This is a genomic window from Desulfonatronum thiodismutans (genome assembly GCF_000717475.1).
Taxonomy (GTDB): domain Bacteria; phylum Desulfobacterota; class Desulfovibrionia; order Desulfovibrionales; family Desulfonatronaceae; genus Desulfonatronum; species Desulfonatronum thiodismutans.
This window is the reverse complement of record NZ_JPIK01000025.1, coordinates 1-84,165: the sequence shown is the minus strand read 5'-3', so window position 1 is coordinate 84,165 and position 84,165 is coordinate 1. Positions and strand designations below refer to the sequence as shown.

Sequence of the window (84,165 nt, the reverse complement as noted above, 5' to 3'; positions counted from 1 at the left end):
CAACCCCGAAAGTTGAGTTACGGAGCCGTCTCGACGTGAAACGTCGAGACGGCTTCCGGACAACCGCTCGACATCCCTTACGATGATGGACTTCCTTCCCCCCGCGGAGGACTCTCATGAGTGAAGACTTGTCGGTAGCCAGACGGTTCGGCGAACGGCTCCGATATTATCGGTCTCTGAAGCGTTTGACCCAATCCGGATTGGCGGAAAGAGTCGGCTTGAGCCTGAAACAAATCAGCCGCATCGAGCGCGGCGTGTCCACGCCTTCCTTTACTCTCCTGGAAAAACTTTGCCGGGTTCTGGATACCGCCCCGGTGAGCCTTTTTCTCTTTCATGACCCCTCCCCGCCACCAAACCATTCCGAACGTCCCCCTTCATCCGACCGGGAACGCCCCGCACCCATTTCCAACGACGAGATTACCTCCATCAGGACCGGGGTATGGTTCCTTCCCGCTTCTTCCCGGCACGGAACATGGTCCGCTTCCTTGTATGTCTTGCTGGGTTATCGCCCCTTTTCCATCAGGCCCACCCTGAAGCGTTTCCTCAAGCATGTAGATTCCGCGGACAGAGAGACGGTCGAATCGTTCATTCGCTCCTCCGCCCAGGAGCCGAACGAACGAGGCATCATGATTCCCTTGACCGGGAAAGGTTCGATGCGGCGCATGATCGTGATCCAGGCCGAGCCTTTGGGCTCCAGGACGGAAAACGAAAACGGCCTCCTGGTGACCGTGCGGGAAGTGACGGACTGCATCGCCCTGCACCACTCCTTTGCTCACAATCAGAGACAACTGGAAGCGTACATGCTGGAGCGGAACAAGGAACTGGCCCTGACCGTGGAGAGGTTGCAACAGGAGATTCTTGAACGGGAAAAGGCCGAACAAGGGTTGCGAATATCCGATCTGATGATCGCCAGCTCCCAGGACGCCCAGATATTCGTGGACAGGTCCGGCTTGGTTACAAAGGTCAATCCCGCGTATGCCCGGCTTGCGGGAATCCCCGTGCGGAAGCTCGAGGGGCGGATGTACAACGATGTATTGATCGAACGCTGGGGACGCGTTTTTTTTGATCAAGCTCTTCAACCTGACATGGAAAAAGCACAACTCCACGGACAAGCGACGATCAAGGAAGAATGGCTCAGTTATGGAGGCCATGGGCGACGATATATGCGGGTATTTCTTACTCCCTGTTTTAAAAACAAAGAAATACTCGGCGTTATCGTCACGCTCCACGACCTGACCGCGGTCATGGCGGCTCAGGAACGGCTTCGGGAAAGCGAGGAACAGCATCGCCTGATTCTGGAAACAGCCAACGAGGGCGTACTGCGCCTGGACCGGCACTTGCGGATCATGTTCGCCAATGCCCGGATACAAAAGCTTATAGGACACTCCGCCGCGGAACTGCTGGGGGTTTCGGCCCTGGACTTGGCGGTCCCAGAAGAAGCCGAACGGATCCATTTTTTCGCGATGCAGAACCGGGCCGGCCACAGTGTACGCTTTCCAGCCAGCATCATTCACAAAAACGGCCACATCATTTGGGTGATGATTTCCGCCGCGCCGCTGTTCACGGAAACAGGCGAGTACGACGGCGCCCTGGTCATGCTCATGGACGTGACGGAATTGAAGCAAACAGCAGCCAAGCTGAAATAGGGACACCCCACGCCCAACAAGCTCCTGCCCCAGACCGGGAGCTCCCCCTCAGGTCTCACCCCTCAGCCATCTCCTTTAATTCCAACATCCCAGCATTCCAGTATTTTTTCAGGTCTCAGAGCCTGTCCCGGCGAAGACCGGGGTCTCATTCCTCAGCTCTTTCCTCTCCCCCCTCAGGTCTCAGGTTTCAAGTCTCGGCCCTCCTTGACTTCCAACCTTGCGCCGCACCGCCCCAAGATACGGAACCAGAAAAGCGCCGCGGCCAACATAGAAGATCAGAAAAGACAGCCAGAGCCCGTGGTTGCCCCAGGGACCGACGAAGAGCGCCAGGCCGATCAGGAAAACAACCAGCGCGAAAAACGTGGCATTCCGCACGGGCCGCGTGACGCCGCTGCCGGTAAACACCCCGTAGAAGGTCAGGCCGAAGCCGGCGATCAATGGGAAGACCACGGCCCAGAGATGAATTTCCGTGTAGCTCGCCAGGACCTCCGGAATATCGGTGAACAGCGTGCCCACGGCCTCCCCCCCGAACCACAGGATCAGGGTCAGGAAAAAAGCGGTGGACGCAGTCCATTGGGTCGTGCGCCGTAAGGTGGCCCGGAGCAGCTGCCCGTCCCGTCGACCGACGGATTTCCCGGAAAACACGCTGGAGGCGTTGGCAATACCGTCGAAAATGTAGCTGACGATAAAGGTGACCTGGAGCAGCACCGCGTTACCGGCCAGGACGTTGGTTCCCATGGATGCGGCCACCTTGGTCATCAGGAAAAACATGGTCAGCAGGCATACCGTGCGCAAAAGAAGATCGGTATTCGCCGAGACGATGGCCCGCACGTCCTCCTTGCGCATCCGGACCGCGGCGACGAACCGGGCCACGGGCAAATCCGCGGTTTTGGACACGAAATACAGCCCCAGGGACAGCATCAGGGCCTGGGCCGCCAAGCTGGCCGCGGCCACTCCGGCCACGCCGAAGCCCCAGTAGGTGACCAAGGCGATGTCCAGGATGATGTTCACCACGTTCCCGGTGACCTGGGTGATCAGCGTCGCCCTGGTCCGGGCCTGGCCCATCAGCCAGCCGATCACGGTATAGTTCAGCAAGACCAGCGGCGCCCCCCAGATCAGGATGGTGAAGTAGATCCGGGTCTGTTCGGCCACGTCGGGCTCCGGGGCCATGACGGCTCGGGCCGCATGCCAGATGGGGGCCTGAAGAAGAATGAACAGCAGCCCGACCCCGGCGGCGATGCAGAACGGACGGGCCAGGCTGGCGGCCAGATCCTCCCCGTGCCCCGTGCCCAGGGCGATGGCGCTCTGGCTGGTGGTGCTGACCCGAAAAAAACCGAACAGCCAGTAAAGGGTGTTCAGGATCACCGTGCCGATGGCCACGCCGCCGATATAGATCGGGGAATCCAGGTGCCCCACCACCGCGGTGTCCACGGCGCCCAGCAGGGGCTGGGTCACCGTGGCCGCGATGAACGGAAGGGCGATCTTCAGGTAGTCGCGATGGGAAAGAGGGGTCTCAGCCATGACCGATCCGGCGGGCAAAGGGTTTTTCCAGAAAGTGGGCGGCCCGCAGCAATTGCCGGGCATAGGAGGTTTCGGCCCTGGGGAGCACGGCCAGGTCGTCGAGCTGCTCGACGACCTGGCCGTCATTGAAAAACAGCAACTTGTCGCAGATGTACGTGGCCACGGTAATGTCGTGGGTAATGAACAGATAGGATATCCGGTAGCGCTCCTTGAGGTCGCGCAACAGGGCCAGGATTTGCGATTGCACGGACACGTCCAGGGAACTCACCGCCTCGTCGCAAAGGATGAAGGACGGCTTCGGGGCGATGGCCCGGGCGATGCACACCCGCTGCAACTGCCCCCCACTGAGCTGATGCGGGTAGTGATCCGCGAGATCCTGGGACAGCCCCACTTCCTCCAGCAGCTCCGCGACCCGTTTCTTCCGGGCCGAAGTGTTCAAGCCCAGGGCAAGCAGCGGCTCGGCCACGACCTCGGCAATACGCATCCGGGGATTCACGGACGTGGTGTAGTCCTGAAAGACCACGCTGCGCGCCAGGGCGGAACCGGCCTTGTCCTTGGAGAAGATCACCCGACCGCCGTCCGGTTTATCCAGGCCCAGGATGATTCTGCCCAGCGTGCTTTTGCCGCTGCCCGACTCCCCGACAATACCGACGCATTCGCCCTGCCCCATGACGAAGGACACGCCCTTGAGCACTTCCTGTCTGGATTTCGCGAACAGCCCGGTTCTCACCGTGAAGCTTTTCGTTACCTCCCGCACCTCAAGCAGCATACGACTCCCCCATGACCTGGACGAATTTCTGGATCACGCTTTGCCGGTTTTCGATCAACCCACGGGTATAGTCGTGTCGCGGATTGAAAAACACGGCGCCCGCGTCCCCTTCCTCCACCACGACACCCTCGCGCATCACCAGGACGTTGTCCGCAACGTGGGAGACCAGACTCAGGTCGTGGCTGACGAAGATCAAGGCGGTTTGATGTTCGGAGCGGATGGTCTTCAATTCGCGAATCACGTCCTGCTGGCTGACGTAGTCGATGGCCGTGGTCGGCTCGTCCGCGATGATGATTTCCGGGCGCATGACCAGGGCCAGCGCGGTCATCACCCGCTGCAGCATGCCCCCGCTCAGTTCATGCGGATATTTCCCGAAAATGCTTCGGGGAGCACGCAGATTCACCCGCGCGAAGCCCTCGACCATCATCTCCAACGCGGCGGCGGGAGCGACCCGCTGGTGCGCGGTGATGGTTTCCACGATCTGCGCGCCGATGGCGGACAAAGGATTGAACGCGGTCATGGGGCTTTGCAGGATCATGCAGATCCGGCTGCCGCGCAGTTCCCGCCGTTTTTTCGCGGGCAGGGTCAGCAGGTCCACCCCCTTGAAATCCACCCGCCCGGAAACCAGAAGATGCTCGGACAAGAGGCCGGTGATCGCACCGCAGGTCAGACTTTTGCCGCTGCCCGAGCCGCCCACGATGCCCAGGCATTCGCCGGGGTCCAGGGCAAAGGAGACGTCCCGGGTCAGCGGAGTCAGGTTCCGACCGTGGCGATGGGTGATGGAAAGATTTTCAACGCGCAGCAAGGTCATTGGCTCTCCTTTGGATCCAGGATGTCGCGCAGGCTGTCGCCCAGCAGGTTGAAGGTCGCAACCACGATCATGATCGCCAACCCCGGAATGATCATCTGCCCGGGGTTGGTCATCAACACTTCGCGTGCCTCGCTGAGCATGGCCCCCCACTCGGCCGTGGGCAGTTGCACGCCCAGGCCCAGGAAGGACAGGGTTGAGATGGTGATGATGATCCAGCCGATGTCCAGGGTGGCCAGGAGAATGGTCTCCGACGCGACGTTGGGAAACAGGTGCCGGAAGAAGATGTACCGTCGGGACGTCCCGATGGTTTGGGAATACAGAATATAGTTTTTGCTGGAAAAGCTGATCACGCTGGAGCGGATCATCTTCACGTACCAGGCCAGCTTGGCGATGAAATTGGCGATGACGATGTTCATCAGGCCCGGCCCCAGAATGCCGACGATGCACAGCACCATGATCTCATAGGGAAACGACAGCATCACGTCGCAGACGCGCATGATGAGTTCGTCGAGTTTGCCGCGGACATAGCCGGAGATCACGCCGATGGCCGCCCCGCACAAGGCCGTGACGGCCATGGTGAGCATGGAATAGAACAGGGTGATCCGGATTCCGAACAGCATCCGGGACAGCAGGCAGCGTCCCAGATGATCCGTGCCGAAAGGATACTCCCAGGACGGCGAGGCCAGGGAGTTGATGACGTCGATCTGGTTGGGAGCATGCGGCGCAAGCCACGGCGCGAACACCCCGGCGACGCAGAACAGCCCGATCAGGGCGAGACAGCCGACCGCGACCTTGTTGGCGAGCAGGCTACGCATTGGCCGTCCCCGCTTTCCTTCGCGGATCAAGGGCGCACTGCAGGGCGTCCACCAGGAAGCTGGCCAGGACGAAAAAGGCTCCCATGACCAGGATGTAGGCCTGAATGGTCGGATAATCCCGGTTGAAGATGCTGGCCACGCACAGCCGACCGAGTCCGGGAATGGCGAATATGTTTTCGATGACCACCGTGCCGGAGAGCAGCCGGACGATGCCCACGCCGATGGCGGTCATGGAGGATTGCAAGGAATTTTTCAGCACGTGCCCGAGAATGACCCGCTTCTCGCTCAGCCCCCGGGCCCGGGCGTACAGAACATGATTTTCCTTCATGTTCTCCAGCATGCTGTTGCGGATCAGCCGCACGTAGGTCGCGATATACAGCGTACTCAGGGCCATGGCCGGCAGGATGTAGTGGGCCAGGGTGCTCGTCCCGCTGCTGGGCAGAACGCCGAACTTGAGCGCGAAAAGCCAGATCAGCAGATAGGCCAGCCAGTAGTTCGGCATGGACGTGCCCGCGAAGACCGCCAGACGCACGCCCCGGTCGAACAGGCCGTCCTTCCAGACCGCGCAGGCCACGCCCAGGGGCAGGCTCAGGCCGATCACGAAGACCAGGGCCATGCCCGCCAGGGTGGCGGTGTACGGAAAAGCGCGGGCCAGTTCTCCCGAGACGCTGCGACTCCTGTTCGTGAAGGAATTGCCGAAATCCAGACGCGCCGCGTTGCCCAGCCATTTGACGTACCGGACCAGAAACGGGTCGTCGAGGCCGAGTTCGGTGCGCATTTCCTCGATGGCCTCGGGCGTGGGAATGATGTCGTTGACCCGCAGGGCCACTTCGGCTGGGTCCGCGGGGGTGAAGTTCACCAATGTATAGGAGAGAAAGGATATCGCGAGCAGGGCGGCAAGCGCGATGAGCGCCCGCCTGACGATATACGCAAGCATGTTGACCAACCGGAATGATGACGTGAAAGACGAGTCGGGACGGGACCTGTTGTCGCGGACGTCGAAAAAGGGCATTCGAGCCTTCCGGGGAAGGCCCGAATGCCCTGATGCTTATTGCAAGGTCATGAATTGCAGAGGGATTTCAAACTGGGAGGGGTTGAAGCCGACGTTGCCCACCCTGGAATTGAAGATGGCCCTGTTGCGCTCGTAGGTCAGGGGCAGATACACGGCCTCCCGGTGCAGGGTCTCCAGAATGTAGGTGTAGTGGGCCTGGCGCTCGTCTTCGTCCACCGCGGCCACGGCCTTGAGGATGGTCTCGTCGATCCGTTGCTTTTCCTCCAGCCCCTGTTGCGCGGCATAGTCTCCGTACACGGGTTTGAGCATGCCGCTCAGGAAGGATTGCGGGTCGTAGGGCGTGCCCCAGGAAATATTGAAGGAAATGTCGAAATTGCCGGCCATCAGGCGATCCCGGTGCGCCTGTTCTTCCTCGCCCACGAGATTCAGCTTGACGCCGGCCTTGCTCCACTCGCTTTGCAGGAACTGCGCAATGGTCCGCTCCATGACCTTGTTGGTGTCATAAGTCAGAGTGATCTCCAGCGGCTTCCCGTCCTTCGAGCGAACCTGGCCGCTCTTCACCCACCCGGCCTCGTCCAGCAGCTTTTCGGCCGCGGATTGATCGTACTGATAGGGCTCAAGGTCGATGTCGGCATAGGGAATGGATCTGGAAAACAGCGTCAGGGCCGGCGCTTCCAGGCCCAGCATGATCCGCTCGCTGATCAGCTCCTTGCTGGTCAGGTGCTGAAGAGCCCGGCGAACCCGGACGTCCCGGAGATTCTCGCTGGTGGTGTTCAGCACCAGCATCCGGGTGGAAACCGGCCCGGACAGTGCGCCCGCGAAGCCCTTTTTTTCGGAAAACTGCTTGAACGCCTGGGGACTGATCAATTGCAGGCCGTAGAGCAGGTCGATCCCGCCGTTGTCCAGCGCCATCAGCCGGGCCTGATTGTCCGGAATGACCTTGGCGACGATCTTCCCGATGCTCGGCGACTCCCCCCAATAATTCGGGTTGCGGACGAATTCCGAATACTCGTCCACCCTGTTCATCTCCAGGACATAGCTCCCGGTGCCGGACAGGCAGGCCACCCCGTTCTTGGTCGTCCCGTCCTTGAAGCAGGCCGGAGACAGCATCCGAAACGGCCGGGTGACCCCCAGCTCAATGATAAAGGGGTAATAGGGAGCGGAAAACTCGATCTCCAAGGTAAAGTCGTCCTTCACGCGCACGCTCTGTTTCCCGGTTTCCTCAATGTCTATCATCATCCGCACGGACTCCAGCCAACCGTGCCGCGCCCCGTTGTCCAACACGGCGTCGAAGTTCTTTTTCGCCGCGTGCGCGTCGAACCGGACCCCGTCTGAAAACGTCACGTCTTCACGCAGCTTGAAGGTGTACACCTTGCCGTCCGGGCTTACTTCCCAGCTCTCGGCCAGCCAGGGTTCGGGCTCTCCTTCTTCATTGAGGAAGATCAGTCCTTCGAACAGCAGATTCTGGGCAAAGAGTTCACCTCCGTACAAATGCGGATTCAGATCCCGCAGGTCGCGAAAATTGGCCATGACCAGCGTATCCTCCGGATCTTTGCCCGAAGCGGACACGACCATGCTGGAAAGCAGCAACGAAGCCGCGACGACACATCCCAATACGTTCCTGACAGTGACCATCAATGTCTCCTTATACGGCTGTGTGTTGTGGGAATCGATCATCCCGGAACAAGCTCAAAAACCGACATCGGCATGAAGACCGGCATGGCGGTTGATTCATGATCCGCCGGACTTCCCAATCCAGATTTCGATGACGATTACCATTATAACCAAATTCAGACTTCAATGGCGGATCGATTCGGCGAATGCTGCGTGCAATCAATCGTTTCGGGCAGAAAATGTAATCTCTTCTTCCCAACCCGGCATGCCATGGAACCAATCGGAGCTTCCAAAGCCAAACCAGGCCGCTCTCCCTACTCGGCGATGCCTTGCCTGTCAACAATCTTGATAACCAGACTCACAATCTGTCTCCGCGACAGGCAAAGTTCGAAAAGAGCAAAAACCCCAGAGACACGACTCCCGCCCCCGAACAATTTCCCGCTATTACATTGACTTCGTGAACAATAATCAGAAACCCCACACTAACTCGGCCTTCCCCTCGCGAAGTCCGAGTCTGACAGAAAGAAAAAGCCTCCTGCTCTTTCAAAAATAGGCAAAAATTGGACATCATCCGGCCTGTACACGATTTCCACATGTGCTATTGAAACAATTATTGTCACAATCTGTCACAATCCATCAACTTGTCCATGGCCAACGCAAGGCCGACCAAAATCACGAAGGAGAAAGATGTGAAGAACATTCCCATCGGCGCTAAACTCATCGGCGGTTTGTCGCTTCTGCTTGTCCTGGTCTGCGGGGGCCTCGGTTACATCGCCTACGACAGGGCATCCACCGCGGTCACCAATGTCGTACACGAAAACATGCCGACAATGGCCGAAGAGGGTGCCAAGCTCGTGCGCAGCCACCTGGACTACCACCTCCTGGCCGTGCAGAGCGTGGCCAACAGGAACGCCATCCGGTCCATGGACTGGAGCCAGCAGGCTCCAGTCCTGGAGGACGAGAACAAACGACATGGCTATCTGGTCATGGGCATCATCGCCCCGAACGGGCAAGCGCGCTATTCGGACGGATCGACCGCCGACCTCGGTGACCGTGACTACTTCAGGGTCGCCTTGGGCGGTGAAGCCGTGGCTTCGGACGTCCTCATCAGCCGGGTGACCAACGAGCCGGTGATGATCGTGGCCGCGCCCATCCGGAACGAGCGGGGACAGATCGCGGCCGTACTTTTCGCCAGACTCGGCGCTACCATGTTCAGCCTGATCACGGACGAGATCAAATACGGCCGCACGGGTTATTCCTACATCATCGACGGCAAAGGCACGCTCATCGCGCACAACAACCGACAACTCGTGCTCGACCAGCTCAATTCCATCGAGGAAGCTAGGACAAATCCCGAATATGCCCGCCTCGCCCAGATGACGCAGCGCATGATAAAGGGCGAACGCGGCTTCGACGAATACTACTTCGCGGGCAACGATCGCTTCTTTGGCTTTGCGCCCATTCCCGGTACGAAATGGTCCATCGCCGTGGGAGCCGTGAGGGACGACGTGTTGGCCGACGTGTACGCGCTCAGAAGCTCCGTAGCCTGGGCCTCGGCCGTGTTCCTGTTCGTGGGCGTTGTCGCGGCCCTGCTCATCAGCCGGGTCATCACCGGGCCGATCAGGCGCCTGATGGCCTATGCCGAAGCCGTGGCCCAGGGTGACTTGCAGGCCCGGTCCGGCATTAACCAGATGGATGAGATCGGGCGCTTGAATTTGAACATCCAGACCATGGTTCAATCCTTGATCGAGAAAATGAAGGAGGCCGAACATCAGTCTGAACTGGCCCGCCAGGAAACCGAAAAAGCCCAGGTCGCCACCCAGGAGGCCGAGGAAGCCCGGGCGCAGGCCGAAACGGCCAAGCGCGACGGCATGCTGCAGGCCGCGACCAATATCGAAGGCGTGGTGGAACGCATGACCTCGGCCTCGGAAGAACTTTCAGCCCAGGTGGAAGAGGCCAGCCGGGGGGCGGAGGAGCAGAAGAGCCGCACGGGCGAAACGGCCACGGCCATGGAGGAGATGAACGCCACGGTGCTGGAAGTGGCCAAAAACGCCTCCCAGGCCGCCGAGGCCTCGGACCAGGCCCGGACCAAGGCCGTGGACGGCGCGAAAGTGGTCAGCGACTCGGTCAAGGCCATCAACACGGTGCAGGCTCAGGCTCAGGATATGAAGAACAACCTGGACCAGCTCGGTCGCCAGGCCGAACAGATCGGGCGGATCATGACCGTGATCGAGGACATAGCCGACCAGACCAACCTGCTGGCCCTGAACGCGGCCATCGAGGCGGCCCGGGCCGGGGATGCCGGACGCGGTTTCGCCGTGGTAGCCGACGAGGTGCGCAAACTGGCCGAAAAAACCATGAACGCCACCAAGGAAGTGGGTGAGGCCATTTCCGCCATTCAACAAGGCACCCAGGCCAATATCCGGGGCATGGACCAGTCCGTGGCCGCCATTGGCGACGCCACCAAGCTGGCCAACCAGTCCGGGGACGCACTCCGGGAAATTCTGGCCTTGTCCGAGCAAGCCGCGGATCAGGTCCGCTCCATTGCCACGGCCGCGGAACAACAGTCCGCCACCAGCGAGGAGATCAACCGCGGGGTGGAGGACATCAACCGGATATCCTCGGAAACCAGCGAGGTCATGAACCAGTCGGCCCAGGCCATCTCCGAACTGGCCCAGCAGGCCGTGGAACTGCAGAAGCTGGTGCAGGGGATGAAGAACGGCTGATCAATCTCGTTTGTTTACGGAGCCGTCTCGGCGCCAAACGTCGAGACGGCTCCCCAGAACGACGCATCCGTAATGAACATGATATCGTGCTCAAACTCGGGCACAAAAAACCATGTCTCAAGCCGCGATGACAACAGGCTGGTTTCGATAGCGACTTCGATTGATGCTGTTGTCCTTTGAACCCAAATTCGTTTTATTCGAATCGAAAACACTCCATGCTCAACAAGCTCCTGAACCTGTCCATCCCCGCCAAGACCTTCGGGTTGATTCTGGCGCTCGTCCTCTTTTTTTGGGGGACTATTATGTTCTATTTCGTGCCCTTGATTCAGGAGCGGTTGCTGTACGGCAGGAGGGAGGCGCTGATGCATGTCGCGCACTCGGTCCACTCCCTGCTCGACGAGTACGTGCAGCGGGTACGGGACGGGGAATTGACCCTTGAGGACGCCCAGGAACGAGCCAAGCAACGGATCAGGCACATTCGCTATGGACGGGACGGTTATTTTTGGATCAGAAGCGACGACGCGCTTGACCTTCGGCTTATCATGCATCCCTTCATTACGGAACTGGAAGACGCTTTGCCCGACAACCCTATGTACTACTGCGTCACGCGCATCCAGTACGGCATCAACGGCCCGATACAGTACTTTGCCCATGAAAAAAACATCACCTGGGCGATTGTCGAGGTTGTCACGAAGACCGGAGACGGCTTCGTGAGCTACAACTGGCCCCGGCCGCACTCCGAGGGCATGGACGAGGAAGGCTGGCACCTCAAGGAATCTTATGCTCTGCTCTTCGAACCCTGGGGCTGGATTTTGGGCACCGGCCTGTACATCGACGACATTCAGGCCGAAATGCGCGTCCTGCGCACTGAGGTGATCTCGTTTTCGCTGATCATCCTGCTTCTCATCCTGCCGGCGACCCTGCTCGCCTCCGTCGTGTTCACCAGGTCCTTGGGCATTCTGGCCGATTATGCGGACAAGGTCTCAGCCGGAGACCTCAACGCCCGAGTCACGGGGCGCTTTTACGGAGAAGCAAGGCGGTTGATGCAGGCCATCACCGAGATGGTAACCAGCCTGAAAAGCGCTCTGACCCATGCCGAAAACAGCAGGCTGGACGCGCAACGTTTGGCCGAGGCGGCGGAGTTGGCCTCGGAGCGATTGGCCGTGACCCTGAGATCCATCGGCGACGGCGTGATCGCGGCGGATACTGAAGGACAGGTGCTGTTTCTGAACAAGGCCGCCGAGGAGCTGACCGGCTGGTCCCAGAGCGAGGCCCAGGGACGGCTCTTGCCCGAAGTGCTCCAGGTGCGGGATGATCGTTTCGGAGAGGTCGAGGATATGGTCCGGGGAGTCTTGGCGAACGGAATCGTTCGCCAGTTGGGCGACACCGGCCACCTTGTTTCCAGGGACGGAAAGCAACGAATCATCACGTCCAACGCGGCCCCGATCCGGGACAGGGAAAGCCGGGTGATCGGCGTAGTGCTGGCATTTCGGGACGAAACCGAAAAGCAACGCCTCCAGGACGAAGCCCTCAAGGCCGAAAAGCTGGAGTCACTGGGAGTTCTGGCCGGAGGCATCGCCCACGACTTCAACAACACCCTGACCGCGATCCTGGGGAACATTACCTCGGCCCGGCTGTCCCTGGCCGAACCGGACAAGGCCGAGCGCAAGCTTCGCGAGGCTGAAAACGCCACCTACCGAGGCAAGGGCCTGACCCAACAGATGCTGACCTTTGCCAAGGGCGGAACCCCCATCCGGAAAATTCTGCCCCTGGGAGAACTGGCGCGGGAATCGTCCGAATTCGCCCTACGCGGGACCAACGCCAAATGCGTTTTCGAGCTCCCCGACGACCTCTGGCCCGTCCACGCCGATCCGGATCAAATCAGCCGGGTTATTCACAACCTGGCGCTCAATGCCCACCATGCCATGCCCCAAGGCGGACTGGTCACCGTGACCGGGGCGAATATCGACGCCCCAAAACTCCCGGAGGCCATTCATGATGCCGGACCGTTCACGCGAATTTCCGTGACCGACCAGGGACACGGTATTTCCCCGGAACACCTGACCAAAATCTTCGATCCGTATTTCACCACCAAGGCCCGCGGCTCGGGACTCGGGCTGGCGTCAAGCTATTCCATCATCAAGCGGCACGGAGGGGTCATCACCGTGGAATCCGTGCCCGGACAGAGTACGACGTTCCATGTTTTCCTGCCCGCCGTTCCCACCGCCTCGCCGACGCCCCGCGCCGCCGAAAAGGACGATCCGGACCGTCCCGGAGGACGCATCCTGGTAATGGACGACGATGTGATGATTCTGGACATCAGCATGGACCTGATGGAACACCTGGGACACACGGCCGTTTCGGTCCAGGACGGCGAGGAGGCCGTGGCCCGGTATAAACAGGCCATGCTTGAAGGTCTGCCTTTCGACGCGGTAATCATGGACCTGACTATTCCCGGCGGCATGGGCGGCAAGGAGGCGGTCCGGGAAATCCTGAAGCTCGATCCCGCCGCCAAGATCGTAGCCTCCAGCGGCTATTCCAGCGACCCGGTGATGGCGAATTTCCAAGAATACGGCTTTGTCGACTCGATAGCCAAACCGTACACCATCCAGGAAATCAGGAAACTGCTCAACAAGCTCCTGGCCCAGGCCGGGAGCTGAAATCATCCCCCGGCCTCCCCTTCGCCATCTCTTTCAGCCCTGTTCCGAAGAAACTCCGAGTATTCCCGCATCTCTTCAACCCACCGCTCCCGCATCCGAACCAGCTCCTGTCGTCGCTCCGCGTACTCCTGACGTGCTTTATCCAGGTCGATCATGGCGTTCTCCGTTTGTTTGTCGTTTGACGTTAATTATCACTACAGCGAAACTTCCGTTTTCTCCGTCCGAGGAAGCTTCGGCATGTTCATTTTTTTTAAATTTGTAACTTCGGAAATGAGTATTCGTTCACTACGTTACCGAGTAGGTTTCAGGAATCCTGAAGGGATTTAATCGTATAGCCGGTGGTTTCAACCACCGGGTTGGGGGATATAATTGGCTTGAGTCCCGAAGGGACGACATTTCATGCCGAATAAAATGTCGTCCCTTCAGGACTCACACCCTGTAATTTTCATCTCCCGGTGGTTAAAACCACCGGCTATACGATTTCTCCCCTTCAGGGAAATGAAGCAAGATGCAACACGGCCTTCCTTGGAAACCGTATGGAGTAATCAGGGTCGAGAGAAATATCCCCCAAGATACCAGAATGTCATCTGATTGAACTTCAATGGTCGTGATTATGCGTGGTTGCTCCCAAACTTTCGCTGTAGTGTTATTCGTCGTTCCTTGTTCAAAAGATAGGGCTGAAACCTGAGACCTAAGACCTGAGATTGATTATCGCGCTTGCCTCTGCTCCATTCCCCTACTCTACAGGAGCCAGGGATGGGTTGGCTTTCCAACGAAGAACAACGAACACCCCCTCAGGTCTCAGCCCTCAACCCTCAGGTCTCAGCCCTCAACCCTCTCTCTTCCCTCCGCCCTCTCTTCACGCCGCTCTCCCGACTTCCTCGGCCCATTCTTCGATCTCGGATCGCACCACGGACGGATCGCCGTCGATGAGCAGGGGCTCGTTGACCAGATCCGCGGACAGGGCTTCCACCTTTTGCCGCAACAGCACCACGGCTCCGCAGAAATGTTCGTAGCTGGAGTCCCCGCAACCGAACAGCGCGACCTTCTTCCCCTCCAGCTTGGCGTCGTCCATATCCTGATAGAACGAGTCGAAATCCTCCTGAAACTCAATCTCCTCGTCCCCCCAGGTAGACACCCCCAACAGGGTCATGTCGTAGCCGTCCCCCAGCTCAGAGACTTTGGTATCCGTAACATTCTTGACAACGACCTCTTTGCCCGACTTCCGAAGCACTTCTCCGACCACCTCGGCCACATGCTCGGTATTCCCCGTGGTGGAGCCGTACACGACTAAAACCTTGCTCATGATTTATTCTCCTTTGTTGCTCTATTGTTTTGAAAACCATTGATTATGCCGTGCCCTGCAAACATTTCTTCAGACTGGAAACGCCGCAGGAATGCAGCATGTGCACGGGGATATTCCGGGTTTTGGCGACTTGCATGGCCTCGTTGCGGGCCTGGTGGGAGACCTTGTTGGTAAAGATGATGATCATTTCACTATCGGTCAAAGAAGAGGCAATCGTGTTTTCCTTGCCGGTAAAAATTTTCAACTTGATGCCGGCTTTTTTGGCGGTCTGCAGATAATTCGGTTTCAGGCGGTCCATGCCGCCGATCAAGGTCGCGCACATATGGCAATCTCCAATCTAGTTAAAAATGCAATTGAAACTCGATTTCAATTAACGTCGACAAAAATCCATTCTTAACAATCGAATCGACCGGACATCATCCGTGACAAGATGACCGGCGAGGACTTCCTTCCATCCGCTGGGCGCACTTGCAGACCTTGCATTTCCCGGAGCACTTGCATCCGGAGGTCGGCTTGGTTTGCAGAACCCGCTGGCCTTCCATCGCGATCTGTTCGCCGTTCCTTCCCTTGAAGTAGATCCGCGAACTGGCGTCCTCCGCGGAATTTTTCGTGAACTCCCTCATGAATGTTCGCAAGGTGGAGGCCCCCAGAGGTTCCACGCGCTCAAGGCCCTCGGTGTTGATGAAAAACTTCCGGCATACCGTGGCTTCCTCGCGCAAGACAAGAGCCAGGGAAGTCGCGGAGTTGGGGTCAAAGACACCTTCCAAACGCACATGCAGGTTGCCCATGCTTTTTCTGGTCCGCATCCGAAACGTCGAATTCATGATGATATCTCCTATAAGGGTTCAATCCACTTTTCTGGGCTTTCGCTTCCGCTTGAGAAGGAAGATATAGAAATTGATTTTTTTTATCAAGTAGAATTTTCACTTTTTTTCATCTTCCCATCCCGACGATTCAGCAGTCGTCCTCCCCGGGCAGCCGCTCCAGGCTCAAGACGCAGTAGGCCGAAGTGTACGCCCCTTCAAGACTCTCCAACCGAAATTGCCCATCCATCAACCCGACCAGCTTCCTGACCATGGCCAGCCCCAAGCCACAACCATAGAAATTCTTTGTAAGTCCGGTCTCAACTTGGCAAAAAGGATCGAGGATATGTTCCAAGCAGCACTCTGGAATTCCCATACCCGTATCATGAACGCTCAGACAGACCCGGACCCGACCGTTCTTTGTCCCTGATAAACAAGAGACTTCAACGCGAATCTCGCCTGAAGGAGTAAACCGTAGGGCATTATCCAACAGGTGGCGGAAAATCTGTTTCAACCTCGCCGCGTCTCCCAAAAACAATCCTCTGACGGATGCGTCTTTACTGACCAAGAAATCCAACCCCTTTCGCACACAGGCAGGAGCATATGCTTGCTCGATATCACACAAAATATCGTCGACATTTAATGGTTTGCGCTCCATTTGGACGCAACTGGGATTCAATGTGTTGTAATCTAAAATATCCCGGATCGCTCTGTCCAGGATTTCGCATGAGGACAGCCCATGATCGACATACTCACGTTGCTCTGGGTTGAGGTCCGTCTCCCGCAGCACCTGCAACATGCCTTTTACGCCATTAAGCGGGGTTCTTAATTCATGATTCACAGTACGCAAAAACTCGCATTTGAGAGCCTTGGCATCATCAACGACGCACCTGGCCTCGTCGAACAAGTCTCTCACGGCAGAGGGTATGTCCAGCGTGACACGAGGCTGGGTCGCCTCGTATTTCGCCAGCAATGCGGCATTGCTCTCCTCCAATTCCGCTACCCTGGCATTGAGTTCCCGAACCACGCGGCAGGCATCGGCCGGCCAAACCATCACAGGTTCCGCGGCTAGGCAATACTCCCTGGAGCGAATCTTGAGGTCGGGACGAACATTGCCGGACTCAAGAGACCGCCCGGCTTCCTCGGAAGCCCTGCCCCGGACTTCAACGGACTGCCCGGAACCAAACACGCCCTCCTCCACGAAGCCGCTCCATCTCCGGCGCACCAAGGCGCTGAGTCTGTTCACCATCGTCCACCTCCGTAATCTTATCGATGTTGGAATTCCGCTGCTCAGCCGTCCAGTTCCGCCAACAGTTCGTCAAGAACCCTGACCACGGCCTCCCGGTCCATCACGCCTTCGTGGCGATATCGCTCGCGGCCATGATGATCGAAGAACAACTGGGCCGGAATCGTGGACACGCCGTAGCCCGAGGCCGTCCCGGCCCGCTGGAAAACGTCCACTTGGCGGATAAACACTCGCTCTCCATGGCTTTGCCGGATCATCTCCAGAGTCGGCTCCATGTCTCGGCAGGCCGGGCAATGCTCGGCGGTCAACTGAAGCAAAGCGACCCTTCCCGCCGCTCCTGGCGGTGGTCCGCCTGTTCCCCCCCGTGAACCGTCCGATCCAAAATAGACCGTGGCCACCAGCAACAGGATCAGGACCAGAACCACAAGTCGTTTGCCGCCCCAGGCCGAAAGGCTCGCCCCCTTGTTGGTCATGCGTGGCTCCCGTCGCCATATTCGCCGTGCATCACCGCTTCCCGGCGTCCGGCCATTGCTCGTCCCTTGCTTCCAATGAACATCAATCGGGGCCCGATGCGTCGGCATTGGTGCATCCCTTCCCTGAAAAGCGTGCAAGCAAGAGTATGAACCCGCCAGAGTTCCCTGGTATCAATGACCACCCGCTCCTGCCCGGATTCATGGTCTCGGAGCAATTCGAGCAACACTCGCGCGGCCTTGCGGTCAAACTCGCCGCGGGCTTTGATCCGCAATTCTCCGGAGATCAGCTCCGTGGAGACGGAAAAGTCGTGGGACATGGTATGTTCTCCAGTACTTCGGAATCGGCGTCCAGAAGCACTTCCAGGAGGCGCTTACGCAGTGTTTCAAGTTGCCTGGAACGAAAATTGCGCTTGCTCTGCTCCAAAACCTGAATCGCCTCACGTATGGCGCCTTCCAGATGCTTCTCCCGGTGATAGTCACAAAGGTAACAAGACTGACCATCAATCTCAATATTTGCTCGGAGTATAGTCAATTTAGCCAGGATACGTCCCTGGTCGTCGACCTTCTTATGCAACTCGGAAATACTCGCGTTCAGGGAATTAATGACGGATTGTGCGTCCATTGGTAGCAATACTGTTGGAAAAATCCGGGTAATTGTTCAAAAATGCGGTTAAAACTCTGAAAAATGCCATTGCACCCGGCTTTCCGCCTGCGCGGGAATGACTTCAATGGCACGCTCTCTCAAACTTGTCATGCTTGTTCACGTTTTTGAGCAAATGCTCATCCGGCTCATCGAAGAACCGCGTTGCGCATCAGGCCGTCAACGTGTCGCTCAACTCGCGCAGAACAGCCACCACTCGATCGTCGTCGGCAGTGAGCAGTTCATCCAACAATGTCGGTGCGATGCGCTCCGGATCATATTCGATGATCACGGATAGGGCCAGGACGTTGACCCGTACGGAAAACACGCCCGGCGGCAGTTCCGAATGCGCTGCCGCCAACTCGCGAACCTCGGGCCGGGAAACAAGGGCCGGACTGAAAAGCAGCCGAATGCGCCCGGGAATATGATGCTTGACAGTCAGGTAACGACGAAGTCCGGCAAGGTCGGATAGATGCATTTTGTTTTGGTTCACGTTTTAGGGGTTGAAAAAAGAGGGCTGAGGGACGAGACCTGAAATTTGAGGAAACCCACCCCTGGCCCCTCCCAGGAGGGGAACAGCAGAGACATCGCGCTCATATTTCTTCACCTTCCCACCTTCACACCTTCTTCTTTCACCCCTTCAGGTCTCAGGTGTCAGCCCTATGCCTTCAGGTCTCAGGTTTCATCCCTCAACCCTTTCTTTTTCCCTTACGCCAGCACCCGCTTCCGATACCCGTAAAGATGGTAACTCAGGAATCCGAGAAACATCGCGCCGGTGAAGATGTGCCCGTCTTCCCTGTCAATGATGGCGAAAAGCATGGCCAAGCCGAGGCTGGAGAGCATGCCTCTCTTGGCAATGGTCATGTTGGCGACCTTGTTTGAGGTTTTGCTTGGGGCCTTGGGCGCGGAGGCGGCTTCCAAAGCGGCCTCCGAGCCGGGAACCTTTTTCAGGGCCTTGAGCAACGCGGCTTCGACCTTGGGATCGTCCTTGTAATGGATCAACAGGCTTCCGGTCCGTGGGTTGTGTTGAACATCAAAAACGCCACCCAGTTTGGCGACGGACTCGGTCAAACGGTGTAACGCGGTCTGATCCTCGGTACGAATCCGGAGTCTTCCGGGAATGGAATTGACGTACATCGTGACTGCCTCCTTTGGTAGCGGTTTTTTGTGAAGCCCATCCTTAAACTAAGTGAAGAGAAAGGCCTTCACCACAGTCCGTTCAAAAATCCCAAGTGCAAGGAGCAAAAAAAGATCAAGGTCGAAGCGTATTTATTTATACGTGAGAATTTTAACTTTTTGCAGTGACGCAGCAATTGGGAGTTTTTCAACGGACTGGAGGCACGGCGCGCCGCGCCCTTACCGCATACCGTCATCGTAGGGGCGCAGACTGTTCACCGTGACCAGGATGGTCGCCAGATTGTGGACCAGGGCCGATACAGCGGGCGAAATCCGCCCGGCCAACCCGAGGAGCACCAGAGCGCCGTTGATGCCCACGGCCGCGGAATAGTTCCAGCGCAACCGGGACATGGCCCGGGACGAGATGGCCCTGGCGGTGAGAATGCCGTCCAAATCGGCATTGGTCAACAAGACGTCGCAAACTTCATGGGCGATGTCCGCCCCGGACTTCATGGAAACGCCCACGTCCGCCACGGACAGGGCCGGGGTGTCGTTGATCCCGTCCCCGACCATGGCCACGACATGGCCAGAAGAACGCAGATCCTGAACAATGCGGACCTTGTCCTCGGGCAGCAACTGGGAATGAAATTCGTCGATGTTCAGCCGCCGGGACACGCTGGCCGCACTCTCCTCGCCGTCTCCGGTGAGCATCAAGACCCGCTTGACGCCGCCCTGCCGCAGCAGTTGCAGGAACAAGGGCGCGTCCCGACGCACCGGGTCCTCCAAAAGGATGACCCCGGCCAGGTCCTGGCCCATACCTACGTAGAGCACGGAACAGCCCTGCTCCGCGGCCCGGGCCACTGCATCGGCGGCCCGATCCAGTTCAATTTTACCATGCTCCTGGAGGAAATGCCGACTGCCTACCAAGACACGTTGGCCCTTGAGTTTGGAGGCGATCCCGTGGGCCAGGATATATTCCAGCTCGGCATGCTCCTCCTTGTGGGACAGACCTTCCCGGTCCGCCATAGACACCACGGCACGGGCCAGAGGGTGCGGGAAGTGCTCCTCCAGACAGGCCGCAACGCGCAAGACTTCGCGGGCTTCATGGCCGTTGAAAGGGATTACCTCCAGACCACGGGGATGGGCCTCGGTCAAAGTTCCGGTTTTGTCGAAAACATACGTGTCGGCCTGATCGAGTTTTTCCAGAAATCTTCCGCCTTTGATCAGCACGCCCTTGGTGGAAGCCTCGCGCATGGCCGAGAGCATGGTCAGCGGCGTGGAAAGCTTTATTGCGCAGGAAAAATCCACCAGCAGCACGGACACGGCCCGGTTCAGGTTCCGGGTCAGGAACCAGGTCAGCAGACTGAGGCCCAGGGTCAGCGGCACGACCCGGTCGGCCCATTGTTCGGCCCGGGCCTGCAAGCCCGCCTTGAGTCGCTCGGACTGTTCAAGGATCTTGACGATCTTGTGAACCCGTGTGGAGTCGCCCACCTGATCGGCCCGGATGACGATGGTCCCTTCCTCCACCGCGGTCCCGGCAAAAACCGAAATGCCCCGAGTCTTGGCCACGGCCAGCGGTTCTCCGGTCAATGATGCCTGATTGACCATGGCCTCGCCTTCAGCCACAACGCCGTCCACGGCGATCCGCGAACCGGCCTGGACAACAACCAAATCACCGGCTCGGACCTGCTCCAGGGGTCGCTCTTCCAGTTCTTCACCGTTCTTGACCCACACCGTGGGCGGCAGTTGCAGCAGATCTTGGGCCAACTGCTCCCGAGAGCGCTTGCGGGTCCATTGCTCCAGGAAATCGCCCAAGGACAGGAGCGTAGTGATGATCATCACCGAGCGCAGATCCCGGCGGGCGAGGGATATGCCGATGGCCAGACCGTCCAGCACGTCGATGTTCAGCCGCCCGCGCAACAGGGAGGCCAGCCCCTTGAGCAAAAAAGGCAGGGCCCGACGAGCCGCCAGGATCAACCGGACCCAGGGCGGCAAAAAGGGACGCAGCAGCAGTCCGGAGAAGGGTAGGGAACGTAGAAACGAGGGTTGGCCGGATGACTCGATGGATGACTCAATGGCGGCCACGTTCAAGGCCGATCGTGGGGAAGATGGTTGCGGCAGTTCGCTCAGCTCACGCAAAGCCAGACCCTGTTCCTGAAACAGGCCGAGCAGTTCCTCCAGGGAGACGCTTTGGTCATGAAAAACCAGAATACTGCCCGTACGTGAAGATATCCGTGCTTCCAGCACCCCATGATGACCGGTCAGGCCGCGCTGAATCATGTCCATGGTGGCTTGGTCCGGAACGTGGTCCAGACGAAGTCGAAACCGACCGGGCAAGGCGTGTACAAGTACGACCAGAAAGCGTTTTGGAGGTCTGCCCATGAAGAAATCCTGAGAAAGTGAGGGTTCGGAGTTTGAAGTCAGGAGTCAGGAGCCAGCTTTATGTCCGCTCTTGCTCCGGCAATCTGGGTCGCTATCGGTATCGGTATCGGAACAGGAAGAATTTTGAACACATCCCAGTGTTTTCTTTCCCGATCCCGATTCCAATTCCGACCCCGGCAACAGTATTACTCTGTGCTGAGTAGTTGCGAAAAACCAAAATCAAGAGGCCACCCTGGCCGAAGGCGACCAGGGTGGAGATAATTATTTGGATTTTTCCTGCGCCACAGCGACAGGTTTGGCCTGCTTGGCTTCGGCCACCAGGTCCTCCACGTTTTCCTTGGCCTTTTCCAGGGACGTCAACATTTTGTCCTTTACGGCCAGACCTTGGGCCAGGGTGCCCACCACCGCCCCCCGCAAGGGGCTGTCCTGCCGAGCCATGAGGCTGGCTCCGGCCGCGCCGATCACGACACCAGCCAGCAACCACAATCCACTGCGCATCATTTCGTTCATTTCGCACCTCCTGAGTTAGCCTGAAAAGATACAATGCCTCGAAGTTTTAGATGCTTACAGAAACATCACTTCCAGCGCAACCGAAAACCTCAAGCGCCCCGCCCCCATGACCTCACTGCAAGTGAAGTACAATGAAGACGGGGCGTTTCAGGAGGGGCCTACGGGATATCCGTGACCTGAATCCAAAGCACGGCTTCCTGGACCATTTCCTTGCCGTCGTGCTCCAACTCGACCACGTCCGGCACGGCGATGCCCCACCAGCCGGCCTTGGGCAGACCGATGGTGAATTCACCCTTGTCGTTGGCCATCACGGACATGGTTTCAAAGGCCGGATGCGGGGCCTCGATCTTGGGCTCGCCGACAAAGGCGTTGGCGGCAATGTCCACGTCCACGTTCAGGTACTCGACCTCGACCTCGATGTTCGGAACCGGCTCGCCGTTGGACATGACAACGCCGGTGAACACTCCGCCGGTCCAATTGGCGTAGGGCTTGTTCAAGGGCACGATTTCGGCGGGCAAGCCCAAAGGCTCATGCCAGTTGCCGGGCATGCCGCCCACGTTCACGATCATCTTGGTGAACTGCTGAATATATTCCTCATCAGCCTTTTCATAGTAAGGAGTCGGTACGAGCACGAAAACGTAGTCGCCCATGGAGCGAACCACGCGGGCCGGCAGCTTGGCGTCAAAAGCCTTCCCCGCGGCGTCGTCCAGGCCCTTCCAGGTGATCTCCGAGAGATATTCCTTCAGGTCGGTCTTCTGGGGTTCACCTTCCTCGCCGCGCTGATGCACCACATAGAACTCCTGGACCGGGTCCATGTCCATGATATGATCACCGTCAAACGGATGGGTGAAGACCAGCTTCAAGCTCATCTCTCCGCCTTGCTCCAGGGCGCTTTCCGGGGTGTAGAGCATCTGGAAGTGCGCCAGGGCCGGAGCACTCAAAAACAGGGTCAACAGGCCGGCAAGCAAAAATCCTCGTTTCATTTCTTCCTCCATAATAAGGCTTACATAAGGTTAATAACAACAATCCTTCTCAACACAACTCAATGAAAACCGAGCCAAAGGACTCCATCCGAGGCCCGGACATTTCCTACTCGAAAATCTGCGAACCAGGGATCAAAATATCATGTCCCTCGCCGCCGTCGAAAATAACGGAGTACTCTCCCTCGGGTTTATCGAACTCCACATCGCTGTTGCCTGACAATTGGAGAGACAAAATCACCTCTCCGGAAGCGTCCTTGACAATGATCGGAACCCCGGCGGCACTGGAGCCGTCGGAAAACCCGCCTTCACAATAAATCGTCCCATCTGCGTTGTCGAAGCAGGAGAACAGCGGCGTATGCGCCGAGACCGTTCCCGCGACCGTCAGAAATCCCACCAAAACAAACAAAATCAATCCGCGTCGCAACATGTCAGTAACCTCCAACAATCAGAAAATGGTTTAAAAAATAAATCCAACCGACCCCACCCCTACCCCCTCCCAGGAAGGGATTGAGAGATGAGGGCTGAGGGATGAAACCTGAATCCTGAATCCTGAGGGAACCCACCCTTGGCCCCTCCCAGGAGGGGATTGGGCCGTGGTGTGGCTGGAATTCAGGCTCACGTTTCAATTTCCACAAGATCACATTTTTTTCATCGATGAACGAAGAACAAGGAACCAAGAACGTTTTTCCCCTCAGGTTTCAGGTTTCATCCCTCAGCCCTTTCACTTCTCCCTCAGCCCTCTCTTTTCCTCTTTCCCTTCCCCCCGCAAATCCCCAATCCCATCCTGACCGGGCAACTTCAAGGCCGACGGGCAGGATTCGCAGGAGCAGCCTTTCTTTTTGAAAAACGTTTTCCAAATATAAAAGACAGCCCAAGCCAACAGAACTCCCAGAATCAGGTATTCCCAGAACATGGTCAGGCCTCCTTAGGAGCATGGGGGAAAGGTGTAGCTGGCTTTTTCCAGGCCGGATCAGGCAGAAAGGACAGGCCGATGGCCGTTCCCAGGGCCAGGAAGTAGAACCCGACCATGGCCTGGATGCCGCTTAAGCCCAGCCAAGTGCTGATGGTGAACACCCCGCTGGCCACGGCCAAGCCGAATACCGTTGGGAAGATGATCGAGAAGAGCATCCATTTGTAGGAACCGGTCTGGACCTTGACCATGATCGTGGTGGCCAAGCAGGGAGGGTACAAGGCGAAAAAGAGAATCAGGGCAAAGGCATGCAGGGGGGTGAACCCGGTGGCTTCACCAGACCGCTCCATGCGCTCTTCCAGAGACAACGACTCGTCGGCGCCTTCCTGAAACAGGACGCCCAATGTGGCCACGCTGGATTCCCGAGCAGCAAAGGAACTGATCAGAGCCACGTTGATCTTCCAGTCGAACCCGGCATACTGCGTCACCGGCTCCAGGGCCCGACCCATGGTGCCGAAGTAACTGTAGACAATGGTTTCCTCGCGGATGGCCGTGCGCAGGTTGGATCGTTCGGTGGACAAACCGCGCAGGTGCCGACTGATGGTGCGGGCATCCGCGTCCCTGGGGCGCAACAAAGGAAAAATTTCCGGATGCAGGGCCTCGTAGCGGTCGTCCACGGCGGAAGAGGCTTCCTGGGTAGAAGCGGCCAGTTTGGCCTCGCGGTAGGTGTTGGCGATGTTCAGCAGGTTGAGCACGGCCTGATCGTCGGACAGGATCTCCGCGTAGGGCGTCTCCTGGATGTTCTCGCGAAAGGTGGCGATGGCTTCGTCCATGCGGCCGTCAAAGTAGGCCATGCGTTCGGTCGGCAGTCCTGGGAACTGCAACAAAACGTAGACCACGACGGCCACGGCCACCACGATGGTCCCCACCTTTTTGATGTAGACCCAGGTCCGATCAACGGCGCGGCGCAGCACTCCCATCAACGTGGGCATGTGGTAGTTGGGCATCTCCATGACAAAGGGGGCCGTTTCCCGCCCGCGCAGGATGGTAGAGGTGAGCAGTTTGGCGATGATCATGGCCATAATGATGGTGATCGTGGAGATGAACAACATCAGGTAAGATTTGTAGGCCGCGAAATAAATGGAGACCAGCAGGGTGTAGAGCGGAATTTTGGCCAGGCAGTTCATGTACGGCACGGTCAGAATCGTGGCCAAACGGGAACGCTCGTCCGGAATGCCCTTGGTGGCCATGATCCCGGGCACGGCGCAACCGCCGGTGAACACTCCGCCCAGGATGAACGGCAGGGTGGACTGGCCGTGCAGGCCGAAACTCTGAAAGACCCGATCCAGAATAAAGGCTATCCGGGCCATGTATCCGGAGTCTTCCAGGATCGCGATCAAGGCGAAAAGGATCAGGAAAATGGGCACGTAGTTGAGCAGGGTGTTCACGCTGTCCACCATCCATAGTGACATGGAGCGGAGGATGGTGTCGTGGAGCAGCCCGGGATCAGGCAGGAGCCCGGCCACGAAGGTCCGCACCCAGGCCAGGGCCGGCCAGGTCAGGAAGGTCAGCTTATAGCCCTGGACGATGGACAACTCGTAGATCAGGTAGACGGTGAGCACCAGAAAGATCGGGGCAAAGGCCCGGTGCAGGAGTACCCGGTCGATTTTTTCGGAAAAGCGCACCGTGTCCGCCTTGGTCACCTCCACGCACTGCTCCACCAGGGAGGCGGCCAAGCGGTCCCGGCAGGTGACGATATAGTCCGCCGGGGTGATGTCCATCTTCCCCTGAAACGCGGCGGTGGCCGCGGATACCGCGTCCATTACGGCATCAGCCTGGGCATGGTGTCGCCGCAACAGCTTCAGGGCCTCGGAGTCGCCCTCCAGGAGCTTGACCGCCATCCAGCGCAAAGGGACGGCCTTGACCAGATTTTCCGACTCCAGAAGTTGCTCGTGGACAGCGGCGATGTGTTCTTCCAACTCTTCGTAATTGATCCGCAAGCCGTGCTGATCCTGAAATCCTTCATCCTCCCCCCGTTCCTCGCGAGCCGCGCGGCGCAGGGCCGGACGCAGTTCCTGCTTGCCCCGGCCCTTGCGGCCCACCGTGGGCACAACCTCGATGCCCAGCAGCCGACCCAGCTTTTCATGATCGATCTTACGTCCTTGGGCCTCGGCCACGTCTACCATGTTCAGAGCCATGACCACGGGAAACGACATTTCCAGAATCTGGAAGGTAAAATACAGACCCCGGCGCAAACTGGAAGCGTCGATGACATTGAGAATGGCGTCGGGCCGTTCCCGCAACAAAAAATCTCGGGCCACCCGCTCTTCCAGGGAAAATGAGGTCAGGCTGTAGGTTCCGGGCAGGTCCACGACCTCCACCCGGCCCAATTCGTCGTGATAATTGCCGGCCTTCTTGTCCACGGTCACGCCGGGGTAGTTGGCGATATGCTGGTTCGCCCCGGTGAGCATGTTGAAAATGGTCGACTTGCCGGCATTCTGCTGACCGGCCAGTCCGATCATGATGTTTTTCTTGGCGGGTGACATGCTATCCTTCAAAAGATCGTGCATTTCCCAAAAGCCCAAGAGTGGGCGTCTGTTCAGGAAAATATTTGGAATGGCAATAAATTTCCACTAACTGCCAAAGTGATTTTCAAGATCAACTCAAAACCGCATTACTCGCCACGTTTTTTCATGCGGGGAGACCATGCTCGACTAGGCGGCCCGCACGTCGATCAAATCCGCCTCCCGCTTACGCAGGGTAACGTAGTAGTCACCAACCCGCAGTTCCAGCGGGTCACCCAACGTGGCGCAACGGATCATTTCAATCTCGGCATTGGGAACAAAACCCAGGTCCAACAGGCGCTGCCGGATGGCCCCGTGAGCCCTGTGCCGTCGGATGCGGCACCGACATCCGTTGGCTACTTTGGTCAGCGTCTGGTCCTCACCATTGCCACCCTGCGCGGGATGCGCACAGGAAGGGCACTCTTGGACCGGCATGGCATTTTGTTTCCGGAAACGATGCAACATGGCTTCATTCTCCTTGCTTGTTGAGGACGCTCGCGAAGATTCCAAGCCACGGCCCACAAAATTTCAATGGGGCTCAGTCAGTGACGCTGGATGATGGGTAACTACTGATAAGCAGTTTCAATGTCAACCCCGCAACCAGCTTTTGCCACATCAGGAGCCTCTCCCCGAAACCAGGAAAGATCACCCAGTCGTGCTCAGCCGCGTTGTGCTCGCAAGGCTCCGCGCAGCCCCACGGCCAACCAGTCCAGAACCAAAGTCGGGGCGACCTGGGTTCGCAGGGCCTGCTCAGCCTCGTCCAAACGCAGATCAACGGTCCGCCAGGCCGCGGGATTCCCTCGTTCGTGGAAGACCTGGGCCAGGGAAGAATCCGGGCGGCCTTGGCAGGCCCGGATCAGCCCCCGGCGACAAGCGTGGATCACATGAAAGGCCAGCGGTCGATCCACCTGACCTTTGACCATGGTCCGGCCGAACCATTCCCGGCCGGTCTTCAGAAATCCAGCCAGGGCCTCGACCCATTCCGGATCCGGCCCCCCTTCCCGATCCTGAACCCCGTCCAGATCCCAGGAAAGGGTCGCCACCCAGCTTCTGGAGACCAGGGTGCGCAACAGGCGCTCCCGCTGAGGAGCCAGCAGGACGTAGGCGTTGCGAGTTTCAGTATCTTCCATGGACTTGAGCAGAGCGTTGCCCGCCTCTTCGGTCAGCTCCTGGGCCTCACCCAGGACCACCACCCGGCGCTTCGCGTCCCGGGGCGCTTGGCCCAGCAGGCCGCGCAGTTCCCGGACCGTATCGATGCCGATCCGCCCTTCCCTGCCGTCCAGATAGACCAGATCAAGAAACACGCCGTCCCGAATCCGGCTGCACGCGGGGCACTGCTCACAAGGCCCCGGCCCGCCGGGCAAAGCTAACGAAGGATCGCAATGAGAGGGAGGGAGGGAGGAGGACGGCGGGAGCGCCAAACAATTAAGCAGAGCCGTCCAGTACAGCCCGAGCTTTTCACGCTCTTCGGCGGTTCCGCCTTCCAAAAGAAGCACTCGTGGTGGCCGGGAAAGCAAGCGGGCCAGGATAGATACCACCCGTTCCTGGCCCGGAATCCGGAACAAATCCGGGACAACCCGTGGGGCCCAGTCCTGGGCCTTGTCCTGGGCCTTGTCCTGGGTCTGCTTTTTGGCTGGGCCCTTTGTCCGGGTCTGGGAGGCCGTCTTGGCCATGATCGGCCCCCGCTAGACGCGGCGTTCGATGGTCTGACGTCGATCCGGTCCCACGGAGACGATGGTCACCGGAACCGTCAGCTCATGTTCCAACCGCTGAATGTAGGCCCGCGCGGCTTCCGGCAGGTCGTCCCAAGCCGAGGCCCCGGCGATGTCCTCGGACCAGCCGGGCACGTCGACGTAAACGGGCTTCACCGCGGCCAGGAGTCCTTCTTCCTGGGGCGGATAGGCCATTTCCCGCCCGTCCAGCTCATATCCGACGCAGATCCGTATCCGGTCCAGACCACTGAGCACGTCCAGCTTGGTCAGAACGATCTCTGACACGCCGTTCAGGCGGATGGATTCGCGCAACAAGGGCAGGTCCAGCCAGCCACAGCGTCGTTTGCGGCCCGTGGTCGCTCCGAACTCTCCGCCTTGGCGCTGCAAATGGTCGCCAATGGGATCGAAGAGTTCCGTAGGAAAGGGGCCGGAGCCGACCCTGGTGGTGTAGGCTTTGACGATGCCCATGACCGTGCCCAGCAGCCCCGGCGAACAGCCCGCTCCGGCGGCCACGTTGCCGGCCACGGTATTGGAGGAGGTCACGAAGGGATAGGTGCCGTGGTCAATGTCCAGGTGGGTTCCCTGGGCGCCCTCGAAGAGCACCCTGCGTCCGTCCACCACGGCCGCGGCGATGCGCTCCGACACATCGCCGAGATGGGCAACAAGCCGCCGACCGGACTCCAAAACCTCTTCCAGTACGGCGTCCACGTCCATGGACTGGGCACCGTAATAGTTGGTGAACAAGGCATTTTTCTCGGCCAGGGCCTGAACGATCTTGACCCGCACGAGGTCAGTCGAGCGGAAGTCTCCGACCCGGATGCCCACCCGGGCCGCCTTATCCTCATAACACGGCCCGATGCCCCGGCCCGTGGTGCCGATCTTCTCGCCGGTGCGCTTCTCCTCGCGAAGTTTGTCCAATAACTTGTGGTAGGGCATGATCACATGGGTCTTGGGGCTGATCAGAATCCGCTCCGGACCCACGTCCAGTCCGCGCTCGGCCAGGGCGTCCAGTTCCCGGCAAAAAACCTCCGGATCCAGAACCACGCCGTTGCCGATCAGGCAGACCTTGCCGGGGTGCAGTATTCCCGAGGGAATCAGGTGCAGGATAAAGGTCTTTTCGCCGACGACCAGGGTGTGCCCGGCGTTGTTTCCACCCTGAAACCGGACAATCAGGTCCGCCCGTTCCGTCAGCAAATCAACGATCTTGCCCTTGCCTTCATCACCCCACTGGGTGCCCACCACGACAACGTTTGACATGAACCGCTCCTTAAAAGTATATCTTTTCGTTTGCGCAAGACGACCCATCTCCCTAAAAAAGGCCGTCCGCAAAGTCAATGCACGCCATGAAATTTCCCGCTACCTACTGAAGGTATCTTCTCCTGTATGCGGTTCAAGCCGCGAATTTCCCCCTTCCGATATGAAACGAATCCAGTATCTCCTGCTTGTCCGACATCTCCGTCTTTTGGTCTTTATCCTGGTGTTCGCCCAGTTGGTCCTGGTGAACAAACTGCTCTGGGACGCCCGCCCGCCCGGCCTGATCAAGCCGGTGGTCCGTGTCTTGGCCCCGGAGTCCGAACTGGTTCACTCCCGGATCTCGCCCTACGGACCAGGCCTGGAACGGGAACTGGTGGAAATGTTCGCCGAGCAGGCCGGGGTGCATCCGATCTGGCTGCACATGGACGGCCCCGGACCGGCCTGGGACGAACTGCGCCATCACCGGGCCGACTTGCTGGTCGGCGTCGGATACGCGCCGTCTCGTCCCTTTCTGGACTCACTGGTGACCCCGGTGGCCTCCGGGCCCGTCTACGCCCGCCATCCCGTGGGGGTGGTCCATCAGCGTCACCACCACCCTCCCCAGGACCCGTCAGACCTCTGTCGCCGCAAGGTCCTGCTCCCGGAAAACCCTCTCCTACGCCTGACCTTCCTCCAGTTGCTGGACGACGTGGACCTGAACGGCCTGGGCCTGGACGATGCGACGTGCTCCGAGGCCCCACTGCTGACCGAGGAAGCGTCGCTTCCGGTGCAGCTCGCGGCCATGGTCGAAACCGAGGCCCGCTTTACCCTCGTGGACACCGGGCGGTTCTCTCTTTGGGGACCGTTCTACGCCGACTTCCAACTGGCCCACAGCCTGGAAACGACTCTGGAATACCGCTGGTTCTGGCGCGACGACCGTAACCTGATCGCCCCAAAGCTGGCCGAGTTCTGGAATAATATGACCCAGGACAATGCGTTGGAGCGGATTCAGGACAAGTATCTCGGGTTCATTCCGGAAAACAGCGACCGCTTCGCCTTGCTGCACCTGCTGGAAACCCTCCAGCGCGAACTGCCCCGGCACGGCGAGACCATCCTCAAGGCGTCCCAGCGCTACGAAATCGACCCCCTGCTGCTCATCGCCCTGATCTATCACGAATCCCGGTTCGACCCCGAGGCTGTCAGCCGGACCGGGGTGCGCGGCATCATGCAGATCACTCAGGCCACGGCCACAGAACTCGGCCTGGATGACCCCATGAACCCTACCAAAAGCATTCTGGCCGGAGCGCGGTACCTGCGCCGGATATGGAACCGCCTGGATAATCCGGACCTTTCCGAGTGGGATCGCTGGTTTCTGGCCTTGTCCGCCTACAACCAGGGCCTCGGCCACACCTGGGACGCCATGGCTCTGGCCAAAAACCTCGGGCTGAAGGAGACGAGTTGGAACGACGTGAAGCGCGTCTTTCCCCTGCTCAGCCAACGCGACTATTACAGTAAGGCACGCCACGGCTACACCAGAGGCTTTGAAGCCGTGGCCCACGTCGAGGCGATTCGCTACTACTATTACGTCCTAAACGGGCTCCTCGTTCTTGAACGACCGGAAGGGAAGTACCTTGGCCGGCTTGGGCGTCCGAGCCTTCTTTCCTGAGGCGGTCAGCGGCAAGGCCGGAGCTTCCAGCGTCTTTCGAGGTTTTTGCTGCTCGGCCCAGTGATAGTTGAAGAGATGATTTTTCCAGCGGACCAATTGGATCAACCCCAGGACCATCACGGCCTGCTCCCACTTTTTCGTGGGCTGAAACTCACCGGCCATTCCTTCATACTTGTCCATCAACGACGTCAACGACGCCTCATCGAACTGGGCAAGCTGGTCGGCCAGCTTGATTAACACCTTTTCCACGAGTAATGCCCTTCCTTCGTTTGTTTGTAAGGGTTCACGATTCACCATCCAGAAAAACCGCACACTGCCGCAATCCGTTTATCTATGCCTTCCGTCCGATGTTTTCAAGGTGAAATGTTTGAGGCGGAAGGCAAAGACCGGTCTGAACATTATCCCAAGCCACCCCCAAGCAGCCAAAGCAGGTATGAGGAGCGACCATGTCCGACCTGAAAGCCATCTACCGCACCTTGTCCGCGGATCCGTTTCCCCGGACCATGACCATCACCCTGGGCGACCAAAAATTGCAGTTCGAAAAGCGCACCTGGCGCATCGACGGGGAGGATCGAGGGCTGCGATACGGGGAAAACCCGGACCAGCCTGCTGCCCTCTACGCCCTGAACCAAGGGACCCTGGAACTGGACGGCGTGGCCTTTCGCGAGGCCGGGGACGGTCTGGTATCGGCCCTGACCGAGGAGCACATGCTTCAGGCCGGCAAACACCCCGGCAAGATCAACCTCACGGACGTGGACAACGGGATCAACATCCTCCAGTACCTGCACACCAAGCCCGCCGCGGTCATTCTCAAACACAACAACCCCTGCGGCGCTGCCTGGGACGAGCTGGGGCTGGAGGCCTCCCTGAAAAAAGCCTTCTGGAGCGACCGAATCGCTGCCTTCGGGGGCACGGTGGTGGTCAATCGAGACGTGGACGCGGCCTGCGCCGCGTTTATTAATGAATCCTACTTCGAGGTGGTGGCTGCTCCAGGCTATGATCCTGAAGCCCTGGAAATGCTCAAGAAGCGCAAAAATCTCCGGATTCTGCGCATTCCCGGCCTGGCGGAGTTGGATACCTTCGCTGACAAGCCCTTCCTGGACGTCAAATCCTTGGCCGACGGCGGACTGATCGTCCAGTTCTCCTTCCGCAACCGCATCCGCGGCCCTCAGGATTTCCTTCCGGCCAAGGCCGACCGCGACGGAGTCCTGGTCCAGGCCAGAACGCCTAATGCCAAGGAAATGGACGACCTGCTTTTTGCCTGGGCCGTGGAGTCCGGGGTGACCTCTAACTCCGTGCTCTTCGTTCGCGACGGGGCCACGGTGGCCGTGGGCACCGGCGAGCAGGACCGGGTCGGGTGCGTCCAGCTGACCATTCACAAAGCCTACACCAAGTACGCGGACTGGCTCAGCTTCACCGAGCAGGGCGTTTCCCTCTACGAGCTTCAGGCCAAGGCCGAGGCCGACCCGGAGCCCCGTCGAATTCTGGAAGACATCCAGGCCCGAACCGAGACGGCCAAGGGCGGCCTGCCCGGCACGGTCCTGGTTTCCGACGGATTCTTCCCCTTTAGGGACGGCGTGGACCTGGCCGTGGCCCAGGGCGTCACGGCCATCGCCCAGCCCGGTGGCTCCATCCGGGACCATGAAGTCATTACCGCGGTCAACCAGGCTGATCCTCAGGTGGCCATGGTCTTCACCGGACAGCGCTCCTTTCGGCATTGATAGAATCTGGAATACGTTTTGACCATATCCCAATCCATTCACAGCTCCCTCCCCGGCCCCGGCTCACTCGTCGAATACCTGCAGGACAATCAGGTCAATCTGGCCGTGATGCTGGAGGAACAGGGCGGGCGAACACGTCTGTTCACCCAGAGAGGTCGGGAAATGAACCTGCCCGCGGCCAGACTATTGCCTTGGCACGGCCCGAAGTATCCCCTCCCGGCCACCCGGGCCGAACATGAAGAGCGGCTGGCTCGCCACCTGGAAACGCGCAAGGCTTTGGCCGAATCCATCGACGTCATGGAAATCTGGAACCTGGCCCAGGGCGAGCTGGACTCGGCTCCGATGGAATGGTTCGCCGACCTGCTCTGGGAAGAACCCGGGCCGGATCAGCGTTCGGCCCTGGGTCGCGTCCTGCTGGAGGCCAAGACCCACTTCAAGTTTCAGCCTCCGTCGTTTCTGATCTATCCGGAACAAACCGTCCAGGCTCGGCTGGCCGAACAGGAAGCGGCCCGCGAGCATCAGGAACTGATCGCGGTCGGACAGGATTTTTTCCACGATTTGTGGAAAATCGGGATCTCCAAGGCTCCCGATGCCCCAGATGCCTCCTTCCCGTCTCCTCCGGAACCCACTGCCACGAAACTCAGGGAATTGCTGCTGCGACGCATGAATCACCCCGAGGATCCGGCAACGGACGATCTCTGGCGCAATCTGACCAAGCGCATCCCGGACCATCCCCAGCAGGCCCTGCTCCTGGCCCAGGCCTGGAGGCTCGTATCGGCCCACCACAACTATCTCCTGGCCCAGGCTGACTACGATTGGCAAGACGAGTGGAGCCGGGAATTCCTGCCGGATATTCAGCGCCTGGAAGAAGCGGTTCAAAGCCGCGCCGTCCCCCCGGAACCCCTTGCGCTGGTCAGCGTGGACTCTCCGTCCACCCGGGACATCGACGACGCCTTCACCTTGGAACGGACCGCGGACCAGGGCTTTCGCCTGACCCTGGCCATTGCCCGGCCCTGCCTGGAATGGTCCTGGCTCTCGGAACTGGACCAGGCCGTGGCCCAACGAGCATCCAGCCTCTACCTGCTCGAAGGGGTCAGCCACATGCTTCCGGAACGGTTGGGAGTCGAGTTGTTCAGCCTGCGCCAGGACATGGAGCGACCAGCCCTGCTTCTGGAATTAGACCTGGACCCCGAAGCCCGGGTCCGGTCCATCGAACCGCGCCTGGGCTGGGTTCGGGTGCAGGCCAATACGCACTACGAACAGGTGGAAGCGGACATCCTGGCTGGGATCGAACCCTTCGCCTCGGCCCACGCCCTGGCCGAAATGCTTCGTGACCATCGCATCGCCGCCAATGCCGTGGTCTTCGATCAGCAAGACCCGCATCTGAAATTGTTCGGCGAGGGAGCGGACATCCAGATCGTGCGGGAGGAAAAGCCGGCCGCCCCCAAGGCGCAGCTTCTGGTCAGCGAATTCATGGTCCTGGCCAACACGGAGCTGGCCAGATGGGCCCGGGACCTCGAAGTTCCCCTGCTTTTCCGGACCCAGAACGTCGCCCTTCCGCCGGGTATCGGCGGATGTTACACGCGACCGGAGGACATGTACCGGATGTCTCGCATGCTGGCCAACGCCGCCATCCAGTCCAAGCCCGCGCCCCACGCCAGCCTCGGCGTCTCGGCCTACGCCTCCGTCACCTCGCCGTTGCGGCGCTATGTGGACTTCATCAACCTGGCCCAGGTGGCTTCCCGACTGGACCAGGGAACGGCCCGGCTGACGAAGCGGGATATTGACGCCGCCCTCCCCTTCTGGCGGGCCAGGATGGAGGCGGTGGGCCGAGTGCAGCGAACCCGGTCGCGCTACTGGAAACTGGTGTATTTACGCCAGCAAAGCGACAACAACAAAATTTGGGACGCGATTTTAGTGGACGAAACACCGACTCAGGCGGTATTCTCTTTGCCCGCCGAGCAGGTACAGGTCCGAGCGCCCAAACGCCTGCTGGGGGACAAGTTTCTCATCGGTGGAAACTTCGGACTCCGCCTGGGAAGGATTGATCCATTACTGAACGAAATCAAAGTGGTGGAGATTATCGATGATCAAACCGAGCAAAAGGAGTAGACGATGTTGAGCATTTTATGGCTGGGCATGAGTTATCTGATCGGGGCCATTCCCTTTGGCCTGCTGTTGACCAAAATGCGGGGCCTGCCCGACCCGCGCCTGCACGGCAGCAAAAACATGGGCGCGACCAACGTGGCCCGGGTTTGCGGCACATGCTGCGGCGCGATGACGCTGATCCTGGACGCCCTTAAAGGCCTCTTCGCCGTGGGCGTGGCCGCCTCCTTCAGCGATTCCTGGCTGTTTCTGTCCCTCACCGCTTTGGCCGTGCTTCTCGGGCACATGTTCTCCGTGTTTCTGGACGGCAAAGGCGGCAAAGGCGTGGCCACCACCGTGGGCATTTTCCTGGGACTGGCCTTTTGGCCGGCCGTGCTGGCCCTGATCGTCTGCCTGACCGTGATCAAGCTGGGCGGGTACGTCTCCCTGGGCTCCCTGGTCCTGGTCACCCTGATGCCCATCTTCATGCTGCTGACCGAATCCTACAGCCTGCTTCCGGTGACCTTGATCATCATGGCCCTGGTTTACTCACGGCATAAGGACAACATCCAGCGCCTCGCCCAAGGCGAGGAACAATCCTGGAGATGCCGCGCCTAGCTGACTTTTCCCGCTCCCGCCATGCTCGCGCATGGCGGGATTTTTTTTGCCCGGTCCCCACTACCGTGTCGCGTATCCGGAGGTCATTTACCCCATGTTCTCGCCCACCACATCCCGATTCTCCCCGCTGTCGGCCACACTTGCCTCGTCTGTTTTCATCGCCCTGTTCATCACGGCCACCCTCATATTCGCCGCTCCAGCCCGAAGCCAGGATGCTCCTCCAGTTTCCGCGACGCCCGAAACGGTCGGAACGGCCGGACCTGGTTTCCGGGGGGCTCCCGCCACAAGCCTGGATTTAAGCGGCTACCATTTGTTCAACAGCGCCTTCAAAGACGATCAAGGCAAGATTTCCGTGACCCAGACCCGCGCGGACGCCTCCTGGTCCCGCTTCAGTCTGGGCTGGCACTCCAACTGGTATTCCTGGGAGGACAAGAGTTCCCTGCCCTTGGGCAACGGACAAGATGCCCTATGGGATTCGCTGCACGTGCTCACCCTCATGGTCAATCAGCGCGGGCTTCTTTCCCAGCGCTGGTCCTACTTCGTCCAGGGAGCGATTCGCTCCGGGTTTGAAAAGGAAGTCTCCAGGTCCGTGGGCGTGGCGGCCAACGGCGGCTTGGTCTATGCCTGGAGTGAAGACTGGACCGTGGGCCTGGGCGGATTCGTCGGTATAGATCCCACAACCAAATTCGCTTTTTCCAGCACCTTCGCCATGGCCGGCCCCTTCGTGCAGTACCGCAATCCTCGCGCCCCGGGCTTCTCCGGCCGCCTCGGATTCCCCAAAAGCGAACTGCGCTACACCCTGTCCCCGGTCTGGTCGACCTGGTTGGGATTCGGCGTCAACTCGGACACCTACCGCCTGGCCGACGACAGTACCGTCATGCCCAGGGGATATGTCCGATCACGGATGTTCACCACCGGCCTCTACCTGGACGTCACTCCCACCCCCACCCTGCTCCTGCGCCTCGGCCCGACCTACAACTTCAGCCGAAGACTGGAAGTCTACGATTCCGGCGGCGACAAACGCCGAAGCCACGACCTGGATGCGACTTTGGGGTTTGAGGCCAAGGTCAGTTGGAGTTTCTAGACCGGAGAAAAGAAATGCCGGGAGCCTCACGGCCCCCGGCATGCTATCGGAGAATTATTGACCTGAAAGATTGATTCAGCCGTCTATTCGACCAAACTCAGTTTTCACACCTGAGCACGAGCACCGAACACTTGGCGTGGCGTACGACCTTGGAAGTATTGGTACCGAGGAGGTAGTCTTGCAGTTTGATGCGGTGGGCGGGCATGATGATCAGGTCGGCCTCGACCTTTTCGGCCATGCGCAGAATCCGGCGATAGATGGAGCCTTGGGCCACGAGGTGCTGGACGTCGATGTCGTCGGGGATATGGGCGTCCACCAGCTCGTGCAGGAGACTTTCCGCGTCGGCCACGATCTTGTCGCCGGCGTCGGAGGGAAAGTAGTCGGCCACGATGGGCATGCCCATGTCCGGAACCACGGTCAAGGCAAACATCTTCGCATCATAAAACCGGCATAACTCAGCGGCGCGCTCCAGACTCATCTTGCGGGTGCGCTCGCCTTCCTGGATATCAATGGGGACCAGGATACGCTTATACATGTCGGCTCCGGGGGTCGGTTAAGGGGTTTAGGGTTCAACGGTTCAATGGTTCACGGTTCAACAGTTAAGGGGGTTGCGGAAAAAAAGCGAGTCCGAGTGCTCATTTTTTGGGAGTGCGGTGCCGTCAGGCCGGGGACGGCGAAGCGTCGCCGCCCGCCCGCCTTGTCCGGTACATCTGCCAGGCGAAAAGGGAAAAATACATGGCCACGCCGAGGATCTGCATGCCCAGACGATCAAAGGGCAGGTAGGCCGCGAAGACGCCCGGACGGAAGGTGGTGGCGCAGACGCAAAGCAGGAACAGCCGCTCCAGCCAGTTGCAGCGCGTGACCAGCCAGCCTTGCAGGGCCGAGGCAAAGGCGAACATGGCGATCAGGCCGGAGAAGAAAACCCAGGTCAGATACCAGGGGTCCTCCAGCCAGATCACCTTGCCGGCTTCAGTCACCCCGGAAATCATCAACAGCTCGGTGTTGAACAGGAAAATGAACGGCAGGATGCCCGTACGCAGGCTGTAGGCGAACCCTTGGACCCCGGTCTTGATCGGGTCCGTGCGGGCGATGGCCGCTCCGGCGTAGGCCGCCAGGCCCACCGGCGGAGTCACGTCGGCCAGGATGCCGAAATAAAAAACGAACAAGTGGGCCGCGATCAGCGGGAAGATCAATCCGGCGTCGCCGCCAAGCTGGATGATCACCGGCGCGGTCAAGGTGGCCATGATAATGTAGTTGGCCGTGGTGGGCATGCCCATGCCCAGGATCAGACTGGTGATGGCCGTAAAGACCAGCATCAGCACGATGTTGCCCATGGACAGGGTGGCGATGATGGTGATGAAGCGACCCACCAGGCCGGTAATGGTCACCACGCCGACGATGATCCCGGCCGTGGCCGTGGCCACGCCCACGGAAACCATGTTCCGCGCCCCCATGATCATCCCGCTCCAGACATCGTGCAGCCCCTGCCATATGGCGGTGAGCAAAAAACGCTTCAGATCAATGTTCGGGTCCAGGGTCCCGGCCCGCTTATGCACGCCCAGGGACAGGAAGGCGATGATCGGCCGCTGGACGAGCATGATCACGATCAGGCTCTCAATGGCGTACAGGGCCGAGGCGATGGGGGAGCGGCGCATGATCACCAGATAGAAGATCAGCACGCCCAGGGGAATGATAAAATGACAGCCCCGGAGCACGGTCTTGCCGAACTTGGGCAGTTCCTTGCGCGGCAGGGCCTTGATGCCCATTTTCAGGGCCTCCAGGTGCACGATGTACAGCAAGGCCAGATACGCAATCAGGGCGGGAAACAAGGCCGCCCGGACCACGTCCAGGTACGGGATACCGATGATCTCGGCCATGATGAACGCCGCGGCGCCCATGATCGGCGGCATGAGTTGCCCGTTGACCGAGGAAGCCACCTCAATGGCCGCGGCCTTGTGCGCAGGAAAGCCGACCTTCTTCATCAGCGGGATGGTGAAGGTTCCGGTGGTCACGGTGTTGGCGATGGAGGAGCCGGAAACCAGGCCGGTCAATCCCGAGGCCATGACAGCGGCCTTGGCCGGACCGCCCCGGAAGGTGCCCAGGGCCGAAAAGGCTACGTCGATGAAATATTTGCCGCCACCGGCTCGGTCCAGAAGCGCCCCAAAGAGGACGAACAGGAACACGAAGTCCGTGGACACGCCCAGAGGGACGCCGAAAATACCCGTGGTGGTCAGGTACATGTCGCTGATGATGAAATCCAGGGGGACGCCCCGGTGGCGGAACAGCGCGGGCAAATGGGGCCCGACAATGGTGTAGATCAGAAAAATGCCCGCCAGAACCGCCAGGGCCGGCCCCAAGGCGCGCCTTGCCGCTTCAAGCAACAGCACGATCAGGATCACGCCCATCCAGATGTCCAGCTGCGAGGGCAGGCCCATCCGGGTGATGATCCCGCTGTAGTCCCACCAGATGTACAGGGCCCCGGCCGTGGCCAGGATGGCCAGCAGGATGTCGTAAATCGGGATGTACGTCCGGATGGAGCGGCGGGCGAAGCTGGGGATCATCTTTTGGGTCCAAGTGACCCACATGGGCGGGCTGTACTGCTTGTAGGCCGGGTAGGCCAGAAAGGCGAGACAGATGGCGAACCCCAGGTGCCAGGAACGGGCGATGTGGGAGTTCATCGGCTGATAGGCCAGATAGAGCTGAAAAGCGGACCATCCCAGACACAACAGGGTGATGATCCAGGCGGCCACGGGATGCTTCGGCTCCCGGGCCCCGGCTTCGACCATGGCCACCATGTCTTCGGCGGACTGGCGAACCCGGGTTTTCTTGCGCGAACCATCCGTATGAGGTTCGGCGGCGGGGTCAACGCCTCGCGGCGTGGTTTCGGTACGGTCCTGATCGGTCATGGCGGGTTTTTATGGCTGTCCGGTACATTGCCGGGGTGCTGAAGGAAGAAACGAACAGGGGCGGTTCGCGAACCGCCCCTGGACAAATGGAGACTGGCTACATCCAGCCCTTTTCCTTGTAGTACTTCTCAGCGCCGGGATGCAGCGGAGCGGACAGCCCCTGCAGCATCTCCTCAGGCTTCAGATTGCGGAACGCGGCGTGGGAAGCACGCAGCTCATCCAGATTTTCAAAAACCGTCTTGACCACGTCGTAGACCACCTGTTCGGAGACGGAGTCGTTGGTGACCACGGTGGCGGTCACGGCGTAGGTCTCGATGTCCCGGTCAATGCCGCGGTAGGTGCCGGCCGGGATGCTGGTCATGATGTAAAAGGGGTGCTCGGCCACGAACGCCTTGACGGCGTCGGAATTCAGGGGAACCATGTCCAGATCCACGGACTGGGCCGGCTCTTCAATGGCCGCGCTGGGATTGCCCACGGTGTAGAAAAAAGCATCAACGTTGCGGTCCACCAGGGCCCGGGAAGCTTCATGCTGCTGCAGCGCTTCGGCCCGGAAATCCGTGTTGAAATCCAGCCCGTACATGCGCAGGACGTCTTCGGCGTTGCCGCGCTGGCCGGAACCGGGATTACCGATGTTCACCCGCTTGCCCTTCAAGCCTTCAACAGTGGTGATGCCCGTGTCTTTGCGAGTGACCAGCATGACGGTCTCGGGATGCATGCTGAACACGCTGCGCAACCCCGTGACCGGCTTGCCTTCCCAGTCCGCGGTGCCGTTGTAGCCCTGATAATTGCGATCGGACTGGGCCACGGCGAAATCGAACGCTCCGCGATCCAGGGCGTTGATGTTGAACACCGAGCCGCCGGTGGGCCGACCGATGTAATTGTACTCCCCGCCCATGTGCTTGTTCATCATGTTGCTGATCTGCAGGGCGACCTGATAGTAAACTCCGGTAATGGACGCTCCACCGAACAGAATGTCCTGCTTGGCCATGGCCTGGGGCGCGGACAACGCCAATCCAAGAGCGACGACCAAGGCTACGAACCATTTCTTTCCTACCATACTCACACCTCCATAACAAAAATGTTAAAAATCGAACAATTTCACCTCTCACCATCTTGTCTGAACTGATATGCCGAAGATGGGTGCTGATGTCAAACGCCGCGGATTCGCAATCAGCGGACCCGATTGCTCCACAAATCCAGCAGCAATGAGGCGACCAGGGCGGAGCGCTCCATCAGACTGCACCTGACAATGTACTCTCTGTCGCTGTGGTCCAGGTCGCCCAGCGGCCCCAGCCCGTCCAGAACCGGAACGCCTCGGTCGGCAATGAAGTTGGCGTCGGAAACCCCAAAGCGAAGCTCGTCGGGCAAACCATATCCCAACCGCGCCGCCTGCCTCCGGGCCGCCGCGTAAAGGCGCTTGTTCGCCTCGGATTGGGGCATGGCCGGGCGGCCCGTGGTTTCAACATGCTCGCAGGACGTACCCGGAACGGTTTGTTCCGCGAAAAGAGCCGCCAACGACTCCCGGAGTCGGGATTGGCCATCAGGTGAGAGAAACCGGGCGTCCACCAGGGCTTGAGCCAACTCCGGGACGGTGTTCGGCCCGATACCGCCTTCCACGTGGCCCACGTTCAGGGTGATTTCCGCGTCTTTGTTAAGAGCTTCCAACGCCGTGATCTTATGAGCCAGTTCCAGGATCGCACTGGCTTTGGAGCCGCCCTTGGCCGCGTGTCCGGCCCTTCCGCGGACCGTCACCCGCAACCCTAATCTGCCCTTGCGGCCCGTGACCACCTCCCGGTTCAGCCCCCCGCCTTCAAACACCAAACAGGCCAGGCATTGCCCGGCTTGCTCCTCGATCCAGGGCCGGGAAGCCGGAGAGCCGATTTCCTCGTCGGAATTACACAAAAACGTCACAGGCATCGCATCCAAAGCTCCAAGGGCCTGGAGCGCCTTGAGCGCGTATACGCCCACCACCAGGCCGCCCTTCATGTCGTAAACCCCGGGCCCGCGACATATCTCACCGTCTTCCTGAAAAGCAGTGAACGAAGTGTTCGCGGGGAACACGGTATCCATGTGCCCCACCAAGGCGAACCCGGATTCGCCGGAAATCCACGGCATGGAAGAGGCCTGGACCATGTTTCCGTAGTCGGCAAAGGGCAGGATTCGGACGTCCGGCAAGACCTGTCCCAGAACCTCGCTCATGGATTCGGCCATAAGGTCCAGACCCGGCTTGTTCCGGCTGCCGCTCTGGATCTCCACCAAACGCCGCAGCAGTTCAACGGCTTCGGTTTCCCGGTCCGCCAGGTAGGCGATGATTTGATCGCGCATGGACGGACTATTCTTCCGTATCAGCTTGATATCTGGCGAACCCGAAATCCTGGCGAGCGTATTCCCGAGGGTCGGCGTCCGGGTACATGACCCGCTCCTCGCTCCAGGGCTTCTGCATCCGCAGATTTCCGTCCTTGCGCCCGAGAAGGTTGGTTTTGTGCAGGGGGATCTTGCCCCCGGCCGTGGCGATGTACCGGGGGATGGCATCGCCGGAGATGTTGCCGTACATGCTCTCGATAATCTCCTGGCCCTTGGCCACCGGAACGCGCAAATGAGTGAACTGCGGGTTGCGGTAGCTGCAATTAAACACATAGTAGGGGCGAACGTAGGCCTCCTGGATGGTTTCGCACAGCTTCCACATCTTGATCTTCGTGTCGTTGATGCCCTTGAGCAGGACGGCCTGGTTCATCACCGCCATGACCCGCCCGGAAATCGCCTTGAACGCGGCCTTGGACACCGGAGTGATCTCCTGGGCCGTGTTGATCTGGGTAACCACGCGCACCGGCTTGCGGTCGTTGCTGGCCTCAAGGATGTCCAGCAATTCCTCGTCCACCCGCTGCGGCGTTGTGACCGGAATCCTGGTCCCCAGGCGCTTCATCCGCACGTGCTCAATGGAGTCCAACTCGCCCAGGAGCCATTCCAGCATGGAGTTGGGCAGCACGAAAGCGTCCCCGCCGGTAACCAGGACGTCTCGGATTTCCGGATTGGCCCGGATGTAGTCCAGGGCCTCGCCGTAGGCCTCCTTGCTGTAGATCCGGTCCTTGGTGCCGATATGCGCAATGCGCAGACAGTGGGTGCAGTACATGGCGCACATATTGGTGGCCTTGATGGTCACCACTCGGGGATAGAACTGGTCGATCAGCCGGGCCGGTGAATGGTCCGCGGCCACCGGCGGGATCTCCACCCCGGCGTTGTCGACCATTTCCGCAGTGGGCACGGCTTGAAGCAGCACGGGGTCGTTGCTCCGGTCCGGCAGAATCAGGCTGGCATAGTACGGGGTCAGCCGCATCCGGTATGTTTGGGTGACCCTCCGGACCTCTTCCACGGCCTTGGCCGGCAGATCAATAACCGAGGCCAGCGCGTCCACGTCCTCCACGGCATGGCGCAACTGCCCGGAGTAGGAGTTCCAGTCCTCGTCGGTCATGCCCAGAACGCCCTTGATCCGTGCCTGGTTCTCCAGAATCCGCTCCCAGGCCTCGATGCCGCTGGGCGCCTCGTCTGGGTGACGCTCCAGGTAATCGGCGATCCGGGCCTTGGCCTCCCGGACAATAGGCTGAGCCTTACCCACCCGACCGCCCACGGTCACGCCGTGCTCATCCAGTTTGGCATGCTTGTCCGCCAAAGTGACAAGCTCATCCCGTGTCAGGCCGAGTTGCTCCGGTGTCGTGCCCTGCTCGCCATGAATCCGCGCCAAATTTGCGAACAGTTCGACAATGGGACCGGTGCGGTCCTGGGTCAGGGCCGCGTCCTTCAACTCGGCCACTGCGGCAAGCTGTTCCTCCGATGCGGAAGTTTCCTTTTCAGCCATGAACAAGTCTTCAAAAAAATTCTCGGTAAACGAATCCAAGACATACGGCGTCGTGCTGCTCATGATCAGTCATCCTTCGTTGTGGTTTGGGTCTGAAGCGTTTCGAAAATGGATTCCTTGAGCTGCTGGATGCCCAGACGGATATCCTCCTCCAACTGCGCCCGGCTGTGGCCGACGGCCACCACGCGGCCCAAGAACGTCCCGGGTTGCACGGCGAGCCTGCCGCCGACATGCTCCACCACGATCACGCCGTGGTCCTGTCTGCCGGCCTTGACCTCCCGGAACAGGGTTCGTTCATCCTCGTCCACGGGCACGATCTGGTTGGTTTCGGCCTCTTCGTCCAGCTTGTAGTTATAGGTTCGCCAACAAATATCGCCTAGGGCGTCGACGATTTCCATCTTGTTTTCCGGAAAACGGTTGTGCATCACGGCGTGGTACTCCAGTTCCAACAAGCCGGGCGTGTCCGCTGGCAACGCATTTTCCAAGGTACAGCACATTTCCATGGTGGTGCCCTGTTTCCGGGCATTGACTTCCACGAAAAAGATCCGGCCCTGGTCGTCGACAACGTAATCGCAGCCGAAAATCCCACGATACCCGCTGCGGCCCATAACCTGCCCCACCTTGCGGGTGATCTCCCGCAGTTCCTGCTGCAAGGCGGAAGACAGCGCCGACGGAAAGGTCGACCCGCGAAACTTGTTTCCGTCCTGGATTTCCTGGTCCGCGATGGCCGCGATGAAGACGTCCGCTGGGCCGGCCACGACGCCAAGCACGGTGGGGTCGTCGAGATGGGGAATATAACGGCTGATGAAGAACTTCCCCTTGAGGTGGGCGGCTTTGGTCCCGATCTCCTCCTGAGTAGTGGCCAGGAAGCTGTTCACTCCTGCCGCGGAATAGGGTTGGCTGACAAAGATTCCGTCGGGCCATTCCCCCCAGAGATCCCGTGCCGTTTCCAGCATGTGCTCCGCGTCCGCGCAAACCCGGTAGTCGATCAGCGGGGCCGTGCCCTTGAGCATCTGTAACTGGTAAAGCTTGTTGTTCCAGATATTGGCGATATGCCCGCTGGGGCCAAGGATGCGCACGTCGGGAATCAAAGCCAGGGTCAACTCCGGAACGGATTCAAAGACGTGGATGAACACCTGCCCTTGCTTGTCCAGGAGTTGTCGGACCAAGTCATTGACCGCGGCGGAAGCCGAGACCATGGAGGCGAAAGTCCTCGGAGCGATCCGGAAACTGACCTTGCGCCCTTTGGCCCGGTAAAGTTCACGGGCCATGGGGTTGATCACCAGGGTGTTCTTGTGCGGGTAGGATTCCAGCACGTCCGACAGGATGGAGATGAAATCAAAGGGCCGCCCATGGATCTTGGACAGGGTCTCCTTGACGAACTGGTTCAGGCAGTCCGTCTTGATTTCACCGATGTACAAAAAATATGAAACTTCAGGGTCCAGCTTGATGTCCGAAAAAAAGACATCGTCCTCCATGAGCATAATCTCGCCCTCCGCAGCATCCGGATAAAATGAGCTCTCGCTAGGCCCTTTCCATGGCGAGGTCAATGGCTTTAGGGGTCATCGTCCACCGGGCAACGCACAGCTCGTCGTGGACGATGGGTCCAGCGGTTGAGCCGGTCCCGCCGTCTGGCCGGTCTGACGGGCAATCTTTTCCAGCATGCCTTTGAAGATCAAAATATGGAACGGATAGGTAGCGTACCAGTAGGCCAAACCCCACAGACCTCTTGGTAAAAACCGGGAACGCTCAATGATTTCCGTATGCTCTCCTTCCGGACCGGCGGGACGCAGTTCGAAATCCAGCAGGGCTTCCCCTGGCGTCTTCATTTCCGCCAGCAGGCGCAACCGACGCCCGGGTTCCAGTTGGAGCACCCGCCAGAAGTCCAGGGCGTCGCCGACGCGGATTTCCGTTGGATGCCGGCGTCCGCGCCGCAGCCCAACTCCGCCGACCATCCGGTCCATAAACCCGCGCAGCCGCCAAAGCCAATCACCATAATACCAACCGGTCTCCCCTCCCAGGGCGGCCACCACGGGCCAAACCTCTTCCGGCTTCGCCTCGATCTTGATGTGGTAGGACAAGCCCAGGAGTGTGCCTCCGGCATAGGGGGCGTCCCCGCAATCCAGCCATTCCGGAGGCGGCTGAAACCCGGCGTCGCTCCAGCAGGTTTCCACGTCCAGTTGCTGGACCTTCTGGAGCGCTGTGACAATAGCTTCCCGACAGGTCAAAAGCCGCTGGGGGATGATTTCCCGAATCCGGTTTTCCGAGCAGACAACCCGGTTGCGCAACCCCACGACAAGAGGCTTGGCCAAAGCCGTAGGTATCGGGGTGACAAAATTGATCCAGAGCGATGAAAGGTGTGGAGTAAGCAGTGGCACCGGAATCAGGATTCTGCGTCGCAACCCGGCGATTTGGGCATAGAGTTGAAACATCTGTTCATAGGTGAACACGTCAGGACCGCCGATGTCGTATGTCTCACCAGAGGTTGCCGGTTGTTCCAGACAGCCTGCAAGGTACTCGATCACGTTGGATACGGCGATGGGCTGGCATTCTGTGCGCACCCAGCGCGGAGTGATCATCACCGGCAGACGCTCGGTCAGATAGCGCAGGATCTCAAAAGACGCACTGCCCGACCCGATGATCATGGCCGCCCGCAGGAAGGTCACGGGCACGCGCCCTTCCTGGAGCACCCTGGCCACTTCCAGCCGGGAGCGCAGATGCTTGCTCAGATGCGCGTCGCTCTCCTCCCCCAGGCCGCCCAGGTAGATGATCCGCGAAAGCCCCTGAGTCTCGGCGGCCCGGGCCATGTTCTCCGCGGCGACCCTGTCCGCCGAAGCGAAATCCTTGGCGCCCGGCGTCATGGAATGCACCAGGTAATACGCCGCGGAGCAGCCTTCCATGGCCCGCTCCAGGGAAGCCTGGTCCATAACGTCGCCCTGGGCCAACCGTATCAGCGGATGCCCGGCCCAGGGGCGGCATCCAAGCTTGCCCAGAGAACGGGCCATGGCCGTGACCGCGTGCCCCCGTTCCAGCAGCTTTTTGATCAGCCTCCCGCCGATGTACCCCGTGGCCCCGGTGACCAACACGCGTTGCTCAGCCATGAACATCTCCTTTTGCCCTGCACATGGTCATACCCCGGCTTGATTGCTTTCCCGGTGGTTGCTCGCTAGGTTGACTCCGGACCGTCCCATGCGGCCCAGTTTTTGATCCGCCTCTCAGACAGCCGCTTTCCAGGCTGCGCGGAGACCAACCTCTCATGCCCGACATCGCCTACCTGCACATCTTCCTTCGCGCATCCTGGATCATCCAGGGCGTGTATCTTCTGCTGGGAACAATGTCCGTGATCTGCTGGGGGTTGATCTTCGCCAAGCTGATCCAGTTTCGCAGCTTGTCCAAAACCGTGACCGAAGACACGGAGACATTGCGGGAGGCCAAGGAGCTTCAGGCCGCCTTTCTCAACCTCTCCCCGGGCTCCATCACCCAAAAGGTGGCCCAAGCCGGGCACGACGAATATTTGGAATTGCAGGGACTGGGACTGCCCCCGGGAGAACGCGCCCAGATCGTCCTGGAGAGCTTGCGGCACACGCTCCGGGATGAAGTCCGCCGGCAAGCCGGCACCGGCTTTCGCCCCCTGACCTTTCTGGGCGTCTGCGCCAACGCCGCGCCCCTGATGGGCCTGTTCGGCACGGTCTGGGGTATCTTCCATTCCTTTCAAGGCTTCAGCGAACTCAGCCGCGCCGCCAATTTGATGATCGTCGGCCAGGGGCTGGGCGAAGCCCTGGGGACCACTATTGTCGGTCTGCTGGTGGCCATCCCGGCGACCCTGTTCTACAACTACTTCCTCAGTCGCCTCGGCGAATTGGAACGCAACCTCGCCCACTTCGCCCAACTCTTCCTGAAGCTCGTCAAGCACGACCTGCACCGGCAACGGACTCCGGGCCCGGATCATTCGGGCTGAAAACGCGCCCTAATCACGTCCTCCACCTCTTTGGGAATCTCCGGCCTGCCTTGCTGGTTCAAGGCCGTGGCGGTGATCTTCGCCTTGAGCACGAGTTTTTGGTCCGGCAGGCGGTGGATGTCCTGGTAAAAGACCATCCGCAGCCGGGACTCCTTGATCAGGCTCAGGCCGACGGCGAAGGAATCCCCGCTGGTCAGGGCGCTCTTGTAGTCGATTTCCGCCCGGACCACGACGAAATAGACCCCCATCATGGTATATTGCTTAAAGTCAATGCCCACGGACTTCATACATTCATGGCGGGCATGCTCGAGGTAGTTCTGATATACGGCGTTGTTCACGATCCCCTGCATGTCGCATTCGTAGTCGCGAACGGCCATTTCCAGGGTAAAGTCATGTTTTCTCATAACTATTCCTTTCCAAGCAGGATGATTTTTCGGGGTCGACGTGAAATGGGACGGCTTGTTTTCTCATAACGAGATATCCGAGCGATTGCATTGGCGTCAAATGATTCGAGTCCAGCTTTTTCACGTCAGCCGCCGTTCCATCCACCCCACCACCATCGCCAGGGCAAGGTAGGTGAAAACCCAAAGCAAAAGGCCGGGGAAAACCCAGAGCGGATTCGCGAACTGAAGCAGGATCAAGCCGGATACCCCGGCGGCCAGCATCACGACGTACTCCGCCAGCACGGTTTTGCGGTGTCCCCATCCCAACTGGACCAGGCGTTGATAATAATGGCTCCGATGGGCCTGCCAGACCTTTTCTCCGGCCAGCAGACGCCGCAGCAAGGTCACGGTGGCGTCCACGATAAATGGGGAAAAGACCAGGACCCCGGCCCAAAACGGAAACATCCCCCGGCCGTCGGCCCAGAGAATCAGCGCTCCGGCCCAGAATCCCAGGGTGGAGGCCCCGGTGTCGCCCATGAAGATCCTGGCCGGCGGGAAATTGAAAACGAGGAATCCCAGGCAGGCCAGCGAGGTCATCCAGCAGATCAGGGCATACCCGGACTCGCCGGCCAGCCAGCCGAACAGTCCCAGAAAGCCGAACCCGATCAGCCCCATGCCTCCGGCAAAGCCGTCCATGCCGTCCATGAAGTTGTACAGGTTGGTCATCCAGACCACGAAAAGACCGGAAAAAAGAATTCCCAGGCTCACCGGCCAAGCCCAAACCCAAGTGCCCAGGTCCAGGGCTCGCGGCACCAAACCTCCAGCCAGAAGAACGAACGCGGCCGCGACGTGCACGGCAAACCGGGGAACCACTCCGACGCCTTTGCGGTCGTCGAGAAAGGAAACCATGGCCACCAGCAATGCCCCGCTCAACGACCAGAGCAGTTCGGGAAACGCTTCGCGGATCGGCACCTCCGTCTTCCACTCGCCGGATGCTCCAGGGGCAAGGACGCCTATCGCCAAGGCGACGACCATGCCCGCGGTCAGGCCGGCCAGGATGGCCAGCCCTCCGGTCCGCGGCACGGGAGTATGGTGGAGGGAACGCTCGTTGGGGTGGTCCAGAATCCGCAACCGGGCGCTGCCGGACGTCAGGTAGGCGGTCAACGCCGCGCTGGAAAAGAGCGCCGCGAGGAAGGGCACGAGGAAAGACAGACCGGGGCCAAAGGTCATTTCAGGGACATCTCTGAGTCATCTTTTACGGACAACGATGCGTCAAGCCGCCTTCGTGGCTATACCAACGGGCCATATCCAGCAGGCCGTCTTCCAGGCTTTTGGTCGGGCTCCAGCCCATTTCGTCACGGATTTTCCCAGCGTCCACCTCCAGGGAACCGGTCAGCCGCCGAAATTCGGACTGTCGCCCTGCGAACTTGGCCGCCACTTCCATCCAGGCCACGGGCACGGAGAACAGCTTGGCCTTGTGGTTCATGCCCTCGGCCAAAATCCGGACCAGATCACGAGACGAAATTGTTTCCGCGTCCGCCAGGAGATAGGTTCCGGTTGTCGAATGAGAGACGCACAAACTCAGCGCGGAGCAGAGATTCTCCAAACCGAGCATGCTCCGCTTGTTCCGGACCGCGCCCAGGGGCAAGGTCCGGCCCTGGCGGATGCCGTCCATCAGACGTAACAGATTGCCCTTGACCCCGGGACCATGCACCAGGGGCGGACGAAGAATCGTTACTTCCAGACCGGTGGCGGCGGATGCTTCGGCAAGAACCTGTTCGGCCTCCCATTTCGTGATCCCGTAAGGATCTTCGGGCCCGGGCGGATCATTCTCGGTAAAGGGGCGACCATGGGTCTGCTCCCCATTGACCTTGATCGAGCTAACGAAGACCACCCGCCCAACCCCGCTCTTCGCGGCCTGGCGAGCCAGATTCTCCGTGCCGTCCAGATTCACCACCCGGTAGGCGCTCAGAGCCTTGGCCTTGTCCTGAATCCTGTGCGCCCGCCCGGCCAGATGCACCACGACCTGGACCCCGTCCAAGGCCTCGGACCAGTCCGTTTCCCCGTCAATATCGCCAATCTCGACGACGTCCTCGTCGCTCACGCCTTCCGATCTCAAAGGCGAGGCGTCGTCCAAAACGCTTCGTGTGCGCACCGCGGCGCGGACCGCATGGCCCTGGTTTCGCAACGTGGAACACAGCTCCCGCCCCACGAAACCGTTCGCCCCGGTGACCAGTATCCGTTTTTCCGACATGATTGCTCCAATCCGTCAGGGGTACGCGCTTCGCGCGGAAATCGGCAGACAAAACACGAACCCTGAACCGGCATATCTTCATGAGTTCTCCAGGTCCGTGAACAGCCGAAAAGTATTACCCGTTCAAGCCGACTTTGCAAATCGTCTCCCCGAGCCTACGACAGCGGCACGGCGTTCGTGGACGGTCGAAAAATTGGGCGTCGGAGCGGTTAAACGAAAAAAGCCCGTCACGGCAATCCGCGACGGGCTTAGTTGGTAAAAATACGAAAAGAATGATCAGTCTTTCAACTTATTAACCGCCAGGGTCAGGCGGGACACCTTTCGGGCCGCGCAACCCCGGTGAATGACTTTTTTCCCGGCGGCCTTGTCCAAAACGGTAGTGGCCTGCGTCAATTGGGCCTGGGCTTGTTCCAAATCCTTTTGCTCCACAGCCTGACGGACCGCCTTCACGGCATTCTTGATCCGGGTCTTGGTCGCCTTATTGCGGGCCTGAGCCTTCAGGCTCTGTCGGTGCCGCTTGAGTGCTGATGCATGATTAGCCAATGTCTTTCCTCCTCAAAGAATAGAATCGATAAAAATGAATATAGGCGGCACGTTGTGCCTTTCGAATTGTCTCACTTCGCAAAAAAGAATTCCTACGCAAAAGAGCGCCGAGTTGTCAAGGAATTATCTTCACGAGTCAGCGATTTTTGTCACTAAACCTGCAAGGCCGGAAAATCGGCCAGCACTTCGAATCGATCCACGAGGGACTTGAGCAGGTTCAGACGATTAACCCGTAATTCTGTCTCCGGACACATGACCATGACATGGCCGAACAGGTCGTCAACATATGGTTTGATTTCCAGAAGCAAGGCCAACATGTCCGCGTACCGGTCCTGGGCCGCCATTTCCTCCCAGCGGGGGACGATGGCCCGCCAGGCTTCGGCCAGAGCCTTCTCCTGAGGCTCGACGAGCAAGGCCTCGTCGCAGACGCCGCTGAGACTTGAGCCGTCGACATTTTCCGCGGCTTGCTTACGGATGATGTTCGCGACCCGCTTGAAGGTCTGCACCGAGGCCGTAAACTCCGGCTCCTTGCTGAAGCTAAGCAACGCCTCGACCCTGGCCCGCAGGGCACAGACATACGCGAACCCGGCCCCAACCGCGGCGTCCACGATCCGGGTGGGATAGCCCTGACCCTGAAAATAAGCTTTTAGACGCTGGCCGAAAAAGTCCATCAGCTTGGCCCGGCTCTCCTCGGGGGCGACTTTCCAGGAAATCGGGCCATAGGCTCCCTGAGCGTCTTGAAGCAGCTTCTCCAGGTCCAGGCGCAGGGAGTGCTCCATAATGATCCGGCAGATCCCCAGAGCGGCCCGGCGCAGGGCGTAAGGGTCATTGGCCCCGGTGGGGGTCATGTCCAGGCCGAAGCATCCCGTCAGGGTATCGGCCTTGTCCGCCATGGCCAGCAATGCTCCCAGACGGGTGGTCGGGACCGGGCTGTCCGGGCCGGCGGGCAGATAGTGCTCGGCCAGGGCCAGGGCCACCTCCTCCGCCTCTCCCTGCCGACGGGCGTAGATTCCGCCCATGGCCCCTTGCAGTTCAGCGAACTCCTTGACCATCTCCGAGACCAAGTCCATTTTAGCCAAAAGTCCGGCCCTTGCGGCCTGAACCCGGCTTTCGGGCAGGAATCTCTCGGCCAGAACCCCTGTCAAACGTTCCAATCGTCGGCACTTGTCGCCCATGCTGCCCAATGGAGCTAAAAAGACGACGCTCTCCAGCATGTCCAGCCACGTCGTGGAGGAAGCCCGGCAATCGACCTGGAAAAAGAACCGGGCGTCTTCCAGTCGAGCCCGCAGCACCCGCTCCCAGCCCTTGCGCACCAGCTGCTCGTCCTTGGGCCGCAGGTTGATCACGGTCAGAAAGTTCGGCAGAAGGCTGCCGGATTCGTCCTCCACGCCGAAACTCTTCTGGTGCTGCTCCATGCTGGTCAGCAACACCTCGCGGGGCAGTTCCAGGAAAGAAGGATCGTACTCGGCCAACACGGCTACCGGGTGCTCGACAAGCTGGGTCACTTCGTCCAACAATCGATCCTTCCAGACGATCCGCGCCTTGCGCCCGGCGGCCAGTTCGTCGCCCTGCGCAATGACGGTCTTGCGTCGAACATCGCTCTCCAGAACGACTTTTCCCTGATCCGCCAGGATCGAGAAAAACTCCCCGGCCTCCCGGACGTTCCAGGGGCCGCGCCCCATGACCCGATGCCCGTACGTCATGCGGTCCGCGACGACCCCGGCGAATCGAACATCCACCACGTCCCCCCCGAGCAGGCAGAGAATCCAGCGCAGCGGGCGGCCGAACGCCGTATCCCCGTCGGCCCAGCGCATTTTTTTGGGAAAGCTCAGGCCGGCGATGATTTCGGCCAACAGCCCAGGCAGGATGTCCGTGCTTCGACCGCCGCCCACCTGCTTGCGCACCGCGGCATAGGCCCCCTTGGGGGTGTCGTGGGCGAACAGTTGAGAGGGCTCCACCCCGTGTCCCGAAGCAAATCCCAAGGCCGGCTTCAAAGGCTGGCCGTCCGAACCAAAAGCGGCCTTCCAGGGCGGACCGATGAATAATTCTTCTACCTCCTGCTGGTGCTGGTCCATACTCGGGCAAAACACGATCAACCGCCTGGGCGTCGAAGCGGTCCGCACCGGGGCGGCCTGAATCCGGGCCGTTTCAAGGGCCTGAGTCAGATCCGTGGCCAATTGGCGTTCCAGAGGAGCAAGAAAGCCGGCCGGCATTTCCTCGGTCCCCAATTCCAGAATAAACGGTGCGCCGGTCATGAGGCACCTCCCGAAGCATCGGGCTGGGCCTCTGGACGCGAACCAGACAGGCCTGTAGGCGCGAGCATGGGCAGGCCCAGTTCTTCGCGCTGGGTCGCATACAGCCTGGCCACCCGGGAGGCCAGCTTGCGCACTCGGGCGATATACCCGGTCCGTTCGGTGATGGAGATGGCGCCGCGGGCGTCCAGCAGATTGAAGGTATGCGAACACTTCAGGCAGTAATCATAGGCCGGCCAGGGCAGCCCGGCTTCGCCCAAACGGGTGCTTTCCGCCTCGTACATCTCAAAAAGCCGGGCCAGCATGTCCGCGTCCGCGGCCTCGAAATTGTACCGGGAGTGCTCCACCTCGCCTTGATGATGCACCTGGCCGTAGGTCACGGTCTGGTTCCATTGCAGGTCGTAGACTGACTCCTTTTCCTGGAGATACATGGCCAAGCGCTCCAGGCCGTAGGTGATTTCCACGCTGACCGGCTTCAGATCGATGCCCCCGACCTGCTGGAAATAGGTGAACTGGGTCACCTCCATGCCGTTGAGCCAGACTTCCCAGCCCAGGCCCCAGGCTCCCAACGTAGGGGATTCCCAGTCGTCCTCCACAAACCGGATATCATGCTCTTCGACCCGGATGCCCAAGCCGGCCAAGCTTTCCAGGTACATTTCCTGAATGCGGTTGGGGGACGGCTTCATGATTACCTGAAACTGGTAATAGTGCTGCAAACGGTTCGGGTTCTCGCCATACCGGCCGTCCGTTGGCCTGCGGGAGGGCTCCACGTAGGCCACGTTCCAGGGTTCCGGTCCGATGACCCGCAAGAAGGTGGCCGGATTGAATGTCCCCGCACCCACTTCAATGTCGTAGGGCTGCTGCACCACGCATCCCCGTTGCCCCCAATAGGTTTGCAAGGCGAAAATGATGTCTTGAAAATACATTGCGGTTCCTGATTGAAAAAAGTTATTGGAAGTCGAAGTACTTGCCCTTCCATCTCTTGCCTCAGCCTTCACTCCGAGACGAACCGACCGTTGCGCCAGCGCAGCCCGAGATGACGTCGCACGTACCCGTCCACCATCTGGAACAACTCCCCTCGCGTGGCCGGAGACATGGACAAGGCCGCCCACTGTCGGGGGCCGTTGGAAGACAGGTTGTTCAGGATGGAACGGGTCTCCGGCCCGATCCGCAGTTGATGCCCACCAGTTGGAAAACAGTGGGCGCAATATATACCTCCGGTCTCCATTGCCAAGGTCATTCCAGGGTGATCAGCCATCCTTACGGCTTGTGGCTCGACCCGTTCCCCGCATTGCGCCTCGGCCATTGTCCGCCCGCAAACCGCACACGTGTTCAACTCTGGAGCGTAGCCCTGAGTGAAGCATATTTTGGCCCGAAAAAGCTGGGCGAATACTGGAGGAACGTCTTCGGCCTGATTCAGAACGTCCAAGGTTTCCAACAGCAGTCCATGTATCGCCGGGGCCTCATCGGAGCTGATCCGCAAAGCCTGGACGAATTGCAGGCAATTCGCCGCGAGCCCGGCCCGGCTCGCATCGTGACGCAACCGAGAAAAACCGCGCAACAGGGTCGCTTCCTCCAGCACATGGCGCCCCTTGGCCGGAAAAAAGCGCACCTTGAACAGCACGCTGTTCAAGGTGTCCAAACAGCCGCAAAAACGGCGTCGACTCTTGGCTCCACCAAAGGCCATGGCCGTTACCATGCCCTGACTCGGAGAAAAAAAACGCACCCAGCAATCAATCTCGCGAAACCTGCCAACCTTCAAAATCAGGCCTTCGCCGGTCCACTCCCGGTACACGATGCGTCTCTACGACGAAGCCACGTGGAACGCTCGTCAGGGAAAACGCAAGGACATGACTTCACCGGAGCGAGCCGAGAAGGGCCAAGGGTTCCCGTCCATGTACAGAACCACGCCACCGGCATTGCCCAAGCGGACTTCCAGGGTGTTTTCAAACGTAATCACGAATCGTTCCCCGGGCCGTAAAAATGCTTCCCGAGGGCGTGCGCCATCGGCTTGGGCGGAGAGCCAACAATTTTCCGTGGCCCGAATTTCCAGTGTTTTCTCGACTCCCGCCGGCGCAAGCGCAGGTTCTTGAGCAACACCGGCCTGCTCGGGACGTCGCTCTTGGGGCGAGGCCTCGGTTTGAGCCGTTTCAACAGTAGGTTCAGGTGCGGTTGCCGGAGCCGGAACAGGCGTTGATGGGGATTCCAGGGTTGTTGCCGGGAGAGTTGCCGAGGAAGATTCTTGGGGAGGTTCCGCGACGGACGGAGTTCGAGGGCCGGTTTCCCGGACGGGACGATCTGGAACAACGTCTTCTATTGCCTGGGATTCCAACTCCGGCAACCCCGCGTCCTCCGGGGTCTCGCTGACCGGTTCCTCGGCCAAGGAAGGAAACGCCAGGGACCCGGGCTCGCCTCCAATCCCGAGATCACCGTCCCTGACAAAAGGCTCTCCGTGAGACGCGGGGGCCAGAAACGGCTCCGATCCGGAACGCCCGTTGGTCATGGATGAAATGTCTTCCGGGGCGTCACTGGGAAACAATTTGCGAATATCATCCTTAAAAAACCAGAATCCGGCCCCGATGAGCGCCAGAAGCAGCAGTACTCCGGCGAAAATACCGACAAACCGCGGCCAGCCCTCCCGCACGGATGGCAGTTTCTCGGCATCGGCCAAAACCAGATCATCATAATCCGACTCGTCTTTGGAAACATATATCTGGGCCAAAGTATTGCCCATCTTGTCCGCGTCCATCCCCAAAAACCGAGCGTAATTCTTGACGAATCCCTTGGCATAGACCGGATGCGGCAGGGCCTGTTCGTTTCCCTCTTCAATGGCCGTCAAGTTCATCCGACTGATCTTGGTCTTGTCCATCACGTCCGCGATTTCCAAGCCCTGACGGAGACGCTCTTCTTTCAGCAGTTGCCCGAATTCCTTCAGATCCATAGTGTGCTCCCAAACAGCGTATCCGCTTTCAATGCCTGGCCTTCACCGTGCCCCACCGAGGCATGAACGCGGCCGCGTCGGAAATAACCGCATTATTATGATTAACTAGAGCCGAACATCGATCAAGGCCCTGTTCCGCAAATTCTCCATATAAATATCATATCGCTCATCCAGGAGCGGCTCCATCAACGTCTCGCGGATTTGCTCCTCCACGTCGGCCAGGGTCTTCAGTTCACCAGCTTCCTCTTCCAACAGCTTGATTACGGCCGGACGATCCTGGATCAAAACAACCGCGGAGATGTCTCCAACGCGCAATGGTTCCACGGCCCCACGCCAGTTCGGCGACAAATCTCCCCAGGCGAACATGCCCATGTCTCCGCCTTGTTCCGCTCCTGGACCTCTGGAGTATCGCCCGGCGGCCTCGCCAAAAGACAGCTCTCCAGCCTGAATCCCGGCCAGAACCTCCTCAGCCAAAGCTTGAGAGTCGAACAAAATCAGGCCGAGACGAACCCGACGCTGCTGGGCGAATTCTTCCTTATTGGCCTCGAAAAAGGCCCGCACCTCATCCGAAGTGACCACAACCTTGCGACGGACCATGAAGCCCAGCAGACGATGTTGAAGCATTTCGTCGCGCAACCGGCGCTCGTACTGCTCCCGGGTCAAGCCTTGAAGCGTCAACTGCTCCTGAAACTGACGCTCGCTCAACCCCGCCCGCTCACGTAATTGCCGAGCCTGGGTCTGGACCTCCAGGTCCGTCACGGCGATCTCCAGGCGTTTAGCCTCCTGGCGCAAGAGAACCTCGTCGACCATTCGATCCAAGAGTTGGCGCTTCGCGTCCAGAAGCATGCGCTTCTCCGCCTCGCCCAGGTCCTGACCCTGGAACTGCTCCACAAAAGGTCGGAAACGTTGATTCAGTTCAAACAAGGTTATCACGTCGCCGTTGACCACGGCGACGATCCGATCCACCACGTCTCGGGCCGAAGCAGGCCCGGCGGTTGCCGACAAGATGAGAACGGCGCCCAGCATCACGAGCCGCCAAAAATACCGCATTCCGTTTCTCCACGCAAAAACTTCAGTTTAAAAAAGGGTCATTCCCGTGCCAGTAGTTGATGGTTGACCTGAATACTGGCGGATCGCAACGCTTCCGCGAGCCATGCGTCAAAGGCCTCCCGAAGCTTGCCCTCAAGCAGGACCCGCTCCACAAGCGGATAGGCCTGGGCCGGATCGACGATTCTACCCTCGGTTCGCTCCTGCAAGACCAGAACCTGATATCCTTCCGGGTTGCGCGACATAACATTCGTCGCCTCCCTGGGCTCCAAACCGGACAACAACGCCTGCCAATCTCCGGGGATGTTGTCCTCCCGCAAGGCATAGGCATGCACGTCCACCCTGTCGAAGCGCTTCCCCAGTACGTCGGGATCAGGCTCAGTGGCGGAGAGTTCCAGCACCTTCTCCACCAAGTCCCGTTCCTGACCTTGGATCAGCAGAAATCGCACACGAGGTTGGAGATAAAAGTCGGCGATATGTTCCCGATAATAGGCGTCCACTTCCAGATAATCAATGGATATGGAGGGTCGCAGCACCTTCTGGATCAGTTTTTCCTGATTCAACCCGGCCCGAAGCTGCTCCCGCCATCGATCCAGATGTATATACTCCTCGATCAGCATCTGCTCGAAAGCCCCTTCCGGATAATCGGCCCGGACCACCATCTCCGCCGCCTCCAATTCCTCGTCGGTCACGGCCAGACCCTGATCGGCCAGATATCCAGCCACCAATCGCTGCACCAGGATTTCGGTCAGCACCATTCCGTACTCTTCTTGCAGACGTTGCAAGGAGTCCACCTGGTGCGTCATGCCCGCCAGGTACTTCAGATCATGCACGGCCTCGACTTCGGAAAGCAGCACGGGCTCTCCGTTGATCCGAGCCACGACGCCCTGTTCATCGAATGGAGCGGAGCATCCCGTCACCAAGGTGAGCAGCAAGATCAGGCCCAAACAAACAGGCGAGGCGGCAGCCGGTCTTGTGGTCTGAAAAGCGCTGAGGCACAAAGAGTATTGAAGCATGGAGATCATGAGGAAGCGGGACGCGAGGGCGTCAGCTCGGAAAGCAAGATCGTGGCTTGTTCCAAATGTCTATAGTTAGCCGCCTTGTCCGCAAAGCGCAACTCCACCCGGTTGGGCGGGAGCAATCGTGCCTGGTCCTGGTGTTGAAGGACCCAGGGGACTATGGCGTCCAGCACGGCGAGGTCCGCCTCCCCTGAATCGCCGCCCCCATCCTTTCTCCCGTTGGTCCCGTCCGGCCAAGCCACGACCACTTTGCCCGGCAGCAGGTCGGCCTTGACCGCTTTCAGGGACGACAGCAGCCGCTTCAACCGGACGACCTCCCCAAAAGTCCGCAGTTCCTCGGGAAAATTTCCAAACCGATCCTTGATTTCCCCTTCGATCTCCAAAGCCGCCTCATCCGTGGCCGCGGAGGACAAGGCCTTGTAAAAATGCAGGCGGTCCCGGGCCTCGGGGATGTAATCCTCCGGAATATGCGCCGGATAAAGGACGTTCATTTCGGTCTGGACATCCTCTCGGGGGGCTTCGCCCTTGAGCCGCCGGACTTCGTTCTCCAGCATCTCCAGAAACAACTCCAGCCCGACCTTGGAAATGGTCCCGGATTGGGTCTCGCCCAGGATGTTTCCGGCTCCGCGCAGCCGCAGGTCCTCCATGGCCACGAAAAACCCCGCTCCCAGGTAATCCATGTCCAGGATGACCTGCAACCGCTTGCGGGTGGATTCCGGCAAGCCGTCGAGGTTGTTGACCACGAAATAGGCGAAGGCCTGCCGCTCGCTGCGGCCCACCCGCCCCCGCAACTGATAGAGCTGTCCCAGTCCGAACATCTGGGCCTGGTCCACGATCAGGGTGTTGGCCCGGGGAAAATCCAAGCCGGATTCAATGATCGCGGTGCAGACCAGGATGTCCAACTCGCCATGCCAGAATTCGTGCATGGCCTCTTCCAGCATGGTCGCGCTCATCTGGCCGTGGGCCATGCCGATCCGGGCCTCCGGGGCCAGGGAGCGCACGTACTCAACCACCTGCTCCAGCCCCTGAACTCGGTTATGTACCCAGAACACCTGGCCGCCGCGTTCCAACTCCCGGGCCAAGGCCTGGCGGAGCATCCCGGAGTCGCGTTCCAGAAGAAAGGTTTGCACCGGCTTGCGGTCCACGGGCGGGGTCTCGATCACGCTCAGGGAGCGAATTCCGGAAAGCGAAAGCTGGAGGGTTCGGGGGATGGGCGTGGCCGTGAGGGTCAGCACGTCCACGTTCTTGCGCAATTTCTTGAGTTTTTCCTTGTGCTTGACCCCGAAACGCTGCTCCTCGTCCAGGACCAGCAGGCCCAGGTTGGGCAGGTGCACGTCGTCGGAGATCAGCCGGTGGGTGCCGATGAGAATGTCCACCCGCCCCCGGGACGCGGCCTCAAGGATCTGCTTCTGGCGGACCCTGGGCACGAACCGGCTGAGCATGGCCACCTGGACCGGGAAGTGTTCCATGCGCATCCGAAAATTCTGGTAGTGCTGCTCGGCCAGGACCGTGGTCGGGCAAAGCAGGGCCACCTGCTTGCCGTCCATCACCGCCCGGAAGGCCGAACGCATGGCCACCTCGGTCTTGCCGAAGCCCACGTCCCCGCAGACTAGACGATCCATGGGCTGGGGCAGATCCATGTCCGCCAGCACGTCGTCGATGGCCCGGGACTGGTCCGGAGTCTCCTCGTACCCGAAGGAGGCCTCGAAGTCCCGATACATCTCGTTCATCGGGCTGTAGGCGTAGCCCTTGGCGATTCGGCGATAGGCATAAATTTCCACCAAGTCCTGGGCGATCTTTTCAATGGCCTTGCGCGCCCGTTCCTTGGTCTTGGTCCACTGTCCCCCGCCCAGCCTGTCCAAGCCCGGGGACGCGCCCTCGGGCCCCTTGTAACGCTGAACCAGGTTCAGGCGATCCACCGGCAGATACAGTTTGTCCTCTCCGGCGTACTCAATCAGCAGATAATCGTTGGCCGCGTCACCGATCCGCACCCGGTGCAGCCCGTCGAAGCGGCCCAGGCCGTAATCCCGGTGCACCAGCAGATCCCCGGCGGACAGTTCGTCGAAGGAGTCCAGTCCGGCAAAGCCTTTTTTGTGGGCTTGGCGGGCCGGACCTTTTTTCTCGTCGGGCTGGAGCACGTCCTCAGCCAAAAGCAGCAGACCATTCCATTCCAGGTCCAGCCCCTTGCGCAGAGAGGAGCGCACCAGGGCCACCCCCTGGCCTTGGGGATCAAACGACTCCCCGAAGGAGATGCCCTCCTCGGCCAAGCGCTTGCCAAACCGGTCTCGGGAATGATCCGAATGAAAAGAGATCAGCACCTGAGGCCGCTCATCTTGCCACGTGCGCAAGGCCTGCATCAGCGTGCTCCAGGGACGTTGTCGGGCTTCGGGGCGCCAGAATAGGTCCTGAAAGGAGCCGAATGCCTTTTCCGACAGGTCGACGCCTTGGCGATCCACGCCGATGAGCAGGTCCTCGAAAACCATCTGTCGCCGGTTGTGCCACGCCAGCCTGGCCGAGGACGCGGGCTGGATCACGCTGGACCGCAGCCAGCGGACCTCGGCCTCGCAGTCGTTCTCCCGTGCGGTCTCCTCAAGAAACGCCTGCCAGGCCCACTCGCCCTCTTCCAGTCGCGGTCGCAGCTGGGACGACCCGGAAAGCAAAAACGTGGTGTTTTCGGGTATCCATTGGTTCAAGGTCGAGAACCGTTCGTAGTACACTCCGGGGGCTATCCGTCCGTCCCCACGCTCCAAAGCCCGCAGCAAGGCCCCGTGGCCACGGTCCGAGACCTCGCCGGTGGCGTCGAAGCGCTGCCAGCAGGCCTGGGCCCGGGATAAGGAGTCCGGGCTCAGCAGGGCCGGAGCCACCGGCAGGATGATCGCGTCCGGGACGTCCGCCATGGAGCGCTGACGCAAGGGTTCAAACAGGCGCATGCTCTCCAGGTGCTCACCGAAAAACTCCATCCGCAACGGAATCTCAAAGCCCGGCGGGAACACGTCCAGGATATCGCCGCGCCGGGCCGTCTCGCCAACGGCGCCAACCATGGACGACCGGCGGTAGCCCCAGGAAATCAGCTGCTCCAGAATCAGGTCCGGGGATATTTCCTCGCCCACGCTCAGATGCAGAAACGCATTCTCCACTTCCTCACGGGGCGGCCACTTGGGCAAAAAATTCTCCACGCTCAGAACCAGGCCAAAGGGCCGAACCGCGCCGTGCAGCGCAAAAAGGGTCAACCACCGCTTGCTCCAGGCGCCGAAGTCCGCGTGCAACGGGTCCTCGGGCGGATAAGCAGGCAGGGAGAACCAGCGCCGTTTCCAGAACAGGTCATGATCGTCCCGGGAAAACAGCCGGACAAGGGCTTCCATTTCCGGAACCTGCTTGGCTTCCGGGACCACAAACACCACGTTTTGCCCTTTGGCCAGCAAGGCCTCGGCCAGATAGGCCTGGGTCGCCGGACCGCTTTTATGCACGTACAGCGCGTCCTTGCGCCCGTGTAGGAACTCCTGAACGTCCTTGGTCAAATACACGAACCGTCACCTCTATTGTTCATCGTCGAACGCACTTTCTTTCCAAAACATTGCCCATCATTTCTGGAGAAATCTCTTCTTGGCGGGCATCCACTTTGCACATTTTGTGTCTGCTCTTACTCCGGCAATGGCATTACTCTGTGCTGAACAGTTACCTTGGCGGCCTTCGTGCCCTGAGCGAAGCGGGCGGTTGGCAAAAAATCCCGGTTGCAAAAATCTCCCAGTTCATTACAACTGCGCCCTGTCGCGATTCGGGAGCGTCGCCGCGCACCCGGTAAAACCCCATCGGAGGTCATCCAGCAGCATGGCTTATTACCACGAACACTCCGCCGTATCGGTCTCCCTGGACGAACACGTCAAGATGCTCGGCGATGAGGATCTTATGGATTTTTGGGAAGAGAGCCAATTTATGGAAGGTTTTTTTCACGAGCACGACATCTACCCGGAATTGCCGGCGGAGAATTACGAACGGCTCATTTTGCAGGAACTGCAATTGCGTTTTTGCCAGCGAGGACAACCCTTCGCCACCCAACCACAAATCGAAACGCCCTGCCCCTTCTGAACCCCGCCTTAATTCCCCACTCCGGGTTTGCCTTGCCCGGCATACGCATCCTATAAAACGGCCGGCAACATAGGGGCACNNGTGCCCCTATGTTGCCGGCCGGGCCCCCCGCGCAAAATACTACGACGCGGGCTTTCCCCCGAGATGCCCTCGGCCGATGCAGACGTAGTCCAGGTCGAAGCGCTTCAGAAATTCCGGATCATACAAATTGCGGCCGTCGAAAATGATCGGCTCGGACAGGGCCTTGCGGATGCGCTGAAAATCCGGATTGCGGAACTGATTCCATTCCGTGGCCACGACCAGCACGTCCGCGCCCTCCAGCACCTCGTACTGTTGATCATGAATGGACACCAGCGAGTTGTCCGCCAAGGCCTCTCGGGCCTTTTCGCCCGCCGCCGGGTCAAAGGCCCGGACCCGCATCCCGGCCGAGGTCAATTCCGCGATCAGTTCCAGGGCCGGGGCCTCCCGGATGTCGTCCGTGTTCGGCTTGAAGGCCACGCCCCACAGGGCCAGTGTCTTGTCCCGCACCCCGCCCTTCGGGGCGAAGAAAGCGGAAATCTTGTCCACCAAGATCCGCTTCTGGCGCATGTTCAAGCCGTCCACGGCCTTAAGCACTCCGGGTTCGTAGCCGCTGCTCACGGAAGTGTCGATCAGGGCCCGGACGTCCTTGGGAAAGCAGGACCCGCCATATCCCAGGCCGGGGTAGATGAAATGCCGGCCGATGCGCGAATCCGAACCGATGCCCATGCGCACGTCGTTGACGTCCGCGCCGACCCGTTCGCAGATATTGGCGATTTCGTTGATGAACGAAATCTTGGTGGCCAGCATGCAGTTGGCGGCGTACTTGGTCATCTCCGAACTGCGCACGCCCATGATGATCAGCTTTTCCCGGCTGCGGGCGAACGGCGCGTAGAGGGCCTTGAGCAATTCGGCCACCCGGACGTTGTCCGTGCCCACCACCACCCGGTCCGGTTTCATGAAATCGTTGACCGCGTCGCCTTCCTTGAGGAATTCCGGATTGGAGACCACGTCGAACTCGATGCTTACCCCGCAGGCCTGCTGTTCTTCCAGGATCAGCGCCCGCACCTGATCGGCCGTGCCCACCGGGACCGTGGATTTGTTCACCACGACCTTGTACTCCTTCATGAGCTTGCCCACGTCACGGGCCACCTGATGGACGAAACGCAGGTCGCAACTGCCATCGGGCCGGGAAGGCGTCCCCACGCAGATCATCACGAACAAGGCCGAATCCAGACCATCGGTCAGTTCGGTGGTGAAGCGCAACCGGCCCTGCTCCGTGTTCCGCTGCACGATCTCTTCCAATCCCGGCTCAAAGATATGGATTTTGCCCTGAGTCAGATTTTTGACGATCTCCGGGTTCACGTCCACGCAAACCACGTTGTTGCCCATTTCCGCGAAACAAGCCGCGGTCACCAACCCCACGTATCCCGTACCGACAATACATAAATTCATGACGAATGGATCTCCTTCACAAAAGTGTTGTTCCTTGCATCCATGGCAATCACGCCAAACGCGACGCTTTCTTACCGCCCCCGCATACCGGGCACAACCCCCACGAATCGAGGTCGTTCGGGCTTGAGTTCAAACCAGTAAAAATTTTCCTGACAATTTAAGAGCTTGATCGTATTACCCCGCCGCCCAATCCACCGACGCTTGATATTCACCATTCATCGATGGTAGCCCAATTGCTAGAACGACGAGCAACAACAGAGCTTTGAACTTCGAATACGCCTGAACTGAGTGTTGAAAAAGTCCTTATCCACCAGTCCGTTCAAAAACCCCAAGTGCAAGGAGCAAAAAAGTTCAAGGTCAAAGCGTATTTATTCATACGTGAGAGTTTGAACTTTTTGCAGCGACGCAGCAATTGGGAGTTTTTCAACGAACTGTGAAGCCCTTTTCTGGAGATCGCCCATGAACATCGTCGTGCTGGACGGCAAAACCATCAATCCCGGCGACAATCCCTGGACGCACCTGGAGGCCTTGGGTTCGTTGACGGTCCATGACCGTACCGCCGCAAAGGACATCCTCCCCCGTGCACTGTCCGCGGACATCCTCCTGACCAACAAGACCCCGCTGCGGGCGGCCACCCTGGCCAAGCTGGACGAGCTGCGGTTTATCGCCGTGATGGCCACGGGCTACGACGTGGTGGACCTGGACGCAGCGTCGGCGCGCGGCGTTCCCGTCTCCAACGTGCCCAGCTACGCAGCCAAATCCGTGGCCCAGTTCGTCCTGGCCCTGATCCTGGAGCACTGCCACCGGGTGGCCCTGCACGACCAGGAAGTCAGGGCCGGGGAGTGGGCCAAGGCCAAGGACTTCTGCTTCTGGAAAACCCCGCAGATCGAACTCTCCGGCCTGAAAATGGGCATCATCGGCTTTGGCCGCACCGGCCGCCTGGTGGCCGAACTGGCCCACGCCCTGGGCATGGAGATTCTGGTCCATACCCCCCGGATCAGGGAAACCCCGTCCTACAAGCCCTTTGCCTGGAAGCCCCTGGAAGACGTGTTCGCGGAAGCGGACGTGATCAGCCTGCACTGTCCCTTGAAACCGGACAACGCCGGCTTCGTCAACAAAACCTTGCTGGCCCGGATGAAAAAGACCGCATTTTTCATCAACACTGCTCGGGGAGCCCTGGTCAATGAGGTGGATCTTGCTGCCGCCCTGAACGCCGACGCACTGGCCGGGGCCGCGGTGGACGTGGTCTCCGAGGAGCCCATCCGCCCGGACAACCCGCTACTCTGCGCCAAAAACTGCCTCATCACCCCGCACATGGCCTGGGCCAGCCTGAGTTCCCGCAAACGCCTCCTGGAAGCCACTGTGGAAAACATCAAGGCTTTTCTGTCCGGTCGGCCCACCAACGTGGTCAACCAGCCCGTTTCATCGGAGTAAAGCCCCTGCCCAGCCATTGCTTGACGCTATAACAATCTCAACAAGGAGCCTCTCTCATGTCCGAACCCATTCGCGTCTACGCCCTGAGTACCTGCATCCACTGCAAACGCGCCAAGGAGTTCCTGGACCAATGCGGCGTGGAATATACCCCGGTCCATCTGGATTGGATGACCGGCCAAGAACGCACCGACGCTTTGACGGAAATGAAACAGCACAACCCGGCCCAGAGTTTCCCGACCATCCTCATCGGCAACACGGTCATCGTCGGCTTCAAGAAGGAAGAAATCGAAAAAGCCCTGGGCAGGGAGCCCTCCGCGTCATGACCCCCGAGCAGCTCTGCGAAACCCTGCGCAAGATCCAGGAGCCCAAAGGATATTTTTTCAACAAGGACAAGGAAATGGTCTTGGAGCTGATGGCCTCTCTCCTGGCCAACAAGGAGCGCCACGGCTACATGGTCTGCCCCTGCCGCCTGGCTTCCGGAGACCGGGACCAGGACAAAGACATCATCTGCCCCTGCGTCTATCGGGAACCGGACGTCAAAGAGTACGGCAGTTGCTACTGCGGCCTCTACGTCTCCCAGGACTGGAACGAAGAAAGGATTCCACACGAATACGTGCCGGAACGACGCGCTCCGGCTTGATGATCACTTGACCGATAACCTCCCGGAATGTCCGTACGCACCCTTGCCCAAGAACTCTACGCCCTGGAGCGGAAGGTGGAACGTCTGCGCCATGAACTGGAGCAGGCCCCACCTCCCCGCAAGGAAGAGATCGACCCGGGACTGCTCCGAACCATCGCGGAGCGTGATCGTTTGCGGACGGTGCTTCGGGCCAAGAAGGCGCGAACGTGAGGAGGTCATGAACCGAACATTCCCGCATCTCCCATCTTCGCGGCTTCGCGACTTCGCGTGAACCAAGAATCATCCTTGGCGACCATGCTCTTCTCCATCATCATTCCCAGCCGCGGCACTCGCCCCAAGGCCCTGGCCCTGGCCATCGGGAGCGTCCTGGCGGCCTTGAGCCACGTGGCGGGCAAACTTGAACCGGAGAAAGTGGAGATTCTGGTGGGCTTTGATGGTATTCGCGGAGATAGGGTCGTCACGGCGGAAAATGTTCACTACTTTGACCTGCCCCGAGACCAGAACTGGGGCAACGGGATTCGCAACATCCTGCTCCGTCGGGCCAAAGGTGAACGGCTTGTTTTCCTTGACGACGACAATGCCTTGATGCCTGGCGCCTTCGCCGCCTACCTCCGGCATATGGACGCGGACATGCTCATCGCCCGGATCGACGCCGGCAAAGCCTTCACCAGCCCGTTTCTGCCCGTGGACAAACCTGGCAAATCCCTGGTCCGCCAAGGCAATATCGACCCACTTTGCCTCTGTCTCACACGGGACTTGGTGGTCGTCCGCGGCCAGGGCTGGCAATCTCACGGTAAATACGAATCCGACTACCTGAATATTCTGCGTTACTGGCGACGAGCCAAATCCATACAGCATTCGGAGGATATCGTTGGCATCTATGATGCAGGAGCCGGGCTGGACCCGGAAGGCGTCAACCAGCGCCAACACGATTTGCTCGTCCATAAAAGGAAATCAGAGGCTGGCTGGTGATTCCCATGCTTTCTCATCCTCTCTAACGCTTCGGCGGCCCCACCCCCTCCATGACCAACAACGTCAGGCACCCCCCCTCACCCACCCTGCTCTGGTACGGAGCATCATTTTTCTCCAAAGCCCTTTCCGACCTCGGCTGGAACACAACGATCAAGCGCCGGTACCAGCCCGCCGCCGTCACTTGGCGCGAACTGTTCGCGGACCTGCCGACCCCTCCAGACGTCCTGGTCGTTGCCGACTACAGCGGCCCCCCGCCCCTGCTCGACCCGCACACCTGCCCCAGCCTGACCGTTTTCTATAGCGTGGACTCGCACATCCATTCCTGGCACCCATTGTACGCCCAGGCCTTTGATCTTTGCCTGGTCAGCCTGCGCGACCATCTGCCCCGCTTCTCCGGTTCATATCTCGATTCCGGCCGCGTGCTCTGGAGTCCGCCGTTTGTCCAAGACACTCTCCACCCCGCGCCCAAAGAACAAATCTGGGACGCCTTGTTCGTGGGCAAGGTCGACGCCGACTTGACGCCCAGACGCCACAGCGCCCTGCAAGCCCTCAAGCAGGAACTTCCAAACCTGGAAGTCCACCGGGGCAGCTTCCCCGAACTGTTCCCCCAGGCCAAAGTGGTCCTCAACTTCTGCGACCTGGACGACCTCAATTTCCGCGTGTTTGAGGCTCTGGCCTGCGGCACGGCCCTGCTTACCCCGCGCATCGGCCACGGCCAGGACGATCTGTTTCATCACGGCGAGAACCTCTGGCTCTACGACCAGTCCGCCGACGGCGGCGACGTCACGGACCTGCTCCACCAGCTTCGCCGCCTCCTGGCCGACGACGCGCTGCGCACCCGCCTGGCCCGCAAAGGCCAGGCCACGGTCTACGCCGACCACCGGGCCTCCCACCGCGCCGCGGCCTTTACGAAATGGTTAGGCGCACACGATTGGTCAACCCTGATCGCCAGACGTCAACGCATTGCAACGGACGTCCACCGCGACATTCTCCGTCCGTTGTTTCTGCATCTCAGCGAATCCTTGCCTGAAGGCCATGACCTTCGAGCGCGCTACTACCAGGCAAGCGCAAGACACCTCCTCAACATACCGGAGAGCCCCGACACATGACCTCCCCCCACCTCTCCATCATCATCCCGGTCTTCAACCAGTGGCCCTTGACTGAACAGTGCCTACGCAGTCTTCGCGAGCACACCCCCGGGCGCTTTTTTGAAGTCATCGTCGTGGACAACGCCTCCACGGATGAAACCGCCACCCACTGCAAAGCCCTTGGCAACAACCTCTTTCCCGAGCGTTTTCACTATCTTCCCCAGCCCGATAACCTGGGTTTCGGTCAGGCCTGCAATATCGGCGCAAACCAAGCGGCGGGGGAGTTTCTCTTCTTTTTGAACAACGACACCATCCTCACCCCGAACTGGTCCCCTCCCCTGCTCCAGGCCTTCCGCTCCGATCCGCTCCTGGGCGCGGTCGGTCCTCTCTTGCTCTATCCGGGATCAGATAGGGTTCAGCACCTGGGAGTGGCCTTTTTGCCAGGCTTTCAGGCTGAACACATCTACGAACACTTTCCGTCCGCCCATCCCTTGGTCCGCAAGCCTCGTCGATTGCAAGCCATCAGCGGCGCGGCCTTTTTCATCCCACGCGAACTGTTTCGTGAATGCGACGGTTTTTTCAAGGATTACCGCAATGGCTGTGAAGACCTGGACCTGTGCATCCAAGTCCGCAAAAAAAAACGACGCATATCCTGTATCCCGGAGAGCGTCGTTTATCATTTGACCAGTCAAACCCAGGGGCGCTTCGACAAGGACGCGGACAATTCCGCTCTGCTCCTGTACCGTTGCGGCGCATCGATCAAACCGGATATTCTCGAACTCGCGGCCATGGACGGGTATGAGCCACGGCTCACGCCATGGCTGGCCTTTTATGTGGCGCTTCCCAACGACCGACTCGCCCGGCTCAACGCGGAGGCAGGCGCACGCCCCAGTCCGCAAGCGACATGGGATGGGTTGCTGCAAGAGCCGTTATGGACTCCCGGATACGCCTTGCTTGCCGAGGCCCTGGAAAGGGCCGCGGCCTGGGACGAGGCCTGCATGATTCGCTTTCTCCAGGTCCACTTCGAACCCTCCGTGGAGGGCATGGCCCGTTTGCTCCATACGGCTCAACAAGCAAAAAACGGCATCCTAGTGGAACAGGCTTTGGAGAAACGACGCAATATCCTCGCAAAACTCCAGGAACCCGCCCCCTTGACGGCCAGAGCCCGGTCCATCATAGCCCAGGCCCATGAGGACCGGAACGAAGCCGTCGAGGCACTCTACACCAAATGGCTGTCCACCCAGGAGCCGGCATTCCCGAAGCCGGCCCCCAGTCGGTCGACCGGTCCGTTCACCACTCGCTGAAAAAAGGCTCACTTCCGCGCGGGACGTTTTCGCGAAACCCGCAGCCGCTCCAATCGCAGGACGTGCTCCGGATCCCCGACCGTCTCCACCAGCCCGCGCCAGTAATGCTCGGCCTGCTCCAGCAGGCCATGACGCTCGGTCAGTTCGGCCAATTCTTCCAGAACAACGTACTTGCGCGGATCAAAAGCAAAAAACCGATAGGCCTCCTGATACGTCGCAACGGCCTTGTCCACGCCCCCCTGTTCGGCAAGTCGCCGGGCCCGCGTCCAATAGGGATTTGGGTTGGCGTCGTGCATCACGCAGACATGACCATGTTCATGCTCTTCAATCAGCTCGTACTGAATGCCGTCCTGATGATACGTTTCCATTTCGTCCGCGGCCAAAACGTCGCCCCAGCGGGACAGCAGCAGTTCCTTGTTGCGGTCCATGGCCTCGAACCGGCCCGGAGTCCGGCTCTCCAGATGCGTGACCACGCTTTTCGGACAGTAGACGACCTTGTATCCTGCCCGGCGCAGGCGCAGGCAGAAATCCACGTCCTCGTAGCCGTTGACGTACTGCTCGTCGAAACCGCCGAGACGGTCGAAAACAGCCTTGTCGACAAGCATGCAGGCCGCGCTCACGGCCTGAAACTCCCGCTGTTGCCGAACCGCCGGGTGCTGTGGATGGAAAAACTTGTAGATATGCACGGGCTTGAGGTTGTGATCAAAAACCACTCCGGCATGCTGCACCAAGCCGTCCTCGAACAGCAGCTTCGCTCCCACGGCGCCGATCCGCTCGTCCCTGGCCGCGCAGGACCGCAACGCATCCAGCCAGCGGCATTGGACCCGTGTATCATTGTTCAAGAAAACCAAATATCGCCCATTGGCCGCCTTCGCTCCTTGATTGCAAGCTTTGGCGAACCCCAAATTCGCCTGGTTGGCAACACGCCGCAACGTTCCTTCTCGTTCCAGGCTGATCAGCATTTCCGAGGTCCCATCCGTTGATCCGTTGTCCACGGCTATGATCTCAAAGGGAACGTTCGACGTATTTTCCAGAATCGACCGGATGCAGTCCCGTGTCAGGTTCTTGTTGCCGCAAACGGGAATGATGATGCTGACATCGGGAACCGAGGCGGTTTTGAGCAGCGCTTCATTGCTTCTCACGGGTCCGGACTTCCTCATTTGATCGACTCCCGCCATGACGTTGTGGAGCGGATAAACATAGGTTTCCACCGCACGCCGCACCCCCAACCCGGAGCGCCGGACAGCCAGCCCCAGACGCTCCATGGCCTGCTCCCAGCCCAAGTCGGGAGGAAAACCTCCGCCGGCAGCGTAGACGTCCTTGCGGATCAAAAAGCAGGCCGTGTCCAGCCCGCCCACGGTCATGCCGCCGCCTTGCAAAAAGCGGTGGAAGATGAAGGCCACGTCCGCGTCGTTTTTCCGTTCGCCGCCGGGCAGCATGTGTTCCAGCAAAACGCGCTGCTCCATGCCGGGGCCGATGGCTTGCACCACCCCGGTCTTCGGCTCCCAGCGAAAGTAATTCGCAAGTTGCCGCAACCAACCCGCCGGAGTCACGAGCCGAGGGTCCCAGAAGGCCACATGATCATGCCGGGCACAGGTCACGGCTTGATCGAGGAACTGACCCGTCGGATAGGCGCAGTCCACCCACCGATCATCCGATTCCAGAGCCGATCCCATCGGACGTCGCCCGACAAAGACCAGCTCCAGGTCAATTCCGGGGTTGTCATGTCGCACCGTGCGCGACGTTTTCGCGATCATCTCCGCCTCACCACCGCGCCAGGGAATCACAACCGTAAACGAAACGGGATGACGCATCCGCGGAAGGCCGGCAATAGCCAGGGCGGCCCGCTCCACGCCGCGTCCGTCCCGTCCAAGGCACATCCGATCGGCATAGTGTCGTCGCAAGGCGGAAAGGCGGGTCGGCTCACGCAGTTCACGGTCCACGGCATCGCGCAACTCCTCCCAGGAAGAAACCACGGTGCAGGCGTCACGGACCTGGTATTCCAAGTCCAAGGGGTCGAAGTGCTGGAATTCGGACTTCCGAGGATTGTCGAACAGAACAATAGGGCGGTCCAGGAGCATGAACTCTACGAAGGCCGAGGATACATCGCTGATCATCACATCCGCCGCGACCATGACCCGGGTCAGGTCATAGGTGATCGGGAGGACATGAACCCGCGGGTTGGTCGCGGCAGCGGCGACATACAGATCGATCCATCGCCGATCCGTCATGCCGTGCAGCTTGATGACCAGATGCGTCTCCCCATCCCCTTCGGCCCGGGCAAGCTCGACAATGCGCTCTTGGACAAACGGGATGGCGGAAAGCTCTTCGTTGTAGGTCGGCGCGAAGAGCAGAATCCTCGCGTCCCGAGGAATCTCCCAATCGTGGCAAAACCGATCTCTGGTAAAGGCCTTGGGCCCGAAAAGACCATCGGCCTTGATGAAGCCCGTGGGCACGATGACTGAAAAGACGTTCTCAGCTAAAATATCGCGATGCCACTCCCCGGGAACGCAGATCAGGTCGGCGATATTCTCTCGTTTGACAATCGGCTGGCGGGTATAAAAACAGCCCTTGCTGATCATCCCGTGCCCCACGTTCACGATCCGCCCGCAATCACGCAGAATGTACGCGGCCCCGATATCCGCGACCACGGTGACGTCCGGTGCATAGGCCCGGATGTCGACGACATACCGCGCCTTGGCGGAAAGCCGCTCCACGGTTCGGGCATCCAGGCCGCGGCCTAACGTCCCCTGGATGGATTCAGAATATTCAGGTGAAGCGAAAGCGAGTTCAAAACCGGGAAGGTGTTGCTGGAAGTAGTCGTGAATCGGCTCAAGAAAAGGGAGATGAAGGTTACGCTCCACGAAGAAGAGCAACCGAAATGTATCTTGAGGTTGACGTGTCACAACTGACTCAGAAGATATTATGATGCTTAGCAATATTGGATTGGAATGGGCTTGAAAAGGCACATGTATTGCCCAACTCTTGTATCTCCGATTTCTTCAAGGCTCCAGCCCGCCAAATCGCTTGTTTCAGCAAGCCACTCCGTATTATAGTACATTTTTTTCACATCTCCATGATACACTTTAACATTATTATCTTTAAAAATTGTTGCATAAAATTTTCCGGAATTGTGAACGACTTTCCGCAACTGCACGAGACAGTCCCAGACTGCATCTGGATAGATATGCGTAAATATAGATTTTGCAAAACAAAAATTGAAACATTTTCCCGGAAATGTTTTTGAAAAACGGAATCTGTCATCAATCTCCAACCATGGCTCTTTCTGCATTAAATCATGATTATTTGCGACGCGATTTTTTGCGAAACAAATAAGTTCCTCTGATATATCCATACCGTGAAAATGCTTCTTTTCAAGATACGTAATCACTTTCTTAGATCCACGCAACGAACCTGTTCCAATATCTAGAAACAAATCATCTTTTTGAAGTCCGCATTCATGAACCAAATAAATGTACTGCTGCTCATGCATATCTTTTCCGCCACCTGTCGCCAAATCAGGTGACATTTCTTTTGCAAGATAGTTCCAATAATTTTTATATGTTCCATGGTCTTGGCGAGCCATCCTTCTTTCCATGATTTTGTCCAAGGCATCCGCCAACTCATGATTTCCAGTCTCTCGTATTTCTTGAACTATCTTTACAGCTTTCTCTCGCACCAAATTTATATTGGGATTTTCAGTAACAGCTTCAAGAAGCAATTCAAGAAAAGTTTCGATACGCACGACTACTCCTCATTATAAAACGGAATTACACGGTATGCACATACGTTTCCAATGCCGTCGCACTCAGATACCCAGCGCTGATCAAACCATCATCCGCATTCCGAATGAATCCGGAAAAACTCTCACCCTCGGAATATCGTTTGGCAAGCGCCAGCGCGGCAACCTTCGGAAGCATCACGCAGGGGGAGGGAATGCGATCATTAAAGGCCGCGGAGCCGATGCCGAAGTTGCGGAAGCTCCAGGCCAGTTCTTCGTTGTCGGAGATAAACAGGCGATCGGGAAACAACAGGTCGTAAACCCGACGCACCTGCTTTGAATCCGCAAGAACCTTGACCATCCCTACATGCCGGTGCCAAAGGAAGTGGTTTTCCATCCATTTCAACCACTGCTTTGGCAAGACCCAACCCGGTTGTACCAGGACCACCCACTCTCCCTTGGCCGCGGCACAAGCCTGCGCAAGCCGATGGCCCCCAAGCACGGACTTCTCACGCCCAATCCCGAAGCCGCCGTGACTCGCCGCTCCGGCGGGAACCTTCACCGGTAGAAGTTCCATGGGCAAGTCTTCGGATTTGGCCAGAACTTCCGAGATGGACTCCCGCTCCGCGAACGAGTCCGCGGTCTGATCCAACTCCAGTAGCACCGAGTATTTAGGCCGAGACCGGGTTTTTCGAGGCCGGGTCAACAGTTCCCGAATAGCCTCGGCGGCACGTTGAACGGACTTGCCGTCACGGCCATAATCCAGTTCTTCGATATACTGCAGGCGTTCCTCCTCCAGAATCTCGGGCTGGTCCAACGCCTTGTCCACCTTTTTCCGGAGGGCACCCACACTATCCGCCTCCAGGACGGCATCCCGGACCTTGTGCTCCAGGTCGGACGGATCATAGTTTTCAAACGATTCCAACTGCGGACTGTTGAATAGCACCACCGGCTTGTTCAGGAGCATGAACTCCACGAACATGGAGGACACGTCGCTGACCATCACGTCCGCGGCATGCATCATGCCGGAGTAGTCCGCGTCGCTCAGAAAGACCACGTCGTCCCGTTGCGCGGCCAATCGCCTGTAGAGTTCCTTCCACGGCTCGGGGGTCATGTGATGCAGCTTGACGCCGATGGTCGTCTGGTCGTCGCCCAGGGTCGTCACCTTGTCCCAGACATGGGGAATGGCGGAAAGCTCAGGGTTGAACGTCGGGGCGAAAAGCACCATCGGTTTCCCAGGGTCCAGGTCGTGTTTGGCGCAGAACCCCCGCTTGCCCATGGCTTGAGGGGAAAAGAGCCGATCCGATTTGATGAAGCCGGTCACCCGGATCGGCGAGAAAACGTTGTCCTGTAGACGGCGCTTGTGCCACGGCCCGGGAACGCAGAGCAGGTCGGAAAGATTTTCTCTTCGGACCACGGGATCACGTCGGTAGTACATTCCCTTGCAGATCAGGCCATGGCCGACGTTGACCACCTTGCCATGCCGGGGCAGGTTAAAGTGGCAGGCATCGGCCACCACGCTGACCCTTGGACGCACGGCTTGGGTCGAGGAAAGGAAGAGCGTCTTTTGGCGGAGTCGGGAAACGGTCGCCGCTTCCACCCCCCAACCCGGCATGTCCTCGCGAGGCGCCTGGAAGTCCGGCGCGGAAAAGGCCAAGCGCAGTTCCGGATACCGCTTTTGAAAATAATCGTGAATCGGCTCCAGAAAAGACAAATGCAGACTCCGCTCGGCGTAAAAAAGCAAGTCAACGTCGGTAGCGTCTGCAATCGTCGCGAAATCCATCGGCCCTCCGTAGCAAACCCCGTTAACTGAGTTTTGAAAAAGACAATTGTTGCAGTCCGTTCAAAAATCCAAAGTGCAAGGAGCAAAAACAGTGCAAGGTCGAAGCGTATTTTTTGATACGTGAGAGTTTGAAATTTTTGCAGCGACGCGGCATTTTGGTGTTTTTCAACGGACTGTCAGGCCACCGACGCGGCCAGGGACAACTCCCGGCGCATCAATTCCAATCCGGAATGGGAACCTCGGAGCTCACTCCTGACAAACTCCGAGGGCAGAGGTTGAACGGACCGCGAGGATTCCGCGCCGAACATTCTTCGCGCTTCCCGCAGGTCTTCATCAAAGTCCACTTCGATGCACCGGTGGGCGGAAATATCCAGGACCTGAAAAGCCACCCCGAGACCAAGGCAGTCTTCGATGCCCTTTTCAAAATAGTCATCATCTTGACACGCCGTCAGGGAACGAACCAAGGCGGGCAAATCCTCCCGCGAGACCCTGTTCACCCCCACGGCCTCTCCATGCGCGCGGTCCACCTGCTTGGAAATCTCTAAAAGCCGCCCATGCCCGTCGGCCCTGTACTTGACCTCTTCCGCCCCGCATCGCTTGCGATCCACGGCAACGACGTTTCCAGGCTGGGCTACCACGGCTTCAACCACTTCGCGATCAAAAACCACGTCGCCATTGGCCCAGAGCACATCGTCGTCCAGGTGCTCCAGCGCATGGAGCAGACTCTTCGATGTATTGGTAATGTAGAAGAAGGGATTGTACTTGTAAAAGATACTTGGAAATTCTTCCATGATCAGACTTTTCTTGAACCCGACCACCACGATGATTTCCCGAATACCGGCCTCGCGAAAAAGACGGATTTGCCTTCCAAGGATCTGCTCGCCATCCGGAAGCAAACTCATGCACTTGGGAAACGGACGCCCCAGGCGACTTCCCACGCCGGCGGCCAGGATAACGGCTTTCATGGTCCCTCCTGGATTGAAAGATGGTAAAATCAGGAGATGCCGTGCAAGTTAAGCGCCAATAATCATTTATTGAAACTTCGAGAAAAAAAACGAGCTTCAATGTGGATTCTTGTACAAGTCTATGGTGGTCGTCGTGATCAAGGACACGCAAAAGTTTGATGGGATGCGTCCAGTCCGGAGCGCCGCTCTCACGGTTCAAACTCCAGCACTCCAGATCATGTTTTAAACCCAGCATCCCAACATCCCAGCATTGTCTTTATAATTCAATTATCTCCATTTTTATGTATCAGACAAGCTGTTCAGAAAATCGGCTGGCTTAAGAATGGCACATTCTTGTCGCCACTCATCCGGATAATGCCGAATATTACCGGTAATCAAAGGAACCTTTGCGTCCATGGCCACTTCAAGAAACGGCGCATCGCTTTGATCCGGCAGATCTCTGATATGCCGCCTGACCAGTACATGCATGCTGCCGCACCGCAGGTAATCAACAATCTGTGCGAGATCCGTAGAAGCAAAGTAGCGGGAGAGTCGTGGTCGGTTCAAAACATCAACGTATTCAGCAAGAATCCGGTCATCAACAGCAAGGCGTAAAGCGCCGGAACGGAGCAGGTCCACAAGGCGGCCTGGTGGGCCATGCGGGTTGATCATGCCGGAAACAAGAACATTGGTGTCAATGACCACGATCATCACCGTTCTCGTCGGCTTTCCTCAATGACCAGGGCAATGTCGTCATCAGCCGACGGCAGTGTCTCGGCCCGCCTGCGTACTCGCCCCACCGCGGCTGAAAAAAGTGCCCGCCGGATTTCAACCAGGGAAGACTCAAGATCTTCGGGCTCCACGCTGATCATGATCGCCCTGGGCTGCCCATCCTTGGTGATGACCAGCTCACGGTCCCGCTCCAACCGACCCCACAATTCCCGTGTTTTTTTCAAGTCCTTGACCTGCAAATATGACATAATGAGCTCCTTATTATCTCCTAATTCGGAGAGACCATTCTTGCCGATCAACAAGGGCTTGTCAATATTTTCCCAGTATTCCAGTATTCCAACATTCTGTCTTATCCCAGCATTCCAGCATTGCCTTTATAATTCCAGCATTCCAGCATTTCTTATGTAATTCCAGCATCCCAGCATCCCAGCATGTTGCTTAAATCCTCTTCCGCAAATACCCCCGAAAACCCTTGACCTGCGCCCTGCAATCGCCCGCAAGACCATACGTTTCATCAAATTCATCCTGGCTGATATACCCGCAGTCCAGAGCCCGGTACAATTGCGACTGCACCTCGCTGCACGACCGCAATGCATACCCCAGAAACTTGACAAACTCCTTGACCGAAGAATCGCCGAAACCTTCCGCAATATTGTCCATGGCCGATCCGGCCGCCCTCCATATCTGATCCTTCAAACTGTAATCCCTGGAAAACTGGTGCTTATTGATGAGCCGATAAACCGTCCTGCAAAGCTCCCTCGCCTTCTGCCAGCATGGCAAATCCTCAAATCTGGTATACTTCATCCACCCACCTCCAACACTTATCTTTCTATCCCAGCATCCCAGCATTCCAGAATTCCAGTATGATGTCTTATATCTTATCCCAGCATTCCAGCATCTCAGCATTTCAAATCCTTCACCCCATGCAGTCGATAACCATGCCCGGAGTTAGAACGTTGCATCCCATGTCGGAGAAACTCTCTTTTCGGGCCTTCTTCACAAACAAGGCCGTAATCACTTGCCTGCCCTTGATAAACGAAGCCTGTCCAACCTTGCGCTCCAGTTCTCCGCGTAGCGCACCCAGATTGACCTTATCGCCCCACTTGACCTCACCAAGCAGGAGAGTGCTTTGATCAACGGATTCCGCCACCAGGTCCAGTTCCATGGGCTTGCCGTCCAGGCCGGCTCCCCACCAGCGGGTCGATGGGCTGAAGCGCTTGCCGTCAAACTCAAGAAACGGGACCGCGCCGCGGCAAAGATGTTCCCATGTCCCCGAAAGATATTGATCATACTGTCTGATGATGTCGCCCCAGACTTGATCGACCAGCCCGAACTCAAGCCTGCTTTTGTTGGGAACGAGAAAAGTGAAGAAGAAATTCAAAAAAGGATCGTCAATTTTATAGAGGGTTTTTTTGGTGGAACGAACCGACTCGCCAAAAGGAAGTTCCCTGCGGACATACCCGAGGTCGATGAGAAAACCGAGCAGCCGGGACAGGTGGGTGGCCGGTTTTCCCAAACGGCCCGCGATTTCCGAAACCCGGTGACAACCCGCGCCGATCAGGCACAAGATGGAATACGCCTGGGTCGACGTACGCATTTCATCATAAAAGAGCCGCTCAGGCTCTTCATGAAGCACGCCGAATTGATCCAGGATGTTGTTCTTAACGGCATCGGCAAAACCGCCGACCTGCTTACGGATCTCCCAATACCGGGGGACACCGCCCCACACTCCGAATTCTCGCACCGCATCGATGGCATCGACATCCAGATACGCCTTAAGATGAGAGATCCCCATGGGCTTGACGCGCAGAACCTCATCAGAGCGCCCATAGAGCGGGGAGGCGCCGTCCAGCACCATGCCATGCATCATCTGTTGCGAAGACCCGCAAAGTATCAAATGGTACCGCAGACTTTTTGCATCCACCAGCCGCTGGATGATCGAGGGGAGTTCCGGACAGTTCTTGACCAGATAGGGAAACTCGTCGATGCACAGCGTTGCCCGTTCCTGCAGAGCGAGATTGAGGCTTGTGAAAAGACTTTCCCAGTCTGGATAAGCAGGCTTGCCAAACCCAGGAACCAGCTTGTCCGCCTGCCTTGCCAGGGCGGCGATTTGCAAGGTCTGATCCCTTTGGTCCGCCGCGAAATAAATGGCGTTCGCCGGAAGGACATGCCGCAAAAGTGTTGTTTTCCCGCATCTCCGGCGACCATAAACAACGACCAGACAGGCTCTCTCCCGGCCAAGAGCCTGTTTTAACCGCAGAATCTCTCTTTCCCTATTGACGAACATATCCCTCTCCCATAAAATAATACACGAGAAAAATAATGTTCTACAAACATAATGTCAACCAAATTCTCCCTTTAAACCATCACAATGCATCCCAACATTTTTACCACGTAAAATGTCGAAGGCCAGCGTAGCTGATTTCACCAGGACCAGCATTGTCTTTATCATCCCAGCATTTCTTATGTAATTCCAGCATCCCAGCATGCCAGCATCCCAGTATTTTCAAGATTCTCGGATTGACAAGGGACTTCGACCAGATTATATTTTAATATAACAAAACCAGGAGAGACAAAATATGCTCACGACAAACCTTCGCAAAGTCGGCGGCTCGGTAATGTTGGCCGTCCCCCCCGTGATCCTTGACTTGCTAAAATTGAACGTTGGCTCAAAAGTCGGCCTTTCCGTCGACAGCGGCTCTTTGCTGGTCAAACCGTCGCCAAGCCCACAATACACTCTGGACGAACTTCTCGTCCAATGTGATCCCTCGCGGGAAAAAAGCGCCGATGACCAGGCTTGGCTGGAGAGCAAGCCGACTGGCAGCGAGTTGTTGTGATGGAAAGAGGAGATATCTATCTGGTGTCGCTGGATCCAACATCCGGCCATGAACAGCGAGGAAAACGACCCGTAATGATCGTGTCGCCTTTGGCGTTTAATCAACTGACGAAAACTCCGGTTGTCCTCCCTGTTACCACAGGCGGAGATTTCGCGCGTACCGCCGGATTCGCCGTATCCCTGAGCGGCACGGGAACAAAGACTACCGGGGTCATCAGATGCGACCAGCCCAGGGCCATTGACCTAGCCTCGCGTCAAGCCCGAAAACTGGAGAGTGTCCCAAAAGAAATCGTGGACGAAGTCCTGGCCAAAATCGCCACAATCCTGACCTGATCATCATGCCTAAAGCCTCGAAGACGATAAACCGCCCAGCAAAGCTCCCTGGCCTTCTGCCAGCACGGCAAATCCTCAAACCTCGTATACTTCATCCTCCCACCCTCCGGCACTTATCTTTCAATCCCAGCATCCCAGCATCCCAGCATCCCAGCATCCCAGCATTATATCTTATCCCAGCATTCCAGCATTATATCTTATCCCAGCACCCCAGCATTTCCATTATAATTCAAGCACTTCTTCATACACCCCCACATACTCCTCCGCATTCTGCCGCATGGTCTTGATCGGACGGATCTTGGTGCGCATGGTGGTCAAGAGGTCGGGCTGCGTCAGGAGCATGCGGATGATTTTCGCCAGTCGCGTTGTATCCTCCCGCGGAAAGAGAAAGCCTTCCACCTTGTCCTGGAACATTTCCCGCACTCCGCCAACATCAGAGGCGATCACCGGCACTTTGGCGGAAAGAGACTCCAAGAGGGTTAAGGGATAGTTTTCCTGGCGGGAAGGGATCACGGTAACGTCAAAGGAAGCAAGAATATTGCCGAGGTCATCCTGTTTGTACGGTCCAAAAAATTTGACATCAGCATTGTCTTTGACCGTTTCCATAACAGCGTCAAAAAACTGCGGTTGAAGCACGGTTCCGTGAATATGCAGTTCTAATTTACCTAACAAAGGCATTTCCAGGAGGTTCAATGCTTTCACAAGTAGATCCAAACCTTTCAGGTAAACAATACGCCCGATGAAGCCCAAAACATATTTACTTCCTTTCGTTGGATTTGAACGGTTAGCTTGAACAGCAGGCCACCCCAGGGCGAGCACACTCGGTTCTAAATAACCATAGCGACGATGCTCTACAGCTAAGTATTTTGAAGGCGAAAACTTTCTGTCTATTGCCTTATAACCGCTTTGGTTAACAAGCTGCCTTAAACGGAAAAACTCAATCACTTCCTCGGAGAGATCAGCTTGGAATCCACTCAAGCACCTTGTGCACTTTTCTGGTGATTCAGGCCCAGAGCATTCCCGTCCCCTGGTATCAATCAAGTGCCCCATGGCACAAAGTAGCCAACGGTCATGCAGAGTGGCCACAGTGGGGATCCTCAATGAATTCGTGATCAAGGGCAATCGGGCGCTTAAGCGGTAGAGTAGGTGAAAATGGACCAGGTCAAACTGTTCTCGGCGCAATAGCTCCTCGAATTGTTGCTCCACACTTTCATTGACAAACATATACTGTGGATTTTCGAACAGATTAGTAGCGCCATCCACGACGTTGATTTGATGTACTTTCAGCCCCTTATATTCCGTCGAGGTAACAGCATAAGGCGTCTTGTCCTCACCAAGATGGCGTTTGCTGATGTCTACGGGATAGAAAAAGGAAACGTCATGGCCAAATGATTTAAGTTCCCAAGCTAGTTTCAGGGCAAAGAGCTGTGCGCCGGCGGTGTTATAAGGGGGAAAATTGTGACAGACAAAGAGCACTTTGTATTTATTTTTTTTTACAATATTGTAATGCAAAACATGTTTATTACTTTGATGCATTTCATAATGAGTCATGGCATTTAATAGCGCTTCATCCTGTTTCGATAGAGGCAGGATAGGGGCAAAGCCAGGGAATGACTCAAAATGCTTAGGGGGGATTTCAAATGGAGTATACGGCATGACGTAAGGTTTTTCATCTGTTTCGGCACAGAAATCATGCCCTTCATAATCCATGATTTTAAGATGATTTGCCTTATTAATGAAAAGTTCCCACCTATTGTTATTTGAAATTCTCAAAATTTCTGCAAACACTTGATAGGCTTTCGGTGTTTCATATACTTTTATCGATGTCTCTATACATGATATTGCACGTGAAATATCCCCCAAACTTAGAAATATTTGTCCTAAAAGTAATTGGGTTTGGGCTTCTGCAAGTTTGACGTTATTCCAATTGTATTGGGGAAAAATTGTTTTTCTTGGATACCTATCTACTAGATTTTGTATTGCTCTACATTCATAAGAATAATCAGGGTTTTGATATGTCATGTTTTGATCATGAACACGCCAAGCATATACCGTTTTTCTAATATGAAAAAATTTTGCATATTTAATAGCTCTTGTCCAAAACTCATAATCATTACATCTTTGAAATTCTATATTATAGTGACCTGCCAAATCGTATACATTTTTTTTTATTAATGTTCCACCATCAGGAATTTTATTTCCGTTTACAAGATATGCACCTAAAAAAGTATTTCTTTTTTCATAATTAGGGAATGGGCGGAAAGCATTTCTTGCGCCAAATTGTAAATAATTTCCATAAAAAACATTACATTCCTTGTGCTGATTAATCGCATTAATATAAATTTTAAGAGTTCCTGGCAGCAAAATATCGTCACTACCAAGCCACAATAGATATTCTCCTTCTGATAGCTCTATGCATTTATTTCTCGCAGATGGAGCACCTTGATTGTTTTGGTAGTAATAATTAATAAATTTGTATTCATTAACCAAATCCCTGGTGTTATCTGTTGAACCGTCATCAACTAAAATAACCTCGCATTGAGCATCAATCTGGCATGCTATACTGTTGATAGCGCAACTTAAATATTTGCATCTATTATATGTAAAAATGCATATTGAAATTTTTTTCATTTTTAAATCGCCACTGCTAATTATAAAATTTAGTTACAAGAAAGCAACCTTTTCCTCAATTTAATAAGACTATTGTAAACATTATCTGTATAAATATTACTGATAAATCCGTCCTCATCAAATTCAATATTTTCAGACAGATTTTTTATTTGTGAATAAGACCACATATTCAAATCTGTTTTTATATCAAGAGGGAAAAATGGGTTTGATTCGCATTTGAATCGCAGATGTTTATCCAAGTTTTCAATAAAATATGATTTTGTTGAAAGTCTTTCAGTCATATTTTTATCAAGACCACAATCAATATTATCACTCCATAGCTTCCAATTTAACATCTCAAGATATGACTTATGTATACATCTACCTAAACCTATTGTTTTTACGTTCCTTCCATCGTTATATCCTTTCCATAAAAGAATTTTGCCACTTTGCAATTCATAAAAATATAGCTGCGTAAACCCAATATACAATGCAGAACCAAGCAAGCATTCTTTATATAATAAAAAAATTTCTTTGTTTAAAAGATCATCTGAACCTACAATAACTGTGGCATCAACTTGCTTTTCTTGCATTTTCAAACAACCAGCGTTCCACTTAGAACCCAAAGGAGTATTTGGAGCTTCAACATAATCAAAATTATTCATAAGAGATAATTTTTTGCTGACATCTTTTTCAGAACCAACAGCTACAAGTTCTAATTCAATATTAGATTTCATTAAATCATTTTGTAACTTTTTATAATAATTTAAAACGATATTGGTGAGATTATGTCTTTTCCATATGCACGTTAACAAACCAATTCTTAGATTATCTTTATTCATGCTGAGATACCTTGATTTATTGCCATGCAGTATTCACCGCCATAGCCGATTGTAAAAAATAATTGCATTATAACCTATTACGTAGCAGCGGATGCACCGTGCCATTCTCCCGGCTGACCGGATTAGCTTGGCGCAGTTCCGAGACCAGATGGATCGAAGGGCGTGCGACGGACAGGCCGAACCCATTGCCAGCCAGAATTTGTTCATAGCTTTGGGTGTGCAGATCCGTGAACCCACCGGAGAATTCCAGCTCCTCGCCGTCAATGGTGATGGAGCGATAGGCCGGCTTGCCTTCCTCAATAGCGGACTGCGGCAAGTCGGTGCGGTCAACGGATAAGTACCAGCGCACCTTGGCCTTTTCCAGTTCAATATAACCAGCCATGCGTTTGGGGCTTGAATGGTGGACTTCCTTGTGTTGGGGGGGGCCGAAAATCCACAGAAGCATGTCAAAAAAATGAATGCCGATGTTCGTGGCAATGCCGCCGGATTTTTCCGGGTTGCCCTTCCAGGAGGTAAAATACCAGCGCCCCCTGGAGGTGATGTAGCTTAGGTCGATGGAATGCTTTCGCCCTGAAGGCAGGGCGTCAATTTTTCGCTTCAAGGCGATGATGCTGGGGTGCAGTCTGAGTTGGAGAATACAATTGACGCGTCGCCCCGCATCCTGTTCCATTTCTTCCAGCACATCCAAGTTCCAAGGGTTGAGAACAAGAGGTTTTTCACAGATTGCGTCCGCGCCGATACGTAGAGCAAAACGCATATGCGCATCGTGCAGATAGTTGGGGGTGCAGATGGACACATAGTGAATGCGGTATTCCTCGCCCATTCGGCGCATTTTCTCCGCATGCCGGTCAAAGCGCTCAAATTCGGTGAAAAACTCCACGTCATAGAAGTAGCTGTCCAATATACCCACAGAATCCGCCGGATCCATGGCCGAAACCAGCTTGCCCCCCACATCTCGAATGGCCCGCAGATGCTTGGGAGCCACATACCCGCCCGCGCCAATCAGGGCGAAATTCTTTCCGATCACATTGCTCATGCCCGCCTCCTGAAGGATGTCCTCAATCATAACAACAGATGCATCAACCTTGCCAGTGTTTTCGGAAACAAGATTTTCCTTGCACAGAGGGAGAAGGTGAATTCTTTCCTCCAGGCCTTCTTCTTGCCAGCAATAACCATCTCAAATCTTTATCGTTCTTCTCAGCGGCAACCCGAAATTGTCTTAATGACAGCATTTTAAAACTTTCATAAGAAGGGTTCCAGATTCGCAATGTAGTCCATAAATGTCGTCGTCTCAAACTGAAATATCCGTCTTGCTGGTAGCGCAATGGTCGTCTCCTTTGAAAAGGAACGAAGACTACGCGCCATGCTGATAAAAATCAATTATTTTAGAATCTTGTGCCAAAACCTGCCCGGCCCGAAAATATCCCGCTCTCAGCGGATGCCCTCTGAGACCTGCGTCTCAAAAAGTACGCATTGCTAAGCTACGAATGTAGTATACCCTAGATCCGTGAAGTTGCTGCATAGCTAATACAGTCGCACTGCAGAAATTCTATTGACTTAAGCTATATATTTCGATATGTTGCCT

Annotated in this window: 73 protein-coding genes; 19 read left to right on the top strand and 54 right to left on the bottom strand. The window is 57.9% G+C overall.

Going from position 1 to position 84,165, the window contains the following annotated elements; genetic code table 11:
• Window positions 1-116 precede the first annotated feature (116 nt).
• Window positions 117-1,646: a PAS domain S-box protein gene (locus tag GY33_RS0117705; RefSeq protein ID WP_031388604.1), complete on the top strand. Its 1,530-nt coding sequence runs from the start codon at window positions 117-119 to the stop codon at window positions 1,644-1,646.
• Between the two features lie 180 nt (window positions 1,647-1,826).
• Here GY33_RS0117705 and GY33_RS0117700 read toward each other — a convergent pair whose 3' ends face one another.
• The 6 genes from GY33_RS0117700 to nikA are packed head-to-tail and all read right to left on the bottom strand — an operon-like array spanning window position 1,827 to window position 8,209.
• Window positions 1,827-3,167 carry an MATE family efflux transporter gene (locus tag GY33_RS0117700; RefSeq protein WP_051822805.1) on the bottom strand — a complete coding sequence of 447 codons (1,341 nt, stop codon included), beginning with the start codon at window positions 3,165-3,167 and terminating at the stop codon, window positions 1,827-1,829.
• Window positions 3,160-3,936: an ABC transporter ATP-binding protein gene (locus GY33_RS0117695; RefSeq protein ID WP_031388602.1), complete on the bottom strand. Its 777-nt coding sequence runs from the start codon at window positions 3,934-3,936 to the stop codon at window positions 3,160-3,162. Before GY33_RS0117695 ends, GY33_RS0117700 begins: the two co-directional genes overlap by 8 nt.
• On the bottom strand, window positions 3,926-4,747 hold the full coding sequence (locus tag GY33_RS0117690; RefSeq protein WP_031388601.1) for an ABC transporter ATP-binding protein: 822 nt from the start codon (window positions 4,745-4,747) through the stop codon (window positions 3,926-3,928). Before GY33_RS0117690 ends, GY33_RS0117695 begins: the two co-directional genes overlap by 11 nt.
• Window positions 4,744-5,562 carry a nickel/cobalt ABC transporter permease gene (gene opp1C, locus GY33_RS0117685; RefSeq protein ID WP_031388600.1) on the bottom strand — a complete coding sequence of 273 codons (819 nt, stop codon included), beginning with the start codon at window positions 5,560-5,562 and terminating at the stop codon, window positions 4,744-4,746. Before opp1C ends, GY33_RS0117690 begins: the two co-directional genes overlap by 4 nt.
• Window positions 5,555-6,574 carry a nickel/cobalt ABC transporter permease gene (gene opp1B / locus GY33_RS0117680; RefSeq protein WP_235185557.1) on the bottom strand — a complete coding sequence of 340 codons (1,020 nt, stop codon included), beginning with the start codon at window positions 6,572-6,574 and terminating at the stop codon, window positions 5,555-5,557. Before opp1B ends, opp1C begins: the two co-directional genes overlap by 8 nt.
• Window positions 6,575-6,610: 36 nt before the next feature.
• On the bottom strand, window positions 6,611-8,209 hold the full coding sequence (gene nikA / locus GY33_RS0117675; protein ID WP_035272616.1) for a nickel ABC transporter substrate-binding protein: 1,599 nt from the start codon (window positions 8,207-8,209) through the stop codon (window positions 6,611-6,613).
• Between the two features lie 668 nt (window positions 8,210-8,877).
• On the opposite strand from nikA, the gene GY33_RS0117670 reads away from it, so the two are divergent.
• Together GY33_RS0117670 and GY33_RS19420 are read left to right on the top strand one after the other, a co-directional pair.
• A complete protein-coding gene (locus tag GY33_RS0117670) occupies window positions 8,878-10,914 on the top strand; it encodes a methyl-accepting chemotaxis protein (protein WP_031388597.1) in 2,037 nt (678 codons plus the stop codon).
• A 215-nt stretch (window positions 10,915-11,129) separates the two neighbouring features.
• Window positions 11,130-13,574, top strand: a complete 2,445-nt coding sequence (locus tag GY33_RS19420) for a cache domain-containing protein (RefSeq protein WP_051822804.1) — start codon at window positions 11,130-11,132, stop codon at window positions 13,572-13,574.
• Between the two features lie 2 nt (window positions 13,575-13,576).
• On the opposite strand, the gene GY33_RS21295 is transcribed toward GY33_RS19420, so the two are convergent.
• From GY33_RS21295 to GY33_RS0117565, 17 genes are all read right to left on the bottom strand, one after another.
• Window positions 13,577-13,729, bottom strand: a complete 153-nt coding sequence (locus GY33_RS21295; RefSeq protein WP_153304594.1) for a hypothetical protein — start codon at window positions 13,727-13,729, stop codon at window positions 13,577-13,579.
• Window positions 13,730-14,433: 704 nt separating this feature from the next.
• Window positions 14,434-14,880: a flavodoxin gene (locus GY33_RS0117650; protein WP_031388594.1), complete on the bottom strand. Its 447-nt coding sequence runs from the start codon at window positions 14,878-14,880 to the stop codon at window positions 14,434-14,436.
• 43 nt (window positions 14,881-14,923) lie between these two features.
• Window positions 14,924-15,202, bottom strand: coding sequence for a DUF2325 domain-containing protein (locus GY33_RS0117645; protein ID WP_031388593.1), 279 nt, complete (start codon window positions 15,200-15,202; stop codon window positions 14,924-14,926).
• A gap of 94 nt (window positions 15,203-15,296) precedes the next feature.
• On the bottom strand, window positions 15,297-15,704 hold the full coding sequence (locus tag GY33_RS0117640; protein WP_031388592.1) for a hypothetical protein: 408 nt from the start codon (window positions 15,702-15,704) through the stop codon (window positions 15,297-15,299).
• Window positions 15,705-15,834: 130 nt separating this feature from the next.
• Window positions 15,835-16,737, bottom strand: coding sequence for a sensor histidine kinase (locus GY33_RS0117635; RefSeq protein ID WP_161788503.1), 903 nt, complete (start codon window positions 16,735-16,737; stop codon window positions 15,835-15,837).
• A gap of 236 nt (window positions 16,738-16,973) precedes the next feature.
• The gene (locus GY33_RS0117630; RefSeq protein ID WP_051822803.1) at window positions 16,974-17,402 is read right to left on the bottom strand and encodes a thioredoxin family protein; all 429 of its coding nucleotides are present in this window, start codon (window positions 17,400-17,402) and stop codon (window positions 16,974-16,976) included.
• Complete coding sequence (locus GY33_RS21150) at window positions 17,399-17,719, bottom strand: STAS domain-containing protein (protein ID WP_031388589.1); 321 nt, start codon at window positions 17,717-17,719, stop codon at window positions 17,399-17,401. The genes GY33_RS0117630 and GY33_RS21150 overlap by 4 nt, the downstream gene beginning before the upstream one ends.
• Window positions 17,720-18,214: 495 nt before the next feature.
• A complete protein-coding gene (locus tag GY33_RS0117615; RefSeq protein ID WP_031388587.1) occupies window positions 18,215-18,520 on the bottom strand; it encodes an HMA2 domain-containing protein in 306 nt (101 codons plus the stop codon).
• A 230-nt stretch (window positions 18,521-18,750) separates the two neighbouring features.
• On the bottom strand, window positions 18,751-19,179 hold the full coding sequence (locus GY33_RS0117610) for an HMA2 domain-containing protein (protein ID WP_051822802.1): 429 nt from the start codon (window positions 19,177-19,179) through the stop codon (window positions 18,751-18,753).
• Between the two features lie 219 nt (window positions 19,180-19,398).
• On the bottom strand, window positions 19,399-21,540 hold the full coding sequence (locus GY33_RS0117605) for a heavy metal translocating P-type ATPase (RefSeq protein WP_035272613.1): 2,142 nt from the start codon (window positions 21,538-21,540) through the stop codon (window positions 19,399-19,401).
• A gap of 261 nt (window positions 21,541-21,801) precedes the next feature.
• Complete coding sequence (locus tag GY33_RS0117600) at window positions 21,802-22,050, bottom strand: hypothetical protein (protein WP_051822801.1); 249 nt, start codon at window positions 22,048-22,050, stop codon at window positions 21,802-21,804.
• A gap of 158 nt (window positions 22,051-22,208) precedes the next feature.
• Window positions 22,209-23,033 (bottom strand): DUF4198 domain-containing protein, encoded by an 825-nt coding sequence (locus GY33_RS0117595; RefSeq protein ID WP_031388583.1) that lies wholly within the window; start codon window positions 23,031-23,033, stop codon window positions 22,209-22,211.
• Between the two features lie 106 nt (window positions 23,034-23,139).
• Window positions 23,140-23,460, bottom strand: a complete 321-nt coding sequence (locus GY33_RS0117590; protein ID WP_031388582.1) for a hypothetical protein — start codon at window positions 23,458-23,460, stop codon at window positions 23,140-23,142.
• Between the two features lie 488 nt (window positions 23,461-23,948).
• Complete coding sequence (feoB, locus tag GY33_RS0117580) at window positions 23,949-26,489, bottom strand: ferrous iron transport protein B (protein ID WP_051822800.1); 2,541 nt, start codon at window positions 26,487-26,489, stop codon at window positions 23,949-23,951.
• Window positions 26,490-26,657: 168 nt separating this feature from the next.
• Entirely contained in the window at window positions 26,658-26,972 is a 315-nt protein-coding gene (locus GY33_RS0117575; RefSeq protein WP_200874891.1) for a FeoA family protein, read from the bottom strand.
• Between the two features lie 194 nt (window positions 26,973-27,166).
• Window positions 27,167-28,180 carry a hypothetical protein gene (locus tag GY33_RS0117570; protein ID WP_051822799.1) on the bottom strand — a complete coding sequence of 338 codons (1,014 nt, stop codon included), beginning with the start codon at window positions 28,178-28,180 and terminating at the stop codon, window positions 27,167-27,169.
• A gap of 12 nt (window positions 28,181-28,192) precedes the next feature.
• Window positions 28,193-29,476, bottom strand: a complete 1,284-nt coding sequence (locus GY33_RS0117565) for an adenylosuccinate synthase (protein WP_031388577.1) — start codon at window positions 29,474-29,476, stop codon at window positions 28,193-28,195.
• Window positions 29,477-29,636: 160 nt separating this feature from the next.
• Here GY33_RS0117565 and GY33_RS0117560 point away from each other — a divergent pair, with 160 nt between their 5' ends.
• A complete protein-coding gene (locus GY33_RS0117560) occupies window positions 29,637-31,118 on the top strand; it encodes an MltF family protein (RefSeq protein WP_051822798.1) in 1,482 nt (493 codons plus the stop codon).
• Here the strand turns inward: GY33_RS0117560 and GY33_RS20755 are convergent.
• Window positions 31,041-31,367, bottom strand: a complete 327-nt coding sequence (locus GY33_RS20755; RefSeq protein WP_031388575.1) for a hypothetical protein — start codon at window positions 31,365-31,367, stop codon at window positions 31,041-31,043. The two genes, GY33_RS0117560 and GY33_RS20755, sit on opposite strands and share 78 nt — an antisense overlap.
• Window positions 31,368-31,564: 197 nt before the next feature.
• Between GY33_RS20755 and GY33_RS0117550 the strand changes: the two genes are divergently transcribed.
• From GY33_RS0117550 to GY33_RS0117535, 4 genes are all read left to right on the top strand, one after another.
• Window positions 31,565-32,839 carry an IMP cyclohydrolase gene (locus tag GY33_RS0117550; protein WP_031388574.1) on the top strand — a complete coding sequence of 425 codons (1,275 nt, stop codon included), beginning with the start codon at window positions 31,565-31,567 and terminating at the stop codon, window positions 32,837-32,839.
• An 18-nt stretch (window positions 32,840-32,857) separates the two neighbouring features.
• Window positions 32,858-34,951, top strand: a complete 2,094-nt coding sequence (locus tag GY33_RS0117545) for an RNB domain-containing ribonuclease (protein ID WP_051822797.1) — start codon at window positions 32,858-32,860, stop codon at window positions 34,949-34,951.
• A gap of 3 nt (window positions 34,952-34,954) precedes the next feature.
• Entirely contained in the window at window positions 34,955-35,542 is a 588-nt protein-coding gene (gene plsY / locus GY33_RS0117540) for a glycerol-3-phosphate 1-O-acyltransferase PlsY (RefSeq protein ID WP_031388572.1), read from the top strand.
• A 94-nt stretch (window positions 35,543-35,636) separates the two neighbouring features.
• A complete protein-coding gene (locus GY33_RS0117535; protein WP_152555246.1) occupies window positions 35,637-36,626 on the top strand; it encodes a hypothetical protein in 990 nt (329 codons plus the stop codon).
• 97 nt (window positions 36,627-36,723) lie between these two features.
• Here the strand turns inward: GY33_RS0117535 and GY33_RS0117530 are convergent, their stop codons facing one another.
• The 7 genes from GY33_RS0117530 to GY33_RS0117500 form a co-directional block, all read right to left on the bottom strand.
• Window positions 36,724-37,161, bottom strand: coding sequence for a universal stress protein (locus tag GY33_RS0117530; protein WP_031388570.1), 438 nt, complete (start codon window positions 37,159-37,161; stop codon window positions 36,724-36,726).
• A 124-nt stretch (window positions 37,162-37,285) separates the two neighbouring features.
• Window positions 37,286-39,532, bottom strand: coding sequence for a TRAP transporter permease (locus GY33_RS0117525; protein WP_084185326.1), 2,247 nt, complete (start codon window positions 39,530-39,532; stop codon window positions 37,286-37,288).
• A 97-nt stretch (window positions 39,533-39,629) separates the two neighbouring features.
• Window positions 39,630-40,589: a TAXI family TRAP transporter solute-binding subunit gene (locus GY33_RS0117520; protein ID WP_031388568.1), complete on the bottom strand. Its 960-nt coding sequence runs from the start codon at window positions 40,587-40,589 to the stop codon at window positions 39,630-39,632.
• A gap of 113 nt (window positions 40,590-40,702) precedes the next feature.
• On the bottom strand, window positions 40,703-41,857 hold the full coding sequence (locus tag GY33_RS19415; protein ID WP_035272610.1) for a M20 family metallopeptidase: 1,155 nt from the start codon (window positions 41,855-41,857) through the stop codon (window positions 40,703-40,705).
• A 7-nt stretch (window positions 41,858-41,864) separates the two neighbouring features.
• Window positions 41,865-43,448 (bottom strand): KamA family radical SAM protein, encoded by a 1,584-nt coding sequence (locus GY33_RS0117510; protein WP_035272608.1) that lies wholly within the window; start codon window positions 43,446-43,448, stop codon window positions 41,865-41,867.
• A 2-nt stretch (window positions 43,449-43,450) separates the two neighbouring features.
• Window positions 43,451-44,869 (bottom strand): ATP-grasp domain-containing protein, encoded by a 1,419-nt coding sequence (locus tag GY33_RS0117505; protein ID WP_031388566.1) that lies wholly within the window; start codon window positions 44,867-44,869, stop codon window positions 43,451-43,453.
• A gap of 78 nt (window positions 44,870-44,947) precedes the next feature.
• The gene (locus GY33_RS0117500) at window positions 44,948-46,486 is read right to left on the bottom strand and encodes an SDR family oxidoreductase (RefSeq protein ID WP_031388565.1); all 1,539 of its coding nucleotides are present in this window, start codon (window positions 46,484-46,486) and stop codon (window positions 44,948-44,950) included.
• A gap of 155 nt (window positions 46,487-46,641) precedes the next feature.
• Here GY33_RS0117500 and GY33_RS20105 point away from each other — a divergent pair, with 155 nt between their 5' ends.
• Complete coding sequence (locus GY33_RS20105) at window positions 46,642-47,343, top strand: MotA/TolQ/ExbB proton channel family protein (protein WP_051822796.1); 702 nt, start codon at window positions 46,642-46,644, stop codon at window positions 47,341-47,343.
• Here GY33_RS20105 and GY33_RS0117490 read toward each other — a convergent pair.
• From GY33_RS0117490 to mfd, 11 genes are all read right to left on the bottom strand, one after another.
• Complete coding sequence (locus GY33_RS0117490) at window positions 47,331-47,747, bottom strand: acyl-CoA thioesterase (RefSeq protein ID WP_031388563.1); 417 nt, start codon at window positions 47,745-47,747, stop codon at window positions 47,331-47,333. The two genes, GY33_RS20105 and GY33_RS0117490, sit on opposite strands and share 13 nt — an antisense overlap.
• Before the next feature lie 120 nt (window positions 47,748-47,867).
• A complete protein-coding gene (locus GY33_RS0117485) occupies window positions 47,868-48,956 on the bottom strand; it encodes an MraY family glycosyltransferase (protein WP_051822795.1) in 1,089 nt (362 codons plus the stop codon).
• 25 nt (window positions 48,957-48,981) lie between these two features.
• A complete protein-coding gene (locus GY33_RS0117480; RefSeq protein WP_035272607.1) occupies window positions 48,982-49,980 on the bottom strand; it encodes a UDP-glucose 4-epimerase family protein in 999 nt (332 codons plus the stop codon).
• Window positions 49,981-50,256: 276 nt separating this feature from the next.
• Window positions 50,257-50,523 carry a 30S ribosomal protein S20 gene (gene rpsT / locus GY33_RS0117475; protein ID WP_031388560.1) on the bottom strand — a complete coding sequence of 89 codons (267 nt, stop codon included), beginning with the start codon at window positions 50,521-50,523 and terminating at the stop codon, window positions 50,257-50,259.
• Window positions 50,524-50,675: 152 nt separating this feature from the next.
• Window positions 50,676-52,778 carry a glycine--tRNA ligase subunit beta gene (gene glyS, locus GY33_RS0117470; protein WP_031388559.1) on the bottom strand — a complete coding sequence of 701 codons (2,103 nt, stop codon included), beginning with the start codon at window positions 52,776-52,778 and terminating at the stop codon, window positions 50,676-50,678.
• On the bottom strand, window positions 52,775-53,701 hold the full coding sequence (gene glyQ / locus GY33_RS0117465; protein WP_035272605.1) for a glycine--tRNA ligase subunit alpha: 927 nt from the start codon (window positions 53,699-53,701) through the stop codon (window positions 52,775-52,777). Before glyQ ends, glyS begins: the two co-directional genes overlap by 4 nt.
• 68 nt (window positions 53,702-53,769) lie before the next feature.
• The gene (gene recO / locus GY33_RS0117460; protein WP_031388557.1) at window positions 53,770-54,570 is read right to left on the bottom strand and encodes a DNA repair protein RecO; all 801 of its coding nucleotides are present in this window, start codon (window positions 54,568-54,570) and stop codon (window positions 53,770-53,772) included.
• A 36-nt stretch (window positions 54,571-54,606) separates the two neighbouring features.
• The gene (locus tag GY33_RS19410; protein WP_035272603.1) at window positions 54,607-55,716 is read right to left on the bottom strand and encodes a helix-turn-helix domain-containing protein; all 1,110 of its coding nucleotides are present in this window, start codon (window positions 55,714-55,716) and stop codon (window positions 54,607-54,609) included.
• Window positions 55,717-55,821: 105 nt separating this feature from the next.
• Window positions 55,822-56,766, bottom strand: coding sequence for a SurA N-terminal domain-containing protein (locus GY33_RS0117450; protein WP_031388555.1), 945 nt, complete (start codon window positions 56,764-56,766; stop codon window positions 55,822-55,824).
• 38 nt (window positions 56,767-56,804) lie between these two features.
• Window positions 56,805-57,779 (bottom strand): peptidylprolyl isomerase, encoded by a 975-nt coding sequence (locus GY33_RS0117445; RefSeq protein ID WP_268746657.1) that lies wholly within the window; start codon window positions 57,777-57,779, stop codon window positions 56,805-56,807.
• 5 nt (window positions 57,780-57,784) lie between these two features.
• A complete protein-coding gene (gene mfd, locus GY33_RS0117440) occupies window positions 57,785-61,306 on the bottom strand; it encodes a transcription-repair coupling factor (RefSeq protein ID WP_031388553.1) in 3,522 nt (1,173 codons plus the stop codon).
• A gap of 79 nt (window positions 61,307-61,385) precedes the next feature.
• Between mfd and GY33_RS21860 the strand changes: the two genes are divergently transcribed.
• On the top strand, window positions 61,386-61,868 hold the full coding sequence (locus GY33_RS21860; RefSeq protein WP_326923855.1) for a hypothetical protein: 483 nt from the start codon (window positions 61,386-61,388) through the stop codon (window positions 61,866-61,868).
• Between the two features lie 120 nt (window positions 61,869-61,988).
• Here the strand turns inward: GY33_RS21860 and GY33_RS0117430 are convergent, their stop codons facing one another.
• The gene (locus tag GY33_RS0117430; RefSeq protein WP_031388551.1) at window positions 61,989-63,341 is read right to left on the bottom strand and encodes a UDP-glucose dehydrogenase family protein; all 1,353 of its coding nucleotides are present in this window, start codon (window positions 63,339-63,341) and stop codon (window positions 61,989-61,991) included.
• Window positions 63,342-63,800: 459 nt separating this feature from the next.
• Between GY33_RS0117430 and GY33_RS0117425 the strand changes: the two genes are divergently transcribed.
• The 7 genes from GY33_RS0117425 to GY33_RS0117395 are packed head-to-tail and all read left to right on the top strand — an operon-like array spanning window position 63,801 to window position 68,779.
• Complete coding sequence (locus GY33_RS0117425) at window positions 63,801-64,775, top strand: D-2-hydroxyacid dehydrogenase (protein ID WP_031388550.1); 975 nt, start codon at window positions 63,801-63,803, stop codon at window positions 64,773-64,775.
• A 56-nt stretch (window positions 64,776-64,831) separates the two neighbouring features.
• Window positions 64,832-65,098: a glutaredoxin family protein gene (locus GY33_RS0117420; protein ID WP_031388549.1), complete on the top strand. Its 267-nt coding sequence runs from the start codon at window positions 64,832-64,834 to the stop codon at window positions 65,096-65,098.
• Window positions 65,095-65,415, top strand: a complete 321-nt coding sequence (locus tag GY33_RS0117415) for a ferredoxin-thioredoxin reductase catalytic domain-containing protein (protein WP_031388548.1) — start codon at window positions 65,095-65,097, stop codon at window positions 65,413-65,415. Before GY33_RS0117420 ends, GY33_RS0117415 begins: the two co-directional genes overlap by 4 nt.
• 27 nt (window positions 65,416-65,442) lie before the next feature.
• A complete protein-coding gene (locus GY33_RS0117410; RefSeq protein WP_031388547.1) occupies window positions 65,443-65,625 on the top strand; it encodes a hypothetical protein in 183 nt (60 codons plus the stop codon).
• Between the two features lie 57 nt (window positions 65,626-65,682).
• Entirely contained in the window at window positions 65,683-66,387 is a 705-nt protein-coding gene (locus tag GY33_RS0117405; protein ID WP_235185556.1) for a glycosyltransferase family 2 protein, read from the top strand.
• A gap of 50 nt (window positions 66,388-66,437) precedes the next feature.
• Complete coding sequence (locus tag GY33_RS0117400) at window positions 66,438-67,496, top strand: glycosyltransferase family protein (RefSeq protein WP_051822793.1); 1,059 nt, start codon at window positions 66,438-66,440, stop codon at window positions 67,494-67,496.
• Window positions 67,493-68,779, top strand: a complete 1,287-nt coding sequence (locus GY33_RS0117395; RefSeq protein ID WP_051822792.1) for a glycosyltransferase family 2 protein — start codon at window positions 67,493-67,495, stop codon at window positions 68,777-68,779. Before GY33_RS0117400 ends, GY33_RS0117395 begins: the two co-directional genes overlap by 4 nt.
• Window positions 68,780-68,787: 8 nt before the next feature.
• On the opposite strand, the gene GY33_RS20100 is transcribed toward GY33_RS0117395, so the two are convergent.
• The 8 genes from GY33_RS20100 to GY33_RS0117350 form a co-directional block, all read right to left on the bottom strand.
• A complete protein-coding gene (locus tag GY33_RS20100; RefSeq protein WP_152555244.1) occupies window positions 68,788-71,685 on the bottom strand; it encodes a glycosyltransferase in 2,898 nt (965 codons plus the stop codon).
• A gap of 26 nt (window positions 71,686-71,711) precedes the next feature.
• A complete protein-coding gene (locus tag GY33_RS0117385) occupies window positions 71,712-72,524 on the bottom strand; it encodes a methyltransferase domain-containing protein (protein WP_031388542.1) in 813 nt (270 codons plus the stop codon).
• Between the two features lie 25 nt (window positions 72,525-72,549).
• The gene (locus GY33_RS0117380) at window positions 72,550-74,283 is read right to left on the bottom strand and encodes a CDP-glycerol glycerophosphotransferase family protein (RefSeq protein ID WP_031388541.1); all 1,734 of its coding nucleotides are present in this window, start codon (window positions 74,281-74,283) and stop codon (window positions 72,550-72,552) included.
• Window positions 74,284-74,459: 176 nt separating this feature from the next.
• Window positions 74,460-75,248 carry a phosphocholine cytidylyltransferase family protein gene (locus GY33_RS0117375; RefSeq protein ID WP_035272599.1) on the bottom strand — a complete coding sequence of 263 codons (789 nt, stop codon included), beginning with the start codon at window positions 75,246-75,248 and terminating at the stop codon, window positions 74,460-74,462.
• Between the two features lie 279 nt (window positions 75,249-75,527).
• Window positions 75,528-75,938: a putative toxin-antitoxin system toxin component, PIN family gene (locus GY33_RS0117365; protein ID WP_031388539.1), complete on the bottom strand. Its 411-nt coding sequence runs from the start codon at window positions 75,936-75,938 to the stop codon at window positions 75,528-75,530.
• Complete coding sequence (locus tag GY33_RS0117360) at window positions 75,938-76,207, bottom strand: hypothetical protein (RefSeq protein ID WP_031388538.1); 270 nt, start codon at window positions 76,205-76,207, stop codon at window positions 75,938-75,940. The genes GY33_RS0117365 and GY33_RS0117360 overlap by 1 nt, the downstream gene beginning before the upstream one ends.
• A 190-nt stretch (window positions 76,208-76,397) precedes the next feature.
• Complete coding sequence (locus tag GY33_RS22025) at window positions 76,398-76,763, bottom strand: four helix bundle protein (protein ID WP_031388537.1); 366 nt, start codon at window positions 76,761-76,763, stop codon at window positions 76,398-76,400.
• 112 nt (window positions 76,764-76,875) lie between these two features.
• The gene (locus GY33_RS0117350) at window positions 76,876-78,246 is read right to left on the bottom strand and encodes an ATP-binding protein (protein WP_031388536.1); all 1,371 of its coding nucleotides are present in this window, start codon (window positions 78,244-78,246) and stop codon (window positions 76,876-76,878) included.
• Window positions 78,247-78,538: 292 nt separating this feature from the next.
• Here GY33_RS0117350 and GY33_RS0117345 point away from each other — a divergent pair, with 292 nt between their 5' ends.
• Both GY33_RS0117345 and GY33_RS0117340 read left to right on the top strand, forming a co-directional pair.
• Window positions 78,539-78,796: an AbrB/MazE/SpoVT family DNA-binding domain-containing protein gene (locus GY33_RS0117345; RefSeq protein ID WP_031388535.1), complete on the top strand. Its 258-nt coding sequence runs from the start codon at window positions 78,539-78,541 to the stop codon at window positions 78,794-78,796.
• Window positions 78,796-79,128 (top strand): type II toxin-antitoxin system PemK/MazF family toxin, encoded by a 333-nt coding sequence (locus tag GY33_RS0117340; RefSeq protein ID WP_031388534.1) that lies wholly within the window; start codon window positions 78,796-78,798, stop codon window positions 79,126-79,128. The genes GY33_RS0117345 and GY33_RS0117340 overlap by 1 nt, the downstream gene beginning before the upstream one ends.
• Window positions 79,129-79,350: 222 nt before the next feature.
• Here GY33_RS0117340 and GY33_RS20750 read toward each other — a convergent pair whose 3' ends face one another.
• The 3 genes from GY33_RS20750 to GY33_RS0117315 form a co-directional block, all read right to left on the bottom strand.
• Complete coding sequence (locus GY33_RS20750) at window positions 79,351-81,759, bottom strand: glycosyltransferase (protein ID WP_084185322.1); 2,409 nt, start codon at window positions 81,757-81,759, stop codon at window positions 79,351-79,353.
• 29 nt (window positions 81,760-81,788) lie between these two features.
• The gene (locus GY33_RS21145) at window positions 81,789-82,580 is read right to left on the bottom strand and encodes a hypothetical protein (protein WP_152555243.1); all 792 of its coding nucleotides are present in this window, start codon (window positions 82,578-82,580) and stop codon (window positions 81,789-81,791) included.
• Window positions 82,581-82,647: 67 nt separating this feature from the next.
• Complete coding sequence (locus GY33_RS0117315; protein WP_031388531.1) at window positions 82,648-83,616, bottom strand: Gfo/Idh/MocA family protein; 969 nt, start codon at window positions 83,614-83,616, stop codon at window positions 82,648-82,650.
• Window positions 83,617-84,165: the final 549 nt, after the last annotated feature.

Excerpts from the sequence above, each read along its gene's own strand:
- GY33_RS0117415 (WP_031388548.1), top strand. The coding sequence starts at position 65,095 with ATGACCCCCGAGCAGCTCTGCGAAACCCTGCGCAAGATCCAGGAGCCC.
- GY33_RS0117525 (WP_084185326.1), bottom strand. The coding sequence starts at position 39,532 with ATGACCGATCAGGACCGTACCGAAACCACGCCGCGAGGCGTTGACCCC.
- GY33_RS0117445 (WP_268746657.1), bottom strand. The coding sequence starts at position 57,779 with ATGCTTCAATACTCTTTGTGCCTCAGCGCTTTTCAGACCACAAGACCG.
- GY33_RS0117520 (WP_031388568.1), bottom strand. The coding sequence starts at position 40,589 with ATGGTAGGAAAGAAATGGTTCGTAGCCTTGGTCGTCGCTCTTGGATTG.
- feoB (WP_051822800.1), bottom strand. The coding sequence starts at position 26,489 with ATGTCACCCGCCAAGAAAAACATCATGATCGGACTGGCCGGTCAGCAG.
- GY33_RS0117630 (WP_051822803.1), bottom strand. The coding sequence starts at position 17,402 with ATGACCAACAAGGGGGCGAGCCTTTCGGCCTGGGGCGGCAAACGACTT.
- nikA (WP_035272616.1), bottom strand. The coding sequence starts at position 8,209 with ATGGTCACTGTCAGGAACGTATTGGGATGTGTCGTCGCGGCTTCGTTG.
- GY33_RS19410 (WP_035272603.1), bottom strand. The coding sequence starts at position 55,716 with ATGGATCTGAAGGAATTCGGGCAACTGCTGAAAGAAGAGCGTCTCCGT.
- GY33_RS0117375 (WP_035272599.1), bottom strand. The coding sequence starts at position 75,248 with ATGAAAGCCGTTATCCTGGCCGCCGGCGTGGGAAGTCGCCTGGGGCGT.
- GY33_RS0117410 (WP_031388547.1), top strand. The coding sequence starts at position 65,443 with ATGTCCGTACGCACCCTTGCCCAAGAACTCTACGCCCTGGAGCGGAAG.
- GY33_RS0117395 (WP_051822792.1), top strand. The coding sequence starts at position 67,493 with ATGACCTCCCCCCACCTCTCCATCATCATCCCGGTCTTCAACCAGTGG.
- GY33_RS20105 (WP_051822796.1), top strand. The coding sequence starts at position 46,642 with ATGCCCGACATCGCCTACCTGCACATCTTCCTTCGCGCATCCTGGATC.
- GY33_RS0117360 (WP_031388538.1), bottom strand. The coding sequence starts at position 76,207 with ATGTCATATTTGCAGGTCAAGGACTTGAAAAAAACACGGGAATTGTGG.
- GY33_RS0117510 (WP_035272608.1), bottom strand. The coding sequence starts at position 43,448 with ATGAGCAGCACGACGCCGTATGTCTTGGATTCGTTTACCGAGAATTTT.
- GY33_RS21150 (WP_031388589.1), bottom strand. The coding sequence starts at position 17,719 with ATGTCCCACGACTTTTCCGTCTCCACGGAGCTGATCTCCGGAGAATTG.
- GY33_RS0117505 (WP_031388566.1), bottom strand. The coding sequence starts at position 44,869 with ATGCTCATGGAGGACGATGTCTTTTTTTCGGACATCAAGCTGGACCCT.
- GY33_RS0117315 (WP_031388531.1), bottom strand. The coding sequence starts at position 83,616 with ATGAGCAATGTGATCGGAAAGAATTTCGCCCTGATTGGCGCGGGCGGG.
- GY33_RS0117650 (WP_031388594.1), bottom strand. The coding sequence starts at position 14,880 with ATGAGCAAGGTTTTAGTCGTGTACGGCTCCACCACGGGGAATACCGAG.
- GY33_RS0117610 (WP_051822802.1), bottom strand. The coding sequence starts at position 19,179 with ATGTACGTCAATTCCATTCCCGGAAGACTCCGGATTCGTACCGAGGAT.
- GY33_RS0117500 (WP_031388565.1), bottom strand. The coding sequence starts at position 46,486 with ATGGCTGAGCAACGCGTGTTGGTCACCGGGGCCACGGGGTACATCGGC.
- GY33_RS0117350 (WP_031388536.1), bottom strand. The coding sequence starts at position 78,246 with ATGTTCGTCAATAGGGAAAGAGAGATTCTGCGGTTAAAACAGGCTCTT.
- GY33_RS0117690 (WP_031388601.1), bottom strand. The coding sequence starts at position 4,747 with ATGACCTTGCTGCGCGTTGAAAATCTTTCCATCACCCATCGCCACGGT.
- GY33_RS21295 (WP_153304594.1), bottom strand. The coding sequence starts at position 13,729 with ATGATCGACCTGGATAAAGCACGTCAGGAGTACGCGGAGCGACGACAG.
- GY33_RS0117450 (WP_031388555.1), bottom strand. The coding sequence starts at position 56,766 with ATGCGGTATTTTTGGCGGCTCGTGATGCTGGGCGCCGTTCTCATCTTG.
- opp1B (WP_235185557.1), bottom strand. The coding sequence starts at position 6,574 with ATGCCCTTTTTCGACGTCCGCGACAACAGGTCCCGTCCCGACTCGTCT.
- GY33_RS0117550 (WP_031388574.1), top strand. The coding sequence starts at position 31,565 with ATGTCCGACCTGAAAGCCATCTACCGCACCTTGTCCGCGGATCCGTTT.
- GY33_RS0117615 (WP_031388587.1), bottom strand. The coding sequence starts at position 18,520 with ATGCATCTATCCGACCTTGCCGGACTTCGTCGTTACCTGACTGTCAAG.
- GY33_RS0117345 (WP_031388535.1), top strand. The coding sequence starts at position 78,539 with ATGCTCACGACAAACCTTCGCAAAGTCGGCGGCTCGGTAATGTTGGCC.
- GY33_RS0117365 (WP_031388539.1), bottom strand. The coding sequence starts at position 75,938 with ATGATCGTGGTCATTGACACCAATGTTCTTGTTTCCGGCATGATCAAC.
- GY33_RS0117425 (WP_031388550.1), top strand. The coding sequence starts at position 63,801 with ATGAACATCGTCGTGCTGGACGGCAAAACCATCAATCCCGGCGACAAT.
- GY33_RS0117635 (WP_161788503.1), bottom strand. The coding sequence starts at position 16,737 with ATGGTTTGGCCGGCCGATGCCTGCCGCGTGGTTCGGGAACTCAATGCC.
- GY33_RS0117480 (WP_035272607.1), bottom strand. The coding sequence starts at position 49,980 with ATGTCGGAAAAACGGATACTGGTCACCGGGGCGAACGGTTTCGTGGGG.
- GY33_RS0117700 (WP_051822805.1), bottom strand. The coding sequence starts at position 3,167 with ATGGCTGAGACCCCTCTTTCCCATCGCGACTACCTGAAGATCGCCCTT.
- GY33_RS20750 (WP_084185322.1), bottom strand. The coding sequence starts at position 81,759 with ATGAAAAAAATTTCAATATGCATTTTTACATATAATAGATGCAAATAT.
- GY33_RS0117595 (WP_031388583.1), bottom strand. The coding sequence starts at position 23,033 with ATGAAACGAGGATTTTTGCTTGCCGGCCTGTTGACCCTGTTTTTGAGT.
- GY33_RS0117645 (WP_031388593.1), bottom strand. The coding sequence starts at position 15,202 with ATGTGCGCGACCTTGATCGGCGGCATGGACCGCCTGAAACCGAATTAT.
- glyQ (WP_035272605.1), bottom strand. The coding sequence starts at position 53,701 with ATGTATTTTCAAGACATCATTTTCGCCTTGCAAACCTATTGGGGGCAA.
- GY33_RS0117605 (WP_035272613.1), bottom strand. The coding sequence starts at position 21,540 with ATGGGCAGACCTCCAAAACGCTTTCTGGTCGTACTTGTACACGCCTTG.
- GY33_RS0117530 (WP_031388570.1), bottom strand. The coding sequence starts at position 37,161 with ATGTATAAGCGTATCCTGGTCCCCATTGATATCCAGGAAGGCGAGCGC.
- GY33_RS0117485 (WP_051822795.1), bottom strand. The coding sequence starts at position 48,956 with ATGACCTTTGGCCCCGGTCTGTCTTTCCTCGTGCCCTTCCTCGCGGCG.
- GY33_RS0117400 (WP_051822793.1), top strand. The coding sequence starts at position 66,438 with ATGACCAACAACGTCAGGCACCCCCCCTCACCCACCCTGCTCTGGTAC.
- GY33_RS0117535 (WP_152555246.1), top strand. The coding sequence starts at position 35,637 with ATGTTCTCGCCCACCACATCCCGATTCTCCCCGCTGTCGGCCACACTT.
- GY33_RS22025 (WP_031388537.1), bottom strand. The coding sequence starts at position 76,763 with ATGAAGTATACCAGATTTGAGGATTTGCCATGCTGGCAGAAGGCGAGG.
- GY33_RS19415 (WP_035272610.1), bottom strand. The coding sequence starts at position 41,857 with ATGCGCGATCAAATCATCGCCTACCTGGCGGACCGGGAAACCGAAGCC.
- plsY (WP_031388572.1), top strand. The coding sequence starts at position 34,955 with ATGTTGAGCATTTTATGGCTGGGCATGAGTTATCTGATCGGGGCCATT.
- opp1C (WP_031388600.1), bottom strand. The coding sequence starts at position 5,562 with ATGCGTAGCCTGCTCGCCAACAAGGTCGCGGTCGGCTGTCTCGCCCTG.
- GY33_RS0117490 (WP_031388563.1), bottom strand. The coding sequence starts at position 47,747 with ATGAGAAAACATGACTTTACCCTGGAAATGGCCGTTCGCGACTACGAA.
- GY33_RS19420 (WP_051822804.1), top strand. The coding sequence starts at position 11,130 with ATGCTCAACAAGCTCCTGAACCTGTCCATCCCCGCCAAGACCTTCGGG.
- GY33_RS0117565 (WP_031388577.1), bottom strand. The coding sequence starts at position 29,476 with ATGTCAAACGTTGTCGTGGTGGGCACCCAGTGGGGTGATGAAGGCAAG.
- GY33_RS0117570 (WP_051822799.1), bottom strand. The coding sequence starts at position 28,180 with ATGGCCAAGACGGCCTCCCAGACCCGGACAAAGGGCCCAGCCAAAAAG.
- GY33_RS0117600 (WP_051822801.1), bottom strand. The coding sequence starts at position 22,050 with ATGAACGAAATGATGCGCAGTGGATTGTGGTTGCTGGCTGGTGTCGTG.
- GY33_RS0117695 (WP_031388602.1), bottom strand. The coding sequence starts at position 3,936 with ATGCTGCTTGAGGTGCGGGAGGTAACGAAAAGCTTCACGGTGAGAACC.
- GY33_RS0117430 (WP_031388551.1), bottom strand. The coding sequence starts at position 63,341 with ATGAATTTATGTATTGTCGGTACGGGATACGTGGGGTTGGTGACCGCG.
- GY33_RS0117560 (WP_051822798.1), top strand. The coding sequence starts at position 29,637 with ATGAAACGAATCCAGTATCTCCTGCTTGTCCGACATCTCCGTCTTTTG.
- GY33_RS0117575 (WP_200874891.1), bottom strand. The coding sequence starts at position 26,972 with ATGTTGCATCGTTTCCGGAAACAAAATGCCATGCCGGTCCAAGAGTGC.
- glyS (WP_031388559.1), bottom strand. The coding sequence starts at position 52,778 with ATGACCGGCGCACCGTTTATTCTGGAATTGGGGACCGAGGAAATGCCG.
- GY33_RS0117340 (WP_031388534.1), top strand. The coding sequence starts at position 78,796 with ATGGAAAGAGGAGATATCTATCTGGTGTCGCTGGATCCAACATCCGGC.
- GY33_RS0117640 (WP_031388592.1), bottom strand. The coding sequence starts at position 15,704 with ATGAATTCGACGTTTCGGATGCGGACCAGAAAAAGCATGGGCAACCTG.
- GY33_RS0117420 (WP_031388549.1), top strand. The coding sequence starts at position 64,832 with ATGTCCGAACCCATTCGCGTCTACGCCCTGAGTACCTGCATCCACTGC.
- GY33_RS21145 (WP_152555243.1), bottom strand. The coding sequence starts at position 82,580 with ATGAATAAAGATAATCTAAGAATTGGTTTGTTAACGTGCATATGGAAA.
- GY33_RS0117380 (WP_031388541.1), bottom strand. The coding sequence starts at position 74,283 with ATGGATTTCGCGACGATTGCAGACGCTACCGACGTTGACTTGCTTTTT.
- GY33_RS0117590 (WP_031388582.1), bottom strand. The coding sequence starts at position 23,460 with ATGTTGCGACGCGGATTGATTTTGTTTGTTTTGGTGGGATTTCTGACG.
- GY33_RS0117705 (WP_031388604.1), top strand. The coding sequence starts at position 117 with ATGAGTGAAGACTTGTCGGTAGCCAGACGGTTCGGCGAACGGCTCCGA.